The sequence below is a fragment of the Streptomyces sp. NPDC049915 genome (assembly GCF_040656475.1).
Lineage (GTDB): Bacteria > Actinomycetota > Actinomycetes > Streptomycetales > Streptomycetaceae > Streptomyces.
This window is the reverse complement of sequence record NZ_JBFAMH010000002.1, coordinates 402,081-515,921: the sequence shown is the minus strand read 5'-3', so window position 1 is coordinate 515,921 and position 113,841 is coordinate 402,081. Positions and strand designations below refer to the sequence as shown.

Annotated in this window: 104 protein-coding genes, 2 tRNA genes and 1 pseudogene (1 of these 107 cut by a window edge); 69 read left to right on the top strand and 38 right to left on the bottom strand. The window is 72.2% G+C overall.

Going from position 1 to position 113,841, the window contains the following annotated elements:
• Positions 1–6 precede the first annotated feature (6 nt).
• Together AB0J12_RS04740 and AB0J12_RS04735 are read left to right on the top strand one after the other, a co-directional pair.
• Entirely contained in the window at positions 7–981 is a 975-nt protein-coding gene (locus AB0J12_RS04740; protein WP_363262714.1) for an ABC transporter ATP-binding protein, read from the top strand.
• Positions 974–2,065, top strand: a complete 1,092-nt coding sequence (locus AB0J12_RS04735; protein WP_363262713.1) for a dipeptide ABC transporter ATP-binding protein — start codon at positions 974–976, stop codon at positions 2,063–2,065. The genes AB0J12_RS04740 and AB0J12_RS04735 overlap by 8 nt, the downstream gene beginning before the upstream one ends.
• Positions 2,066–2,195: 130 nt before the next feature.
• Here AB0J12_RS04735 and AB0J12_RS04730 read toward each other — a convergent pair whose 3' ends face one another.
• A complete protein-coding gene (locus tag AB0J12_RS04730; protein WP_363262712.1) occupies positions 2,196–4,307 on the bottom strand; it encodes a prolyl oligopeptidase family serine peptidase in 2,112 nt (703 codons plus the stop codon).
• Positions 4,308–4,463: 156 nt separating this feature from the next.
• On the opposite strand from AB0J12_RS04730, the gene AB0J12_RS04725 reads away from it, so the two are divergent.
• The 11 genes and pseudogenes from AB0J12_RS04725 (at position 4,464) to AB0J12_RS04675 (ending at position 14,936) form a co-directional block, all read left to right on the top strand.
• Positions 4,464–4,658, top strand: coding sequence for a hypothetical protein (locus AB0J12_RS04725; protein WP_363262710.1), 195 nt, complete (start codon positions 4,464–4,466; stop codon positions 4,656–4,658).
• A 78-nt stretch (positions 4,659–4,736) separates the two neighbouring features.
• Positions 4,737–5,597: an N-acetyl-1-D-myo-inositol-2-amino-2-deoxy-alpha-D-glucopyranoside deacetylase gene (mshB, locus tag AB0J12_RS04720; RefSeq protein WP_363262709.1), complete on the top strand. Its 861-nt coding sequence runs from the start codon at positions 4,737–4,739 to the stop codon at positions 5,595–5,597.
• The gene (locus AB0J12_RS04715) at positions 5,597–6,013 is read left to right on the top strand and encodes a DUF6113 family protein (protein WP_363262708.1); all 417 of its coding nucleotides are present in this window, start codon (positions 5,597–5,599) and stop codon (positions 6,011–6,013) included. Before mshB ends, AB0J12_RS04715 begins: the two co-directional genes overlap by 1 nt.
• Positions 6,014–6,199: 186 nt before the next feature.
• On the top strand, positions 6,200–8,416 hold the full coding sequence (locus AB0J12_RS04710; protein WP_363262707.1) for a hypothetical protein: 2,217 nt from the start codon (positions 6,200–6,202) through the stop codon (positions 8,414–8,416).
• Between the two features lie 172 nt (positions 8,417–8,588).
• Positions 8,589–9,515: an ABC transporter ATP-binding protein gene (locus AB0J12_RS04705; RefSeq protein ID WP_363262706.1), complete on the top strand. Its 927-nt coding sequence runs from the start codon at positions 8,589–8,591 to the stop codon at positions 9,513–9,515.
• Positions 9,512–10,252, top strand: a complete 741-nt coding sequence (locus tag AB0J12_RS04700) for an ABC transporter permease (RefSeq protein WP_363262705.1) — start codon at positions 9,512–9,514, stop codon at positions 10,250–10,252. Before AB0J12_RS04705 ends, AB0J12_RS04700 begins: the two co-directional genes overlap by 4 nt.
• A gap of 5 nt (positions 10,253–10,257) precedes the next feature.
• A complete protein-coding gene (locus AB0J12_RS04695; RefSeq protein WP_363262760.1) occupies positions 10,258–11,448 on the top strand; it encodes a histidine kinase in 1,191 nt (396 codons plus the stop codon).
• Complete coding sequence (locus tag AB0J12_RS04690; protein ID WP_363262704.1) at positions 11,445–12,059, top strand: response regulator transcription factor; 615 nt, start codon at positions 11,445–11,447, stop codon at positions 12,057–12,059. Before AB0J12_RS04695 ends, AB0J12_RS04690 begins: the two co-directional genes overlap by 4 nt.
• Positions 12,060–12,262: 203 nt before the next feature.
• The gene (locus AB0J12_RS04685; RefSeq protein WP_363262759.1) at positions 12,263–13,768 is read left to right on the top strand and encodes an MFS transporter; all 1,506 of its coding nucleotides are present in this window, start codon (positions 12,263–12,265) and stop codon (positions 13,766–13,768) included.
• 114 nt (positions 13,769–13,882) lie between these two features.
• Positions 13,883–14,736 (top strand): annotated as a pseudogene (locus AB0J12_RS04680) (helix-turn-helix transcriptional regulator).
• Entirely contained in the window at positions 14,733–14,936 is a 204-nt protein-coding gene (locus AB0J12_RS04675) for a DUF397 domain-containing protein (RefSeq protein WP_363262703.1), read from the top strand. The pseudogene AB0J12_RS04680 and the gene AB0J12_RS04675 overlap by 4 nt, the downstream one beginning before the upstream one ends.
• A gap of 7 nt (positions 14,937–14,943) precedes the next feature.
• Here AB0J12_RS04675 and AB0J12_RS04670 read toward each other — a convergent pair whose 3' ends face one another.
• From AB0J12_RS04670 to AB0J12_RS04660, 3 genes are all read right to left on the bottom strand, one after another.
• Positions 14,944–16,182, bottom strand: a complete 1,239-nt coding sequence (locus tag AB0J12_RS04670; protein ID WP_363262702.1) for an acyltransferase — start codon at positions 16,180–16,182, stop codon at positions 14,944–14,946.
• A gap of 167 nt (positions 16,183–16,349) precedes the next feature.
• Positions 16,350–17,210: a transglutaminase-like domain-containing protein gene (locus AB0J12_RS04665; protein ID WP_363262701.1), complete on the bottom strand. Its 861-nt coding sequence runs from the start codon at positions 17,208–17,210 to the stop codon at positions 16,350–16,352.
• A 7-nt stretch (positions 17,211–17,217) separates the two neighbouring features.
• Positions 17,218–18,225: a GNAT family N-acetyltransferase gene (locus tag AB0J12_RS04660; RefSeq protein ID WP_363262700.1), complete on the bottom strand. Its 1,008-nt coding sequence runs from the start codon at positions 18,223–18,225 to the stop codon at positions 17,218–17,220.
• A gap of 140 nt (positions 18,226–18,365) precedes the next feature.
• Here AB0J12_RS04660 and fdxA point away from each other — a divergent pair, with 140 nt between their 5' ends.
• Complete coding sequence (gene fdxA, locus AB0J12_RS04655; RefSeq protein ID WP_010474859.1) at positions 18,366–18,686, top strand: ferredoxin; 321 nt, start codon at positions 18,366–18,368, stop codon at positions 18,684–18,686.
• 109 nt (positions 18,687–18,795) lie between these two features.
• Entirely contained in the window at positions 18,796–19,890 is a 1,095-nt protein-coding gene (locus AB0J12_RS04650; RefSeq protein WP_363262699.1) for a bifunctional succinyldiaminopimelate transaminase/glutamate-prephenate aminotransferase, read from the top strand.
• Positions 19,891–20,164: 274 nt separating this feature from the next.
• Here the strand turns inward: AB0J12_RS04650 and AB0J12_RS04645 are convergent, their stop codons facing one another.
• Both AB0J12_RS04645 and AB0J12_RS04640 read right to left on the bottom strand, forming a co-directional pair.
• On the bottom strand, positions 20,165–20,605 hold the full coding sequence (locus AB0J12_RS04645; protein WP_363262698.1) for an ATP-binding protein: 441 nt from the start codon (positions 20,603–20,605) through the stop codon (positions 20,165–20,167).
• Positions 20,606–20,941: 336 nt separating this feature from the next.
• Positions 20,942–21,913: a heavy metal transporter gene (locus AB0J12_RS04640; protein WP_363262697.1), complete on the bottom strand. Its 972-nt coding sequence runs from the start codon at positions 21,911–21,913 to the stop codon at positions 20,942–20,944.
• A 96-nt stretch (positions 21,914–22,009) separates the two neighbouring features.
• Between AB0J12_RS04640 and dapE the strand changes: the two genes are divergently transcribed.
• From dapE to AB0J12_RS04625, 3 genes are all read left to right on the top strand, one after another.
• Positions 22,010–23,089: a succinyl-diaminopimelate desuccinylase gene (gene dapE / locus AB0J12_RS04635; protein WP_363262696.1), complete on the top strand. Its 1,080-nt coding sequence runs from the start codon at positions 22,010–22,012 to the stop codon at positions 23,087–23,089.
• 111 nt (positions 23,090–23,200) lie between these two features.
• Positions 23,201–23,959, top strand: coding sequence for a TIGR00730 family Rossman fold protein (locus AB0J12_RS04630; protein ID WP_363262695.1), 759 nt, complete (start codon positions 23,201–23,203; stop codon positions 23,957–23,959).
• 166 nt (positions 23,960–24,125) lie between these two features.
• The gene (locus tag AB0J12_RS04625) at positions 24,126–24,371 is read left to right on the top strand and encodes a type II toxin-antitoxin system RelE/ParE family toxin (protein ID WP_363262694.1); all 246 of its coding nucleotides are present in this window, start codon (positions 24,126–24,128) and stop codon (positions 24,369–24,371) included.
• 7 nt (positions 24,372–24,378) lie between these two features.
• Here AB0J12_RS04625 and folP read toward each other — a convergent pair whose 3' ends face one another.
• The gene (gene folP / locus AB0J12_RS04620; protein WP_363262693.1) at positions 24,379–25,239 is read right to left on the bottom strand and encodes a dihydropteroate synthase; all 861 of its coding nucleotides are present in this window, start codon (positions 25,237–25,239) and stop codon (positions 24,379–24,381) included.
• 134 nt (positions 25,240–25,373) lie between these two features.
• Between folP and AB0J12_RS04615 the strand changes: the two genes are divergently transcribed.
• Positions 25,374–25,724, top strand: a complete 351-nt coding sequence (locus tag AB0J12_RS04615; protein WP_363262758.1) for a DivIVA domain-containing protein — start codon at positions 25,374–25,376, stop codon at positions 25,722–25,724.
• Complete coding sequence (locus tag AB0J12_RS04610; RefSeq protein ID WP_363262692.1) at positions 25,721–26,305, top strand: DNA-3-methyladenine glycosylase I; 585 nt, start codon at positions 25,721–25,723, stop codon at positions 26,303–26,305. Before AB0J12_RS04615 ends, AB0J12_RS04610 begins: the two co-directional genes overlap by 4 nt.
• Positions 26,306–26,308: 3 nt before the next feature.
• Here the strand turns inward: AB0J12_RS04610 and AB0J12_RS04605 are convergent, their stop codons facing one another.
• Positions 26,309–27,112, bottom strand: a complete 804-nt coding sequence (locus AB0J12_RS04605) for an enoyl-CoA hydratase-related protein (protein WP_363262691.1) — start codon at positions 27,110–27,112, stop codon at positions 26,309–26,311.
• A 387-nt stretch (positions 27,113–27,499) separates the two neighbouring features.
• Between AB0J12_RS04605 and AB0J12_RS04600 the strand changes: the two genes are divergently transcribed.
• Positions 27,500–27,667 carry a DUF3117 domain-containing protein gene (locus tag AB0J12_RS04600; protein ID WP_003966491.1) on the top strand — a complete coding sequence of 56 codons (168 nt, stop codon included), beginning with the start codon at positions 27,500–27,502 and terminating at the stop codon, positions 27,665–27,667.
• A gap of 120 nt (positions 27,668–27,787) precedes the next feature.
• On the opposite strand, the gene AB0J12_RS04595 is transcribed toward AB0J12_RS04600, so the two are convergent.
• Positions 27,788–28,486 (bottom strand): O-methyltransferase, encoded by a 699-nt coding sequence (locus AB0J12_RS04595; protein WP_363262757.1) that lies wholly within the window; start codon positions 28,484–28,486, stop codon positions 27,788–27,790.
• Positions 28,487–28,721: 235 nt separating this feature from the next.
• On the opposite strand from AB0J12_RS04595, the gene sigE reads away from it, so the two are divergent.
• From sigE to AB0J12_RS04565, 6 genes are all read left to right on the top strand, one after another.
• Positions 28,722–29,423: an RNA polymerase sigma factor SigE gene (sigE, locus tag AB0J12_RS04590; RefSeq protein WP_363262690.1), complete on the top strand. Its 702-nt coding sequence runs from the start codon at positions 28,722–28,724 to the stop codon at positions 29,421–29,423.
• Entirely contained in the window at positions 29,420–30,394 is a 975-nt protein-coding gene (locus AB0J12_RS04585) for a zf-HC2 domain-containing protein (RefSeq protein WP_363262689.1), read from the top strand. Before sigE ends, AB0J12_RS04585 begins: the two co-directional genes overlap by 4 nt.
• A gap of 380 nt (positions 30,395–30,774) precedes the next feature.
• Positions 30,775–32,418, top strand: a complete 1,644-nt coding sequence (locus AB0J12_RS04580; protein ID WP_363262756.1) for a trypsin-like peptidase domain-containing protein — start codon at positions 30,775–30,777, stop codon at positions 32,416–32,418.
• Positions 32,419–32,522: 104 nt separating this feature from the next.
• Positions 32,523–32,969 (top strand): sec-independent translocase, encoded by a 447-nt coding sequence (locus AB0J12_RS04575; protein WP_363262688.1) that lies wholly within the window; start codon positions 32,523–32,525, stop codon positions 32,967–32,969.
• A gap of 148 nt (positions 32,970–33,117) precedes the next feature.
• Complete coding sequence (locus AB0J12_RS04570; RefSeq protein ID WP_363262687.1) at positions 33,118–33,783, top strand: hypothetical protein; 666 nt, start codon at positions 33,118–33,120, stop codon at positions 33,781–33,783.
• Positions 33,784–33,868: 85 nt separating this feature from the next.
• On the top strand, positions 33,869–34,762 hold the full coding sequence (locus tag AB0J12_RS04565) for a DMT family transporter (protein ID WP_363262685.1): 894 nt from the start codon (positions 33,869–33,871) through the stop codon (positions 34,760–34,762).
• A 3-nt stretch (positions 34,763–34,765) separates the two neighbouring features.
• On the opposite strand, the gene AB0J12_RS04560 is transcribed toward AB0J12_RS04565, so the two are convergent.
• From AB0J12_RS04560 to AB0J12_RS04550, 3 genes are read right to left on the bottom strand one after another with little or no spacing between them, the layout of a single operon-like run.
• On the bottom strand, positions 34,766–35,899 hold the full coding sequence (locus tag AB0J12_RS04560; protein WP_363262684.1) for an Mrp/NBP35 family ATP-binding protein: 1,134 nt from the start codon (positions 35,897–35,899) through the stop codon (positions 34,766–34,768).
• 43 nt (positions 35,900–35,942) lie between these two features.
• On the bottom strand, positions 35,943–36,539 hold the full coding sequence (locus AB0J12_RS04555) for a DUF1003 domain-containing protein (RefSeq protein WP_363262683.1): 597 nt from the start codon (positions 36,537–36,539) through the stop codon (positions 35,943–35,945).
• Positions 36,529–37,812 carry a CBS domain-containing protein gene (locus AB0J12_RS04550; protein WP_363262682.1) on the bottom strand — a complete coding sequence of 428 codons (1,284 nt, stop codon included), beginning with the start codon at positions 37,810–37,812 and terminating at the stop codon, positions 36,529–36,531. Before AB0J12_RS04550 ends, AB0J12_RS04555 begins: the two co-directional genes overlap by 11 nt.
• Before the next feature lie 202 nt (positions 37,813–38,014).
• Between AB0J12_RS04550 and AB0J12_RS04545 the strand changes: the two genes are divergently transcribed.
• Entirely contained in the window at positions 38,015–38,764 is a 750-nt protein-coding gene (locus AB0J12_RS04545; protein ID WP_363262681.1) for a hypothetical protein, read from the top strand.
• Positions 38,765–38,876: 112 nt separating this feature from the next.
• Here the strand turns inward: AB0J12_RS04545 and AB0J12_RS04540 are convergent, their stop codons facing one another.
• The gene (locus tag AB0J12_RS04540) at positions 38,877–39,389 is read right to left on the bottom strand and encodes a hypothetical protein (RefSeq protein WP_363262680.1); all 513 of its coding nucleotides are present in this window, start codon (positions 39,387–39,389) and stop codon (positions 38,877–38,879) included.
• Between the two features lie 34 nt (positions 39,390–39,423).
• Complete coding sequence (locus AB0J12_RS04535; protein WP_363262679.1) at positions 39,424–40,548, bottom strand: magnesium and cobalt transport protein CorA; 1,125 nt, start codon at positions 40,546–40,548, stop codon at positions 39,424–39,426.
• A gap of 457 nt (positions 40,549–41,005) precedes the next feature.
• Between AB0J12_RS04535 and AB0J12_RS04530 the strand changes: the two genes are divergently transcribed.
• Positions 41,006–41,590 carry a suppressor of fused domain protein gene (locus AB0J12_RS04530; RefSeq protein WP_363262678.1) on the top strand — a complete coding sequence of 195 codons (585 nt, stop codon included), beginning with the start codon at positions 41,006–41,008 and terminating at the stop codon, positions 41,588–41,590.
• 30 nt (positions 41,591–41,620) lie between these two features.
• Here the strand turns inward: AB0J12_RS04530 and AB0J12_RS04525 are convergent, their stop codons facing one another.
• Positions 41,621–42,883 carry an MFS transporter gene (locus AB0J12_RS04525; protein ID WP_363262677.1) on the bottom strand — a complete coding sequence of 421 codons (1,263 nt, stop codon included), beginning with the start codon at positions 42,881–42,883 and terminating at the stop codon, positions 41,621–41,623.
• 189 nt (positions 42,884–43,072) lie between these two features.
• On the opposite strand from AB0J12_RS04525, the gene AB0J12_RS04520 reads away from it, so the two are divergent.
• From AB0J12_RS04520 to AB0J12_RS04510, 3 genes are all read left to right on the top strand, one after another.
• Positions 43,073–43,714, top strand: coding sequence for a DUF6758 family protein (locus tag AB0J12_RS04520; protein ID WP_363262676.1), 642 nt, complete (start codon positions 43,073–43,075; stop codon positions 43,712–43,714).
• Between the two features lie 210 nt (positions 43,715–43,924).
• A complete protein-coding gene (locus tag AB0J12_RS04515; RefSeq protein WP_363262675.1) occupies positions 43,925–44,782 on the top strand; it encodes a PHP domain-containing protein in 858 nt (285 codons plus the stop codon).
• A gap of 58 nt (positions 44,783–44,840) precedes the next feature.
• Positions 44,841–45,446 carry a MarC family protein gene (locus AB0J12_RS04510; protein WP_363262674.1) on the top strand — a complete coding sequence of 202 codons (606 nt, stop codon included), beginning with the start codon at positions 44,841–44,843 and terminating at the stop codon, positions 45,444–45,446.
• A gap of 80 nt (positions 45,447–45,526) precedes the next feature.
• On the opposite strand, the gene AB0J12_RS04505 is transcribed toward AB0J12_RS04510, so the two are convergent.
• Positions 45,527–45,679 carry a hypothetical protein gene (locus tag AB0J12_RS04505; RefSeq protein WP_155060754.1) on the bottom strand — a complete coding sequence of 51 codons (153 nt, stop codon included), beginning with the start codon at positions 45,677–45,679 and terminating at the stop codon, positions 45,527–45,529.
• A gap of 222 nt (positions 45,680–45,901) precedes the next feature.
• Between AB0J12_RS04505 and AB0J12_RS04500 the strand changes: the two genes are divergently transcribed.
• A complete protein-coding gene (locus AB0J12_RS04500) occupies positions 45,902–46,807 on the top strand; it encodes an NYN domain-containing protein (RefSeq protein ID WP_363262755.1) in 906 nt (301 codons plus the stop codon).
• 190 nt (positions 46,808–46,997) lie between these two features.
• Here the strand turns inward: AB0J12_RS04500 and AB0J12_RS04495 are convergent, their stop codons facing one another.
• Positions 46,998–47,894 carry an alpha/beta hydrolase gene (locus AB0J12_RS04495; protein WP_363262673.1) on the bottom strand — a complete coding sequence of 299 codons (897 nt, stop codon included), beginning with the start codon at positions 47,892–47,894 and terminating at the stop codon, positions 46,998–47,000.
• A gap of 128 nt (positions 47,895–48,022) precedes the next feature.
• Positions 48,023–50,713 carry a DEAD/DEAH box helicase gene (locus AB0J12_RS04490; RefSeq protein WP_363262672.1) on the bottom strand — a complete coding sequence of 897 codons (2,691 nt, stop codon included), beginning with the start codon at positions 50,711–50,713 and terminating at the stop codon, positions 48,023–48,025.
• 539 nt (positions 50,714–51,252) lie between these two features.
• On the opposite strand from AB0J12_RS04490, the gene AB0J12_RS04485 reads away from it, so the two are divergent.
• On the top strand, positions 51,253–51,990 hold the full coding sequence (locus AB0J12_RS04485; protein WP_363262671.1) for a ferritin-like fold-containing protein: 738 nt from the start codon (positions 51,253–51,255) through the stop codon (positions 51,988–51,990).
• A 95-nt stretch (positions 51,991–52,085) separates the two neighbouring features.
• Here the strand turns inward: AB0J12_RS04485 and AB0J12_RS04480 are convergent, their stop codons facing one another.
• From AB0J12_RS04480 to AB0J12_RS04465, 4 genes are all read right to left on the bottom strand, one after another.
• The gene (locus AB0J12_RS04480) at positions 52,086–52,352 is read right to left on the bottom strand and encodes a hypothetical protein (protein WP_363262669.1); all 267 of its coding nucleotides are present in this window, start codon (positions 52,350–52,352) and stop codon (positions 52,086–52,088) included.
• Between the two features lie 258 nt (positions 52,353–52,610).
• Entirely contained in the window at positions 52,611–52,838 is a 228-nt protein-coding gene (locus tag AB0J12_RS04475; protein ID WP_363262668.1) for a DUF3107 domain-containing protein, read from the bottom strand.
• 166 nt (positions 52,839–53,004) lie between these two features.
• Complete coding sequence (locus AB0J12_RS04470) at positions 53,005–53,649, bottom strand: TetR/AcrR family transcriptional regulator (RefSeq protein ID WP_363262667.1); 645 nt, start codon at positions 53,647–53,649, stop codon at positions 53,005–53,007.
• A 190-nt stretch (positions 53,650–53,839) separates the two neighbouring features.
• Positions 53,840–54,064 (bottom strand): hypothetical protein, encoded by a 225-nt coding sequence (locus tag AB0J12_RS04465; protein ID WP_361631287.1) that lies wholly within the window; start codon positions 54,062–54,064, stop codon positions 53,840–53,842.
• A 298-nt stretch (positions 54,065–54,362) separates the two neighbouring features.
• Between AB0J12_RS04465 and AB0J12_RS04460 the strand changes: the two genes are divergently transcribed.
• The 7 genes from AB0J12_RS04460 (at position 54,363) to moeZ (ending at position 63,436) form a co-directional block, all read left to right on the top strand.
• The gene (locus AB0J12_RS04460; protein ID WP_363262666.1) at positions 54,363–55,379 is read left to right on the top strand and encodes an alpha/beta hydrolase; all 1,017 of its coding nucleotides are present in this window, start codon (positions 54,363–54,365) and stop codon (positions 55,377–55,379) included.
• Between the two features lie 269 nt (positions 55,380–55,648).
• Positions 55,649–57,028 carry a DUF3152 domain-containing protein gene (locus AB0J12_RS04455; RefSeq protein WP_363262665.1) on the top strand — a complete coding sequence of 460 codons (1,380 nt, stop codon included), beginning with the start codon at positions 55,649–55,651 and terminating at the stop codon, positions 57,026–57,028.
• Positions 57,029–57,293: 265 nt separating this feature from the next.
• Complete coding sequence (locus AB0J12_RS04450; RefSeq protein ID WP_363262664.1) at positions 57,294–59,018, top strand: DUF3492 domain-containing protein; 1,725 nt, start codon at positions 57,294–57,296, stop codon at positions 59,016–59,018.
• Positions 59,015–60,388: a hypothetical protein gene (locus tag AB0J12_RS04445; protein ID WP_363262663.1), complete on the top strand. Its 1,374-nt coding sequence runs from the start codon at positions 59,015–59,017 to the stop codon at positions 60,386–60,388. The genes AB0J12_RS04450 and AB0J12_RS04445 overlap by 4 nt, the downstream gene beginning before the upstream one ends.
• Positions 60,389–60,494: 106 nt before the next feature.
• Positions 60,495–61,454: an NAD-dependent epimerase/dehydratase family protein gene (locus tag AB0J12_RS04440; protein WP_363262662.1), complete on the top strand. Its 960-nt coding sequence runs from the start codon at positions 60,495–60,497 to the stop codon at positions 61,452–61,454.
• Entirely contained in the window at positions 61,442–62,194 is a 753-nt protein-coding gene (locus AB0J12_RS04435) for a spherulation-specific family 4 protein (RefSeq protein ID WP_363262661.1), read from the top strand. Before AB0J12_RS04440 ends, AB0J12_RS04435 begins: the two co-directional genes overlap by 13 nt.
• A gap of 63 nt (positions 62,195–62,257) precedes the next feature.
• Complete coding sequence (moeZ, locus tag AB0J12_RS04430; RefSeq protein ID WP_363262660.1) at positions 62,258–63,436, top strand: adenylyltransferase/sulfurtransferase MoeZ; 1,179 nt, start codon at positions 62,258–62,260, stop codon at positions 63,434–63,436.
• A gap of 68 nt (positions 63,437–63,504) precedes the next feature.
• Here the strand turns inward: moeZ and AB0J12_RS04425 are convergent, their stop codons facing one another.
• From AB0J12_RS04425 to AB0J12_RS04415, 3 genes are all read right to left on the bottom strand, one after another.
• On the bottom strand, positions 63,505–65,049 hold the full coding sequence (locus tag AB0J12_RS04425) for an alpha/beta hydrolase (RefSeq protein ID WP_363262659.1): 1,545 nt from the start codon (positions 65,047–65,049) through the stop codon (positions 63,505–63,507).
• Between the two features lie 131 nt (positions 65,050–65,180).
• On the bottom strand, positions 65,181–66,725 hold the full coding sequence (locus AB0J12_RS04420; protein ID WP_363262658.1) for an alpha/beta hydrolase: 1,545 nt from the start codon (positions 66,723–66,725) through the stop codon (positions 65,181–65,183).
• Positions 66,726–66,832: 107 nt separating this feature from the next.
• Positions 66,833–69,688, bottom strand: coding sequence for a lysylphosphatidylglycerol synthase transmembrane domain-containing protein (locus AB0J12_RS04415; protein ID WP_363262656.1), 2,856 nt, complete (start codon positions 69,686–69,688; stop codon positions 66,833–66,835).
• 197 nt (positions 69,689–69,885) lie between these two features.
• Here AB0J12_RS04415 and AB0J12_RS04410 point away from each other — a divergent pair, with 197 nt between their 5' ends.
• The 5 genes from AB0J12_RS04410 (at position 69,886) to nudC (ending at position 80,241) form a co-directional block, all read left to right on the top strand.
• The gene (locus AB0J12_RS04410; RefSeq protein WP_363262655.1) at positions 69,886–70,293 is read left to right on the top strand and encodes an MGMT family protein; all 408 of its coding nucleotides are present in this window, start codon (positions 69,886–69,888) and stop codon (positions 70,291–70,293) included.
• Positions 70,294–70,560: 267 nt separating this feature from the next.
• The gene (locus AB0J12_RS04405; protein WP_363262654.1) at positions 70,561–74,082 is read left to right on the top strand and encodes an ATP-dependent DNA helicase; all 3,522 of its coding nucleotides are present in this window, start codon (positions 70,561–70,563) and stop codon (positions 74,080–74,082) included.
• 101 nt (positions 74,083–74,183) lie between these two features.
• A complete protein-coding gene (locus AB0J12_RS04400; RefSeq protein WP_363262653.1) occupies positions 74,184–77,690 on the top strand; it encodes a UvrD-helicase domain-containing protein in 3,507 nt (1,168 codons plus the stop codon).
• Positions 77,691–77,745: 55 nt separating this feature from the next.
• Positions 77,746–79,149 (top strand): dipeptidase, encoded by a 1,404-nt coding sequence (locus AB0J12_RS04395; protein ID WP_363262652.1) that lies wholly within the window; start codon positions 77,746–77,748, stop codon positions 79,147–79,149.
• A gap of 150 nt (positions 79,150–79,299) precedes the next feature.
• Positions 79,300–80,241, top strand: a complete 942-nt coding sequence (nudC, locus tag AB0J12_RS04390) for an NAD(+) diphosphatase (protein WP_363262651.1) — start codon at positions 79,300–79,302, stop codon at positions 80,239–80,241.
• A gap of 97 nt (positions 80,242–80,338) precedes the next feature.
• Here nudC and AB0J12_RS04385 read toward each other — a convergent pair whose 3' ends face one another.
• A complete protein-coding gene (locus AB0J12_RS04385) occupies positions 80,339–80,581 on the bottom strand; it encodes a mycoredoxin (RefSeq protein ID WP_363262754.1) in 243 nt (80 codons plus the stop codon).
• A gap of 208 nt (positions 80,582–80,789) precedes the next feature.
• On the opposite strand from AB0J12_RS04385, the gene AB0J12_RS04380 reads away from it, so the two are divergent.
• From AB0J12_RS04380 to AB0J12_RS04360, 5 genes are all read left to right on the top strand, one after another.
• Complete coding sequence (locus AB0J12_RS04380) at positions 80,790–83,027, top strand: ATP-dependent DNA helicase UvrD2 (protein WP_363262650.1); 2,238 nt, start codon at positions 80,790–80,792, stop codon at positions 83,025–83,027.
• 164 nt (positions 83,028–83,191) lie between these two features.
• Positions 83,192–83,518 carry a hypothetical protein gene (locus tag AB0J12_RS04375; RefSeq protein WP_363262649.1) on the top strand — a complete coding sequence of 109 codons (327 nt, stop codon included), beginning with the start codon at positions 83,192–83,194 and terminating at the stop codon, positions 83,516–83,518.
• Between the two features lie 172 nt (positions 83,519–83,690).
• Positions 83,691–84,059, top strand: a complete 369-nt coding sequence (locus AB0J12_RS04370; protein ID WP_033313877.1) for a WhiB family transcriptional regulator — start codon at positions 83,691–83,693, stop codon at positions 84,057–84,059.
• On the top strand, positions 84,056–84,379 hold the full coding sequence (locus tag AB0J12_RS04365; RefSeq protein WP_363262648.1) for a hypothetical protein: 324 nt from the start codon (positions 84,056–84,058) through the stop codon (positions 84,377–84,379). The genes AB0J12_RS04370 and AB0J12_RS04365 overlap by 4 nt, the downstream gene beginning before the upstream one ends.
• Positions 84,380–84,613: 234 nt before the next feature.
• A complete protein-coding gene (locus tag AB0J12_RS04360) occupies positions 84,614–84,835 on the top strand; it encodes a hypothetical protein (protein ID WP_363262647.1) in 222 nt (73 codons plus the stop codon).
• Positions 84,836–84,891: 56 nt separating this feature from the next.
• On the opposite strand, the gene AB0J12_RS04355 is transcribed toward AB0J12_RS04360, so the two are convergent.
• Together AB0J12_RS04355 and AB0J12_RS04350 are read right to left on the bottom strand one after the other, a co-directional pair.
• Positions 84,892–86,262, bottom strand: a complete 1,371-nt coding sequence (locus AB0J12_RS04355; RefSeq protein WP_363262646.1) for an AarF/ABC1/UbiB kinase family protein — start codon at positions 86,260–86,262, stop codon at positions 84,892–84,894.
• Entirely contained in the window at positions 86,255–87,481 is a 1,227-nt protein-coding gene (locus AB0J12_RS04350; protein WP_363262645.1) for a TOMM precursor leader peptide-binding protein, read from the bottom strand. The genes AB0J12_RS04355 and AB0J12_RS04350 overlap by 8 nt, the downstream gene beginning before the upstream one ends.
• Positions 87,482–87,801: 320 nt before the next feature.
• Here AB0J12_RS04350 and AB0J12_RS04345 point away from each other — a divergent pair, with 320 nt between their 5' ends.
• The 4 genes from AB0J12_RS04345 (at position 87,802) to AB0J12_RS04330 (ending at position 91,736) form a co-directional block, all read left to right on the top strand.
• Positions 87,802–88,398, top strand: coding sequence for a M48 family metallopeptidase (locus AB0J12_RS04345; protein WP_363262644.1), 597 nt, complete (start codon positions 87,802–87,804; stop codon positions 88,396–88,398).
• 133 nt (positions 88,399–88,531) lie between these two features.
• Positions 88,532–90,271, top strand: coding sequence for a TerD family protein (locus AB0J12_RS04340; protein WP_363262643.1), 1,740 nt, complete (start codon positions 88,532–88,534; stop codon positions 90,269–90,271).
• Positions 90,272–90,282: 11 nt separating this feature from the next.
• Entirely contained in the window at positions 90,283–90,963 is a 681-nt protein-coding gene (locus AB0J12_RS04335) for an AIM24 family protein (protein WP_363262642.1), read from the top strand.
• Between the two features lie 17 nt (positions 90,964–90,980).
• On the top strand, positions 90,981–91,736 hold the full coding sequence (locus tag AB0J12_RS04330) for an AIM24 family protein (protein ID WP_363262641.1): 756 nt from the start codon (positions 90,981–90,983) through the stop codon (positions 91,734–91,736).
• A 79-nt stretch (positions 91,737–91,815) separates the two neighbouring features.
• Here the strand turns inward: AB0J12_RS04330 and AB0J12_RS04325 are convergent, their stop codons facing one another.
• Entirely contained in the window at positions 91,816–92,331 is a 516-nt protein-coding gene (locus tag AB0J12_RS04325) for an NUDIX hydrolase (protein ID WP_363262640.1), read from the bottom strand.
• A complete protein-coding gene (locus AB0J12_RS04320; protein WP_363262639.1) occupies positions 92,328–93,788 on the bottom strand; it encodes a zinc-dependent metalloprotease in 1,461 nt (486 codons plus the stop codon). The genes AB0J12_RS04325 and AB0J12_RS04320 overlap by 4 nt, the downstream gene beginning before the upstream one ends.
• A 192-nt stretch (positions 93,789–93,980) precedes the next feature.
• On the opposite strand from AB0J12_RS04320, the gene AB0J12_RS04315 reads away from it, so the two are divergent.
• From AB0J12_RS04315 to AB0J12_RS04300, 4 genes are all read left to right on the top strand, one after another.
• On the top strand, positions 93,981–95,093 hold the full coding sequence (locus tag AB0J12_RS04315) for an SDR family oxidoreductase (RefSeq protein ID WP_363262638.1): 1,113 nt from the start codon (positions 93,981–93,983) through the stop codon (positions 95,091–95,093).
• Positions 95,094–95,259: 166 nt separating this feature from the next.
• Complete coding sequence (locus tag AB0J12_RS04310; protein WP_363262637.1) at positions 95,260–95,721, top strand: molybdenum cofactor biosynthesis protein MoaE; 462 nt, start codon at positions 95,260–95,262, stop codon at positions 95,719–95,721.
• A gap of 154 nt (positions 95,722–95,875) precedes the next feature.
• Complete coding sequence (locus AB0J12_RS04305) at positions 95,876–96,040, top strand: hypothetical protein (protein ID WP_363262636.1); 165 nt, start codon at positions 95,876–95,878, stop codon at positions 96,038–96,040.
• 71 nt (positions 96,041–96,111) lie between these two features.
• Entirely contained in the window at positions 96,112–97,203 is a 1,092-nt protein-coding gene (locus AB0J12_RS04300; protein ID WP_363262635.1) for a PDZ domain-containing protein, read from the top strand.
• Positions 97,204–97,210: 7 nt separating this feature from the next.
• Here AB0J12_RS04300 and AB0J12_RS04295 read toward each other — a convergent pair whose 3' ends face one another.
• Positions 97,211–97,750 carry a PPA1309 family protein gene (locus AB0J12_RS04295; protein WP_363262634.1) on the bottom strand — a complete coding sequence of 180 codons (540 nt, stop codon included), beginning with the start codon at positions 97,748–97,750 and terminating at the stop codon, positions 97,211–97,213.
• A gap of 164 nt (positions 97,751–97,914) precedes the next feature.
• Here AB0J12_RS04295 and AB0J12_RS04290 point away from each other — a divergent pair, with 164 nt between their 5' ends.
• The 4 genes from AB0J12_RS04290 (at position 97,915) to AB0J12_RS04275 (ending at position 103,266) form a co-directional block, all read left to right on the top strand.
• Positions 97,915–100,878, top strand: coding sequence for a UPF0182 family protein (locus AB0J12_RS04290; protein WP_363262753.1), 2,964 nt, complete (start codon positions 97,915–97,917; stop codon positions 100,876–100,878).
• A gap of 43 nt (positions 100,879–100,921) precedes the next feature.
• Positions 100,922–100,995 (top strand) — tRNA-Met (locus tag AB0J12_RS04285).
• Between the two features lie 227 nt (positions 100,996–101,222).
• Complete coding sequence (locus tag AB0J12_RS04280; RefSeq protein WP_363262632.1) at positions 101,223–103,025, top strand: tetratricopeptide repeat protein; 1,803 nt, start codon at positions 101,223–101,225, stop codon at positions 103,023–103,025.
• A 167-nt stretch (positions 103,026–103,192) separates the two neighbouring features.
• Positions 103,193–103,266: transfer RNA gene (locus tag AB0J12_RS04275), tRNA-Met, on the top strand.
• 144 nt (positions 103,267–103,410) lie between these two features.
• Here the strand turns inward: AB0J12_RS04275 and AB0J12_RS04270 are convergent.
• Positions 103,411–103,827, bottom strand: a complete 417-nt coding sequence (locus tag AB0J12_RS04270; RefSeq protein ID WP_363262631.1) for a transcriptional repressor — start codon at positions 103,825–103,827, stop codon at positions 103,411–103,413.
• A 144-nt stretch (positions 103,828–103,971) separates the two neighbouring features.
• On the opposite strand from AB0J12_RS04270, the gene AB0J12_RS04265 reads away from it, so the two are divergent.
• Complete coding sequence (locus AB0J12_RS04265) at positions 103,972–105,426, top strand: catalase (protein ID WP_363262630.1); 1,455 nt, start codon at positions 103,972–103,974, stop codon at positions 105,424–105,426.
• A gap of 64 nt (positions 105,427–105,490) precedes the next feature.
• Here AB0J12_RS04265 and AB0J12_RS04260 read toward each other — a convergent pair whose 3' ends face one another.
• A complete protein-coding gene (locus AB0J12_RS04260) occupies positions 105,491–105,883 on the bottom strand; it encodes a CBS domain-containing protein (RefSeq protein ID WP_363262629.1) in 393 nt (130 codons plus the stop codon).
• 153 nt (positions 105,884–106,036) lie between these two features.
• On the bottom strand, positions 106,037–106,837 hold the full coding sequence (gene hisN / locus AB0J12_RS04255; RefSeq protein WP_363262628.1) for a histidinol-phosphatase: 801 nt from the start codon (positions 106,835–106,837) through the stop codon (positions 106,037–106,039).
• Positions 106,838–106,998: 161 nt separating this feature from the next.
• Between hisN and AB0J12_RS04250 the strand changes: the two genes are divergently transcribed.
• Entirely contained in the window at positions 106,999–107,604 is a 606-nt protein-coding gene (locus tag AB0J12_RS04250) for a TetR/AcrR family transcriptional regulator (RefSeq protein ID WP_363262752.1), read from the top strand.
• Between the two features lie 7 nt (positions 107,605–107,611).
• On the opposite strand, the gene AB0J12_RS04245 is transcribed toward AB0J12_RS04250, so the two are convergent.
• The 4 genes from AB0J12_RS04245 to AB0J12_RS04230 all read right to left on the bottom strand — a co-directional run bounded on the left by AB0J12_RS04245 (position 107,612) and on the right by AB0J12_RS04230 (position 111,254).
• Complete coding sequence (locus AB0J12_RS04245; protein WP_363262627.1) at positions 107,612–107,935, bottom strand: multidrug efflux SMR transporter; 324 nt, start codon at positions 107,933–107,935, stop codon at positions 107,612–107,614.
• Between the two features lie 184 nt (positions 107,936–108,119).
• Positions 108,120–109,130, bottom strand: coding sequence for a ribosome small subunit-dependent GTPase A (gene rsgA / locus AB0J12_RS04240; RefSeq protein ID WP_363262626.1), 1,011 nt, complete (start codon positions 109,128–109,130; stop codon positions 108,120–108,122).
• A gap of 9 nt (positions 109,131–109,139) precedes the next feature.
• Entirely contained in the window at positions 109,140–110,456 is a 1,317-nt protein-coding gene (gene aroA, locus AB0J12_RS04235; protein WP_363262625.1) for a 3-phosphoshikimate 1-carboxyvinyltransferase, read from the bottom strand.
• 75 nt (positions 110,457–110,531) lie between these two features.
• The gene (locus AB0J12_RS04230; protein ID WP_363262624.1) at positions 110,532–111,254 is read right to left on the bottom strand and encodes a M50 family metallopeptidase; all 723 of its coding nucleotides are present in this window, start codon (positions 111,252–111,254) and stop codon (positions 110,532–110,534) included.
• Between the two features lie 49 nt (positions 111,255–111,303).
• Between AB0J12_RS04230 and AB0J12_RS04225 the strand changes: the two genes are divergently transcribed.
• From AB0J12_RS04225 to rsrA, 4 genes are all read left to right on the top strand, one after another.
• The gene (locus tag AB0J12_RS04225; RefSeq protein WP_363262623.1) at positions 111,304–112,119 is read left to right on the top strand and encodes an SOS response-associated peptidase; all 816 of its coding nucleotides are present in this window, start codon (positions 111,304–111,306) and stop codon (positions 112,117–112,119) included.
• A gap of 1 nt (position 112,120) precedes the next feature.
• Positions 112,121–112,747, top strand: coding sequence for an alpha/beta family hydrolase (locus AB0J12_RS04220; RefSeq protein ID WP_363262622.1), 627 nt, complete (start codon positions 112,121–112,123; stop codon positions 112,745–112,747).
• A gap of 312 nt (positions 112,748–113,059) precedes the next feature.
• The gene (locus tag AB0J12_RS04215) at positions 113,060–113,755 is read left to right on the top strand and encodes a sigma-70 family RNA polymerase sigma factor (protein WP_363262751.1); all 696 of its coding nucleotides are present in this window, start codon (positions 113,060–113,062) and stop codon (positions 113,753–113,755) included.
• Positions 113,752–113,841, top strand: the beginning of a protein-coding gene (rsrA, locus tag AB0J12_RS04210) for a mycothiol system anti-sigma-R factor (RefSeq protein WP_363262621.1). Its footprint extends 213 nt past the window's final position; the window shows 90 of its 303 coding nt (coding positions 1–90); its start codon is at positions 113,752–113,754; the stop codon falls past the right edge of the window. The genes AB0J12_RS04215 and rsrA overlap by 4 nt, the downstream gene beginning before the upstream one ends.

Sequence of the window (113,841 nt, the reverse complement as noted above, 5' to 3'; positions counted from 1 at the left end):
GTCGCCGTGCTGCTCGAAGTGCGTGATCTGCACGTGGAGTTCCGGACGCGGGACGGGGTCGCCAAGGCCGTCAACGGTGTCACCTACGGCGTGGAAGCGGGGGAGACGCTCGCCGTGCTCGGTGAGTCCGGGTCCGGCAAGTCGGTCACCGCACAGACCGTCATGGGCATCCTCGACATGCCGCCGGGCCGGATCACCGGCGGCGAGATCCTCTTCCAGGGCAAGGACCTGCTGAAGCTGAAGGAGGACGAGCGGCGCAAGATCCGCGGCGCCGGGATGGCGATGATCTTCCAGGACGCGCTCAGCTCCCTCAACCCGGTGATGACGGTCGGCGACCAGCTCGGCGAGATGTTCGTGGTGCACCGCGGGATGACGACCAAGGAGGCCCGCGCCAAGGCCGTGGAGCTGATGGAACGGGTGCGCATCCCGGCCGCCAAGGAGCGGGTGCGGCAGTACCCGCACCAGTTCTCCGGCGGTATGCGCCAGCGCATCATGATCGCCATGGCGCTGGCCCTGGAACCCGCGCTCATCATCGCCGACGAGCCGACCACGGCCCTGGACGTGACGGTCCAGGCCCAGGTGATGGAGCTGCTCGCCGACCTCCAGCGCGAGTACAACATGGGCCTGATCCTCATCACCCACGACCTCGGCGTGGTCGCCGACGTCGCCGACAGGATCGCCGTGATGTACGCCGGCCGCATCGTGGAGTCGGCGCCGGTGCACGACATCTACAAGGCGCCTGCCCACCCGTACACCCGCGGCCTGCTGGACTCCATCCCGCGGCTGGACCAGAAGGGCCACGAGCTGTACGCCATCAAGGGCCTGCCGCCCAACCTCATGAACATCCCGCCCGGTTGTGCCTTCCACCCGCGCTGCCCCATGGCCCGGGACGTGTGCCGCACGGACGTGCCGCCGCTGTACGAGGTGTCCGAAGAGCGCGGCAGCGCCTGCCACTTCTTCCGGGAGTGCCTGCATGGCTGAGCCGATCCTCGAGGTCAGCGGGCTGGTCAAGCACTACCCGCTCACCCAGGGCATCCTGTTCAAGAAGCAGGTCGGTGCGGTGAAGGCCGTCGACGGCGTCGACTTCACCCTGGACCGGGGCGAGACCCTCGGCATCGTCGGCGAGTCCGGCTGCGGCAAGTCCACGGTCGCCAAGATGCTGGTCAACCTGGAACGGCCGACCGCCGGGCAGATCCGCTACAAGGGCGAGGACGTCACGAGGCTCTCCGGGCGCGCGATGAAGGCGGTCCGCCGCAACATCCAGATGGTGTTCCAGGACCCGTACACCTCGCTCAACCCGCGGATGACGGTCGGCGACATCATCGGCGAGCCCTTCGACATCCACCCCGAGGTGGCCCCGAAGGGCGACCGGCGCCGCAAGGTGCAGGACCTGCTGGACGTCGTCGGTCTGAACCCCGAGTACATCAACCGCTACCCGCACCAGTTCTCCGGCGGCCAGCGCCAGCGCATCGGCATCGCCCGGGGCCTAGCGCTGCGCCCGGAGGTGATCGTCGCCGACGAGCCGGTCTCGGCGCTGGACGTGTCGGTGCAGGCGCAGGTCATCAACCTGATGGACCGCCTGCAGAGCGAGTTCGACCTCTCCTACGTCTTCATCGCGCACGACCTGTCGATCGTCCGGCACATCTCGGACCGCGTCGGCGTGATGTACCTGGGCCGCATCGTCGAGATCGGCACGGACGAGCAGATCTACGTCCACCCCACGCACCCGTACACCCAGGCGCTGCTCTCCGCGGTCCCGGTCCCCGATCCGGAGGCCCGCGAACACCGTGAGCGCATCATCCTCGCCGGCGACGTCCCGTCCCCGACGAACATCCCCTCCGGCTGCCGCTTCCGCACCCGCTGCTTCAAGGCCCGCGAACGCTGCGCGCTGGAGGTGCCGCTCCTGACGATCCCGCCGCACCTGCCCGGCGGCCGGGCCGCCCACCCCTCGGCCTGCCACTTCGCCGAGGAGAAACAGGTCGTCCCCGGGGAGGACCGCCCCGGCCGGCCGCCCGAGGTGCCCACCGAGCAGCGCCCGCCGCAACAAGGAGACGGGCCGGGGTGACATCGCTGCCACCCCGGCCCGCTCACGGCACCCGCACGGCCGTACGCTGATCAGTCTCGCGCGTCCGTATATCGGTGCCGCTTCCACCAAGTTGCCGGTGTGTTAACGGAGTTCGCGGTTCTTTGTGCCGCTATGCGAGGGCCCGCCGGAGGAAGTCCACCTGGAGCAGGAGCAGGTTCTCCGCGACCTGTTCCTGGGGGGTCATGTGGGTCACCCCGGACAGGGGGAGCACCTCGTGCGGGCGGCCCGCGGCCAGCAGGGCCGAGGACAGGCGCAGCGAGTGGGCGACCACGACGTTGTCGTCGGCGAGGCCGTGGATCACCATCAGCGGGCGGTGCGGTTCGGCGGGGGAGACCAGACCGCCGTCGTCCACCAGGGAGCTGTGCGCGTACGGCGCCGGGTCCGCGCCCGGGTCGCCGAGGTAGCGCTCGGTGTAGTGCGTGTCGTACAGCCGCCAGTCGGCGACCGGGGCGCCCGCGATGCCGGCGTGGAAGACGTCCGGCCGGCGCAGTACGGCCAGGGCTGCGAGGTAACCGCCGTAGGACCAGCCGCGGATGGCGACCCGGGTCAGGTCCAGGGGGTAGCGCTGTGCGAGGTCCTGCAGCGCCTCGATCTGGTCGTCCAGGGTCACCGTGAAGTCGCGGTGGATCGCCTTCTCCCAGGCCGGCGAGCGCCCCGGCGTGCCCCGCCCGTCCGCCACGACGACGGCGAAGCCCTGGTCGGCGAACCACTGGGAGGTCAGATGCGCGTTGTGCGCGGCGGTCACCCGCTGACCGTGCGGGCCACCATAGGGGTCGAGGAGCACCGGCAGGGGGGTGTCACCGGGGTAGTCCGCAGGCATAAGCACGGCGCACGGGATCCGCCGTGCGCCCCCCTCGGTGAGCGTCAGGCGCGGGGACAGGCCGGGGTCCTCGGCATACGACGCGACGGTCGCCACCGGCTTGCCGTCCCGCAGCACCTGCACCCGCGCGCCCGGCCGGTCCGGCGTCGCCGACACCAGCACCGTCACGCCCCCGGCGCGCACCGCCGAGTGCACCCCGGGATCCTGCGACAGACGCTCCCAGCCCAGCTCGTTCACCCGGTAGACGTGCACCTCACCGGTCTCCGGCGCCTCCGCCTCCTGGCCCGCGGACGCGGAGACCAGCACGTCCTCGTCGGCGACGTCGAGCACCGCCCGCACGTGCAACTGCGGCCCGGTCAGCGGCCTTTCCCCGACCGCCAGGACCCGCGCCCCACCCTCGTCCGCGATCCGGACAAGCCGTCCGGAGGGTGACCAGGCCGGCACCCCGGCGAAAAGTTCCAGCCAAATCGGATCTTCATCGGCGTGCACCATCCGGGTCATCCCGGTGTCCGGGTCCACCGCCAGATACAGCTGGCTGCGCTGGTCCCGCGCCTGCACCAGCAGCAGCGGCGCCCCCGCCGCTGACCAGTGCACTCGCGCCAGATACGGGTAGCGCGCCCGGTCCCAGGAGACCTCCGTGCGCACCCCGTCGAGCCCGACCACGAACAGCCGCACCTCGGCGTTCGCCGTCCCGGCCGCCGGATAGCCGACATGACGTGGCTCACGTTCCGGATGAGCGGGGTCGGCGATCCACCAGCGCCCCACCGGCGTGTCGTCCACGCGTGCCACCAGCAGCCGGTCCGACTGCGGCGACCACCAAAAACCCCGCGAACGCGACATCTCCTCGGCCGCGATGAACTCGGCCAGCCCCCAGCTCACCCCCTCGGATTCCGCTTCCGCCAGCGCCCGGTCACCCTCGCCCTCCGCGCCGACCACCCGCAGGGCGCCCCCCGCGGCGTAGGCGACATGGCGGCCGTCGGGGGAGGGGCGCGGGTCGATCACCGGCCCCGGAACGCGCAGTTCACGTGCCGTACCGGCGCGCAGCTCGGCCGTGAAAAGCCGCCCCGACAAGGCGAAGGAGGCCAGTTCGACGGCCGCGTCGGTGGCGTAGCCGACGATGCCGGCGCCGCCCTCCCGGCTGCGCTCGCGGCGCGCGCGCTCCTCGGGCGACAGGTTCTCCAGGGCCCCGCCGAGCAGGGCGTACGGGTCGGCCGCCATGCGCTCGGCGCCGTCGGCCACGTCGAGGACCCACAGCGCGCCGGCCCGGTCGGTGCCGGAGGACGACCGCAGGAACACGACACGGGAACCGTCGGGCGCGACGGTGAACGAACGCGGCGCGCCGAGGGTGAATCGCTGGGTGCGGGCATGCCGCCGCGGGAAGGAGTCAGGCTCGCTCGTCATGCCCTGACCATATTGGCCATGAGCCCCCTTGTGCGCCCGTGCGCCGAGCCATGCGCGAGTACGTAAAGCTATGATCACTAACGCTGTGTGGGTATGAACCTGTCGGCTCTTGCATGGACTTACGAAGTGCCCTGCTCTGTTTGGAGGTGAACCGCCGTGGCACTCTCGATTTCGGCGGTGGTGCTGCTGGCGATCATCGTCTTCCTGCTGGTCAAGAAGTCCGGGCTCAAGGCGGGGCACGCGATCGTCTGCATGCTGCTCGGCTTCTATCTCGCATCCTCGACGGTCGCGCCCACCATCAGCGACCTGACCTCGAACATCGCGGGAATGATCGGCAGCATCAAGTTCTGAGCTGCCGTACCACCCTCCGGGCCGTCCGCCCGGGGACCGTCGCGGGCCGTCATGGGCCGCCACCCTTAGGGTGGCCCCATGACCGCTCTGCCCTCCCGACGTCTGCTGCTGGTGCACGCGCACCCGGACGACGAGTCGATCAACAACGGCGCCACCATGGCCAAGTACGCCGCCGAGGGCGCCCAGGTCACGCTGGTGACCTGCACCCTCGGGGAGCGCGGCGAGGTCATCCCGCCCGAGCTGCGGCATCTGACCGGCGCCGCGCTGGGCCGGCACCGGCTGGGCGAGCTGGCCGCGGCCATGCGCGAGCTCGGCGTCCACGACCACCGGCTGCTCGGCGGCGCCGGCCGCTACACCGACTCCGGGATGATGGGCCTGCCCGACAACGACGACCCCGCCTGCTTCTGGCAGGCCGACCTCGACGAGGCCGCCGGACACCTCGTTCAGGTGATCCTCGAGGTACGGCCCCAGGTCCTGGTCACCTACGACGACAACGGCGGCTACGGCCACCCCGACCACATCCAGGCGCACCGCGTCGCCATGCGCGCCGCCGAACTCGCCGCCGACGCCGGCCGGCCCATCCCCAAGATCTACTTCAACCGGGTGCCGCGCACGGTCGCCGACGACTCCTTCGCCCGCCTCCAGCAGGAGCTGCCGGGGCTGCCGTTCACCAAGACGGCCACGGTCGACGACGTACCCGGTGTCGTCGCCGACGACCGGGTGACCACCGCCGTCGACGGCAGTGCGCACTCCGCCGCCAAGGCCGCCGCGATGGCCGCGCACGCCACCCAGATCGAGGTCGCCCCCGGGCGGCCGTACTTCGCGCTCTCCAACGAGCTGGCACAGCCCATGTTCACCACCGAGTACTACGAGTTGGTGCACGGGGAGCGCGGGAACTCGCGCGAGAGCGACCTGTTCGCCGGGATCGGGGAGGCGTGATGGAGCAGCGCGGATCCGGTTCCCTGCTAGCCCAGCCGCTGCGGCCGCTGTCCCCCGGGCGGGCCGCCGCCTACCTCGGCCTGTTCGTCCTCGGCGGGGTCGTCGCCGTGGCCGGGGCGCTGGTGCAGGCCGCATGGTTCCCGGGCGGGCTGCTGCTGGCGCTCGCCGGAGCGGCCGGACTCTTCCTCGGCGGGGCGCGCGCCGCGGGCAGCCGGGCTGGGGCCGTCGCTCCCGTCGCAGGCTGGATGGTCACCGTAATCTTCCTCACCGCCAGCCGCCCGGAAGGCGACTTCCTGTTCGGCGCCGGCGGCGGCTCCTATCTCTTCCTGCTCGGCGGCATGGCCGTGGCTGTGATCTGCGCCACCCTCGGCGGGGGGCGTCAACCGGGGCCGGACCCCGCCCGACTTGGCAAGTGACGTCCCCTTCGCCGCAGCGCGCTCGTGCGAGTCCCGTGTGGGTTTCCCCAGCGGTCGTGGGATACGGGCCAGAAGTGGCCAGTATGGTGGTGCGCGCCGCCGAGACGCCCCCAGGCTCCACGAGCCGGGGGGACCCCCAGCGAAGGACGATGACGCGGGCGGCGGAGCCAACCGGGAGAACCTGCCTTGAGTCGTGAAACTGACACTCCGTCCTCCGGGCCCAAGGGGCGCGGCGGAGCCGCCTACCCCTCGGGGACTCCGCCGTACGGAACGCCGACGGCTTCCGGTGACGGTACGGACGCGGGCCGTGCGGGCACGCAGCCGGAGGAGAAGAAGACCGAGACGACGCTGACGACCCGGATCCGGATCAACATCCCCGGATCCCGGCCGATTCCGCCCGTCGTCGTGCGCAAGCCCGTCGGCGACACGGACGCCGCCGTGGGCGGGAGCGCCGAGCCGCAGTCCGCGGCCGCCGCCACGTCCACCGGCACCGTCGAGCCGTCCGCCGAGTCCGGACCGCAGGCGGAGGAGAAGGCCAGCGACTGGTTCGCGCCCCGCAAGTCCTCCGCGCCCAAGGGCGGCCAGGCCGCTCCAGCCGGCAACGCGGCGTCCGCGCCCGACGGTTCCGGCGCGCCCACGGGCCCGGGCGCGGGGCGCCCCGGCGGTGTGGTCGGCTCGATGAGCGCGCCCGGCGCCAACGGCTCCGCCCGCTCCGGCGGGAGCAACGGCTCCGGTCTGCCGGGTGCCGGCGGCTCCGCCCGCGCGGGCACCGGTTCCGGTCTGTCCGGCGCCACCGGCGGCCCGGTCGCGCCCGGCCACGGCGGCGGCACCGGCTCCTTCGACGTCACCGAGGCGCTCGGCGCGGGCCCGCTGGGCAGTTCGGCGCGCCCCGGCACCGACGCGCCCACCCGCGACGACCTGCCGTACTTCGCCGAGGGCGGCGACGACCGCCGCGACTTCGACACCCCGGGCGGCCCCGGCAGCCCCGCCGGTCCGGGCGGTCCCGGCAACCGCACCGGCTTCAACGGTCCTGGTGGCCCCGGCGCGCCCGGTGGCCGCGGCCCCCAGGGCCCCTCGGGCCCCACCAGCGGCCCGGTCACGGGCGACGGTCCCCTCGTACCGCCGGTCCCCGGCGCGGCCGGTCCCGCCCCCGGGAACACCCCGCCGGGCGTGCCCGGAGTCTGGGCTCCCGGAACCACTCCCGGCGTCGGGCTGAGCGACGACACCGCGATCCTCACCCCGCAGCAGCTCGCCCCCGAACCGCCCGCGGGCGGCTACGGCGGGCAGCCTCACGACAACATCTCCGGACACACCGTCACCAGCGGCATCCCCGTGGTGCCGTCCGGCGAGCGCGGCACCGGCCCGTTCGGCGCGGGCCCCGGCACCCCGCTGTCGCCGACCCCGCCGAAGCTGCCGGAGCCCGTCGCGCAGAACGTGCCCGCGTCGCGTCCGCCGAAGAAGAAGGGCCGCAGGAAACTCCCGCTGCTCGTCGGCGGGGTGATCGTCCTGGCCGCCGGCGTCTACGGCGCCGGGCTGCTGATGAACCACTCCGACGTGCCCAAGGGCACCACCGTGCTCGGCGTCGACATCGGCGGCGGCACCCGCGACGAGGCCGTCAAGAAGCTCGACGAGGCGCTCGGCAAGTGGGTCAACGAGCCGCTGAAGCTGTCGGTCGACGGCTCCACGGTCACCCTGAAGCCCGACCAGGCGGGGCTCCACTTCGACGAGGACGCCACGGTCGGCGCCGCCGCGAAGAGCGACTACAACCCGGTCTCCGTCATCGGCTCCCTGTTCGGGCAGCAGCGCCAGGTCGACCCGGTCATGCCGGTCGACGAGGAGAAGCTCCAGGCCGCCCTGGAGAACGCCGCGGGCGGCTCCGGTTCGATGACCGACGGCACCGTCCGCTTCGAGGCCGGCAAGGCCGTCGCCGTCTATGGCAAGGCCGGCAAGGGCATCGACGTCGCGGCCTCCAAGCAGGCCGTCGAGCAGGCGTACCGCACCCAGGTGGAGACCGGCGCGGTCACGCCCGTGCGGGTGGCGACGACGAACCGGCAGCCCACGGTGTCCGACGCCGAGGTCGACCGGATGATGAAGGAGTTCGCCCGGCCGGCGATGTCCGCCAAGGTCACCGTCATGACGGACGCGGCGCACAAGGTCGCCTTCAGCCCGCAGAAGTCGCTGTGGAAGTTCCTCAAGGTCAAGGCCGTGAACGGCAAGCTCGTCGACTCCTACGACGAGGCCGCCCTGAAGGAGCTGTACGGCAAGACCTTCGACGGGGTGCTGATCGCCCGGGCCAACGGCCAGAAGACCCCGGTCACCGTCCAGGACGTCTACGGCGCCCTGCGGCTGGCGCTGAAGAGCACCACGAACCGGGTCGCCGTCATCGACACCGACCCCAGCTGACGGGCCACGACGAGGGGGCGCACGGCACACCGCCGGGCGCCCCCTTCGTCGTATGCGACCCGCGTGCCGCCCGCTGTCCTCCGCTGTCACCCGGTCCGCATGACATCTGTCATCCGGCACTGCGGACAGCCGACACTGCCGCCGCCGGTGCCCGCGCCGCGACGATGGGGGCATGACCACGACAGCGACGGCCACCGGCACACCGGTGGTCGGTTTCGACCAGGTGAGCAAGGCCTACGGGGACGTACGGGCGGTGGACGGGCTGTCGCTCGCGCTGCACCCGGGTGAGACCGTGGCCCTGCTGGGCCCCAACGGCGCCGGCAAGTCGACCACCCTCGACCTGCTGCTGGGCCTCAAGCAGCCCGACGCCGGCACCGTCCGCGTCTTCGGCACCAGCCCGCGCGAGGCCATCGTCGCCGGGAAGGTCGGCGCGATGCTGCAGAGCGGCGGCCTGATGGACGAGGTCACCGTCGCCGAGCTGGTCCGCCTCGCCTGCGACCTGCACCCGCGGCCGTACCGCGCCTCGGACGTGCTCGCCCGCGCGGGCGTCGCGAACATCGCCGACCGCAAGGTCAACAAGCTCTCCGGCGGCCAGGCCCAGCGCGTGCGCTTCGCCCTCGCCACCGCCGGCGACAGCGACCTGATCGTCCTCGACGAGCCGACCACCGGCATGGACGTCACCACCCGCCAGGCCTTCTGGGCGACCATGCGCGAGCAGGCCGACCAGGGCCGCACGGTGCTGTTCGCCACGCACTACCTGGAGGAGGCCGACGCCATCGCCGACCGCGTGCTCGTGCTGCACCGGGGCCGGCTGCTGGCCGACGGCACCGCCGCCGAGATCAAGGCGAAGGCCGGGGCGCGCCGGGTGTCGTTCGACCTGGAGGGCGTCATCGACGAGGCCGCCCTGCGGGCGCTGCCCTTCCTCACCTCCCTCGACGTGTCCGGCGCGACCGTGCGCATCCAGTCCTCCGACGCCGACGCCACCGTGCACGCCCTGTACGGCCTCGGCCTCTACCCCCGCAACCTCGAAGTCGCCGGACTCGGCCTCGAGCAGGCCTTCGTCGCCATCACCGCCGCCGAGGAGGCGAAGTCGCTGTGAACAGCCTGATCAAGCTGGAACTCACCCGCGCCCTGCGCAATCGCAAGTTCCTGTTCTTCTCCGTGCTCTACCCGTCGCTGCTCTTCCTGATCATCGCGGGCAACGCCGACGCCGGCACCGAGATCGACGGCAGCGGGCTGACCCTGCCGACGTACATGATGGTGTCCATGGCCTCCTTCGGCGCCCTGACGGCCGTGCTGATGGGCAACAGCGAGCGCATCGCCAAGGAGCGCGAGAGCGGCTGGGTGCGGCAGCTGCGGCTGACCACCCTGCCCGGGCGCGGCTACGTCCTCGCCAAGACCGCGAGCGCGGCCGTGGTGAGCCTGCCGTCCATCGTCATCGTGTTCGTCGTCGCCGCGGTCGTGAAGGACGTGCGCCTCGACGCCTGGCAGTGGCTCGCCCTGACCGGCGCGATCTGGGCCGGCAGCCTGGTCTTCGCCGCGCTCGGCGTCGCCCTCGGCTACCTGGCCGGCGGGGACGCGGTACGGCCGATCACGATGATCACCTACTTCGGCCTGTCCATACTGGGCGGCCTGTGGATGCCGACGACCACCTTCCCGCAGTGGCTGCAGGACATCGCCGAGTGGCTGCCCACGCACGCGTACGCTGCCCTGGGGCGGTCCATCGAACAGAGCCAGGCCCCGCAGAGCCAGGACATCGCCATCCTCGCCGTCTTCTTCCTCCTCTTCGCGGGCGGAGCGGCGTGGCTGTACCGGAAGGACACGCTGAAGGCGTGAGCACCATGACGGCGGACCACAACGGCGCGGACGGTTCCGAACGCACGGTGCGGCTGGGATGGCCCCCGCGGACCCGGCGCGAGATGTACGTCAAGATCCTGTGGATCGGCGTCTGGCTCGTGTTCCTGGCCTCACCGATCGGCGACCTGGTGGGAGGCCATCACACCGGCGCGGCCACCGCCGCCGGCTCGGTGGGGCTCGCCGCCTTCGTCGGCGCGTACCTGACGCTGGTCTTCCGGAACATGGGACGGCCGTTCTCCGCGCCGCTCGTCATCTCGCTGACCGCGGTCCTCGGCGTCCTCGCCCCGCTGCTGGCCTACACCCTGGGCAGCGCCTGGCTGGGTCTGTTCGTGTACGTGTCGGTCGCCTGCGGGGCCACCCTGCCGCTGCGCGCCGCGTACTGGGCCGTCCCCGCGGTGGCCGTGGTCATGTACCTGGTCGGACTGCACTCCAACGAGAAGGAGGCGCGCGGCCTGTTCCTGCTGGTGCTGCTCATCGGGTTCGCGATGAGCGGCGTCGGTCAACTGGTCCGCACGACGATCGAGTTGCGCAAGGCCCGGGCCACCGTCGCCCAGCTCGCCGCCAACGAGGAGCGGCTGCGGCTCGCCCGCGACCTGCACGACCTGCTGGGCCACTCGCTGTCCCTGATCACGCTGAAGAGCGAGCTGGCCGGCCGGATGCTCCCCGGCCACCCGGACAAGGCGGCCCAGCAGGTCGCCGACATCGAACAGGTCAGCCGCCAGGCGCTGGTGGACGTTCGCGAGGCCGTCACCGGTTACCGTCGCCCGCGCCTGGCCGCCGAGATCGCCGGCGCACAGGTCGCGCTGACGGCGGCCGGGGTCAGCGCCGAACTCCCCGCCGATCCCGACCTCACCGGCCTGCCCGAGGAGATCGAGGCGGCGCTCGCCTGGGCGTTGCGCGAGGCGATCACCAACGTGGTGCGGCACAGCGGCGCCCGCCGTTGCGCGGTGGAGCTGACCCGGCACCAGACCCTGGACGGGCCCGTCGTCCAGCTCACCGTCGAGGACAACGGCAGCGGCGGCCCCGGCACCGGTCCCGGCAACGGGCTCACCGGCCTGACGGAACGGCTCGAGAAGGCGGGCGGCACGCTGGACGCCGGCCGGTTCAAGCACGGTTTCCGACTCGTCGCCCGCGTACCGGCCGGTACCGCCCGGCACGTAGGATCCGGGGCATGAGCCCCACGATCAAGGTCCTGCTGGCGGAGGACCAGTCGATGGTCCGCGAGGCCCTGGCCGCACTGCTCGGCCTGGAGGAGGACATCGAGGTCGTCGCGCAGGTCGCCCGGGGCGACGAGGTGCTCCCGGCCGCCCGCGAGCACGACCTGGACGTGGCCCTCCTCGACATCGAGATGCCGGGCATGACCGGCATCGAGGCGGCGGGCCTGCTGCACCGGGAGTTCCCGGCGCTCAAGCTGGTGGTGCTCACCACCTTCGGCCGCCCCGGCTATCTGCGCAGCGCGATGGAGGCCGGCGCCGACGCCTTCCTGGTCAAGGACGCGCCGGCCGCCCAACTCGCCGCCGCGGTACGCAAGGTGCTGGCCGGCGAGCGGGTCATCGACCCGACGCTCGCGGCGGCCGCGCTCGCCGAGGGCGCGAACCCGCTGACCGACCGCGAACGCGAGGTGCTGCGCGCCGCGGCCGACGGCTCCACCAACGCCGAACTGGCCGCCGCCCTGCATCTGTCCCAGGGCACGGTCCGCAACTACCTCTCGACGGCGATCCAGAAACTGGCGGTCCGCAACAGGGCGGAGGCGGTACGGATCGCGCGGGAGAAGGGCTGGCTGTAGCCCTGCCGCGGACGACGCCCGTCCGGCCCCGCTTCGGGTACGTGTGACGGGGCATCCGGTGGGCAGACGATCACGGGTGGATAATGGCCCGAAATCGTTCCCCGAGTGGTGTTTGCGGTGATCTGATGCGTAACGGCTCTGCCCCGCCGCCCGACCGGAACCGTCCCGTCCCCGGCCGCGGCGGCCACCCGGCCACGGACCGGATGCTGCGGACCCTGCTGCGCCGGCGCAAGCGGGTGCTGACCCCCGCGGACGTCACCGTCACCGACCGCCCGGCCGTGCGCCGCGCGGTCTCGGCGGCCGCGATGGGCAACATGATGGAGTGGTTCGACTTCGGCGTGTACGCCTACGTCGCCCCCGTCCTCGGCAAGGTCTTCTTCCCCTCCAGCTCACCGGGCGCCCAGGTGGTGTCGACCTTCGCCACCTTCGCCGCCGCGTTCGTGGTCCGCCCCCTCGGCGGCATCGTCTTCGGCCCGCTCGGCGACCGCATCGGCCGCCAGCGCGTGCTCGCGGCCACCATGGTGATGATGGCGGTCAGCACGTTCGCGGTCGGCTTCCTGCCCTCGTACGCCGCGGTGGGCTTCGTGGCACCGCTGCTGCTGCTCCTGTGCCGCCTGGTCCAGGGGTTCTCCACGGGCGGCGAGTACGCGGGCGCGACCACCTATATCGCCGAGTACGCCCCCGACACCCGGCGCGGCTTCCTCGGCAGCTGGCTCGACTTCGGCACCTTCGTCGGCTACGCCCTCGGCTCCGCCCTGGTCACCGGGCTCACCGCGGCCCTGGGCAGCGGCGGCATGCAGGACTACGGCTGGCGCATCCCGTTCCTGATCGCGGGTCCCATCGGGGTGATCGGCCTGTACGTCCGGCTGAAGCTGGAGGAGACCCCCGCCTTCCAGCGCGAGGCCGAACTGGCCGACCAGGAGCGGGCGGCCCAGCGTGCCGCCGACGGGGAGGATCCGGTGGAGGAGGCCCGCCAGTCGGGCCACGGCCGGCTGAGGGACATCTTCGTCCACCACTGGCAGGCGGTCCTGATCTGCATGGGCCTGGTCCTGCTCTACAACGTCACCAACTACATGGTGACGTCCTACCTGCCCACCTACATGACGGCGACTCTCGGCCAGGACGAGAACACCGCGCAGCTCCTGGTGCTGGGCACGATGGTCGTCGTGGCCCTCACCATCACCACAGTCGGCCGCTCCACGGACCGCTGGGGCCGCCGCCCGGTCTTCATGGCGGGCAGCGTGGCCCTGATCGCCCTGTCGATCCCGGCGTTCCTGCTGATCCGGCAGGGCGGCATCCTCGGCCCGGCGATCGGCTGCCTGATCCTCGGCCTGCTCCTGGTCTGCTTCGCGGGCACCTCGGCGGCGACCCTGCCCGCCCTCTTCCCGACCCGCATCCGCTACGGCGCCCTGTCGATCGCCTTCAACGTCTCGGTCTCCCTCTTCGGCGGCACGACACCGCTGTTCACCTCGGCCCTGGTGACCGGCCTGGACGACAAGATGATCCCGGCGTACTACCTGATGGGCGCGGGCGTCGTCGGCCTGCTCTCCAGCCTGGTCCTCTACGAGACGGCCGGCCGCCCCCTGCGCGGCTCGGGCCCCATGGTGGAAACCCCGGAACAGGCCACACGCCTGGTCGCCGAAAGCCGCACGGAGGCGGGCCGCCGGGCGAGGGACATCTGGGTCCGCATCAGGAGGCGCCCGCACTAACCTCCGGCCCGTACGCCGGGTTTCCGATTTCCGTCACTCAGCGTGGCCGCACCTCGCTACCGTGTTGTGACGACGCGGTTGCGCACGGTGGCTGCCGGAGTGAGGGGAGGCGGCATGTCGGAGGATGTCGAAGTGGAGGAGCCGGCCTGGGAGGTGGACCCGGACGACGACTGGGCCCTCGCGGTCGTCGCCACGGTCGGACGGCAACTGCGCCTGCGCCGGGAGGCCGTGGGGATGAAGGCCGGTGAGTTCGCGACGGCCGTGGGCTACGGCGAGGACATGGTCTACAAGATCGAGCGCGGAGAACGGATTCCCCGGCCCGAGTACCTGGACAAGGCGGACGAGGTGCTGGGGGCGGGCGGCCTGCTCTCGGCGATGAAGGAGGACGTGAAGAAGGTCCGGTACCCGAAGAAGGTGCGGGACCTGGCGCAGATGGAGGCCCGCGCGGTCGAACTCCAGCTGTACGACCCGCTGAACATCCACGCCTGCTCCAGACGCCGGAGTATGCACGTGCCCTGCTTCGCATGCGGCGACCCGCGTACACCGAGGGCGAGGTCGAGCGGTTCATCGCGGCGCGGGTGGCACGCAAGTCGGTCTTCGAGCGGGACCCGGCGCCCGAACTCAGCTTCGTACTGGAGGAGTGGACGCTGCGCCGCCCTCTCGGCGGAAGGCAGATCCTGCGCCGCCAGCTCGAACACCTCGTGGCGACGGCGCAGTTGCGGAACGTCGAGCTCCAGGTGATGCCGGTGGACCGGGAGGAACACGCGGGGCTGGCCGGCGGGATCGAGGTCCTGAAGTTCGAGGACGGTACGGCCGTGGGGCGGTCCCCCGTCGTGGCCAACGGCCGGCCGGTGTCCGAGCCGAGGCAGCTCCGTATCCTTGAGCTGCGGTACGGCATCATCCGGGCGCAGGCGCTCACACCGCGTGAGTCGACGGCCTTCATCGAGCAACTGCTGGGGGAGACATGATCCACAACACGCCGGCCGGGGACGCCACCGAGCTGGACTGGTTCAAGAGCAGCTACAGCAGCAGCAGCGAGGGCGACTCCTGCGTGGAGATGGCCACCACCCCCGGCACCGTCCACATACGAGACTCCAAGAACACCACCGGCCCCCGCCTCACGTTCACGCCGGAGGCCTGGGCCGGGTTCGTGTCTCTCGTCGGCTGAGCGGGCTCTACCGACGGCCCGCCGTCGCATCGGCGGTGCGTCGCTCCGGCACGTGCCTGTGGACAGGCCGGGAGGAGAGCGTGGGCTTGCCGCCATGGCCCTTGCCGACGTCCTTCCATCGCAGAGCGGGGCGTTCGACGAGGTGCCAGGAGGCTGCCGCCAGCAGCAGGGTGAAGACCAGGGTGAGGGCGAGGTAGGCGCCGATGCCCCACCGGGTCCAGCCGAGCAGGGCGAGCGTCTGCTGCACCGGGAAGCCGTAGATGTAGATCCCGTAGGAGTAGTCGTTGCGGGCACCGATGCGGCGGAAGGGCGCCGGGAGGCGGACGGCGAGCCAGACGAGCACGTAGGCGAAGGCCGGTATGCCGACGGTGAAGAGGTAGCCGTAGTGGAGGCTGCCGAACAGGACCAGGAGGGACGCGGCGCCCAGGGGGTCGCTCACGGGTATTCGGTGACGGGCGGCCTCGACGAGCGCGCCGAGGCCGAAGGCGAAGCCCAGGTAGATCATGAAGCTCGGGCTGACCTGACCCACCAGGGGCAGGCGGACGTAGTGCAGGTAGTGGGAGTCGTACTGGCCTGCCCAGAGGGGGTCCCGGCTCGCGTGCCGTATGACCAGCCAGCCCAGCACCGCCGTGATGACCAGGACGGCACGGCGGGCACGGGTGAGGATGCCGGTGACGGCGAGGACGGCCACGCCGACGTAGCACATCACCTCGTAATGCAGGCTCCACAGCGCGCCGTTGAAGGAGACGGCGTGGGTGCGTCCCGCCGAGCGCGCGTCGGTCATGATGTGTGATATGTCCTGCTCGTCCGTCGACAGGCCCCAGTCGGCGCGCAGGTAGTCCACCGGTCCGTGGGGGCCGTTGAGACCGTGGAACGTGGAGTGCAGGTGCCAGTACAGCAGGGGTGCCAGGACGAAGGCCGTGACGCCCAGGCACACCCAGAAACCGGGGAGTATGCGCAGCATCCGGTGCCAGAGGAAGCGGCCGACCGTCAGCCGTGCCCCGCTGCGGGTGACGAGAATCCCGGACAGGACGAAGAAGCCGTAGACGGCGAGTTTGCCGAGGTCGGCCTGACCGCCGCTGAAGTAGTGCAGGTACTCCTTCCCGCCGTACCCCAGGACGCGGGCATGTGAGAAGACCACCGCCAGGGCCAGACACAGCCTGAGCAGGCCCAGGCTGTTGTTGCGGCCGGTCAGAAGCTCCGCGACGGTGCCGTGCGACCACCGAAGCGGGAAACCGCGATGCATGCTTTCCCCGTTTTTGTGCGCGTGGGTGATGATGGGCGACAAATCCCCCGGAGTCGCGCACAGGCGTCACCGCCGGAGTGACGTGTGCGAGCCGGAGCCGCGGCGTAAGAGGGGCGAAGATCGGGGGAGGTTCCCGTTCCGCTCCCGCCGGCTCGCGGTGATGCCCGTCAGTTGAGCAACGCCCGCGCCGCCCGCGCTTCCCCCCGCAGCTGTTCCGCCGCGCTCTCGTCCACCGCCGCCACCACCTCCGCGTACGCCTCCAACTCCTCCGCGCCCGCGGTGAACTCGCCGCGGCGGATCAGGATCTCGGCGCGTTCCTGGCGCAGGCGGGCCGGGTGCGAGGGGAGGAGGAGGGACAGGTCGACCGCCCACAGGGAGACGTCCGAGCGTTCCGGGCGGGCCGCCGCCCAGGCACGGATGTTGTTCAGGATGCGCAGGATGACGTCCAGGGGGTCGGCGGGGGCGAGGTGCGACGGATGCAAAGTGGCACCCGTCGCGCCGACGACCAGGAGTTCGGCGTCCGGGCCCGTCAGGACCCGCCCCCGGTCGAAGGGGTCGGCGAGGACCTGGTCCTCCTCGGGGCCGAAGCCGACCACGAAGTGACCCGGCAGGGCCACGCCGTACACCGGCGCCCCGGCGCGGCGCGCGACCTCCATCCACACCACCGACAGCAGGATGGGCAGGCCCCGGCGGCGGCGCAGCACCTCGTGCAGCAACGACGACTCGAGGTGGCGGTAGTCGCCGGGCGTGCCGTGGAACCCGAGGCGGTCGCCGAGGACGCGGTGGAGCGCGTCCGCCCAGTCCGCGGGGCCACCGGGGCGGAACGGCAGCTGCCCGGCCAGCCGGTCCAGCTCCATCTGCGCCGCGTCCAGGCCGGCCTCGTCCAGCGAGCCGTCCGCCACTGCGCCGATCAGCAGGCACAGCGCGGACAGGTCGGGTCGCTCGGCCCGAGCCTCGGCGGCGAAACGGTCGCGCAGTTCGGCCGAACGCTCGGGCGGCGGGGGGAACGGTGGGAACGGGGGACGCATCAGGGGATCACGCCTTCCCGGATCCGGGCTCGCGGTAGTGGTGGTACGCGTGATGCGCCGCGAAGCCCATCCCGGCGTACAGCGCCCGCGCGGCCGCGTTGTCCGTCTCGACCTGGAGCCAGGCGGCCGAGGCGCCCTCGTCGAGCGCCCGCTGGGCCAGCGCGGCCATGACGGCGGTCGCCAGCCCCTGCCGCCGCCGCGCCGGGTCGACCTCTACGGCGGCGAAGCCGGCCCAGCGGCCGTCCACCACACAGCGGCCGATGGCGGCCGGCGGCTCACCCGCGCGACCAGGTACGGTCGCGAACCACACCGACGGGCCGCTGTGCAGCACCTTCAGCGCCACCTCGCTCACCCCCCTGCGCTGGTAGCGGGCCAGCCACGCCTCGTCGGCCCGGCGGGACAGCGCGACCCCGGCCGGCTCGGCGAGATCGGCGACCGGGGCCAGCCCCCCGATCCACAGCTCGGCGCTCACCTCGCGCACCCAGCCGCGCCGGTCCAGCTCCGCGCACAGCAGCTCCTGGGTGCCCTCGGCGCCGGTCGCGGTCTGGACGTAGGCGGGCAGTCCGCGTTCGCCGTACCAGCCTCGTACGGCCGTCAGCGCCTCGTCGAGGGGCAGGCCGGGGTCGCCGAGCGGCAGCGCCGAGTTGGCCCGCCGGGTGAACCCGGCGGACGCCCGCAGCTCCCACTCGCCGAGGCGCTCGCTCTCCAGCGGCTGCCACGCGCGCGTGCAGACGTGCGCCAGCTCCTCGTAGGAGGTCGCGGGGCCGCGGCGACGCGCCGGGGCGGCCGGGATGACCTTCCCCGCGACCAGCGAGGATTCCGCGATCCGGACGGATTCCCCGTCCTTACGTGTGATCAGCAGCACACCGTCGTTCCATGATGTGAGAACACCCACCGTGTCGGTGAATTTCTCCCCAGCCACGCCGGTGTCGTCAAGGCGTCGTACCGAGACCCGTTTGCCCACGTCAGCAGTGGTGATACGGACCTCGAGGCGCCCGGTGGCGGAGATTTCCACTGGTCAGTTCACCCCTCCTGTTCGGATCGTGCCCAGGAACGGAGATACTAGGGGCGGGCATCGACGACGCCGCGCTCCCGCGCGCCAGGCGGCGGAGCCTGAGGAGGCCCGCCAGCGCCCTATCGAGGAGGAACGACAGCGTGACCTACGTCATCGCGCAGCCTTGTGTCGACGTCAAGGACAAGGCGTGCATCGAGGAGTGCCCGGTCGACTGCATCTACGAGGGCCAGCGGTCCTTGTACATCCACCCGGACGAATGCGTCGACTGTGGTGCCTGTGAGCCGGTCTGCCCGGTCGAGGCGATCTTCTACGAGGACGACACTCCGGAGGAGTGGAAGGACTACTACAAGGCGAACGTCGAGTTCTTCGACGAGCTCGGCTCCCCGGGCGGTGCGAGCAAGCTGGGGCTGATCGAGCGGGACCACCCCTTCATCGCCGCGCTCCCGCCGCAGAACGGCTGACACCCGGCCGCCTCTGAAGCGCCGCCTCGGTCCCGTACGGCCCGATCACCGTCGTGATCGCCGTACGGGACCGAGGCGTTTGCCGAACCGACGAAAGCGAGCAAGATCCGTGTCCGCAGTCTCCGACCGGCTCCCCACCTTCCCCTGGGACAAGCTGGAGCCGTACAAGAAGACGGCCGCGGCCCACCCGGACGGCATCGTCGACCTCTCCGTCGGCACGCCGGTCGACCCGGTGCCCGAGCTGATCCAGAAGGCCCTGATCGACGCCGCCGACTCGCCGGGCTACCCGACGGTCTGGGGGACGCCGGCGCTGCGCGACGCGATCACCGGCTGGGTCGAGCGGCGCCTGGGCGCCCGTGCGGTGACGCACCGGCACGTGCTGCCCATCGTCGGTTCCAAGGAGCTGGTCGCCTGGCTGCCGACCCAGCTGGGCCTCGGCCCCGGCGACCGGGTCGCCTACCCCCGCCTCGCCTACCCGACGTACGAGGTGGGCGCCCGCCTGGCCCGGGCGGAGTACGAGGTCTACGACGACCCGACCGAGCTGGACCCCGCCGGACTGAAGCTGCTCTGGCTGAACTCGCCGTCCAACCCGACCGGCAAGGTCCTCGGCAAGGACGAGCTGACGAGGATCGTGGCCTGGGCCCGCGAGCACGGCGTCCTGGTCTTCTCCGACGAGTGCTACCTGGAGCTGGGCTGGGAGGCCGACCCGGTCTCCGTCCTCCACCCGGACGTCAACGGCGGCTCCTACGACGGCCTCGTCGCCGTCCACTCGCTGTCCAAGCGCTCCAACCTGGCCGGCTACCGCGCGGCGTTCCTCGCGGGCGACCCGGCGGTCCTCGGCCCGCTGCTGGAGATCCGCAAGCACGGCGGCATGATGACGTCGGCCCCGACCCAGGCGGCGGCGGTGGCGGCGCTCGGCGACGACGAGCACGTGCGCGTCCAGCGCGAGTGCTACGCCGCCCGCCGCGACGCCCTGCGCACCGCGCTGCTGAAGCACGGCTTCCGCATCGAGCACAGCGAAGCCAGCCTCTACCTGTGGGCGACCCGTGACGAGTCCTGCTGGGACACGGTCGCCCACCTGGCCGACCTGGGCATCCTGGTCGCCCCGGGCGACTTCTACGGCACGGCCGGCGAGCAGTACGTGCGCGTGGCCTTCACGGCGACGGACGAGCGGGTGGCCGCCGCGGTGGTCCGCCTGTCCTGACGCGGACGTGGTCGGTGCGCCCGAAAGGGGCGCGGGGCTGTGTCGATGTGCGGCTACCGCCGCGTGGGCGCGACCAGCCACGACGGGTCCGCAGCCGAATGACGTCGGAACACAATGCCCGGCGCTTGGCTGCCCGGATCAGCAGCCGCAGCACCCGCGCGGCGGTCCGGCCCGGCCGCCCCGCCGGCACAGACACGGCAGCGCAAAGCGACGGGGCCCGGGGGAAACCCGGGCCCCGTCGCCGCACCAGCCGTTCAAGCCGCGCAGTGGACCGTCAGCCGCCCAGCGGCAGGCTGCCCCCCGGCAGGGACGGCGCGCCCTTGGTGAGCGAGTCCGTCGGCAGGCCGCCCTGCGTGGCGGTCTTGGCCGTGTCGCCGAGGAGGCCGCCCGCGGAACCGGCCGCCTCACCGGCCGCCTTCTGCGCCACCGGCGTCAGCTTCTTCACCGCGCTGCCGCCGGACCTGCCCGCGGCCGGCACCGCCTGCTGGACCGCCTTGCCGCTGGTCTCGCCCGCGGCGGCGGAGGAGTGCTGCAGCGCGCTGTCGGCCTGGTTGGCGACGCTCGCCCCGTCCAGGGCCGTGAGCCCGCCCAGGTCGGGGGTGGCGGGCAGGGAGGGGGCTGCGCTGGCGGAGCCGGCCGCACCGACCCCGGCGGCCGCTCCTGCAGCGACGAGCAGCGCGGCACGGGCGATCCGGCGGGTCAGGGGGAGGGACATGATGCTCCTTCGACGGGAGAGACGGTGAAACGCTGAACTGTCCGTCCGGGCCCGTGAGTTGGCCGACCGACTGGCTGCGGTCGTTCGGGCTCGGACGCAGTGACTACCGCTCGAAGCCCACGAAGGTTGCGGATCGGCAACGTAAAGAGTTGGCAATGCGTCGCATTATCGGCTGCGGATAAACACGGGCAAAGAGCGCCCGGTGCGAAAGTCCGCTGAATCCTTCCGCCTCTGTGTTTCCAAGGGATTTCGCGTGTGCGGGGGTGACGGCGCGAAAACCTGCGCACCGCCCCCGCCGAACCCCTGCCGAGTAACTCCTGAGAGTGAATACCCGCACTACTGCGCAGTGATGATCCGGACCACGCCGGTGTCCGCGTCCGTGGCCGTGTCCGCGTCCCGCACTGCCTCGCGCCACGTGCTGTCGGTGTTCCCGGCGCTCCACTGCCGCCCGGCGTACGTCACGCGCCGGATGTGCAGCGCGGAGGCGTTGGCCACCGCCCAGTGCGCCAGCTGCCAGCCGCGTTCGCGCACACCGCGCCGGCCGTCCCCGGCGGGCACCGGCACGCTCACCGCCTGCCCGTCGGCCTCGGCGCTCACCGACGGCGACGGAGCGGGCCGGCCCTTGGCGCCGACCTCCGCGCCGGTCTCCTGGAAGGCGCCCCGCCCGAAGTCGCGCACCAGCGCGGCCCGTACCGCGTCCGCACCCACCGAGGCGTCCGCGCCGGGACGGCCGGTACAGGTCAGGGTGGCCGCGGACTGCCCGGTCAGGGCCGCGGCGAGCAGGGAAGCGTCCGGCTCGTGCTTGGCGTACGCCTCCGGGTAACCGCTGCGCTGCACCCGCTGCGCGGCCACCGTGAGCGGCAACTCCGTGTAGTCGGGGACCTTGACCAGGTGCTCGTAGAAGGTGCCCGCCGCGTACGTCGGGTCCATGATCTGCCGCTCGCTGCCCCAGCCCTGCGAGGGCCGCTGCTGGAACAGACCGAGGGAGTCGCGGTCGCCGTGGTCGATGTTGCGCAGCCCGGACTCCTGCAGCGCGGTGGCGAGCGCGATCGTCACGGCGCGTTCGGGCAGGTCCCGGTTGGTGCCGACGGCCGCGATCGTCGCCGCGTTCACCGCCTGCTCCGGCGTGAACGAGTACGTCGCTGCGTCGTCCTTGCCCGAGACCACCTTGCAGCCCGGCACGCCGGCGCCTCCGGTGAGGTACTGCACCACGAGGTAACCGGCGACCGCGCACAGCACCACGACGGCCGCGCCGAGACGGAGGAGACGGCTGCGACGTCTGGGGGAGGTGGGGGACGGCTCTGGCACGTCGTACAAGTTACTGGAGAGTGCCGTGGGCGTCGCCAGGGGTGCGCACACCGCGCACACCGCGGGCGGGCGAGAGCGCGGGATAGGGTCGGGCCCATGGCCGACACCCCGCTTGACCTCACGCTGGACGCCGCGGCTCTCACCGCGCAGCTCGTCGACTTCCCCTCCGAGAGCGGCACGGAGAAGCCGCTCGCGGACGCGATCGAGGCCGCGCTGCGCGCCCTGCCGCACCTGACGGTGGACCGCCTCGGCAACAACGTGGTGGCGCGTACGGACCTGGGCCGCACCGAGCGGGTGGTCCTCGCCGGCCACATCGACACCGTGCCGATCGCCGACAACGTCCCCTCCCGGCTGGACGAGGACGGCGTGCTGTGGGGCTGCGGCACCTGCGACATGAAGGCGGGCGTCGCGGTGCAGCTGCGCATCGCCGCGACCGTGCCGGCCCCGAACCGCGATCTGACCTTCGTCTTCTACGACAACGAGGAGGTCGCCGCCGAGCTCAACGGCCTCAAGCACGTCTCCGAGGCGCACCCGGAGTGGCTCGAGGGCGACTTCGCGGTACTGCTGGAGCCGTCCGACGGCGAGGTCGAGGGCGGCTGCCAGGGCACGCTGCGGGTGCTGCTGAGGACGAGCGGCGAGCGCGCGCACTCCGCGCGCAGCTGGATGGGGTCCAACGCCATCCACGCGGCGGCGCCGATCCTCGCCAAGCTGGCCGCCTACGAGCCGCGCCGGCCGGTCATCGACGGCCTGCGGTACCACGAGGGCCTGAACGCGGTGGCGATCTCCGGCGGGGTCGCGGGCAATGTGATCCCCGATGCCTGTGTGGTGACGGTCAACTTCCGTTACGCGCCGGACCGCAGCGAGGAGGAGGCCGTCGCGCATGTGCGGGAGGTCTTCGCGGACTGCGGGGTGGAGGAGTTCGTGATCGACGACCACAGCGGGGGTGCGCTCCCGGGCCTGTCGCACCCGGCCGCCCGGGCCTTCATCGACGCGGTCGGCGGCACCCCGAAGCCCAAGTTCGGCTGGACGGACGTCGCCCGTTTCAGCGCGCTGGGCGTCCCGGCGGTCAACTACGGCCCCGGCAATCCGCTCCTCGCGCACAAGCGGGACGAGCGCGTGGAGACGGCGAAGATCCTCGCCGGGGAAGAGCGCCTGCGGTCGTGGCTGACGTCATGACCCGTTCGGCCGTGTTTACGACGCAGCGCGGCGGACATATTCAGGTCCCTCAGCCGTAACCCGCGCGGATCTACGCTGAGGTGCACGAACCGTACGACGGAGGGAGCGCACATGCCGACCGGGAACCCCGAGGGGAAGAAGATCCCGCCGGACGAGAAGCGACTCGGACCGGTCCTCCGGCGACGGGACCAGGTGCAGACCAGCACCACGGACCAGCGGCTGCTGGACGAACGCGCGCCGTCCGACTGGGTGCACACCGACCCCTGGCGGGTCCTGCGCATCCAGTCGGAGTTCATCGAGGGCTTCGGCACGCTGGCCGAACTCCCGCCCGCGATCAGCGTCTTCGGCTCCGCCCGCACACCGGCGGACTCGCCCGAGTACGAGGCGGGGGTACGGCTGGGACGCGCGCTGGTGGAGGCCGGCTGGGCGGTGATCACGGGCGGCGGCCCGGGCGCCATGGAGGCCGCCAACAAGGGCGCCTCCGAGGCGGGCGGCACCTCGGTGGGGCTGGGCATCGAGCTGCCCTTCGAGCAGGGGCTGAACCCGTACGTCGACATCGGGCTCAACTTCCGTTACTTCTTCGTCCGGAAGATGATGTTCGTCAAGTACGCGCAGGGCTTCGTGGTCCTGCCCGGCGGCCTCGGCACGCTGGACGAACTCTTCGAGGCGCTGACCCTGGTCCAGACCCAGAAGGTCACGCAGTTCCCGATCGTCCTCTTCGGCACGGAGTACTGGGGCGGACTGGTCGACTGGCTGAAGAAGACCCTGGTCGCCGAGGGCAAGGCGTCCGAGGCGGATCTGCTGCTGTTCCACGTCACGGACGACGTGGAGGAGGCGGTGGCGCTGGTGTCGAAGGAGGCGGGGCGGTAACCCCGGTCTGCTCAGCTACTGAGCGCAAGTGTCATCCAGCTGCACACCATGTGCATGACTGACACCCATCCCATCGCTGAGGCGCGGGGCAGGCTCGGAGAGCCGGCCCGGCGGGCCGAGGCGCGGCGGACACTCCTTGAGGCCGCGGGGAGGAGCACGGCGTGACGTGGGAGGTCCAGTGGGAGCCGGCGGCCCTCAACGAGGCACCGGCTTCCTCAAGGACGATCCCCAGGGCGTGGACACCCTCCTCCAGGCGACCGACGGACTCACGGAGAGCCCGAGGCCGGAGGGATCACGAGCGTGGGGAGTGCACCACCGCCGTCTCCATCGCGGTCCGTGGCGCATCCTGAACCGCATCGACGAGGAGGCTCGGACGCTGCACATCGAGCACATCGGCCGCACCCGCGAGTGACAGGCTCCTACGCCAACCCGCGCCGCGCCACCGCCGGCGGACGCCACCCCGCGATGGACGCCACCATGTCCAGGATCTGCCGGGTCTCGGCGACCTCGTGCACCCGGTACACCTGCGCCCCCAGCCACGCCGACACCGCCGTCGTCGCCAGCGTCCCCAGCAGCCGTTCCTTCACCGGCTTGTCCAGCGTCTCGCCCACGAAGTCCTTGTTGGACAGCGACACCAGCACCGGCCACCCCGTCGCGACCATCTCGTCCAGCCGCCGCGTGGCCTCCAGGCTGTGCCGGGTGTTCTTGCCGAAGTCGTGCCCCGGGTCGATCATGATCGACTCCCGCGGCACCCCCAGCGCGGCCGCGCGTTCGGCGAGCCCCACGGTCACCTCCAGGATGTCGGCCATGACATCGTCGTACGCCACCCGGTGCGGCCGCGTCCGCGGCTCGATCCCGCCCGCGTGCGTGCACACCAGCCCCGCGCCGTACCGCGCCGCCACCTCCGCGAGGCCCGGATCGACCCCGCCCCAGGCGTCGTTCAGCAGATCGGCCCCCGCCTCGCAGACCGCCTCACCGACCTCCGCGCGCCAGGTGTCCACGCTGATCACCACGTCCGGGAACCGCCGCCGCACCTCGGCCACGAAGCCGACCGTGCGCCGCGCCTCCTCCTCGGCACCGACCTCCTCGCCCGGCCCGGCCTTCACCCCGCCGATGTCGATGATCGCCGCACCCTCGGCCACCGCCTGCTCCACGCGCGCGAGAGCCGGCTCGTCGCGGAACGTCGCCCCCTGGTCGTAGAAGGAGTCCGGCGTCCGGTTCACGATCGCCATGATCACCGGCTCGTGCGCGCCGAATTCCCGCCTGCCCAGCCTGAGCATCCGCTGTGACCTCTCCTCGTACGTCCTGGGTTCTTCCTGGTCTTGCGCCGCCTGTGACCCTAACTGTCAGCGTCGCATGGCACGATCGGACCCTGACACTGAAGACACCGAACGTGGGGTAGCCGGCGATGGTTATGTTCCTGTTCCTGGTCATCGCGCTCGCCGTCGTGGTCGCCGCGGTGACGCTCGCCGTGCTCGGCGGCGGCGAGGGCACCGGCCCGCTGCCGGAGGCGGCCCCGGAGCGGCTCCACGACCCGCTGCCCCCCGACCGCCCCGTCACCCGCGACGACGTCGACGCCCTCCGCTTCCCGCTCGCCGCCCGCGGCTACCGCATGGCCGACGTCGACGACGCCCTCAACCGCGTCGCCGCCGAACTCGCCGAGCGTGACGCCCGTATCGCCGACCTGGAGTCCGCACTGGCGGGGGCGCGGGCGGCGGCCGCCCGGGTGCCGATGGACAAGCACGAGCAGCAGGAGGAGCAGTGACCACGGGGATCGCACTCGCCGGCCCGGACGGCGCCCTGCGCTGCCCGTGGGCCCTGTCCGCGCCGGAGTACGTGCAGTACCACGACGAGGAGTGGGGGCGCACGGTCCACGGCGACGACGCCCTCTTCGAACGGCTCGCCCTGGAGGCCTTCCAGTCCGGCCTGTCCTGGATCACCATCCTGCGCCGCCGCCCCGGCTTCCGCGCCGCCTTCGCCGGCTTCGAGATCGCCAAGGTCGCCACCTTCGACGACGGCGACCGCGAACGGCTGCTCGCCGACCCCGGCATCATCCGCAACCGCGCCAAGATCGACGCCACGCTCGCCAACGCGCGCGTGCTCGCCGAGTGGCAGCCCGGCGAGCTGGACGACCTCATCTGGTCCCACGCCCCGGACGCGGACGCCCGTCCGGCCCCCAGAACCCTCGCCGACGTGCCCGCGATCACCCCCGAGTCGACGGCCCTGTCCAAGGCGCTGAAGAAGCGCGGCCTGCGCTTCGTCGGCCCGACGACGGCGTACGCCCTGATGCAGGCGTGCGGCCTGGTCGACGACCACCTGACCGACTGCGTCGCACGCCGCCGGTGAGGCCTACCGCCCCAGGTACTTCGGCTTCTCCTTGTTGACGAACGCCTGCACCGCGATCGCGTGGTCATCGGACTGCCCGGCACGCGCCTGCAGCTCGTCCTCCTTCTCCAGCGTCTCGGCGAGGGAGTGCGTCAGGCCGTACGCCACCGACTCCTTCAGCGCCGCGTACGCCACCGTCGGCCCCTCGGCCAGCTGCCGCGCCAGCTTCTCCGCCTCGGCGCGCAGCTCGGCCGCAGGCACCAGCCGGTTGGCGATGCCCAGCTCGTACGCCTCCTGGGCGGTGATGCTGCGCGGGAAGAGCAGCAGGTCGGCGGCGCGGCCGGGCCCGACCACGCGCGGCAGGGTCCAGGAGATGCCGGAGTCCGCGGTGAGCGCCACGCCCGCGAAGGACGTGTTGAACGAGGCCGCCTCCGCGACGATCCGGTAGTCCGCGGTGAGCGCGAAGCCGAAGCCCGCGCCGGCCGCGACGCCGTTCACCGCGGCCACCACCGGCTTCGGGGCGCCGGCCAGGGCCCGCACGATCGGGTTGTAGTGCTCCTTCACCGTGCTCATCGTCTGCCCCGAGCCGGACTCCCGGTCCGCGGCCAGCAGCCCGATGTGCTCCTTGAGGTCCTGGCCCACACAGAACGCCCGGTCCCCGGCCGCGGTGAGCAGGATCGCCCGTACGGTGCTGTCGCCCGCCGCGGACTCGGCCGCCTCCCGGAGGGCGACCTTGGTCGCGATGTTCAGCGCGTTCATCGCCTCCGGGCGGTTCAGCGTGATCGTCGCGAGCCCGTCGCTCACCTCGTAGAGCACGGTGTCGGCCATGGCGCATCCCTCCGGTGTCGAGGCACGGCGTACCGCTCGGTACGCCGACGTACGAAGGACAGCATGGCGGAGATCACCGGTGGTGGACCGGGCCGACCGTGTGAGCTGCGTCAAACAATTCCACGCACGGCGCACTCGGGTGCCGTCCGCGGGGTCGGGCAGTATCGCAGCCACATCGCCGAATTGAGTGGTTTTGCTCGCGCGCGTTGCCCAAGCGATGCGGACTGATGTTGGTCATCGGGTCCTGAGATGCGGGATAATGGCCTGGAAGCAATGTGTTCGATGCCGGTGACGCGTGTCCTGGGCCCTTCCGGGCGGTGGGCCCGCGCCTGCCCTTCACGGGCCGTCGGCCTTGACGATGAGCTGGTTTCAGGAAGGGGAACGAGCATGGCGGCCATGAAGCCGCGGACGGGCGACGGCCCGCTCGAGGTGACCAAGGAGGGGCGGGGCATCGTCATGCGCGTTCCGCTCGAAGGCGGCGGTCGGCTCGTCGTCGAGCTGACCCCGGACGAGGCTGACGCCCTCGGCGACGCCCTCAAGAAGGTCGTCGGCTGACGCGCAAGCGACCATATCCTTTCGGCCGCCCCGGCGCCCCAAGCGGGTGCCGGGGCGGTCGTTTGCCCAGGTGAGGGCGGTGCTTGTCAGTGCGCAGGCCTCATCCGGCGGGTCGGAGCCTCAGCGCTTGACCGCGCACAGCAGGCCGTCCCCGACCGGCAGCAGCGACGGCACCAGATCCTGGCTCTCGCGCACCGCGCGCAGCAGTTCCCGGATCCGTATGACCTCCGTGGGCTGCGGACCGGAGTCGACCGTGCGCCCGGCCGCGAAGACGCCCTCGAACACCACCAGACCGCCGGGGCGCAGCAGGCGCAACGATTCAGCGAGGTAGTCCAGGAACTCCAGCCGGTCGCCGTCGCAGAAGACGAGGTCGTAGCCGGCGTCCGCGAGCCGGGGCAGGACCTCGAGGGCCGGGCCGGGGATGAAGCGGGCCCGGTTGCTGGCGAAACCGGCGGCGCGGAAGGCCTGCCGGGCGAACTGCTGGTGCTCCGGCTCGGGGTCGACGGTGGTCAGCACCCCGTCGGGGCGCATGCCGTGCAGCAGATGGATGCCGGAGACGCCGCAACCGGTGCCGATCTCCGCGACCGCCTTGGCGTCCACGGTGGCGGCCAGCAACCGCAGCGCCGCGCCCGTGCCGGGCGACACCGAACGCAGCCCCGCCTCGCGGGCCCGGTCGCGGGCCCACAGCAGGGCGTCGTCCTCGGCGACAAAGGCGTCGGCGAACGCCCAGTCCGTCTGCCGGTTGCCGGTAATGACCCTCTCCTGTCCCCATGGTTGCCTCGGCGTGACTGTATCCGTTGGGCCCGGGAACCCGCAGATGGGACCGGGCGTTTAGAAGGGTGTGAGACGCACCGGGGGGACACAGTTGGATCACGATGCGGCGCGGGGCGCCGAGCAAGTGCTGACGCAGCCGTATGAGCCGTATCAGCACAGATCAAATTCTCGTAAAACCGCTTATCCGGTCCTAACGGGCGAGGTGGCTATGGTAGGGGCTCCACTGGACACCACCAGAGCCGACAGGGGAGGTGCGGCCGCACCTGAAGATCGGGGAGGAGTGCTGCGGCGCTTCCTCGGATCGGCGGGCAGGCCGAAATCCGTGACCGACACCGCTGACACCAGCCACGCCGCAGGCTTCACCGCCGGCCAGACCGCGACCTTCTCCACCGACGCGGACGGCCAGGCGTGGACTCCGCCCACCTGGGAGGAGATCGTCAGCACGCACAGCGGACGGGTCTACCGCCTCGCCTACCGCCTCACGGGCAACCAGCACGACGCCGAGGACCTCACCCAGGAGGTCTTCGTCCGCGTCTTCCGCTCCCTGTCGACGTACTCGCCGGGGACCTTCGAGGGCTGGCTGCACCGCATCACCACCAACCTCTTCCTGGACATGGTGCGCCGCAAGCAGCGCATCCGCTTCGACGCGCTCGGCGAGGACGCGGCCGAGCGGCTGCCGAGCAAGGAACCCAGCCCGCAGCAGGTCTTCAACGACGCCCACTTCGACGCCGACATCCAGCAGGCGCTGGACACGCTCGCGCCGGAGTTCCGCGCCGCGGTCGTCCTGTGCGACATCGAGGGGCTGAGCTACGAGGAGATCGCCGCGACCCTCGGCGTCAAGCTCGGCACGGTCCGCTCGCGCATCCACCGCGGCCGCTCCCAGCTGCGCAAGGCGCTCGCCCACCGCTCGCCCGAGGCCCGGGAGCGCCGCTCCCTGATGGCCCGCGTGCCCGTACTGGGGGGAGGGGGCGCGACCGCGTGAGTGGATCACGTCCCAACCCGGCAGAGCAGCACCTGGGAGACCGACTCTCCGCCCTGGTGGACGGCGAACTCGGTCATGAGACGCGTGAGCGCGTCCTGGCGCACGTGGCGACCTGCCCGAAATGCAAGGCGGAGGTCGACGCGCAGCGCCGTCTGAAGAACGTTTTCGCGGAGGTGGCGCCGCCGCCCCCGTCCGAGAGCTTCCTGGCCCGCCTGCAGGGGCTGCCCGGGGGAGGTGACCCCGACGGCGGCGGCTCGCCGTTCGGCGGGGGAGGACTCGGCGGATTCCCCGGTGGCTTCCCGGGGCGCCCCGGGGCGCCCGGCGTCTTCGGCGTGAGGCGGGGCGGCGACGCGTCGTTCGACTTCGACTACGCGCCGGGACACGGGCACGCCGCCGCGGTGCCGATGCCCGCCGAGTCGGGTTTCCGTATCCACCCCGTCAGCCGGGGCGAGGCCGGTCCCTCCAGGGGCCTGCGGTTCGCGTTCGTCGCGGCGGGGGCCGTGTCGCTGGCCGCGATCGCGCTGGGCGGTGTCACCCCCGGCAGCCCGGCCGCCACGGACACCCGGGCCGGTTCCGGCAGCAATGTCACCCCGGCCGGCTCCCCGAGTACGGGCGCGGCCCCGGCGCCGGAGTCCCAGCGCCGCCGGGGCGCGACACCGCTGCCGGCCCAGAGCGGCCAGAGCACGGCCGGGGGCACCCCGGTGGTGCCCACGTCCCTGTCCGCGCCGCTGCTGCCCGGCCTGCCCGCTCCCGGCACCGTCCAGGACGTGGCGCGCACCCTGACCACGCCCGTCATGGCCGGTGCGGCCGCCATGTCACCGCTGATACGCCCGCTCAGCGTCACCGCGCCCGTGGCGCTGACCACGCTGTCCCCGGCGCCGCCGGCGACGGCACCGGGCGTGCTGTCCCTGTCGGCCTCCGGCGGCCCCACGTCCGCCTCCGCATCACCTTCCGCCACATCCTCTCCCTGACGGCCCCTGCGCGGCGGGCCCGCGAACCTGGTTGAATCCAGATCAGCCGCGCCCTCGGCATGCCGTCGGGCGCGGGGTTCGACCATCCGCGGCCGCCGTCGACGAGCCGTGCCGCGGCCACCCGTGGGGAGAGCATGAACGAGGGGAAGCCCACGCAGGGTCCGTTCGAGGAACGCGACACCGGGCCCGACGCGGCCATGGCCGCCGGCGCGAAGGGCGGCGGGTCCCAGGACCTGGACGCCGACTTCGAACTGGCCCGGCCGCAGGCCCACGAAAGCGAGGGCGACGAGGGATCTGACGTCGGGAGGCGTCCGGCGCTGGGCGACGGGGACTACGAGCTGAGCGAGCCGGTCCCCGAGCCGGTCCCCGAGCCGGTCCCCATGGGCTCCGGTGCGGTGCCGGAGGCCGCCAGCCCGGTCGAGCGGCCCCGGCCGCTGCACGATCCCGACCCGTACAGCACCCCGCCCTACGGCGAACCCGGCCCCTGGGCACCGGCTCCGCCGGTCCAGCACCCGGCGGTACCGGCGGCGACCCCCGCCCACGGCATGCTGACCGCACCGGCACCGCAACCGGCCACCGCACCGCAACCGGCCCCCGCACCGCAACCGGCCCCCGCCCCGCACCTCACCGCGCCACCGCACGGCGCCGTTCCGGGCGCCCCCGCGCCCATGGCGGCCCCCGCCCCGGCCCCCGCGCCCGTCGTCCCCGAGGACGGCCCCGGCGCCCCCGCCCCCGTCCCCACCCCCAGCGCCCCCACCCCCCAGGACGCCGCGCCCCCCGCCGACCCCTGGCAGCGGTACGACCCCTGGGCCGCCCCCGACGCGGCGCCGCAGACCGCGCCCGGCGCGGCCGCGCACGCGCCCCTTCACCAGACCGGTGCCGCCGTCGACACCGAGCAGCAGCGGCGACGTAAGCAGCGACGCGCGGCCGTCGTCTTCCTGCTCGCGGTCGCGCTGGTCTCCGGCGGCGTCGGCGGAGTCGTCGGCGCGTACCTGGAGCGCAACGGCGGTGTCGGAACGGCCGTCGAGCTGCCGCAGGCCGGGGACGAGCCCACCGGCCGCGCCCCGGACAGCGTCGCCGGGATCGCCGCCCGCGCACTGCCGAGCGTGGTCACCCTGCATGTCACCGGCAGCGAGGAGCAGGGCACCGGCACCGGCTTCGTGCTGGACACCCGCGGGCACATCCTCACCAACAACCACGTCGTGCAGCCCGCCGGCACCGGCGGTGAGATAACCGTCGTGTTCAACGGCGGACAGACCGCCAAGGCCAAGGTGGTCGGCCGCGACAGCGGCTACGACCTCGCCGTCGTGCAGGTCAGCGGCGTCAAGGGCCTCAAGCCCATGCCGCTCGGCAACTCCGACAACGTCCGTGTCGGCGACCCCGTCGTCGCCATCGGCGCCCCCTTCGACCTGGCGGGCACCGTGACCTCCGGCATCATCAGCGCCAAGGAGCGGCCGATCACCGCCGGCGGCGAGACGGGCGACGGGAGCGACGTGTCGTACGTCGACGCGCTGCAGACCGACGCGCCGATCAACCCCGGCAATTCCGGCGGCCCGCTCCTGGACTCGCGCGGCCGGGTCGTCGGGATCAACTCCGCCATCCGTTCCGCCGACAGCGGCGGCGACGCGGAGGGCGGCGGGCAGGCCGGTTCCATCGGCCTGGGCTTCGCCATCCCGATCAACCAGGGCAGACGCGTCGCCGAGGAACTGATCAACACCGGCCACGCCACGCACCCGGTCATCGGCATCACCCTCGACATGGACTACACCGGCGACGGCGCCCGCGTCGGCGCGCAGGGCGACGGCGGCGGACCCTCCGTCACCCCGGGCGGACCCGGCGCCAAGGCCGGGATCCGGCCCGGCGACGTGATCAGCGCGGTCGACGGCCAGGGCGTTCACTCCGGCGAGGAACTGATCGTCAAGATCCGCGCGCACCGCCCCGGCGACCGTCTGGAACTGACGATCGGGCGAGGGGGACACGAACGAAAGGTTTCGCTGGTCCTGGGCTCGGCCGGCGGCGACTGAACCCCCGTCGCGCCACTGACGTAAACCTCACCCCGGGACGGTACCGGTCGGACAGGTCGGACAGGTACCGTGGACCCGGCCGAGGACATCGCGAGGAGCTACAGGTGTTCAATGACATAGGACCACTCGAGCTGGTGACCATCATCGTGCTCGGTGTGCTCGTCTTCGGTCCGGACAAGCTCCCCAAGGTCATCCAGGACGTCATGCGCACGATCCGGAAGATCCGCGAGTTCTCGGAGAGCGCCAAGCAGGACATCCGCCAGGAACTGGGCCCGGAGTTCAAGGACTTCGAGTTCGAGGACCTCAATCCCAAGACGTTCATCCGCAAGCACATGGAGAACGAGGACCTGGGGCTGAAGGAGATCCGCAACGGCTTCGACCTGAAGAAGGAGATGGCCGAGGTCACGGACGCGGTGCACAGTCGCGACACCGAGATCGCCTCCGCCAACGGCTCTCCGGCCGCCACCGGCTCCGGCCGGGTCGACATGACCAAGAAGCCCGAGGACGGCGGCAAGGACGACCGCCCGCCGTTCGACGCCGACGCGACCTGAAGCGCCGCCGCGCGACCCACGCGCCGGGGCGGATTCCCGGCTGCCCGCGGCGAGATGGATATGCTGCCGAGTTGTTGTGCGGATCGGACGAGTACGCCCGAAGGGGGGCGGGCCGTCCGGTCCGACGAGAGCGAGGAGGCGTCCGGGCATGGAGACGACGAGTCGGGCAGTCGCACAGGCGCCGGCCGCGGAGGGTGGACAGCAGGTCCCCACCGCGCGGCGCACGGTCGACGGCTACCTGCGCGCGCCCTTCCCGTGGTACGGCCTCGACGAGGCGTTCACCGGGCCGCGCTGGCTGATGCAGGTGGGTACGGCCGCCGACGGGGCCGTCGAGCATGGTTCGATCGGGCACGGGGACGAGCCCTCCCTGCGGGGTGAGAGCGGTGCGGCCGGTGAGCCGCGCGAGAAGTTCGCCGTGGTGGTCACCGTCGCCGCGCACCCCTCCCGCCGCAGCGCCGACGGCACGGGGCTGCTGGAGGCGACGTCCGTGTCGTCGGCGGCGTGGCTCGCCGGAGTCGGGCTGCTGTCGTTCACCTGGCCCGGGCAGATGGACCACACCCTGCGCGACGACTGGCTGGAGCAGCAGACGGAGACGGCCTGGGTGCTGGCCGACGACCTCGACGGCGAGGACTGGTCCACGCTGTCGCTGCCGGTGGACGGCGTGCCGACGCCGTTCCACTACCGGGAGTCCGAGTTCGGCTGGGTCCTCGCCGGCACCACCCAGCAGGGCGTGCACGTGGGCGCGTACGGCCGCGGCATGAGCGCGTACGGCCTCGGGTTCGCGATGATCAAGGACATCGCCACGTACGCCTGACCGGGGATCACGGGGTGGCCTCCCGGCCGCCCCCGCACGGCGGTTCCCGCAGGACGTGGCGGCCGGGGTCGGGCATGGTGGACATGTGATCCTGGTGGCCGCCTCCTTCGCCGTGCTGGGAGCGGCGTGCAATGCCGTGGGTACGGCGTTCCAGCGCAAGGCGGCCTCGTCCGTCCCGAGCGGTGGCGGACTGCGGCTGCTGCTGGCCCTGGCGCGGCGTCCGGTCTGGCTGATCGGCATCGGCGGCGTCCTGGCGTCCGCCACCTGTCAGGCGATCGCACTGCTCAACGGGCCGATGGCCCTGGTGCAGCCCCTGTTCATCCTGGAGCTGCCGTTCGCCCTGCTGATCGGCGCCCGGCTGATGCACCGCAGGATGCCGGCCCCAGGCTGGTGGGCGGTGGCCGCAGTCGTCACCGGACTGGTGCTGATCCTGGCGTCGGCGGCGCCCTCCGGCGGCGGCAACGAGGCGCCGATGGTGCGCTGGGTGCCGGTGCTCGTGCTGTGCCTGGGAGCGATGGGCGCGGCGGTGGTGGTCGCCCGCCCGGGCCGGCCGCCCCTGTTCCGCGCGGCGGCGCTCGCGTCGGCGGCCGCCGTCGGCAACGCCCTCACGGCGGCCCTGCTGAAGTCCGCGAGCGACTCGTTCGCCGAGGGCGGCCTGCCGGGCTTCCTGAGCACCTGGCAGACGTACGGCTTCGCGCTGGTCGGAAGCGCGGCGCTGCTGTTGCTGGAGAACTCCCTGCAGGCCGGTTCGCTGGCCGCGTCCCAGCCGGCGCTGACCATCGGGGACGCCACGGTCAGTCTGCTGCTCGGCGTTCTGCTGTTCGACGAGCACATCCGCACCGGCTGGTGGCTGGTGCCCGAGGCGCTGGGCGTCGGGTGCATCGTCTGGGGCGTCCTGCGGCTCACCCGGGTCGTGCCGGGCGCCCAGCAGACGCTCGTGGGCGACGACAGCCTGCAAAGGCCGCCGTCGCCCCGGTGAACGTCAGAACTTGTTGCGCGGCGTGATGCCCAGCGACAGACCCGACAGGCCACGCTGACGCCCGCCCAGCTTGCCCGCGATGGCGCGCAGCGCCGAACCCGCCGGGGAGTCCGGGTCGGACAGCACGACCGGCTTGCCCTCGTCGCCGCCCTCGCGCAGCCGCACGTCGATCGGGATGGAGCCGAGCACCGGCACCGACGTACCCGTCGTACGGGTGAGGCCGTCGGCGACCGTCTGGCCGCCGCCCGTGCCGAAGACGTCGACCATCTCGCCACAGTGCGGGCAGGGCAGGCCGGACATGTTCTCGACCACGCCGACGATCTTCTGGTGGGTCTGCACGGCGATGGAACCGGCGCGCTCGGCGACCTCGGCGGCGGCCTGCTGCGGGGTCGTCACCACGAGGATCTCGGCGTTCGGGACCAGCTGGGCCACGGAGATCGCGATGTCACCGGTGCCGGGCGGCAGGTCCAGCAGCAGCACGTCCAGGTCGCCCCAGTACACGTCCGCGAGGAACTGCTGCAGCGCGCGGTGCAGCATCGGGCCACGCCACACGACCGGGGCGTTGCCCGGCGTGAACATGCCGATGGAGATGACCTTCACGCCGTTCGCCGACGGCGGCATGATCATGTTCTCGACCTGGGTGGGACGGCCGTCCGCGCCCAGCATGCGGGGCACGCTGTGGCCGTAGATGTCGGCGTCCACGACACCGACCTTCAGCCCGTCGGCCGCCATCGCAGCCGCCAGGTTCACCGTCACCGAGGACTTGCCGACGCCGCCCTTGCCGGAGGCGACCGCGTAGACGCGGGTGAGGCTGCCGGGCTTGGCGAAGGGCACCTCGCGCTCGGTCTGGCCGCCGCGCAGCGCCGCCGCCAGCTCCTTGCGCTGCTCGTCGCTCATCACGTCGAGCGTGACGCCGACGCGCGTGACGCCCTCGACGCGGGAGACCGCGTCCGTGACGCGCTGGGTGATGGTGTCACGCATCGGACAGCCGGACACCGTCAGGTACACGGTGACCGCGACCGCACCATCGGCGCCGATCTCCACCGATTTGACCATCCCGAGTTCCGTGATGGGCCGGTTGATCTCGGGGTCGTTCACCGTCGCCAGCGCTTCGCGCACCGCGTCTTCCGTAACCATAAGGTCGATGGTACGGCCCGGTAGCCATCGCCCGGGATGCCCGTCAGCGGTCGTCTACGTCACGTCCGTGCGGCCGTTCTGCCGGGAATACCACCGCCTCCGCGTGGTGGCCGTTCTGCCGGTGCTCCAGCTCCTTGATCACGTCCTGCAGCTCGGAGCGGATCCAGTCGCGGGTGGCGACCTCGCCGAGGCCCATCCGCAGCGCGGCGATCTCCCGGGTCAGGTACTCCGTGTCGGCGATGGACCGCTCGTTCTGCTTGCGGTCCTGCTCCAGGTTGACCCGGTCGCGGTCGTCCTGCCGGTTCTGCGCGAGCAGGATCAGCGGGGCGGCGTAGGAGGCCTGCAGGGACAGCATCAGCGTCAGGAAGATGAACGGGTAGCGGTCGAAGCGCAGATGCACCGGGGCGGCCACGTTCCACACCACCCACAGGATGATGACGACGGTCATCCAGACGATGAACCGTCCCGTCCCCAGGAAGCGGGCGATCCGCTCCGACAGCCGCCCGAAGGCCTCCGGGTCCCATTCGGGCAGCAGCCTGCGCCGCGGCGGTCGCGGCTGGTCGAGCCGGGCGCGCGGGCGGCTGGTCGCGGTCGCCCCGGCGGGCATGCGGTCACGCGTGGTGTCGCGGTCAGGTGCCATGTGCGTTCGCCCCCTCTCCCAGGTGGAACTCGGTCTCGCGCCAGTCCTCGGGCAGCATGTGGTCCAGTACGTCGTCCACGGTCACGACGCCCAGCAGCGACCCCGACTCGTCGACGACCGGCGCCGCGACCATGTCGTACGTGGCGAAGAACCCGGCGACGACCGGCAGCGCCGCGTCCGGCGCCAGCGGTTGCAGGTCCTGGTCGAGCAGTGAGCTGACCAGGGTGTACGGCGGGTCGCGCAGGAGGCGCTGGAAGTGGACGGTGCCGAGGTACTTGCCGGTCGGCGTCTCGTCGGGCGGCCGGCACACGTACACCTGCGCCGCGAGCGCCGGGGACAGGTCGGGGTTGCGGACCCGGGCGAGCGCGTCGGCGACGGTGGCGTCGGGGCGCAGCACGATCGGCTCGGTGGTCATCAGACCGCCGGCGGTGTGCTCCTCGTACGACATCAGGCGCCGCATCTCGGCCGCGTCGGCGGGCTGCATCAGGCTCAGCAGCCGCTCGGTGTCCTCCTCCGGCAGCTCGGAGAGCAGGTCGGCGGCGTCGTCGGGGTCCATGGCCTCCAGGACGTCGGCGGCGCGTTCCTCGGCGAGCTTGCCGAGGATCTCGATCTGGTCGTCCTCCGGCAGCTCCTCCAGCACATCGGCGAGCCGGTCGTCGTCGAGGGCGGCGGCGACCTCGGAGCGGCGCTTGGGGGAGAGGTGGTGCAGCACGTTGGCGAGGTCGGCCGGGCGCAGCTGCTCGAAGGTCGCGAGCAGGCTCTCGGCGCCCTGCCCGTGCTCCTCCAGGGAGAAGCCGGTGACCTGGGACCACTCGACGGTCAGTGCCTCGCCCTTGGCCCGCCGGAAGGCGCTGGACTTCTTGCCCTTGCGGACGAAGACGCGGTCGATCTCCCAGTCCCGGCGGGCCGGCAGCTGCTGCACCGACAGATCGAGCACGGTGACCTCCTCGCCGGTCTCGACGAGGGTGACGCGCCGGTCCAGCAGCTCGCCGAAGACGAGCCGCTCGGTGGGCCGCTGCTCGAAACGGCGCACGTTGAGCACGCCGGTGGTGATGACCTGGCCGGACTCGATGCTGGTCACCCGGGTCATGGGCAGGAAGATACGGCGCCGGGTCGCCAGCTCGACGACCAGGCCGAGCAGCCGCGGCGGCCGGCGGCCGACGCGCAGCATGACGACCAGATCGCGCACCCGCCCCACCTGGTCGCCGGTCGGATCGAACACGGCGACGGCGGCGAGGTGCGAGACGAAGATCCGGGGGGCGCCCCCTGCCATGACCGGGGCCTCCTTTACATGGGTGCGTGACGGTATCGGTGAGTCTTTCCCCAATTGCCCGCTGAGTCGGGCTTCAGGCTAGCCCGTCCCGTTCGGAAACGTCCCGGCGGGCGGTCCGGACGGACTGGCTCCGCCCGGCGGCCCCGCCCCCGGTACGCTGCCGTACGCCGCTGTGGACCCCGACGGAAAGGCACCTGCTTCCGTGACTGCGACTGCCCTGGGAATCACCCGCCGGAACGCGCTCGCCGGCGCGCTCACCGTGCTGGCCGTGACCGGGCTCGCGGGGTGCTCCGACGATCCCGACGCGGGCACCAACGGCGTCGGCAAGCTGCCGGTCGAGCAGATCCAGAGCCGTACCCAGCAGGCCGCGGACTCCGTCGACGCCGTGCACCTGTCGGGCAGCGTGGTCGCGAGCGGGCACACGTACACACTGGACATGCGCCTCAAGGACGACGGCGGCACCGGCTCGGTCACCTCCGAGGCGGGCACCTTCCAGCTGCTGCGCGTGGACAAGCAGCTGTTCCTGAAGGCGGGCTCGGACTTCTGGGACCACGAGGACTCCAAGGGCGGGCCGAAGGTGGCGGACACCGCGGCCGCGGACAAGCTCGGCGGCAAGTATGTGAAGGTGCCGCAGCGCGACCCCGCGTACCAGCGGTTCAGCGGCTTCACGGACAAGGACGTCCTCCTCGACAGTGTGCTGACCCTGCACGGCTCACTCGCCACCGACGGCCACCACGAGCAGTCCGGCGTCCGCACCATCCGCATCACCGGCGACAAGGGCTCCGGCGGCACCCTCGACGTCTCCCTCGAAGGCAAGCCGTACCCCCTGCGCCTGGTCCGCGCGGGCGGCGCGGGCACGCTGGTCTTCTCGGAGTGGGGCAAGGACTTCACCCTGGCCGAACCGGCCAAGGGCGAAACGGTGGACTACGGCAAGCAACTGCCGACGTCATAGCTTTGCGCGCCGGCCCGCAGGAGCGCCCCGGAAGGGGCGCGGGGAACGGCGCGACCAGCCACGACGCAGCCGCAGCCGAAAGACGACAGAACCCGGCACTACCCGCGGAGCGCTACCGCTTCCGCTTCTTGAAAAGCAACCGAGGCAACCCCGCCGGAACGGCCTCCCGCGTAGTCGCCGACGAGGCAACCGGCACCGCGGCCAGCGACCCCTCGGGCAACGGCAACACCGACCCAACCGGTTCCAGGCGGAGCACCCGGCACTCCCGCGCCCACCGCTCCACCATCGCCTCACCGTCGGGCGCGTTGAGCCGCTTGCCCTTCAGCTCGGCGACGGCCGCCTGCCACGCCTCGGACTCCGGCGCCGGCTCGACGACCTTCACGGGGAAGGACACCAGCCGGCCGCCCTTGTCCTTGCTGCGCACGGTCACCTCGGCGGTGCCGCCGTCGGTGAGCCCGGTCAGCGGCTGCTCCCCGGTCCCGTCACCGACCAGGCACACCGCGCCCTCGTGCCACACGTGCCACAGCGCATGCGCGGCCGGGGCGCCGGCGGCCTTGACCCAGATGAGGCCGGACTTCTTCGTGGCCTCCTCGACGAGGGCCTGGTCGAGCAGCTCGCTAGTCATGCGCCCAGCCTAACCAGCGTCTTTGCCGCGCCCGTCACAGCCAGCCGTTGCGCTTGAGGGTGCGGTGGATGCCGAGACAGATCGCCACCGTGATCGACATGATCACCGGGTAGCCGTAGCGCCAGTGCAGCTCCGGCATGTGCTGGAAGTTCATCCCGTACACCCCGCACACCATCGTCGGTACGGCGATGATCGCGGCCCACGAGGTGATCTTCCGCATGTCCTCGTTCTGCGCCACGGACGCCTGCGCGAGGTTGGCCTGCAGGATGGAGTTCAGCAGCTCGTCGAAGCCGACGACCTGCTCCTGGACGCGGGCGAGGTGGTCGGCGACGTCGCGGAAGTACTTCTGGATGTCGGGGTCCACCAGCCGCATCGGCCGCTCGCTCAGCAGCTGCATGGGCCGCAGCAGCGGCGACACCGCCCGCTTGAACTCCAGGATCTCCCGCTTGAGTTGGTAGATCCGGCCGGCGTCCGTGCCGCGCGGGGTGCCCTTGCGGCCGGGCGAGAAGACGTCCGTCTCGACGGCGTCGATGTCGTCCTGGAGTGCGTCGGCGACCGCGATGTAACCGTCCACCACGTGGTCGGCGATGGCGTGCAGCACCGCCGAGGGGCCCTTGCCGAGCAGTTCGGGGTCGTCCTGGAGGCGGTGGCGCAGCGCGCGCAGGCTGCCCTGGCCGCCGTGCCGGACGGTGATGACGAAGTCCCGCCCGGTGAAGCACATCACCTCGCCGGTCTCGACGACCTCGCTGTTGGCGGTGAGTTCGGTGTGCTCGACGTAGTGGACCGTCTTGAAGACGGTGAACAGCGAGTCGTCGTACCGCTCCAGCTTGGGCCGCTGGTGCGCCTGCACGGCGTCCTCCACGGCCAGCGGGTGCAGCCCGAACTCGGTGGCGATCCCGGCGAATTCGGCCTCGGTCGGCTCGTGCAGGCCGATCCACGCGAAGCCGCCGTCGCGCCGCACCTGGCGCATGGCCTCCTGCGGGGTGATCGGGCGGTCACTGGGCAGGCGGGCGCCGTCGCGGTACACGGCGCAGTCGACGACGGCCGACGGACGGGCCGGGCGGGGGGAGGTGTCGTAGCCGCCGGTCCTGGGCAGTTCCTTGCGCAGGGAGACACGGGAGGGGCGGACCACAGCGCGCAGGTCGCGGATCATCGACATGGGCGGGCTCCTTCGCATCGGGCAGCGAAGACCCCGGTCACCCACAGCGGGTGGAACTACCCGGAATGAGGACGTCCTGCGTGCGTATGTTTGGCACATCCACAAAGCGGGGAGCACCGCACCGTTGCGGTGACGAGCTTCGCTGCTGATTCAGATCAGACAGATCAGGCAAAACGAAACGAAGTGCTCTTCCGAGTGAAGGCGCGAGCGCGAAAGGCGGCAGCAGGCCGGATTCAGGGCAACCGCATCAGCGGCCGGAAGAGCGAGTGGTACTGCACGGTCGACTTCGATCCATGACAGCCCCACCTCCTCCGGTCGGTCCCTCGTAAGGGAGTTCCTTCGGCGCCGGGCTGGATGCGCAACGCTTCTGCGTGCTGCCCGACCGGCCAAGAGTATCAGCCGACCGGTGTGTCAAGGCGCCGCTTTGCCCGCTACTGACGAGTTCTATGCTCGCCGCATGGCAGATGTTCTTCCTCTGGTCGAGGCCCGCTTGCGCACCGCGCTGGGCGAGCCGGACGCGCGCGCGGCGGTCACCTTCCTCGGCACGGAACGGATCGAGGTGCTGCGCTTCCACGAGGGGGGCATCGTGCGTTACGCCACCCTCGGCATGTCCGCGCAGCCGATGACCGACCCCACCGCGATGCTCGCCGATCCCGTCAAGGGGCCCCGGGCCGAGCTGGTGCTGTCGGTGCGCGCCGGCGTCACCGAGACCGACAAAGTGCTCCGTCCGCTCGCCGTGCTGGCCGCGTCCCCGCAGGTCGAGGGGTTGGTCGTGACCCCGGGCGCGTCCTTGGACGTCGGGGAACCGCTGTGGCCGGGAGCCCCCTTCACCTCCGTCCTCGTCGCCGAGCCCGGCGGGCTGGTGGAGGATCTGGAATTGGACGACCCGATGGACCCGGTCCGCTTCCTGCCGCTGCTGCCGATGACCCCGAACGAGGCCGCCTGGAAGCGTGTGCACGGCGCCCAGGCCCTCCAGGAGAAGTGGCTGGCACAGGGAACGGACCTGCGGGATCCGTCCCGCAGGTCCGTCCCGCTGGAGTGACGGACGTCACCAACCGCATGGCGGCCGGGGTCAGTTGGCGAAGACCGTGACACCGTCCTCGGTGGCGTGCTTCGGCTGCAGTTCCTCGGCCATGGGGGTCCCCCCTGTTCGAGCGGAGTCGAGAACTTGGGGGAGGGTGAGGGCGTTGCGCCGTACGAGGACCACGAGCGCGCCCACGACCGCGGTGACCGCCGCGACCACGAACGGGATGTGGAGGTCGCTCCACTCCTCGATCTTCGGCGCGAGGTAGGGCGCGGCCGCCGCTGCGAACCACCGCACGAAGTTGTAGCCGGCGCTCGCCACCGGACGCGGGGCGTCCGACACGCCGAGGGCCAGCTCCGTGTAGACGGTGTTGTTCACGCCGATGAACGCGCCGGACAGGATCGTGCAGACGATCGCCGTGGCGTGGTCGCCGTAGCCGAGGACGGCCACGTCTACCGCGAGCAGCACCAGCGAGCCGCCCAGCACCTTCAGCGAACCGAACCGGGCCTGCATGCGCGGCGCCACGATCACCGAGAACACCGCGAGCAGCACGCCCCAGGCGAAGAAGACCGCGCCCGACTTGTACGGCGTCATGTTCAGCACGAACGGCGTGAAGGCCAGGATCGTGAAGAACGTGTAGTTGTAGAAGAACGCCGAGACGGCGGCGGAGGCGAGGCCGCCGTGGCCGAGCGCCTTGAGCGGGTCGAGCAGCGAGGTCTTGCGGGCGGGCTTCGGCTGCTCCTTCAGGAACACCGTGATGCACAGGAAGCCCACCGCCATCAGGAACGCGGTGCCGAAGAACGGGTAGCGCCAGCTGACGTCACCGAGCAGCGCGCCCAGCAGCGGGCCGCAGGCCATGCCGAGGCCGAGCGCCGACTCGTAGAGCAGGATCGCCGCCGCGCTGCCGCCGGCCGCCGCGCCGACGATCACCGCGAGCGCGGTCGAGACGAAGAGCGCGTTGCCGAGGCCCCAGCCCGCGCGGAAGCCGACCAGCTCACCGACCGAGTCCGAGGTGCCGGCCAGGCCCGCGAAGACCACGACCAGCGCGAGACCGGCCAGCAGCGTCTTGCGGCCGCCGATGCGGCTGGAGACGAAGCCGGTGACCAGCATGGCGATCGCGGTGATCAGGAAGTAGGAGGTGAACAGCAGCGAGACCTGGCTGGGCGTGGCCTGAAGCCCCTTGGCGATGGACGGCAGGATCGGGTCGACCAGTCCGATGCCCATGAAGGCGACGACGGACGCGCCCGCGGTCGCCCAGACCGCCTTGGGCTGCCGCAGGATGCTGCCGGCTTCCGCGTCGAAGGGGTCCATGTCTTCTCCAGTCCCGGCGAGTGCCCGACGAGGGATGGTTGCAAAATACATGCAGCAGATACAGTAAGTTAGGTGAGCTAATTAGTGCAGCTAGCATCTAGTTCTGCCTGGTGGGTGCGGCGGACGGGGAGAGTCCGGACGGGTGATCGTCCTTGACGTGGCGCGGCCGGGGTAGGACCGTGGAGCCCTATGAGGGGCGAACCCAGTTGCCCGAAGTGTGGTGGCCGGGTCAGGGCTCCCGGCCTCTTCGCCGACTCCTGGCAGTGCGATGTCCACGGGACGGTGTATCCGTTGCAGCCTGTGATCCCACCCAGCGTCGAGGCCCTCGACGCGGTGGTGCGTCGCACCCAGGTCCCGGTGTGGATGCCGTGGCCGCTGCCGGTCGGCTGGTTGTTCACCGGTGTGGCCTGCGCCGGCGACGACCGCAGCGGCGGGCGTGCGACCGCGGTGGCCTGTACGGGTCCCGGTCCGCTCGGCGGCATGGGGGAGCTGATCCTCGTCGCCGAGGAACTGGGCGTGGGTCTCGGAGCGCGGTACGCCGGTCTGGACGGGCCCGACCCGGGGCCGCACATGAACGTCGAGAAACCCGCCGAGGTCAAGGTCCTGGCCGCCGGGCGGCCGACGCCGCTGTGGCACGTGTCCGGCGGACCGGCCGACCGTGCCGTCTTCGCCGGGGAGGCGCTCGGGTTGTGGCTGTGGGCCGTGGTGTGGCCCGAGCAGTCGGGGTTGCTGATGTACGACGAGCTGGTGCTGGCGGATCTCCGTGAGGCGGGGGCGGAGGTCGAACTGGTGCCGTGTGGGGCGTTGTCGCCGCGCTTGCTGAAGCCGTAGGGCTGCGCCGGCTCGAGCGGTGCGCCCACTGAGGGGGCCGGTTCCTGGTCGATGGCGGCTGCGGGCCGTCGTGGGCTGGTCGCGCAGTTCCCCGCGCCTTGGGTCGGTCGGTGTAAGGGGCGCTGTGGAGTGCGGGTGTGACAGGGGGGTGCGAAAACCCGGCTATCCTTGAGTGTCCCCTTCCGTACCGTCCCGCCTGGAGTTCGCGTCGTGCGTATCGATCTGCACTGCCACTCCACCGCGTCCGACGGTACGGACACCCCGGCTGAGCTGGTGCGTAACGCCGCCGCGGCCGGGCTGGACGTCGTGGCGCTGACCGATCACGACACCACCCGTGGGTACGCCGAGGCGATCGCCGCGCTGCCCGAGGGGCTCACGCTGGTCACCGGCGCCGAGCTGTCCTGCCGTATCGACGGCGTCTCGATGCATCTGCTGGCCTACCTCTTCGATCCCGAGGAGCCCGCGCTGCTCGCCGAGCGCGAGCTGGTCCGGGACGACCGGGTGCCGCGGGCCCAGGGCATGGTCACCAAGCTGAACACGCTGGGCGTGCCGGTCACCTGGGAGCAGGTGGCCCGGATCGCCGGCGACGGATCGGTGGGGCGGCCGCACGTGGCGACCGCGCTGGTCGAGCTGGGTGTCGTCCCCACCGTGAGCGACGCCTTCACCGCCGACTGGCTCGCCGACGGCGGCCGGGCGTACGTCGAGAAGCACGAGACCGACCCCTTCGAGGCCATCCGCCTGGTCAAGGGCGCGGGCGGGGTCACGGTCTTCGCGCACCCGGCCGCGAGCAAGCGCGGGCGGACCGTGCCGGAGTCCGCGATCGCCGAGATGGCCGCGGCCGGTCTCGACGGCATCGAGGTCGACCACATGGACCACGACGAGGAGACCCGGGCCCGGCTGCGCGGTCTGGCGAAGGACCTCGGCCTGCTGGTCACCGGCTCCTCCGACTACCACGGCAGCCGTAAGACGGTCGAACTCGGCACGTACACGACCGACCCCGAGGTCTACGGGGAGATCACCCGGCGCGCGACCGGAGCGTTCCCGGTGCCCGGCGCCGGCGGAGCGTGAGCCGTCCGCTCACGTCCCCTCTCTCTTTCTCACTTCTCGCAAGGCTTGCACCACACTCATGTTCGACGTCGCTGTCTTCGGTTCTCTCTTTCTGACCCTTTTTGTCATCATGGATCCCCCTGGGATCACCCCGATCTTCATCGCGCTGACCGGCGGCCGCCCCGCACGGGTGCAGAAGCGGATGGCGCTGCAGGCCGTCTGCGTGGCCGGCGGCGTGATCACCGTCTTCGGTCTGCTCGGCCACCAGATCCTGAACTATCTGCATGTCTCCGTGCCCGCGCTGATGATCGCGGGCGGGCTGCTCCTGCTGCTCATCGCCCTCGACCTGCTCACCGGCAAGACCGACGAGCCCAAGCAGACCAAGGACGTCAATGTCGCCCTGGTCCCGCTGGGCATGCCGCTGCTCGCCGGGCCCGGCGCCATCGTGTCGGTCATCCTGGCCGTGCAGAAGGCCGGCAGCGTCTCCTCGCAGGTGTCGGTCTGGGCGGCGATCCTCGCGATCCACGTCGTGCTGTGGCTGGTGATGCGTTACTCGCTGCTGATCATCAAGGTCATCAAGGACGGCGGCGTGGTCCTGGTGACCCGGCTCGCCGGCATGATGCTCTCCGCGATCGCGGTGCAGCAGATCATCAACGGCGTCACCCAGGTGATCCGGGGCGGCTGATCCGCCCGTACACGCAGCAGGGCCCCGCGCGGCGATGTGCCGTGCGGGGCCCTGAAGCTTCTGGTGGGGGAGCCGCCCTGTTATGAGGCCGTGGTGTCGGCCGGGCGGATCCACAGGCGCTGCCCGATGGCGGCGGCCTGCTGAACGATCCTGTTGACGGAGGCGGCGTCCACGACAGTCGTGTCCACGGGCGTACCGTCGACGTCGTCGAGTCGCATGATTTCGAAGCGCATGGTGGCTTCCCCCTTCGTCTGGTCATCCTCCTGGGGAGAACTACTCATCAGTGGACCACTGGGCGTCGGTGCCCGCGATCCGTACGTCTTAGTCAACCCGCTGCGTGTTACGAACATTCCCTACGCTAAAGAAATTTTTCGAACGGCTAATTACTGACGAGTAAGACGTCGGGCGCGGGACCGAACGGGACCGGTTGTGTCCGCAGCGTGACCAACAGGACAATGGAGACGATGAACGACGACCCGGCGGCGCTGGCCGCCCGCATCGACCGCACGAACGAGCTGCTCCAGCGCATGCTCGCCGAGGTGGCCAAGACGCCCTCCACCCACGCGATCTTCGTCGACGCGGGCTACCTCTACGCGGCCGCCGGTCGCCTGGTCGCGGGCACCGAGGACCGCCGCGCCTTCGATCTCGACGCCGAGGGTCTCATCGAGGCGCTCATCGACCGCGCCCGCAACGTCTTCGCCGACAGCCGTCTGCTGCGCGTCTACTGGTACGACGGCGCCCGGCGCCGTATCCACACCGCCGAGCAGCAGTGCATCGCGGAACTGCCCGACGTCAAGGTCCGCCTGGGCAACCTCAACGCCAACAACCAGCAGAAGGGCGTCGATTCGCTGATCCGCTCCGACCTGGAGTCCCTCGCCCGGCACCGCGCCATCAGCGACGCGGCCCTGCTCGGCGGTGATGAGGACCTGGTCTCGGCGGTCGAGGCGGCCCAGGGCTACGGCGCCCGGGTGCACCTGTGGGGCATCGAGGCACCCGAGGGCCGCAACCAGGCGGAACCCCTGCTGTGGGAGGTCGACAGCCAGCGCACCCTCGACCTCGACTTCTTCAAGCCGTACGTCTCCCGGCGCACCGCCGCCACCTACGAAGGCGCGCAGGTCAACCGGCCCACCCGCGAGGACGTCCGCTTCGTCGGTGCGCAGATCGCGGCGAAGTGGTTCGCGGCGCGGGGGCGCGAGGCCCTGGTGGAGCTGCTACCCGGGCACCCCTATCTGCCGGGCTCGGTCGACCAGGACCTGCTCGTCGAGGCCGAGGGCCTGCTCCAGTACTCCCTGCGCGGCCAGGCGGACCTGCGGCGCGCACTGCGCGACGGGTTCTGGGAGCACCTGCGGACGCAGTACTAGGCCCTGTCGTTTGGATCATCCCGGCGTCGCGGGGTCTGGCACGCACATCTGCCGCGTTGTCGTCGGTTGCCAACGCTCCGCGTTGGCGCCCTCCTCCGCCTTGCAGCTGCACGCACCAGACCCCGCTCGGGTCGGCCGAAAGGCGCCGCATCTCACAGCCGGCCTGATCCAAACGACAGGGCCTAGCCGCTCACGCCGGGACGGTGTCCCAGAAGTCGGCGAGCGCCCGGGCCGTCGCCTGCGGCTGGTCGGCGTTGGGGGAGTGCTCGGCGCCCTCGATGACCGTGCGGCGCGCGTCCAGGCGTACGGCCATGTCGTCCAGCAGCGGCACCGGCCAGGTGTCGTCGTGGGCGCCGGACAGCACGTGGAACGGCAGCGGGAGAGCGGCCAGTTCGGCCACCCGGTCCGGCTCGGCGCACAACTGCCGCCCCGTGGCCAGCAGTTGCGCCGGACGGGTGTTCAGCCAGCGCTGCCGCAGCTGCTCCGGGCTCACCGGACCGCGGGCCGCGCCGCCGACCTCCTCCGGCGGGCCCATCGTCTGCATGACGTCCCACACCCCGGCCATCGTCATCACCGCGAGCGCGTCCCGCAGCAGCTTCACCCGCTGCTCCTGCGAGACGGAGATCTGCGCCGGACCCGAGGACATCAGCGTGAAGGACCGAAACGGCGTGTGGTCGAGCAGCACGGCCGCCCGGCACAGCTGACCGCCGAGCGAGTGCCCGAGCAGATGCACCGGCTCCCCGAGGGCCGCCGCCTGCGCCAGCACGTCCCGTGCCAACTCGCCCTGGGCGTACGGCGACTCGTCGTCCGCGGGGCCGTCGGACTCGTTCTGCCCGCGTCCGTCCACGGCGACCGTCCGGTACCCGCGCTCGGCGAGCGGCTCGTGCAGCAGCGCGAAGTCCTCCTTGCTGCCGGTGTATCCGGGCACCAGCAGCGCGATGCCCCGCTGGGCGACGCCGGGTGACACCGGCATGTCCACCACCGCGAACTCCCCACGCGCGGTGCGCAGACGGTGGGCGCGGGCGCCGGGGGGCGGGGTGAAGGGGGAGGGGGTTGCTGCGGATTCGGGCGCGGTGCGATCGGTCACGAGCCGAAGGGTATCGGGCGGCCCCGAGGGCAACGGGCGGCCCTGGCGGGCCGGGAGACGCGCACACGCCGACGGCCCGGCCCACGCGAGGTGGGACGGGCCGTCGGATGCGCTTGCCGGGGCGCGGATCAGCCGTCGGCCGGCTCCGTGGCGCTCGCGGCGACCTTACGGGTGCGGCGGGTCTTCGGCTTGGCCTCTGCGGCAGCCTCCGCCTCCGGCTCCGCGGTGGCGGTGGCTGCCGTCTTGCGGGTCCGGCGGACCTTGGGCTTGGCCTCGGTGGCTTCGGCCGTCTCCGTCGCAGCCGTGGCCGCGGTCTTGCGGGTGCGGCGGGCCGTCTTCGGCTTGGCGTCGGTCTCCGGCTCGGCGGTGGCCTGGGCCGGGATCTCGGCGGTTGCCTGGGCGGTTGCCTCGGTGGCCTTGCTCGCCGCGGTCTTGCGGGTGCGGCGGACCTTGGGCTCGGCCTCCGCGCCCTCGGCCGTGTCGACGGCCGCCGTGGCCTTGCGGGTGCGGCGCGGCTTGGCCTCGGCGGTCTCCGCCGTCACCTCCGCCTCCGGCTCCGCGGTGGCGGTGGCTGCCGTCTTGCGGGTCCGGCGGGTCTTCGGCTTGGCCTCGGTGGCTTCGGCCGTGTCGACGGCCGCCTCGGCTGCCGTCTCCGTCGCAGCCGTGGCCGCGGTCTTGCGGGTGCGGCGGGCCGTCTTCGGCTTGGCGTCGGTCTCCGGCTCGGCGGTGGCCTGGGCCGGGATCTCGGCGGTTGCCTGGGCGGTTGCCTCGGTGGCCTTGCTCGCCGCGGTCTTGCGGGTGCGGCGCGCCTTGGGCTTGGCCTCGGTCGCCTCGGCGGTGTCGATGGCCGCCACGGCTGCCTCGGGGGCTGCCTCAGTGGCTGCCTCGGCGGTCTTGCTCGCCGCGGTCTTGCGGGTGCGGCGGGTCTTCGGCTTCGCCTCGGTCGCCTCGGCGGTTTCCGCGGTCACCTCGGTCGCCGGGGCGGCGTCCTCGGTGCTCACCGTCGCCTTGCGGGTGCGGCGGGTCTTCGGCTTGGCCTCGGCGGTCTCCGCCGTGTCCACGGCTGCCTCGGCGGCCGTCTCCGTCACAGCCGTCGCCTTACGGGTACGGCGGCGCGGCGCGGCGGCAGGGGCCTCGATGACCTCGGCCTGCTCCGGGGCCGACGGGGCCGTCGGCTCGGACGCCGGCGTGACCTCGGCCGGAGCCGGGGCCGCCTCCGCCGGCTTACGGGTGCGGCGGCGGCGCGACTTCGCCGGCGTCTCGGGCGCATCGAGCGCCGTGCCCTCCGACGCCGTGACCGCGGCTTCCGCGGCCGTGGCGCTCTCCGTCGTCGCGGCGGCGGTGGCGGTCTGGACCGCCGGAGCGGCCGTGGAACCGCCGCGCGTGCGGCGACGGCGGCGCAGGACGCGCTGGCCGCCCTCGTCACCCTCGGCGCCCTCGGCGGTCGCGGTCGCCTCGGCGGCGGCCGGAGCCGTCTGCTCGGCGCCCGCCTCCAGCGGCGACCCGCTGCGGGTACGGCGGCGACGGCGCGGCGTACGGCTGCGCTCGCGCTCCGCCTCGCGGTCGTGGGAACGGGACTCGTCGCGGCGGTCGCTGCGGCCACCGCGGCCGCGGCCACCCCGGCCGCCCGGCTCGCCCAGGTCCTCGAGCTCCTCGGCGTTGAGGCCGGCGCGGGTGCGCTCGGAACGCGGCAGGGTGCCCTTCGTACCCGCGGGGATGCCGAGGTCGGAGAACAGGTGCGGGGAGCTCGAGTACGTCTCCACCGGGTCGTTGAAGTCCAGCTCCAGCGCCTTGTTGATCAGCTGCCAGCGCGGGATGTCGTCCCAGTCGACGAACGTGATCGCCGTGCCCTTGGCGCCCGCGCGACCGGTGCGGCCGACGCGGTGCAGGTACGTCTTCTCGTCCTCGGGGGACTGGTAGTTGATGACGTGCGTGACGCCCTCGACGTCGATGCCGCGCGCGGCGACGTCGGTGCAGACGAGGACGTCGACCTTGCCGTTGCGGAAGGCGCGCAGCGCCTGCTCACGGGCGCCCTGGCCGAGGTCGCCGTGGACCGCGCCGGCCGCGAAGCCGCGGCGCTGGAGCTGCTCGGCGATGTCGGCGGCGGTGCGCTTGGTCCGGCAGAAGATCATCGCCAGCCCGCGGCCCTCGGCCTGCAGGATGCGCGCGACCATCTCCGGCTTGTCCATGGAGTGCGCGCGGTAGATGAACTGCTTGATGTTCGCGACCGTCACGCCCTCGTCGTCCGGCGCGGTGGCGCGGATGTGGACGGGCTGGGACATGTAACGGCGCGCGAGACCGATGACCGCGCCCGGCATCGTCGCCGAGAACAGCATGGTCTGCCGCTTGGCCGGCAGCATGTTGATGATCTTCTCGACATCGGGCAGGAAGCCCAGGTCGAGCATCTCGTCGGCCTCGTCGAGGACGAGGGACTTGATGTGCTTCAGGTCCAGCTTCTTCTGGCCCGCGAGGTCGAGCAGGCGGCCCGGGGTGCCGACGACCACGTCGACGCCCTTCTTCAGCGCCTCGACCTGCGGCTCGTACGCGCGGCCGCCGTAGATCGCCAGCACGCGCACGTTACGGGCCTTGCCCGCCGTCAGCAGGTCGTTGGTGACCTGCGTGCACAGCTCGCGCGTGGGGACGACGACGAGCGCCTGGGGAGCCTCGGTGAGCGCCTCGGGGGCGGCCCGTCCGGCCTCGACGTCCGCGGGGACGACCACGCGCTCGAGGAGCGGAAGGCCGAAGCCGAGGGTCTTGCCCGTGCCGGTCTTGGCCTGGCCGATGACATCCGTGCCCGAGAGGGCGACGGGGAGGGTCATCTCCTGGATGGGGAAGGGGGTGATGATGCCGACGGCCTCCAGGGCCTCGGCGGTCTCGGGGAGGATCCCGAGCTCTCGGAACGTCGTAGTCAGGGTGCTGCCTCTTCTGTGTGCGCGGTGCGAGGCGAGCGCGGGGGTCGTGTCGGACCGTGCCGGGGACGTCGGCCGCCTTACGGAAAGCCGGACGGGCAAGCCGTAGTGCACGGGACCTCTGCCGACGCTCGAGCGCTCGTACCGCTGAGGGTGTCCCCCTCCGGGGCCGTACGCGTCCTGCCGTACGGTCGGGGAGGGCTGTCGGGTCGGAGCCGATCGGGCCACCGACCGGGCATCCTCATACGTGCGGCCCGTCGAGACACTACGTCGGAACACGACCGAGTATTCGGCAGGCGCATTACCACCATACCCCGGATCGGTGCACACGCGATGGCCGATTCGGTCACGTTGTGGTCGTCACATCCGTCCGGTGGAGACCGGCACAGCCGCCGCCCCTGTGGTGACCAGCCCTTCCGTCGTGCGGAGAGCGGACTATTGTGCGCTGCATGACGACCTCTGACAAGCCTGACCACGCCTCCGACGCACCTACGGCAGTCGCCGCCCAGGACTGGGCGACGGCCGCCGCCGAACCGCAGTACCGGGCCGCCGTCGTGGACCTGCTCGGCGCGCTCGCCTACGGCGAGCTGGCGGCGTTCGAGCGCCTGGCGGAGGACGCCAAGCTCGCTCCCACGCTGGCGGACAAGGCGGAGCTGGCGAAGATGGCGTCGGCCGAGTTCCACCACTTCGAGCGGCTGCGCGACCGGCTCACCGAGATCGGCGAGGACCCGACGCTGGCGATGGAGCCGTTCGTCGCCGCGCTCGACGGCTTCCACCGGCAGACCGCGCCCTCGGACTGGCTGGAGGGCCTGGTCAAGGCGTACGTCGGCGACTCCATCGCCAGCGACTTCTACCGCGAGGTCGCGGCCCGCCTGGACTCCGATACGCGCTCGCTGGTGCTGGCCGTGCTGGACGACACGGGCCACGCCGGGTTCGCCGTGGACCGGGTGCGGGCGGCGATCGATGCCGATCCGCGCGTGGGCGGGCGCCTGGCGCTGTGGGCGCGGCGGCTGATGGGCGAGGCGCTGTCGCAGTCCCAGCGGGTGGTGGCCGACCGCGACGCGCTGTCCACGATGCTCGTGGGAGGTGTCGCGGACGGGTTCGACCTCGCGGAGGTCGGCAGGATGTTCTCGCGGATCACCGAGGCGCACACCAAGCGGATGGCTGCGCTGGGCCTCGCGGCCTGAGCGGGGTTCGCTCCGTGGGGGTGGTTGCGGGGAGGTGCGCGGCTGCGGGCCCGTGGTGGCTGGTCGCGCGCTTCCCCGCGCCCCTTCGGCTCCGGCTACGCCGTCGCTGATCGGCGGAGGCGGCCTGCGGGGCGCAGGAGCAGGGAGAGGGACGCCGCCGAGACGATGGCCGCGCCGATCAGGCTGGGCAGGGCGCTGCCGGTGCCGAGGGCGCTGTGGGTGACGAAGTCGCCGAAGAGGGCGCCTGCGGCACCCGTCGCGAGGACCAGTGCGCGGTTCGGCAGCCGGTGCGACAGGCGGTGCAGCGCGGCCCACGCCAGGACCAGACCGATCACTGCCGAACCGAGCGCTTCGAAGATCATCGCGGGTCCCTCCCAGACGACCGGACATTGCACCGAAGGTGACACCCACCCGGTACCAAGGTCGTAGCCCGTCATACCCGTGACCTGCGGAATCCAATCCTCGGCTGTGGAGCCGCCGTGCTCCGTCCGTGAAGCCCGTGAAGTCCCCGTAGAGCACGCGTAGGGAAAGCAGGAGGAAACGCCGGAGGGAACGCCGGAGGGGGCCGACGGTGTCGAACCGTCGGCCCCCTCACGTCACGCCTCCGCGATGCGGCGTCCCTACAGCGCGCCGAAACCCACCTTGCGGGGGGCGGGCTCGCCGATCTCGATGTAGGCGATGCGGTCGGCCGGGACCAGGATCTTGCGGCCGTGCTCGTCCTTGAGGCTCAGCAGCTGCGACTTGCCGGCCAGCGCCTCGGCCACCGCCTGCTCGACCTCCTCGGCGCTCTGACCGCTCTCCAGAACGATCTCGCGGGGCGCGTGCTGCACGCCGATCTTGACCTCCACGGCTATGTCCCTCCGACGGTCAGTGAAGTGCGCGACCTTCCGCGCCGTACCCAGCACACATTAGCCCGGTGAGGGGACCCGCACGCTCCGCGCCGGGCACGCCAACAGCGAACAGCCGACGGGAACAAACTCCCGTCGGCTGTCGCGGTCCCCATCGGGGGGTGTGTCAGTGATGCTGCTCGGTGCCGTGCAGCGGGAAGCCGGCGATGCCGCGCCAGGCCAGCGACGCCAGCAGCTGCACCGCCTGGTCGCGCGGCACGCTGCGGTCGCTGTGCAGCCAGGAGCGGGCCACCACCTGCGCGAGGCCGCCGAGGCCGGAGGCCAGCAGCATCGACTCCGCACGCGACAGGCCGGTGTCCTCGGCGATGACGTCGCAGATCGCCTCGGCGCACTCGTTCGTGACCTTGTCGACGCGCTCGCGCACCGCGGGTTCGTTCGTCAGGTCCGACTCGAAGACCAGGCGGAACGCGCCGCCGTCGTCCTCCACGTACGCGAAGTAGGCGTCCATCGTCGCCCGTACGCGCTGCTTGTTGTCGGTCGTCGACGCGAGCGCGTTGCGTACGGACTGGATCAGCGACTCGCAGTGCTGGTCCAGCAGCGCGAGGTAGAGGTCGAGCTTGCCCGGGAAGTGCTGGTAGAGCACGGGCTTGCTGACACCGGCGCGCTCGGCGATGTCGTCCATCGCGGCGGCGTGGTAGCCCTGCGCCACGAAGACTTCCTGCGCGGCGCCCAGCAGCTGGTTCCGTCGGGCACGGCGCGGCAGGCGCGTACCCCGCGGGCGTACCGCCTCTGTCTGCTCGATGGCTGTCACGCCGCCTCCCAAAGTCGTCCACATGCGGTGTGCGCCGCGCCGCCATCGTACTTTTCGGTAACCCGGGTGCGCGCGGTGCGAGCGCAGAATTTCACGGACCGGACGGTGACGAAAGTCGGGTAAAGGGTTTCAAACCTGATCCGAGCGGGCAAAAAATGGCCTCTCTCCAGCTCAGCGGGGTGCCGGGAGGTCAGCGGTAGTCGTCCTCGTCGAGCGAGACGACGCGCGCCTGCTCGACCAGGTCGGCCTCGTTCGCCCGGGCGGGGTCCACACCGGTCAGCGGGTCGTCGCGATCGGGCGCGACGTCGGCGTGCTGCTCGGCGGCGTCCGCGTCGGGCGCCTCCACGTCGAACTCCGCAGCACCCTCCTCCTCGATCTCCTCGAACGTCTCGGGGTCGGTGGGGTCGACGGCCATGGACGGGCTCCCTTCCTTCGAATGTCCCTGAAGAAGCAGGGGGTCACACTCGGGTGCCCTGTCCTGAGCGTAGGAGACACCCGATGCGGACGCCATGCTGTCGCGGCTGTACGCGCGTGCGGATGGGGCGGATGCCGTACCCGCGTGTGCGTGCCCGGCGCGTGCCGGTCGTACGCGCGTACGTGACCGACCTGTCCCGGTCCTACGCCCGCGACGGCCATGTGCCCCTTGGGGTTCCGGCGACCCCTGTGATGGCGAACACGTGAACCAATGCGTGATCGTCTCGTAACATTGCCGCATGTCTTCGACCGAGCTGCCGTCCGTGCCGCCCACCGACCTGGCCCCGAAGGCGGCGCCCGTCAGGGTCGCGGAGGGCGAGCGGCTGACATCGGTCGGACTGCCCGGCATCACTCTCACCGTGCGCTCGCGGCCCGCCGCTCGTGAGGGACTGCCGCCCGCGCTGTACGTCCACGGGCTCGCCGGCTCCTCGCAGAACTGGTCGTCGCTCATGGCCGAGCTGGACGGCGTCGTGGACAGCGAGGCCGTGGACCTGCCGGGGTTCGGCGACTCGCCACCGCCGGACGACGGCGACTACTCCATCAGCGGGCACGCGCGTGCGGTGATCCGCTACCTCGACTCCTCCGGGCGCGGACCGGTCCACCTGTTCGGCAACTCCCTCGGCGGGGCCGTCGCCACGCGCGTGGCCGCCCTGCGCCCCGACCTCGTGCGCACCCTGACGCTCGTCTCCCCCGCGCTGCCGGAACTGCGCATCCAGCGCTCCGCCGTACCGACGGGGCTGCTGGCCGTGCCCGGCGTGGCCGCGCTGTTCACGCGGCTGACCCGCGACTGGACGGCCGAGCAGCGCGTCCGCGGCTCCATGGCCCTGTGCTACGGCGACCCCTCGCGCGTGTCACCGGAGGCGTTCCGGTACGCCGTGGAGGAGTTGGAGCGGCGCATGCGGCTGCCGTACTTCTGGGACGCCATGGCGCGCTCCGCGCGCGGGATCGTCGACGCCTACACACTGGGCGGCCAGCACGGGCTGTGGCGCCAGGCCGCCCGCGTCCTCGCGCCCACCCTGCTCGTCTACGGCGGCCGTGACCGGCTCGTCGGCTTCCGCATGGCCCAGAAGGCGGCGCGCACCTTCCGCGACGCCCGCCTGCTGACACTGCCGGAGGCCGGACATGTGGCGATGATGGAGTACCCCCGGGCCGTGGCCACCGGGTTCCGTGAGCTGCTGACCGACGTGGAGAGGGCCGCTTCCGGCTCCGCCGTCATGTCTTTGTCCGCATCCGAGTCCGCGAGCCAGGGGAGCTGAGGCGCGACGTGGGACGCCACAGCAGGCGGGGGCCCGCGCCCAAAAAGGCGCCTGGCGACACCACGGGGGCAGCGGGGGCGAGGCGTGCGGAAACGCCGGCTCCGCAGCCGCCGACACCGGGGGCGGGGGAGGACACGGAGGACTACGTCAGGGGTCCGGCAAGATCCGGGGCGCCTGGCGGGTCTGGCCGGCCTGCCGGGTCCGGCGGGCCTGGCGGGTCCTGGGCCGGTCCCGGCTCCGCCCATGGCTCGCCGGCGCCGGGTGCGCCGATGCCTGCGCCTGGTGCCCGGATGCCTGGTGCGCGGATGCCGGGTGGGCGGATGCAGGGCATGCCTGCGCCGGGTGCGCCTGCGCAGGGTGGGAGGAGGCCGGCTGAGGGGATGCCTGCGCACGATGTCCCCCGGTTCCCCGGCGGCACCCCCGCGCACGGCGTCCCCCGCGTGCGGGGTGGCCATCCCGAGCAGCGCGAATCCGGCGGTGGCTGGGGCGAGTTGGCCGGACCCGGTGGAGCAGGGCGGGCGCGCCCTGCGGGGCCGCAGGTCGCCGGTGTTCCCCTGCCGCGGCAGCGGAAGGCCTCGTCGGCCGGCCCCCGTCAGGACTATCTCGACGCCTTCGAGGGCTTCGACGGCGACGGCCGCGACCCCCGCGACCTCGGCGGCGAGGCGGGCGACGGCCGAGGGGGCCCCGGCCCCCGCGACGATGTCTTCGTCCGCCCCCGGACCACCCCTGACCGGCCCGCCGGCCCCTCCGCCGCGGCCGGGGCCGACTCCGCTGTCGCCCCGCCCGGTGCCCACACACCGGACTCCGGTCTCACCGCCGACGATCAGCCCGACCGTGCGAAGGGCGGCAAGAGCGGCAAGGGCCGCACGTTCACCGGCATCGCGGCCGCCGCCGTCACCACCGTGCTCGCGGTCGTCGTGGCCGGACAGGTCGCCGGTGGCCACGGGGACGGCGTCCACGCGCAGTCGGCCACCGACCAGGCGCGTGACGGCCGTGACTCCGCCTCGCGCGGCGACGGCCGGCCGAACGCGGCGGCGCCGGCCGCCCCGCTGACGTACGAGAAGAAGATGGCGCGGAAATACCCGCTCGGCGCCACCCTCAAGGGCCCGGGGGCCTTCGAGGCGGTGCCCGGCACCGACAAGGCGCCCGGCAAGGGGCAGAAGTACACCTACCGCGTGGACGTGGAGCAGGGCCTCGGTCTCGACGGCGCACTGTTCGCCGAGGCTGTGCAGAAGACGCTCAACGACCCCCGCAGCTGGGCGCACGGCGGCGCGCGCACCTTCGAGCGCGTCTCCTCCGGCAAGCCCGACTTCGTCATCACGCTCGCCAGCCCCGGTACCACCGCCGCCTGGTGCGCCAAGTCGGGCCTGGACACCACCGAGGACAACGTCTCCTGCGACTCGGCCGCCACCGAGCGCGTGATGATCAACGCCTACCGGTGGGCGCAGGGTTCCCCGACGTACGGCGAGCAGATCCACGCCTACCGGCAGATGCTGATCAACCACGAGGTGGGCCACCGTCTCGGTCACGGCCACGTCACCTGCGACAAGGACGGCGAGCTCGCCCCGGTCATGCAGCAGCAGACCAAGTTCCTGGACCACGACGGCATCCACTGCCGGCCCAACCCTTGGCCGTATCCGGGCCGATGACGGCCGTCTGACGGCAGGCCCGCCCGCCACCCCCGAGCCGGGACGCGGCGGCGCTCGGCACCGGCGTGCCGGATGACGTTTCGCAACCGCCTGATCTCTTAGCGCGACCGAACGCGAACCGCACGGCAAAGTTACTCCCGTTCACCCCTTTTGGTGGCGCGACGGACAACCGTCCGTCGCGCCACCGCCTTGTCCGCATACGTTCGTCCCGCTGCGAGCCGCCGGACCAACGGCGGCTCCCCACACGGAGATCGGGGGTGTACGCGTGCGTATCGGACTGGTTACGGAGGGTGGCTACCCGTTTCTGAGCAGTGACGCCGGGCCGTGGTGCGACCGGCTCGTGCGCGGGCTGGGGCAGCACGAGTTCGACGTCTACGCGCTCAGCCGCAGTCGGTGCCAGGAGGACGAGGGCCGGGTTCCGCTGCCGCCGCAGGTCAGCGGGGTGCGTATGGCGCCGCTGTGGACGGCCGAGGACGACGGCGTGAGGTACGGGCGCCGCGCGCGCCGGCGGTTCGCCGAGTGTTACGGCGAGCTGGTGGCCGCGGTCTGTGCGGAGCCGTCCGCCGGCCCGGCGCACGCCCCCGAGGCGGACCGTTTCAGCAACGCGCTGTACGGCCTCGCGGACCTCGCCCGCGACGAGGGCGGACTGGTCAGCGCGCTCCGCTCGGAAGGGGCGGTACGCGCCCTCGAACGCGCCTGTCGCGCGCCTGGCGCACTGCGCACCGCACGGGATGCCCGGGTACCGGACCTCCTCACGGTCGCCGCCCACCTGGAGAGCGCCCTGCGCCCCCTCTCCCTCGACTGGTACGACGACGCCGGGCTCGGCTCGGCCGACCTGTGCCACGCCGCCTCCGGTGGCCCGGCCGCCCTGCCCGGCCTGCTCGCCGGTCACTTCTTCGGCGTACCCCTGCTGGTGACCGAGTACGGCGTCCGGCTGCGCAGCCACTATCTGGCGCACGGCGGCGCCGGCCCGGACGCCGCACCCGCCGTACGGGCCCTGCTCGCCGCCTTCCACGGGCGGCTCGCCGGCGAGGTCTACCGCCGGGCCGCCTGCGTCACGCCCGGCAACGCGCACGCCCGCCGCTGGCAGGAACGCTGCGGCGCCGACCGGGACAAACTGCGCACCGTCTACCCGGGCATGGACGCGAGCCGTTTCGCCGAGGTGGGCGAGGCGCCCGACGCCGCCGACCCCGGCACGCTCGTGTGGGTCGGCCGGATCGAACCGGCCAAGGACCTGGTGTCGCTGCTGCACGCCTTCGCCGAGGTCCGCAAGGAGGAGCCGGGCGCGCGTCTGCGGATCGTCGGCCCGGCGGCCGGCGCCGAGGGCGAGGCGTACCTGGTGCACTGCCGGGCGCTCGCCGCCCAGCTCTTCCCCGACGAGGCCGACGGGCTGCATACCGTCGGCGACAACCCCGTCTCCTTCGAGGAGATCGGCGGCCCGGAACTGCCCACCCCCGCGGACGCCCACGCGGCGGGCGCGGTCGTCGTGCTGTCCAGCGTCGTCGAGGGCTTCCCGATCGGGCTCGTCGAGGCCATGTTCTGCGGCCGCGCGACCGTCTCCACGGACGTCGGCGCCGTCGTGGAGGTCATCGGCGGCACCGGCCTCGTCGTACCGCCGCGCAACCCGCGGGCGCTCGCCGAGGCGTGCGTGGCGCTGCTGCGCGACCCCGAGCGCCGTGCGCGCCTGGGCGCGGCCGCACGCGCGCGGGCGCTGGAGCTGTTCACCGTCGAGCAGAACGTCGCGGCATTTCACGGCATTTACCTGGAGCTGGTCTCCCGCTGCCCGGTCAACCGCGTCGTCCTCGACGACACCGGCGAGCCCCTGCCGTTCGGCGTCCCGGCCGAGGCGCATGTGCCGGGCCGCTGGACCGACTCCGGCGGCGCCCGCGTGATGGCCGGCGGCGGCCCGGGCTGGGCCACGGCATCCCCTGTACGGGCGGCGGCCCGGGCCGGCACCGCGCCGGTCCCGGCGGGGGAGGGGGCGCGATGAGCGGCACGGGAGAGTTCGACCGCCCGAGTGCGCCCAGCAGCCCCGGCCCGTGGGACACGCGGTCGGCACAGCTGCTGGACGAGGCCTTAGCGGGGGCGAACGCCCACGGCACGCGCGCAGCCGGGCCTTGGGTGAACGCCGACGGCACACACGAAGCCGGGGAGGACCGGTCGGTCACGGAACGGCCCGACGTACCGGACCGCTCCCCGGCCACCACGACCTCCGTGGCATCCGCCGCCTCCGCCGACCGCAAGCCCCCCGCCCCCCGGCGCGGAACCGTGGACCCCGTGAAGGCCCTGATGCACCGGCACCGCGAGCTGTGCGAGCGGGCCGTCGACCCACTGGAGATCGCGGCCGGTCTGGAGGCGCACGGTGTCACCGACCGCACCGCCGCCCGCTTCCGCCACCGGGACGTCTTCTCTCTCGCGGAGGAGATGTACGCGCGCGTGCCCCGCCCGGGCGACGCCCCGGCACAGCCCCCGGCCACCGCCACCGCGGAGCGGCCGCGCACGGCCTGGCTGCTGCTCTCCCTGCTGCCCGGCACCCTCTGCGCCGCGACCGTGGCCGGTCTGCGCCTCACCGACGGCCGCCCACGCCTGTTCGTCGCCCTGGCCGGCGTCCTCGCCGTGGCCGGCGCACTGCGGGCCGTCCTGCGACGGGAGCCGCTCGGCGCCCCGCACCGCCTCCACCCGGGCGTGCGCCGCGCCGGCACTCGCGCGTGGACCTGCTGGCTGCTCGCCTACGCCGCTCTGGGCGACGCCCTGCTGTCGGACGCCGTCACCGGAGGCCCCGACGGCCTGCCCGACGGCACCGCGACGGGCGCATGGCCCCTCGCCGCCGCCCCTGTCCTGGCGCTCGCCCTCGCCTGCGCCCCCGCCGCCTGGTGCGCGCACCTCCTCTCGGCCCGCGCACGCCGCAAACTCGCCACCAGCCGCGGCCTGGAGGAGTTCGCCGCCGCCGTACGGCCCCTGCTGCTCGGCGTCTTCGCCCTGTTCCTGGCCGCGCTCACCGCTCTGCTCGCCCTGTGCGCGGCGGTCCTGGGCGAGAGCGCCGGCTACGCCCAGGCGCTCACCCTCGGCGCGCTGCTGCTGCTCGCCCGGCTCCTGACCATTCACGGCTTCACACGCGCCCCCCGGTTCCTCCTCGCCGTCACCGCGGGCTGCGAAGCCGCCGTCCCGGCCTTGGTCTTCAGCGCCCGCCTGCCCGGCTGCGGCTTCCTGGCCACCCCGGTCGAGGCCCTCGTCGGCGCCCTGGGCTCCGGCTCCGTTCCCGCCCTGCTGTGCGGGGCGGCCGCACTGACTCTGCTGATCCACGCGACCCGCACCCTCACCCGGGCCTCGGCCCACGCGCGAGCGGACCACCACCGGTGAGCCGCCGGCAGCCCACCTCCCACCGGGCCGCACGCCATCGCAACATCCCTGAAGGAGAAGACCAGATGATCACCTCCCGTGAGGACTCGGCCTGGGGAGCCGCCCGATGAGGGTCCTGCTGATCGGAGCCAACGGCTTCCTCGGCCGCTTCGTGGCCGACCGCCTGCTCGCCGACCCGGCCGTCCAGCTCACCGCGCTCGGCCGCGGCGACGACGCCGACGTCCGTTTCGACCTCGCCAGCGGCAGCCCGGGTGCGCTCACCCGCTTCCTGGACGCGGTGCACCCCGGCGTCGTCATCAACTGCGCCGGCGCCACCCGCGGCGGTGCCCGCGACCTGACGAGGCACAACACCGTCGCCGTCGCCACCGTCTGCGAGGCCCTGCGCCGCAGCGGCTGCGGCGCGCGTCTGGTGCAGATCGGCTGCGGCGCCGAGTACGGCCCCAGCCAGCCCGGCTCCTCCACCGCCGAGGACGCCGTGCCACGCCCCGGCGGCCCGTACGGCGTCAGCAAGCTCGCCGCCACCGAACTGGTCCTCGGCTCCGGCCTGGACGCCGTCGTGCTGCGGGTGTTCTCGCCCGCCGGGCCCGGCACCCCGGCCGGCTCCCCGCTCGGCCGGCTCGCCGAGGCCATGCGGCGCGCCATGCAGTCCGGCGACGGTGAGCTCAAGCTCGGCGGCCTCGGCGCGCAGCGGGACTTCATCGACGTCCGCGACGTCGCCCGCGCCGTGCACGCCGCCTCGCTGTCGGCCGCGCAGGGCGTCATCAACATCGGATCGGGCCGCGCCGTACGGCTGCGCGACGCCGCCGCGACCCTCGCCCGGGTCGCCGGATACGGAGGCGCGCTGCACGAGCTGGACGGCCCGCCCGGGCCTCTCAGGTCGACGATCGGCCACCCGCGCGCCGACTCCGACCACGTCGTGCCGGTGGCGTACCCGTACCCCGACGGCTGCGGCAGCTGGCAGCAGGCCGATGTGCGCACCGCGCGCGACCGGTTGGGCTGGCGGCCGCGGATCAACCTCGAAGAATCCCTCGCCGACATCTGGATGGAGGCGGCATGCCGCATCTGACCAGCACGACAGCGGGCTCCGCCGGCACGGTCCTGCGCACCGGCCTCGGCATCCCCGGCCTCGCCCACCCCCTTGTCGCCCCGGCCGAGTGGGGCGAGCTCACCCGGCCGGGCACGCCGCTGCACTGGGTCGTCCTCGACGTCGCCGACGGCCCCGGTGCCCGCCCCGACCCGCACTGCCTGCAGGCCGCCGGCCGGCTGCGCAACGCGGGCGTGCGCGTCCTGGGCCGGCTGGACGCCGCGCGCATGTCCGGCGATCTGCTCGGCGACGCGGAGCGCTACCTCGACTGGTACCAGGTCGACGGCTTCCTGCTGCACCGCTGCCCCGTCGACCGCGCCGACCTCCCGGCGGTGCGCCGCACGGTCTCCGCGCTGCGCGCCCGGCGTGACGATGCCCACATCGTCCTGGGCCACGGCACCCACCCGTACCCCGGCTACGCCGAGAGCGCCGACCAGCTGGTGACCTTCAGCGGCGCCTGGAGCGACTACCGCTGGTCGCAGGCGGCCGAGTGGACCGCGGACCATCCGCCGGAGCGCTTCTGCCACTTCGTGCACGGCGTGCCCCAGCCGCACCTGGAGGAGGCGCTGCGCATCGCCCGCTGGCACGGCGCGGCCACGATCTGGTTCACCGACCGCGTGGCAGACGGCGGCCGGGGATGCGACAGCACGGACGCGTGGACCACGATGCCCGGCTTCTGGGACGACATCGTCTCGCGTGTCGGGACAGGTGTCTCGGAATGAAAAAGGCCATGGCACTGTTACGGGGAGAACAACCGTAGTGATTGACCGACCAACGGAGTCCCCGTGTCGTTGCCACCCCTGGTCGAGCCAGCAGCTGAGCTCACCGTAGACGAGGTCCGCCGGTACTCCCGCCACCTGATCATTCCCGACGTGGGGATGGACGGGCAGAAGCGGCTGAAGAACGCCAAGGTGCTCTGTGTGGGCGCCGGCGGCCTGGGCTCGCCGGCGCTGATGTACCTGGCCGCCGCGGGCGTCGGCACGCTCGGCATCGTGGAGTTCGACGAGGTCGACGAGTCGAACCTGCAGCGCCAGATCATCCACAGCCAGTCCGACATCGGCCGTTCGAAGGCGGAGTCGGCCCGCGACAGCGTCAAGGGCATCAACCCGTACGTGAACGTGGTCCTTCACGAGGAGCGGCTCGAGGCCGACAACGTGATGGACATCTTCAGCCAGTACGACCTGATCATCGACGGCACGGACAACTTCGCGACGCGTTACCTGGTCAACGACGCGTGCGTGCTGCTGAACAAGCCGTACGTATGGGGCTCGATCTACCGCTTCGACGGTCAGGCCTCCGTCTTCTGGTCCGAGCACGGTCCTTGCTACCGCTGCCTCTACCCGGAGCCCCCGCCCCCCGGCATGGTCCCCTCCTGCGCCGAGGGCGGCGTGCTGGGCGTGCTGTGCGCGTCTATCGGCTCCATCCAGGTCAACGAGGCCATCAAGCTCCTCGCGGGCATCGGCGAGCCGCTGGTCGGCCGCCTGATGATCTACGACGCCCTGGAGATGACCTACCGCCAGGTCAAGGTTCGCAAGGACCCCAACTGCGCGGTCTGCGGCGAGAACCCGACCGTCACCGAGCTCATCGACTACGAGGCCTTCTGCGGCGTCGTGTCCGAGGAGGCCCAGGAGGCGGCCGCCGGTTCGACGATCACTCCCAAGCAGCTCAAGGAGTGGATCGACGACGGCGAGAACATCGAGATCATCGATGTCCGCGAGCCCAACGAGTACGAGATCGTGTCCATCCCGGGCGCCCGTCTCGTCCCGAAGAACGAGTTCCTCATGGGCACCGCCCTCGAGGGTCTCCCGCAGGACAAGAAGATCGTCTTGCATTGCAAGACGGGTGTCCGCAGTGCGGAAGTCCTCGCGGTCCTGAAGTCCGCGGGCTTCGCCGACGCGGTCCACGTGGGCGGCGGAGTCATCGGCTGGGTCAACCAGATCGAACCGCACAAGCCGGTCTACTGAGTCGCAGCCCCGCTGTGCGTGGCGGGGGTTCCGGGTGCCTTCCACGGCGTCCGGGGCCCCCGCCTTCTTCATGAGCAGACCGTGTCGGGCTTCGGCAGTGTGCCCTTCAGCAGGTACGCGTTCACCGTCGTGTCCACGCAGTCGCTGCCGCTGCCGTACGCTCCGTGGCCCTCGCCCTTCCAGGTGAGGAGGGTGCCGACGTTCTTGCCGAGTTCGTCGGCCATGCGCCGCGCTCCCTCGTAGGGTGTGGCCGGGTCGCCCGTGTTGCCCACGACCAGGACGGGGGCCGCGCCCGGGGCGCTCACCTGCGGTGTGTCGTACTGGCCCGGCACCGGCCAGTCGTGGCACCAGCCGGCCGTGTCCCAGGCGAGGAAGGGGCCGAAGACCGGCGAGATGCGGGTGAAGGACGCCAGACGCTGCCGCGTCTGCCGCGATGTCGGGCGCTGCTTCTCGTCCAGGCAGGATATGAGCCGCTGGGAATGGGACGAGGTGCCGTAGTGGCCCGAGACGTCGCGTTCGTTGTAGCCGTCGGCGAGGGCCAGCAGCTCCGTGCCGTCACCGCGTTCCGCCGAGCCGAGCGCGCTCGTCAGGTTCGGCCAGCTCTGCTTGCTGTACAGGGGCAGGACGATGCCGGTCACCGCGAGGGTCTGGGTCAGCTTCCGTCCGGACGCGGTGGGCAGCGGACGGGTGTCCAACCGGTTCACCAGGTCGGCGATCTCGCGGGTGCCCTGCTCCGGGTCCTGGCCGGTGGACTTCAGATAGTCGTCCAGCGCCCGCTGGAAGCCGCGGGTCTGGTTCTCGGCGTGGCCCACGGTGTCGGCGCTCGGGTCGACCACCGCGTCGAGGACCAGCCGGCCCACGTTCCGCGGGAACAGATGGGCGTAGACGCCGCCCAGCTCGGTGCCGTAGGAGATGCCGAAGTAGTGCATCTTCGCGTCGCCGAGTACCTGGCGCATCAGGTCCATGTCGCGTGCGGTGTCGGTGGTGGACACGTGCGCCATCAGCTCGCCGGCGGCCTGCCGGCAGCCCTTGCCGAAGGCGGTGGCGTCGCCGAGGAACGCCCGCTCCTCGGCCGGTGTGTCCGGTGTCGCGTCGACCGCCTCGGCGGCCTCGATCTCCCGGTCGCCCCGGCAGCGCACGCCCTCGCTGGCGGCCACCCCGCGCGGATCCCAGCTGACCAGGTCGTAGTGTTCCCGCAGCCGCGAGACGAGCGGTGCGTACGACGGCAGGCCGGCCACACCGGAGCCGCCCGGCCCGCCGAAGTTGAACAGCAGCGAGCCGATGCGGTCGCCGCCGTCGGCCTTGGCCCGGATCAGGGCGAGGCCGATCGTCCGGCCGGCCGGACGCGACCAGTCCAGCGGTGCCAGGAGCGTGGCGCACTGCCACTCGCCGCTCGGGGCGGGGGAGTCGGCGGTGCCCTTGCAGCGGCCCCAGTCGAGCCTCTGCGCGGTGAGCGCCGACGGTAGTCCCGCTGCCGTGCCGGGGGCGGTGGCCGACGGGTGTGTGTCGCTCCCCTCCGGCTTGCCGCCCTCGGGTGACGAGCCCCCGCCGCAGCCGGACAGCAGCAGCGCGGCAGCGGCTGCGAGCGCCGCCCACCGGATCGAACGTGCCATGCGCCTTACCCCCCTCGTGGACCGTCCGCACCGGGCGGCGAACGGCGGTCAGGCCATCGTAGGTGGACCGGGCGGGTCCGGGTGGAGCCTGTGGATAACCCTGTGACCTGCGTCTTTGGCCCGATGCTGGGTCACGAGCAGACCGTGCCGGCCGGCGGTACCTTCCCGTCCAGCAGATAGCCGTTGACCGCGGACTGCACGCATTTGTTCTTGCTGTCGTAGGCGCCGTGTCCCTGTCCCTTGTACGTCAGCTCCACTCCCACGCCCTTGCCCAGGGCGTCGACCATCTTGCGGGCGCCCTCGTACGGCGTGGCCGGGTCGCCGGTGTTGCCCACGACGAGGATCGGGGCCGAGCCGGGCGCGCTGACGTCGGGGTGGTCGGAGGCGCCGGGCACCGCCCAGTCGGTGCAGCTGACCATGGACCAGGCCAGGAAGTCGCCGAACAGCGGCGAGGCGGCCCGGAAGGCGGGCAGCTTCTTCTGCACGTAGTCGGCGGTGTAGCGGGCTTTGTCGTCGGCGCAGTTGATGGAGACGTTGGCGGCGGTGATGTTGCTGTACTCACCGTTCTCGTTGCGCCCGTTCATCGAGTCGGACAGGGCCATGAGGATCCTGCCGTTGCCGCTGTAGGCCTCCTGCAGTCCCTCGGTGAGGTACTCCCAGAAGTCCTTGGAGTACAGGGCCTGCGCGATGCCGTTGGTGGCGGCGGTCTGGGTCAGCTGGCGCGGGAAGATACCCGGGATCGGCTTGCGGTCCAGGTCCCTCAGAAACGTGGCGATGCGGTCCTTGACGGCCTGCGGCGTGTCCCCGAGCGGGCAGTCCTCCGTCTTGGAGGTGCAGTCCTTCGCGAAGTTGTCCAGGGCGAGCTGGAAGCCCTCGGCCTGGCCGAGCGCGCCCTGCTCGGCGTTCTGCGTCGGGTCGACGACCGCGTCGAACACGGCCCGTCCGACGTGCCGTGGGAACAGGTGGGCGTAGACGCCGCCCAGCTCGGTGCCGTAGGAGATGCCGAAGTAGTACAGCTTGGCGTCGCCGAGGACCTGGCGCATCAGGTCCATGTCGCGGGCCGCGTCCGTGGTGCGCACATGCGGCAGGACCCGCTTGGAGTTGTGTGCGCACGCCGAATTGAAGTCTTTCGTGTTGTCGAGGTACGTCGTGCGCTCGGCGGTGTCGTCGGGAGTGGCGTCCTGCTGGAAGTAGGCGTCCAGCTGCTGATCGTCCTCGCACTTGACCGGCGCGCTGCGGCCCACCCCGCGCGGGTCGAAGCTGACCAGGTCGAAGCGGGTGCGCAGGGTGGCGTAGTCCTGGCCGAAGGCGGGCAGCGTGGTCACGCCGGAGCCGCCGGGGCCGCCGAAGTTGAAGATCAGCGAGCCGATGCGCCGGTTCTGCGGGCCGCTGGCCTTGGCCCGGATGAGCGCGATGCCGATCGTGTCGCCCTTGGGCTTGGCCCAGTCGAGGGGGGCCTTCATGGTCGCGCACTGCCACTGGCCGCCGTTCGGCAGCGCGGAGGGAGCGTTGCCGCCGCCCTCCGCCTGCGAGGGGGCGGGGCAGTCCTTCCAGCTCAGCTTCTGGTCCGTCAGGTCCTCGTCCTTGTTGTCGTCACCGCAGGCCGTCAGGGCTGCCGACAGCAGCAGGGCGGTGGCGGTCAGGGCGGCGGCGCGCAGCCGGGAGGGGTTGGGCATGATCCCATCGTGCGGTCACGCCCGCCCACGCGCGCGGGGCGCGGGCCGTTGGGGGGACGCAGGGCGGCAGCGCTTTTGCGGGGGCCCCGCGACTCTCCTCGCGAGTCCTACAGCGCTCCCTTGCGCGTGAGCTGGTTGAACGCCAGCCAGCCGGGCAGCACCGGAAGCCACAGCGTGAGCAGCCGGAACAGCAGTACGGAGGGCGCGGCGACCTCCTTGGGCAGTCCGACGGCGATCAGGCCCAGCGTCAGGGACGCCTCGACGGCGCCGACACCGCCCGGGGTCGGCGCGGCCGATCCGAGAGCGTTGCCGGCGAGGAAGACGACGGCGACGCTGGCGATGCTCAGCGAGGCCGAGCCGTCGCCGAAGGCGCGGATGGAGGCGTCCAGGCACATCACGAAGCAGGCGGTGAGCAGCAGCATGCCGCCGATGCCGGTGACGAGCTTCTGCGGCCGCTGCAGCACGTCGAGCATGCGCGGAATGACGCCCGCGAACAGCGACCGCACGCGCGTGACGATGAACTTGCGCATGAACGGCACCGACGTCACCACGAGGACGAGGACCGCGACGGTCAGCAGACCCGCGATGACCGTGCGGGACGGCGACAACGACGGCGTCTTCTCGGTGCCGGTCAGATAGCCGAACGACAGCAGCATCAGGATGTGCGCGCCGAGGCCGAACAACTGCGAGGCGCCCACGCTCGCCACCGCGAGCCCCGGCCGCACCCCCGCGCGCTGCAGGAAGCGGGTGTTCAGGGCGACGCCGCCCACGGCGGGGGGAGCGACGATCTTCACGAAGGACCCGGCGACCTGCGCGGCCACCGTCCTGGGGAACGGCACCCGCTCGGGCACGAAGCCCAGCAGGCTCATCGCCGCGGCGACATAGCTCACCGCGGAGAACAGCACTGCCGCGGCCACCCAGCCCCACTGGGCGTTGGCCACGAGCGGTCCGAACTCGATGTGGGTGAGCTGGGTGAGCAGGAAGTACGCGCCGATGGCGCCGGCGATGAAGCTGATCAGCGTGCGCGGCCGCACCCGCTCCAACCGGGCGGGCTCGACCGGCGCCTGCGGCCTGATCAACAGGACTTCGTGGCGGATCTGACTGAGCAGATCCTCCTCACGGGCCTCCGCGCGCGCCTCCTCCAGCGCCTCGTCGACGGCCCGCTTCTCGGCTCGTGCATGCGCCCGTACGGCCTTCTTGTCGGCCTCGTCCGGCAGGCTCGCGCCCTCTTCGTGGACCTCGGCACGGATCTGCTTGGCGTGCTTGGCGGCTTCCAGGACCGCCTCGCGCTCGCGCTGGGCACGCTCGCGTGCCAGCCTGCGCAGCGTCGCGCGCGTGGAGCGGGTCAGCGCGATCGGCTGGAGCATCGGCAGGCAGTCGGCCACGGTGTCGGGGCCGAGGACGCTCACCGCGGAGGCAACCGCCCGCTCGGCGCCCACCCGCAGGCCCAGCGTGGTCACCAGCTGGGCGACGTCCATGCGCAGCAGCAGATCACCGGCCGCGATCTCACCGCCGCGCAGGTCGGTGAGGATCACTCTGCCGGAACGATCCACCAGGATCGCGTCACCGGCCAGCCTGCGGTGCGCGATGCGCCGTGACTGCAGGGCGCGTAGCTGGTGCCAGGCGTTGAGCAGCAGCTCGTCGGTGATCTCCTCGTCGGCCAGCGAGTCCAGGGTGCGTCCGCCGGTGTGTTCGTAGACCAGCATGACGGCGTCGGGCCCGAGCTCGGAGGTGGCGATCAGCTTGGGCGCGTTGGCGCCGGCGGCGATCGCGGCGTAGGCGAGCAGCGCCTCCTGCTCCAGGGCCTGGCGCAGCGACTGCAGGCTGCTGCGGGTGGCGAAACCGCGCAGCGTCAGGTTGCGCCAGGCGCGGTAGAAGAAGCCCTGGGCCTGCTGTTCGCGGTCGACGACCGTGACGTCCAGCGGCGGGCCGTCCTCCAGGGTGACGAAGTAGCGCCGGCCGCGGTCGCCGTTCTCGGCGGCCTCCGGCGCCTCCTCGCGGGCGGCGCTGACGGGGTGGAAACCCACGGTCCGCAGGCCGGCCATCAGGGTGCGGCCGGTGGGGCGGACGTTGGGCGAGCCGACCGCGTACAGGGTGCCGTAGGCCACGGTCCAGCCGATGAGCACCGTCAGGATGATCGAGAACGGTGTCGTGTAGCCCGTGACGAGCATCGAGAAGGCGTCGAGGAGCAGCACGATCCACAGCACGGCCCGCCAGCGCGGCCTGCGGGACATGCCGACGGCTGTCATGTAGGCGATGACCGGGGCGAGGTAGCCGTGCACCGGGTCGGTCAGCGCGTGGATGTCGCCGGGGGAGGGCTGGGTGAGCGCCTCCTGGATGGAGTCGGGGGCGGCCTTGGCGACCCAGAGATCGGTGGCCAGCGTGACGCCGTGCGCGAGGACGGCCGCGAGAACGCCGTCCGCGATGCGCAGCCCGTCCCGCTTGATCAGCCGCTCGATCGCGAAGGCGACGGGCACCAGCAGGATCGCGATGCTGGAGGCCAGGCCGGCGATCTTGATGAGCAGGTCGGGCGCCTGCCCGGTGCCCTTGTTGATGTCCTGTTCGAGGCCGGAGGTGGTGCCGTGGGCGAACGCGGCGATGCCCAGCAGGACGACGACGGCGAGCACGCCCACCGCCAGCCGCATCAGGTCGGAGGGGCGGTGCACGCGCGCGGGGAGCAGCGGTTCGTCGCCCTCCACCTCGTCGATGTGCGTCACGTCACCTGCCTCGTCACCGCCGCGCGAGGCGTCCGGGGTGTCCCTGTTCTTCGTGCGCCGCACGGGCTGGTCGCCGTTCGTGGGCTCGTCGTCCTGGCCGGCGTTCGCGGGCTCGCGGCCCTCACCGGTGTATGCGGCCTCGCCGCTCTTGTCACCGCTGCCGTCACCACTGCCGCCGGTGCCCGGGCGCGACGCAGCGTCAGAGGTGCCCTCCGCGTCCCCGGGGTGCACGCCCTGCTGCTTCATCGCCTCTTCTTGATCTCGTATCACCGGTCACCGCCCGCACGATGGTGGCATGCCCCACCGACACACGGGGGCATCAGGGTGCAGATGCGGGTGAAGATGAGGGGGCGCACAGTCTGCCCGAAGCGCCCTCCAGGGCGGGGATCACCCACCGTGTGGAGTCGGTCACGCTGTCGGTGGGGTGGTGCAGGATGGGACGAATGAGCGAGCAGAGCCTGCCGGACGAGGCCCGTCCGGAGTACGCCGCCGCCCGCCCCGAGGACGCCGGCGCGCTCCCGGAGTACGCCGAGCGGGTCCTCGAGGTCGCCGAGCTGATCCCGCCGGGGCGCGTCATGACGTACGGGGATGTCGCCGAGTGGCTTGAGGAGGGCGGACCCCGCCAGGTCGGGCGGGTGATGTCGCTCTACGGGGGCGCCGTCCCGTGGTGGCGCGTGGTGCGGTCCGACGGGGTGCTGCTGCCGGGACACGAGCAGCGGGCGCTCGGGCACTACCGGGCGGAGGGCACACCGCTGAAGGAGGCGAGCCGGGCCGCGCAGGGGCATCTGCCGCGCCTCGACATGAAACGCGCGCGGTGGGACGGCGGCGGACGCGCTGACGCTCACATCTGACAGCTTCCGCCATGCAGCGCCCCCAGGTGTGACCTGTGACCCGTATGGGTGAACAAGGGCACAACCGTGGCATGACGTACGTTCGAGGGGCGAGGGACTCGCGTGGCGTGAGCGTCGCGAGCGTCGGAGGGGAAGAAGCGGAAGTCCTGCTTCCGCCCGACCGCCCGGCGTAGCGTCGCCTGCGCGCGTCCCCCTCGTCCCGAGGCCACCACCGTGCACGCGCGGGTGGTCGCACACCCAGCACACCCACCAGGACCGGCGAACCACGTGAGCTCCTCTTCCTCCACCAGGCGCCTGCCGCACCCCCAGGTGCGCCAGGGGAGCCGTGGCGCCTACCGACTCCTGCGTACCCCGCCACACCGTCCGGACCCCCCTCGTCTGGACGCCGCCCAGCGCGCCGTGGTTGACCACGACACCGGCCCGCTGCTGGTACTCGCAGGTCCCGGCACCGGGAAGACCACCACCCTCGTCGAGTCCGTCGCCGCCCGTGTCGCCCGCGGCGGCGACCCCGCGCGCGTGCTCGTGCTGACGTTCAGCCGCAAGGCCGCCGTCGAACTGCGCGACCGCATGGCGCTGCGCATGGGGGCGGCGCGCGCACCCAGGGCGACCACCTTCCACTCCTTCTGTTACGCCCTGGTCCGCGCCCACCAGGACAGCGAACTGTTCGCCGAGCCCCTGCGGCTGCTGTCCGGCCCCGAGCAGGACGTCACCGTCCGCGAGCTGCTCGCCGGCGAGATCGACCTGGAGAAGCTCGGCCTCGCGCACGTGCGCTGGCCGGACGAGCTGCGTGCCTGCCTGACCACGCGCGGCTTCGCCGACGAGGTCCGCGCCGTCCTCGCCCGCAGCCGGGAACTCGGACTCGGGCCCGACGCACTGGACGCCTTCGCGCGCCGCATCGGCCGCCCCGACTGGCGGGCGGCCGCCGCCTTCCTCGCCGAGTACCTGGACGTACTGGACCTGCAGGGCGTTCTCGACTACGCCGAACTGGTCCACCGCGCGGTGCTCCTCGCCCGCCGCCCGGAAGTCGCCCGCGAGCTGGCCGCCCGGTACGACGCCGTGTACGTCGACGAGTACCAGGACACCGACCCGGCGCAGGTACGGCTGCTGCGCGCGCTCGCCGGCGGCGGACGCGACCTCGTGGCCTTCGGCGACCCCGACCAGTCGATCTACGCCTTCCGGGGCGCCGACGTGAACGGCATCCTCGACTTTCCGCACGCCTTCCCGCGCGCGGACGGCCACCCCGCCCCCGTCGCGGTGCTGCGCACCTCCCGCCGCTCCGGCGCGGCACTGCTCGCCGCCACCCGGCTGATCACGCAGCGGATGCCGCTGACCCGGCTGCCCGCCGACAAGGTGCGTGCCCACCGCGAGCTGAGGCCGGTGCACGACGGCGGCCGCGTCGAGGTGTACACGTACCCGACGGCCGGCACGGAGCTGGACAACATCGCCGACATCCTGCGCCGCGCCCATCTGGAGGACGGCGTCCCCTGGCGTGACATGGCCGTCCTGGTGCGCGCGGGTGCGCGGACCATCCCGGCGGTCCGTCGCGCCCTCACCGCCGCGGGCGTCCCGCTGGACATCGACGGCGACGACCTGCCCCTGCGCCACGAACCAGCCGTGGCGCCCCTGCTGGCGGCCCTGCGGGCAGTTGCCATGGCGGAGGCCGATGGGGCCTCCGAGCTCCCCGGGCCCGGAGAGACCATTGAGTCCGGCGAAGCCGGCGAGATTGCTGAGACCGGCGAGACTCATGAGGCTGGCGAGGCGACGGAGGCCGACGCTCCGGAGGGTGCCGACGACGCCGAAGCACCGCAGGGCCCTGACGCCGACGCGCCGCAGGACCACGACGACGCGGACTCCTCCCACGACCCCGGCGACGACGCCCCCCAGGCCCCCGACAACGCACCCGTCGCGGCCCCCTGCTGGCTCGACACCGAGACCGCCCTCACCCTGCTCGCCTCCCCGCTCGCCGGCATGGACGCCGCCGACCTGCGCCGCCTCGGGCGCGCCCTGCGCGAGGAGGAACGCGCCGCCGGCAACCCGCTGCCGCCGCCCTCCGACGACCTGCTCGCCCGCGCCCTCGCCGAACCGGAACGGCTGGCCGTGCACGACCCGACGTACGCGCGTGGCGCCCAGCGCCTCGGTGCGCTGCTGCGCATGGCTCGCGAGCGCCTGGCAGGAGGCGGCACCGCCGAGGAGGCGCTGTGGGACCTGTGGGAGGGCACACCGTGGCCCGGGCGCCTGGAGCGGGCCGCCCGGCGCGGCGGCGCGGCCGGCCGCAACGCCGACCGCGACCTGGACGCGGTGTGCGCGCTGTTCGCGACCGCCGCGCGCGCGGAGGAGCGCACCGGCGGCCGGGGCGCGCTGAACTTCCTCGAACAGATCGAGGCGGAGGACATCGCCGCCGACACCCTCACCCGGCGCGCCGTGCGCACGGACGCCGTCCGGCTGATGACCGCGCACCGCTCCAAGGGACTGGAGTGGCGCCTGGTCGTCGTCGCGGGCGTCCAGGAGGGCCTGTGGCCGGACCTGCGCCGACGCGGCTCCCTGCTGGAGGCCGACCGCATCGGCCGCGACGGTCTCGCCCAGCCCCTCACCCCGGCGGCCCTGCTCGCCGAGGAGCGCCGCCTGTTCTACGTCGCCGCCACACGCGCGCGTGAACGCCTCGTAGTCACTGCGGTGAAGGCCCCCGCCGACGACGGCGACCAGCCCTCCCGTTTCCTCACCGAACTCGGTGTCGAGCCGAAGGACGTCACGGGCCGCCCGCGCCGTCCCCTGTCGGTCGCCGCCCTGGTCGCCGAGTTGCGGGCCACCACCGTCGACCCGCGGGTCTCGGACGCCCTGCGGAAGGCCGCCGCACAGCGCCTGGCCCGCCTCGCCGCGCTCGCCGACCAGGACGGCCGCCCGCTGGTGCCGTCCGCGCATCCCTACCGCTGGTGGGGCATGTGGGACCCCACCGAGTCCAAGGTGCCGCTGCGCGACCGCGACCAGCCCGTCGTGCTGTCCGGCAGCGCCCTGGACCAGCTCGCCAACACGTGCGCCCTGCAGTGGTTCCTGGGCCGCGAGGTCAAGGCCGACGCCCCCGCGACCGCCGCCCAGGGCTTCGGCAACGTCGTTCACGTCCTCGCCGACGAGGTCGCCTCCGGGCACACCCCGGCCGACCTCGCCGTGCTGATGGAACGCCTGGAGACGGTGTGGAACGCGCTCGCCTTCGACGCGCCGTGGAAGTCGCAGCAGGAGAAGGAGAACGCGCGCGTGGCGCTGGAACGCTTCCTGCAGTGGCACGTCATGGACCGCGGCGGCCGCACCCCGGTGGCCAGCGAGCACGACTTCGACGTCACCCTGGAGGCGGGCGAGTACGCGGTGCGCATCCGCGGCCAGATGGACCGCGTGGAGGCCGACGGGGACGGTCGCGCCTACGTCGTCGACTTCAAGACCGGCAAGCAGGCCCCCAGCTCCGCCGAAGTGGCCCGCCACCCGCAGCTCGCCGTCTACCAGCTCGCCGTCCGCGAGGGCGCCGTCGACGAGGCCTTCGACGGGGTGCGCCCCGAGCCGGGCGGCGCGGAGCTGGTCCAGCTGCGGCAGGGCGCCGCGAAACGGGACGGCGGTGAGGCGCTGCCCAAGGTGCAGGCGCAGGAGCCGCCGGCGGGGGAGTGGGTCGGTGAGCTGCTGGCCACGGCGGCCGGCAAGGTGCTCGACGAACGGTTCGCACCGACCGCCGGCCAGCACTGCACGCACTGCGCGTTCCGGGCCTCGTGCAGCGCCCGGCCGGAGGGCCGGCACGTCGTCGAGTGATCGGCGTGACGTACCGCACCTTCCCTGCTGACCTGCGCTTCCTCTGCCCCGGAAGGTGAGGCGGGCCCCCGCTGTCAGTGGCCGCCGCTAGCCTCTTTCGAGTGTCCGCACGCATTACCGACCCCGAGCAGCTCAAAGAGCTCCTCGGCATCCCGTTCACCCCGGAGCAGACGGCCTGCATCACCGCGCCGCCCGCCCCGCAGGTGATCGTGGCCGGCGCCGGATCCGGCAAGACCACGGTGATGGCGGCGCGCGTGGTGTGGCTGGTCGGCACCGGCCAGGTCGCCCCCGAGCAGGTCCTGGGCCTGACGTTCACCAACAAGGCGGCGGGCGAACTCGCCGAACGCGTCCGCAAGGCGCTGATCAAAGCCGGTGTCACCGACCCCGATCACATCGACCCGGACAACCCGCCCGGCGAGCCGGTGATCTCCACCTACCACGCCTTCGCCGGCCGCCTGCTGACCGACCACGGCCTGCGCCTCGGCCTGGAGCCCACCTCCCGCCTGCTCGCCGACGCCAGCCGCTTCCAGCTCGCCGCGCGGGTGCTGCGCGAGGCCCCCGGCCCCTACCCGGCGCTCACCCGCTCCTTCCCCGACCTGGTCAGCGACCTGCTCGCGCTCGACGCCGAACTCGCCGAACACCTCGTACGCCCCGAGGCGCTGCGCGCCCACGACGCCGAGCTGCTGCTCACCCTGCGCGGCGCCAAGCTCTCCAACGCCGACCTGCGCAAGGTCCCCGAGACCGCTGAGGCCCGCCGGGAACTGACCGACCTGGTCCGGCGCTACCGCGGCGCCAAACGCGAACGGGACCTGCTCGACTTCGGCGACCAGATCGCGCTGGCCGCACAGCTCGGCGGACTGCCCGAGGTGGGAAGGCTGCTGCGCGAGGAGTTCCGCGTGGTGCTCCTCGACGAGTACCAGGACACCTCCGTCGCCCAGCGCGTGATGCTCGCCGGCCTCTTCGGCGGCGGCACCGGGCATCCGGTCACCGCCGTCGGCGACCCCTGCCAGGCCATCTACGGCTGGCGCGGCGCCTCCGTCGCCAACCTCGACGACTTCCCCGACCACTTCCGGCGCGCCGACGGCCGCCCCGCCACCCGGCAGGCGCTCAGCGAGAACCGCCGCAGCGGCGGCCGCCTCCTCGACCTCGCCAACCGCCTCGCCGAGCCGCTGCGCGCGATGCACGCGGGTGTGGAGGCCCTGCGTCCGGCCCCGGGCGCCGAACGCGACGGCATGGTCCGCTGCGCCTTGCTGCCCACCCACGCCGAGGAGATCGACTGGATCGCCGACTCCATCGCCCACCTCGTGCACACGGGCACCGCGCCCGGCGAGATCGCCGTCCTGTGCCGTACGGCGAACGACTTCGCCGAGATCCAGGGTGCCCTCGTCGCACGGGACGTCCCCGTCGAGGTCGTCGGCCTGTCCGGCCTGCTGCACCTGCCCGAGGTCGCCGACCTGGTCGCCGTGTGCGAGGTCCTCCAGGACCCCGGCGCCAACGCCGCCCTGGTGCGCCTGCTCACCGGCCCGCGCTGGCGCATCGGCCCCCGCGACCTGGCGCTGCTGGGCCGCCGCGCCCGGCTGCTGGTGTCCCACACGCGCGTGGGCGACGGCGACGACCCGGACCGGCGTCTCGCCGAAGCGGTCGAGGGAGTCGACCCGTCGGAGGTGATATCGCTCGCTGACGCCCTCGACACCTTCCTCGAAACGCCCATGGCGGAGGACGACGACGGGCTGCCGTTCTCCCCGGACGCGCGCGTGCGCTTCGCCCGCCTCGCCGCCGAACTGCGCGACCTGCGCCGCTCCCTGTCCGATCCGCTCATGGACGTCCTGCACCGGGTCCTCGCCGTCACCGGCCTGGAGGTGGAGCTGTCCGCGTCCCCGCACGCGCTGGCCGCCCGCCGCCGCGAGACGCTGTCGAACTTCCTCGACGTCGCCGCCTCCTTCGCCGCCAACGACAGCGAGGCCACCCTGCTGGCCTTCCTCGGCTTCCTGCGCACCGCCGCCCAGTACGAAAAGGGCCTCGACAACGCCCTGCCCGGCGGGGAGAACACCGTCAAGGTGCTCACCGCGCACAAGTCCAAGGGCCTGGAGTGGGACGTCGTCGCCGTCCCCGGACTGGTCACCGGCACCTTCCCCAGCGGGCAGGGGCGTGAGAAGTGGACCGCGCAGGCCAAGGTGCTGCCGCACGCCCTGCGCGGCGACGCTGACACCCTGCCCGACGTGGAGGCGTGGGACGCGCGCGGCATGAAGGCCTTCCACGAGGCCATGAAGGACCACCAGCACACCGAGGAACTCCGCCTCGGATATGTCACCTTCACCCGCCCCCGCTCCCTGCTGCTGGGCTCCGGCTACTGGTGGGGCCCCACCCAGAAGAAACCGCGCGGCCCGTCCGACTTCCTGCTCGCCCTGTACGAGCACTGCGCCGCCGGGTACGGCGAGATCGAGGCGTGGGCCGACGAGCCCGAGGAGGGCGAGGAGAACCCCGCCCTGCAGCGGGCCGGGACCGAGCAGGCGTGGCCGCTGCCCCTGGACGAGGCCGCTCTCGCCCGCCGCCGGGCCGCCGCCGCCACGGTCCTCGCCCACCTCGACGCCCTCGCCGCGGGTGAGGCGACGGCCACGCACGACCCGGACACGTACGGCGACCCGGACTGGCCGCCGCCACCCGAGAACGACGAGCCGCCGTACGACGAACCGCTCCAGGACGCCCCGGCCGACGACGAGCCGCCGTATGACGAGTCCCCGTACGACGAACCCGACCCGTTCGCGGACGACACGGACTGGGACGCGTGGCCCGCCGAGCGTCCGACGGTGCCTCACCAGGCCACGGCGCCCGAGCCTCCCGCCACCCGGGCCGCCGGGTCCGACGCGCCGGACCGCCTCGCCCCCGAGGGCCCCCTCACCCCGGAGGAGGCCCGCGTCGTCGCCTCCTGGGACCGTGACCTCGACGCCCTCACCGGTGAACTCCTGCGCGCCCGCGAGGCCGTCACCGACGTACCCCTGCCCGCGTCGCTGACCGCCTCGCAGCTGCTGCATCTGGCCGCCGACCCGGACGGCTTCGCGCAGGAGCTGGCGCGCCCCATGCCGCGTCCCCCGCAGCCGGCCGCCCGCCGGGGCACCCGCTTCCACGCGTGGGTGGAGGCCCGCTTCGAGGCGCTGACGCTGCCCCTGCTGGAGCCGGACGAGCTGCCCGGCAGCGACGCCGAGATCGCCGACGAACGCGATCTGCAGGCCCTCAAGGACGCCTTCGAACGCACCGAGTACGCCCACCGCACCCCCTACCGCGTGGAGGCGCCCTTCCAGCTGTCCCTGGCCGGACGCGTGATCCGCGGCCGCATCGACGCCGTCTACCGGAACGGCGCCGGGGACGACGTGACGTACGAGATCGTCGACTGGAAGACCAACCGCCACCGTGACGCGGACCCTCTCCAGCTCGCCGTCTACCGGCTGGCCTGGGCCGAGCAGCAGGGCGTCGATGTGGAATCGGTCACGGCGGCGTTCGTGTACGTGCGTACCGGACAGGTCGTGCGACCGGACGATCTGCCGGACCGCGCCGCGCTGGAGCGGATCCTCGTGGCGGAACCGGCCGCCGAGGCCGGAACGCGTACGTGAAGGTGTGACGAACCGCCCAGCCAGGAGGTCACCGGGTGCCGATAGGCTCGTGACCATGAGCCAGACCCCGGACAGCGCCGTCCGCCAGTACATCGAGCAGCACCGTGCCGCCTTCCTCGACGACCTGTCCGCGTGGCTGCGCATCCCGTCCGTGTCGGCCCAGCCCGACCATGCTCCCGATGTAATCCGCAGCGCCGACTGGCTCGCCGCCAAGCTGAAGGAGACCGGCTTCCCGACCGCCGAGGTCTGGCCGACCCAGGGCGCGCCCGCCGTCTTCGCCGAGTGGCCCTGTGACGACCCCCAGGCCCCCACCGTCCTCGTCTACGGCCATCACGACGTGCAGCCCGCCGCCCGCGAGGACGGCTGGGACAGCGAGCCGTTCGAGCCGGTCGTGCGCGACGGCCGCCTGTACGCGCGGGGCGCCGCCGACGACAAGGGCCAGGTCTTCTTCCACAGCCTCGGAGTGCGTGCCCACCTCGCTGCGACCGGCCGCAGCGCCCCGGCCGTCCACCTCAAGCTGCTGATCGAGGGCGAGGAGGAATCCGGCTCCCCGCACTTCCGCGCCCTCGTCGAGGAGCGCGCCGGCCGGCTCGCCGCCGACACCGTGATCGTCTCCGACACCGGCATGTGGGCCGAGGACACCCCGACGGTGTGCACCGGCATGCGCGGCCTCGCCGAGTGCGAGATCCGCCTGTACGGCCCGGACCAGGACATCCACTCCGGCTCCTTCGGCGGTGCCGTGCCCAACCCGGCCACCGTCGCCGCCCGCCTGGTCGCCGCGCTGCACGACGAGCACGCACGCGTGGCGATCCCCGGCTTCTACGACGGTGTCGTCGAGCTGACCGACCGCGAGCGCGAACTGTTCGCCGAGCTGCCCTTCGACGAGCAGCGCTGGCTGGGCACGGCCAAGTCGTACGCCGGCCACGGCGAGGCGGGCTACTCCACCCTGGAGCGCATCTGGGCCCGCCCCACCGCCGAGGTCAACGGCATCGGCGGCGGCTACCAGGGCCCCGGCAGCAAGACGATCATCCCGTCCTCGGCGATGGTGAAGCTCACCTTCCGGATGGTCGCAGGCCAGGACCCCACGCACATCGAGAAGGTGGTCCGCGCCTGGGCCGCCGATCAGGTGCCGGCCGGGATCCGCCAGGAGATCGCCTTCGGCGGCGCCACGCGCCCGTGTCTGACCCCGCTGGACCACCCGGCGCTGCAGTCCGTCGTGCGCGCCATGAGCCGCGCCTTCGAGCAGCCCGTCCGCTTCACCCGCGAGGGCGGCTCCGGACCGGCCGCGGACCTGCAGGAGGTCCTCGGCGCCCCGGTGCTGTTCCTCGGCATCTCCGTCCCGTCCGACGGCTGGCACGCCCCGAACGAGAAGGTCGAGCTGGACCTGCTCTTCAAAGGTGTCGAAACCAGTGCGTACCTGTGGGGCGAGCTGGCGGCCGCCCTGCGTGATGCGCCCTGACCCGGTGCGCCCCACCGGGCGCCCTCGCGCCGGAGGCACACTGTAAGCACCGCCCGCCGAGCCCGTCCGGACCCGGTCGCCGCATGTCGTAACGAACCGCTGAACCGCCCGCCGACCCAAACCGTTCCACCGGGGGAGTTGGAAGCACCCGTGACCACCTGGACCGACCACACCGCCGACCGACCGATCTCGCTCACCGCGCCCAGCGGCATCGACCGCGCCGCCCACCACCGGCTCGACGAGGCCTGGCTCGCAGCGGCGTGGAGCCACCCCTCGACGCGCTGCTTCGTGGTCTCCGGCGGCCAGGTCCTCATAGACGAGACGCCCGACGGCCGCACCGAGCTCGTCATGACGCCCTCGTTCGAGGCCCCCCTCACCGAGGCGCACCGCTACTTCCTCGGCATCGACGAGGACGGCGTCAGCTACTTCGCCCTGCAGAAGGACGCGCTGCCCGGGCGGATCGACCAGTCCGCGCGCCCGGCCGGCCTGCGCGAGGCCGGACTGCTGCTCTCCCCGCGCGACGCGGGGCTGATGGTGCACGCCGTCGGCCTGGAGAACTGGCAGCGCACCCACCGCTTCTGCTCCCGCTGCGGCGAACGCACCGTCATCGCCGCCGCCGGGCACATCCGCCGCTGCCAGGCCTGCGGCGCCGAGCACTACCCGCGCACCGACCCGGCCGTGATCATGGCGGTCACCGACGAGCAGGACCGTATCCTGCTCGGCCGGCAGATGCACTGGCCAGAAGGCCGCTTCTCCACGCTGGCCGGCTTCGTCGAGCCCGGCGAGTCCATCGAGCAGGCCGTGCGCCGCGAGGTGAACGAGGAGGTCGGCGTCAGCGTCGGGCCCGTGGAGTACGTCGCCAGCCAGCCCTGGCCGTTCCCGTCCAGCCTGATGCTCGGCTTCATGGCCCGCGCCACCTCGACCGCCATCGACGTCGACGGCGACGAGATCCACGAGGCCCGCTGGTTCTCCCGCGACGAGCTGACGGCCGCCTTCGAGACGGGCGAGGTCATGCCCCCGTACGGCATCTCCATCGCCGCCCGCCTGATCGAGCTGTGGTACGGCAAGCCGCTCCCGACGCGGAGCGTGTGACGCACGACTGGCGCACGACCGGCATGACGAAGGGGTGGCCGTCCCGCACCGGGACGGCCACCCCTTTGTCTTTCGCCGCGATCGTGGGACGAACCGCTTACGCGCCGATCCTCTGCTTCACCTGAGCCAGCGACGGGTTCGTGAGCGTCGAACCGTCAGGGAAGAGCACCGTCGGCACCGTCTGGTTTCCGCCATTCGCCTTCTCGACGAAGGCCGCGGACTCCGGGTCCTGCTCGATGTTGATCTCGGTGTACGCGATGCCCTCGCGGTCCAGCTGGCTCTTCAGCCGGCGGCAGTAGCCGCACCAGGTGGTGCTGTACATCGTCACAGTGCCCAGCATGTCGTCGTGCTCCTTCGGCGGCTCGGGGATCAGGTGCTCGCTGTGGGAGAACGTACTTGAAAGGGCCACCATTCCCGCAGCCGGTGCCGACCCGGGGGTGACGCCCGTCGCACCGGCCACCGTGACGCCCGTCGCATTCATAGGACTGCGGGCCCCTCCCTGTGGACAACCGCCGCTCCCGTCCCGGACGACCTGGCAGCATGGCCATGTGACAGCAGCAACGCATTCCCCCCTCTTCCCGCAGGTACCGGACTCGGCCGACGCGGTGCTCGAAGGGCTCGACCCCGAGCAGCGCGAGGTGGCGACCGCGCTGCACGGACCGGTGTGCGTGCTGGCCGGAGCCGGGACGGGCAAGACGCGCGCGATCACCCACCGCATCGCCTACGGGGTGCGCGCCGGCATCCTCCAGCCGTCCAGCGTGCTCGCCGTCACCTTCACCAACCGGGCCGCGGGCGAGATGCGCGGCCGGCTCCGCCAGCTCGGCGCCCAGGGCGTGCAGGCCCGCACGTTCCACTCCGCCGCCCTGCGGCAGCTGCAGTACTTCTGGCCGAAAGCGATCGGTGGCTCCATGCCCCGGCTCGTCGACCGCAAGATCCAGCTCGTCGCCGACGCGGCCGCCGCCTGCCGCCTCCGCCTCGACCGCGGCGAGCTGCGCGACGCCACCGCCGAGATCGAGTGGTCCAAGGTCACCCAGACCGTCCCCGCCGACTACGCGCTCGCCGCAGCCAAAGCCGGCCGCGAAACCCCCCGGAACCCGGCCGAGATCGTCCAGCTGTACGCCGCCTACGAGGACCTCAAACGGCAGCGCGCCGTGATCGACTTCGAGGACGTGCTGCTGCTGACCGTCGCCGTCCTGCAGGACCGGCACGACATCGCCGAGCAGGTCCGCGCCCAGTATCAGCACTTCGTCGTCGACGAGTACCAGGACGTCAGCCCTCTCCAGCAGCGCCTGCTGGAGCTGTGGCTCGGCGACCGGGACTCCCTGTGCGTCGTCGGCGACGCCAGCCAGACCATCTACTCCTTCACCGGCGCCACCCCCGACCACCTGCTGGACTTCCGGCTGCGGTATCCCGGCGCCACCGTGGTCAAGCTGGTGCGCGACTACCGCTCCACCCCGCAGGTCGTCCGCCTCGCCAACGGCCTGCTCGCCCAGGCCAGCGGGCGCGCCGCCGACCACCGTCTGGAGCTGGTCTCCCAGCGGGCGCCGGGCCCGGAGCCGGTGTTCGCCGAGTACACCGACGAGCCCGCCGAGGCCGAGGGCTGTGCGCGCCGCATCCGCGAGCTGCTCGACGCCGGCGTCCCGGCGAGCGAGATCGCCGTCCTGTTCCGCACCAACGCCCAGTCCGAGACCTACGAGCAGGCCCTCGCCGACGCCGGCGTGCCCTACCAGCTGCGCGGCGCCGAGCGGTTCTTCGACCGCCCCGAGGTGCGCAAGGCGGGCATGGCCCTGCGCGGCGCGGCGCGCTTCGGCGGGAACGACTCCGCCCTCGACGAAGCCGTGGACCTGCCCTCCCTGGTGCGGGCCGTGCTCTCCGGCGAGGGCTGGACCTCCGAGCCCCCGGCCGGCTCCGGCGCGGTCCGCGAGCGCTGGGAGTCACTGGCCGCCCTGGTCCACCTCGCCCAGGACTTCGCCGCCGCCATACCCGGCGCCACCCTCGCCGACCTGGTCGCCGAGCTGGACGAGCGGGCCGGCGCCCAGCACGCCCCGACCGTGCAGGGCGTCACGCTCGCCTCCCTGCACTCCGCCAAGGGCCTGGAGTGGGACGCCGTCTTCCTGGCCGGTGTCGCCGAGGGCATGATGCCGATCACCTACGCCCGCACCGACGAGCAGATCGAGGAGGAGCGCCGGCTGCTCTACGTCGGCGTCACCCGCGCCCGCGAGCGCCTTTATGTCTCCTGGGCGCTCTCCCGCTCGCCCGGCGGCCGTCCCAGCCGCCGCCCCAGCCGGTTCCTGGACGGGCTGCGCCCCGGATCGTCCGGTGCCGCCGGCCGTGGCGGTGCCGGTGGTGCCGGTGGTGCCGGAGGCGCCGGTGGTGTGGAGCGGGGCTTCGGCACCGGCGGCCGTACGGCGGCCGAGCCCGCGCCCCGGCGCAGAGCGCGCACCCCGGCCCGCTGCCGGGTGTGCGGACGTACCCTCATCGACGCCGGTGAGATGAAGCTGATGCGCTGCGAGGACTGCCCCTCCGACATGGACGAGGGCCTGTACGAGCGGCTCCGGGACTGGCGGGCGGAACAGGCCCGGCTCAGCGGCCAGCCGGCGTTCTGCGTCTTCACCGACCGCACCCTCATGGCGATCGCGGAAGCCGTGCCCGACGACGAGCGGGAGCTGTCGCGCATCCCCGGCGTGGGAGCCCGCAAGCTGGGCCGCTACGGCGCCGACGTCCTGGCCATCTGCGCAGGCCGGGACCCGGGCCAGGGCGGTGCGGCAGACAAGATCGACGACTGATGCGAACTCGTCGAAAAAATAGTTTGCACATGCCCCAGCAATCCCCATAGGTTCTTAGGCACGGGAACAGCGGCCTTCTCAAAGGCCCTGACGCCGTGTTGTACTTGCATATCCGTTGGACTGGTTCATCCCAGTCCTTGAGACGCCGAGAGGAGGCGAGTCCAGTGATCACCATCAACGCCAACTACACCAGCACCACGGCCAAAATGACCGATCCCGCGGCCGTCTCCCTGTGCATCCTCGGCGCCTCGAACCAGGGCACCGGTCTGTCCGGCATTCGTGCCGTCCGCCCGGCGTCCTCCCCTGCCCTCGCGGGTCTTCCGGTCCGCGAGCGCAGTGAGCGACCGACCAAGGCACTGGAAGCAGCAGTAGTGGCACAGGCGCAGGCCTATGCCTTTACGGCGACCGGTGCCGGTATGCGGAAGCAGACGACGCAGCACCACCTGATGTGGGCCTTCCGTGGGCCAGAACCCTGGAGTGATCCAGCCTGATTCGATCAGGCCGGCGCCTTCAGGGCCGCGGAACCCCATCCGGGATCCGCGGCCCTTCTGTTTTTCCCCGAACGGGGACGGCAGAGCGAAGGGGCCTCGGGACAAGAAAAGAACCCGGTACCAGCCGCCACCCGGCCAACAGGCCGGAACGACCAGACGAGGAAGACGATCCGTGCAACTCGAAGCGCACGCCCCGTCCGTACCGCCTTCCGACACGATCCCCAAGCCCGGCTCCACGGAGGACCCCGCCTTGACCCCGCTCACCGCGCTCACCGCGCTCGACGACGCCATCGAGAACCTGGGCGTACCCGTCCCGTGCCGTTCCTACGACCCGGAGGTCTTCTTCGCCGAGTCGCCCGCGGACGTGGAGTACGCCAAGTCCCTGTGCCGCACCTGCCCGCTGGTCGAGGCCTGTCTCGCCGGCGCCAAGGAGCGGCGCGAGCCCTGGGGCGTCTGGGGTGGCGAGCTGTTCGTCCAGGGTGTCGTCGTCGCCCGGAAGCGGCCGCGTGGCCGCCCGCGCAAGAACCCGGTCACCGCATGAACACCACAGGAACGATCGACCGTCCCCTCACGCACGACCCCCAGAAGCAGGCCCCGATGAAGCCGTCCACCAGCGAGCCCACCGGCTCCGCGATCGAAGACCTCACCACCCCCGGCGCGCCCGACTCGCGCCAGAACAGGACCCGAGAGATGCAACTCATCCCAGAAGCCCTGGCACGTGCGCATATGCACGAGCGACTGCGGGAGGCCGAGCGGGACCGCCAGGCCGTGCGCCTGGCGGCCGCCCAGCGGATGCAGCGCCGGGCCGAGCGCGCATCGCTGCGCGCCCGCCGCGCGCTCGCCATGGCGGTCATGCACTGACGCGGTCATGTACTGACGCGGTCAGGCACTGATCCGGCCGCGCCGGGGTGCCACCGCCCACGGGCGGTGGCACCACCACGGCCCGTGCCACCGCCGCCGCAGCGGCACTCCTGACAACAGCGGCCTCCCGTACCGGGAGGCGTGGCTCCCCGTGGGGGCCGGTCCGTCCACCACGGACCGGCCCCGCGGGCGTTGTACCCGGCGGTCACCCGGTCCGGGCGCTATCGTCACCGGATGACGAGCCTTCCCGGCAGCGGTGACAGGGCCGAGGGCGACAGCTCCCCGGCGGAGCCCCGGCCCCCGGTGTGTGCCCGCTGCGGCACCACGGCCACCGAACCGCAGCCCACCACATGGACCTTCTCCGTGGAGAACGGCGTCCGCCGCTACTTCTGCGACGCCTGTTCCCGGGAGAACCTCCGCGCCATCGAGGGCCGCCTGGACTCGTCCTGGTGGTGACGGGGCCGACCTGGTGGTGACCGGCCCCGCCCGGTGGTGATCCCCGGTGCGTGTCCCTACGCCTGCGCCGCCGGCTTCTCCTCGTCCGCGCCGTCCTCCGGCACGAACCCCGGCAGCCACTCCTCCAGTTCGTCGCGCAGCCGGACGGTCGCACCGAGTTGGCACAGCACGCCGATGGTGCTCAGCGTCACCCGGTGTATCAGGAGATAGGCCGGCGGGAGGTTGAGCCGCTTGCCCAGCTGGTAGGCGGGGGAACGCGGGTCGGCGACGCGGGCGGCCTGACTGCGCATCCAGCCGCGGCTGAAGGTGAACTCCTCCACCTGGGCCGGCTCGATGATCGGCAGCAGATAGTCCAGGACCGCCTCCGGGTCCAGGTCGATCGACTCCTTGACGAAACCCTCCGTGCACAGCAGCTCGTAGACCGCCTCGGCCTCGCCGTCGAGCGTCATCCGCAGGGAGTCGCCGATCGTCGTGGGCAGTCCGCCTGGCAGCCGGTCGACGGTGCCGAAGTCCAGCACGCCCAGGCGCCAGTCGTCCTCACCATCCGGACCGCCGGGCAGCAGACGGAAGTTGCCCGGGTGGGGGTCGGCGTGCAGCAGACCGGTGCGCGCGGGGCCGGAGAACAGGAAGCGGGCCAGCAGCTGCCCGGCGCGGTCCCGCTGCTCCTGCGTGCCGTCGGCGATCACTTCCGACAGCGGGACGCCGTCCATCCACTCGGTGACGAGGACCTGCTCGCACTGGTGGACCACCGCCGGGACGACCACGTCCGGATCGCCCGCGAACTCCTCCGCGTGCACCTCCTGGGCCTGGGCCTCCAGGCCGTAGTCCAGCTCCTCGGAGACGCGGTCCTTCAACTCCGTGATCAGCGGCTTGATGTCCATGCCCGGCACGAGCGGACCCAACAACCGGGCGAACCGGCTCAGTTGGTTCAGATCGGAGAGCAGGGCCTCACCGGCGCCCGGGTACTGCACCTTGACCGCGACCTCACGGCCGTCGTGCCACACCCCCCGGTGCACCTGGCCGATCGAGGCCGCCGCGGCCGGCTTGTCCTCGAACTCCTCGAACAGCTCGTGCCAGTCCTCGCCGAGCTGCTCGCGCAGTACGGCGTGCACGGTGCGGGTCGGCATGGGCGGCGCCGCGTCCTGCAGCTTGGTCAGGGCGGCACGGTAGGGCCCGGCGATCTCCTCGGGCAGCGCCGATTCGAAGACGGACATCGCCTGCCCGAACTTCATCGCCCCGCCCTTCAGCTCGCCGAGCACCTTGAACAGCTGCTCCGCCGTTCGCTGCTGCAGCTCGCGGCCGACGATCTCCGCGGACTCGCCCACGATCCGCTTGCCCAGCCCCCAAGTCGCCCGGCCTGCGAAGCCGAGCGGGAGCGCGGCGAGCTTGGCGGTCCGGGTGACCGCCTTCCGGGGAAGATCAGACATGCGCCCTCCAAGTCCCAGCCGGCCGCGCCGCGCGTGCCTGACGGCGTACCCGAATCGACGACCGTTGCACAGCCATTGTCTCGTGCGCTACCCCGTCCTCTAAGACCCGTTCCCCTTCGGCTTTCGCCGGGCTCCGCCGGACCGCGGCGCAGGAGCATTCCGGGTGAGGCCACACCGGTCGCGCGTGCCACTGCAGCCCCGGCAGGGACACCTCCCAGCGAGTGTCCGCCGCGGCGGTGGAGCGCCGGTCGAGGAAGGCGAGCGCGTGCGCGGCGGCCAGCCCGGCGACCGTGGTGGCGAGGGTCACGTCGCAGGGCCGCACGGGGCGCTGCCGACCGGAGCGCCATTGGGCGATCATGCGAGGCCAGGCCGGGTCCCGGTCGGTCCGGTCCCGGTCCAGGCAGCCCGCGCAGGCACTCTCGCCGGGCAGGACGAGGGGGCCGACCACACCGGTCGCCTCCACCACGCCCGCATACAGATGGGGGGTGCCGGAGGAGACGAGCGCGTCCGCCGCGGACGGGGCGGGCGCGTGCACGGCGACGTCGTCACGCGGGGCGATGATCACCAGCGACAGCATCGGCTCGTCGTCCTCGAGACGGGAGCGTGCGGTGCGGCGCGGTGGCCGGTCGGGGGCGGCTCGGCGCGTGGCGCGGCGGGTCGCCTCGTCTCGCCGCTCGCCGACCGCTTCCACGGGCACGCCGCCGGGCGTGACGTCCCCCGGCTCGACCCGGCCGGTGTCGCGGACGTCGACCTCGCCGACGCCCGCCGCGGACAGCAGCGCGGCCACGGTTGACCCCACCCGCCCGGCTCCGCGCACCTGCACCCGCAGACTGCGGCGGGCGGCGAGCAGAGAGATCGCCTCGCCCGGTTCGGACGTCGTCAGCGACAGCGACTCCAGGTCCGGCCGCAGCCGGTCGAGGACGTCCTTCTTGGTGCGCAGCGCCGCCGCGGCCCGGCCGCCGCCGCGCGCGTCGTCGAGCAGGCCGGCCTGCGTCAGCCGCTCCACCAGCCGGTCGACATGGCCGTCGGGCAGATCCATGCGGGGTGCCTGCTCCCGCAGCAGAGGCAGCCCGCGGGTGCCGTCGAGCAGTTCGAGGAAGCTGCCCGTCGCCGTGTCCACCGGGCCCAGCGTCATCGCGTGCGCCGGTGTCATCCCGAACTGCACGGTGTTCAGATCGCGCCAGCCGCGCCGCAGCGCGGGTTTCACCACTGGATGCATGACAGGCCCCCGTAGCCCGAGAAAGGTCGGCAAGGTCACAAAGCAAGGTCCCGGTGCCGGCGGGGCGGGGGCGTGGGGGCGTCCTCGCCCCGCCGACGCATGCCAGCATGCCCGGCCCCGCGGCCCGGCGCCGAAAGTTGTCCACAGGCGAAGGTATTCGTCGTACTGGTCATGCGGATCAATCCGCGTACTGGTCGTACGGATCAATCCATCACATCGTCGTACACGCCGGTCGTACAAATCCGGCGCTCGGTGGGGCATCGGAACACAACCGTTCGGGAGCCGGGACTTCCACCGTGTGCAGAGGGTAACGTCGGGGCGTGTCCGCCGACCCCCTCCACCGCGCCGGAGCACCTCAGCGCAGCACTACGAGCCCGCCGACCGCCGGCTCGGGGACGAACGCGATCGAGGTGCGCAGAAGCAGTCGCCGACGCCGTACGGTCTCCGCCTATCGCGAGGGCGACCGCACCATCGTGCTCATCCCCGCCCGCATGTCCGAGGCCGAGGAGCGGCGCTGGGTCACTGTCATGCTCGACAAGCTGGCCGCCCAGGAGAGCAAGCGGAAGCTGGGTGACACCGAGCTGGCCGAGCGCGCCGAGCACCTGTCGGCGCAGTACTTCGGCGGGCGCGCCCGCCCCACCTCCGTGCGCTGGGTCACCAACCAGAACACCCGCTGGGGCTCCTGCACCCCCGCCGAGGGCAGCATCCGCCTGTCGCACCGGCTGCAGGGCATGCCGGAGTACGTCGTCGACTACGTCCTGCTGCACGAGCTTGCCCATCTGCTGGTGCCGGGCCACGGCCCGGACTTCTGGCGGCTGCTCGACGCCTATCCGCGCACCGAGCGGGCCCGCGGCTACCTCGAGGGCGTGGTCGCCGCCGAGCGGCTGCCGCACGTGCCCGGTGCGCGCGGAGAGTGATCACGCCGACCGTCTGTGCTGCAGCCCGGCGGTCGTTGTGTAGCGGGTCTGTACCGGCCTGCGTCGATGTCCGGGTTTGCCGTTAGCCTGGCGCGACGCACTCGCAATTCGGGATGGGGGACGGTCGTAACGCATGCCCAGGGAATTCCAACGCGGCCACAAGGCCAGGATCAGTGACCTCACCGCGGGCACGGATCTGTACGTCGGCGTGCAGATCTCCGCCCCCGGGCTGAGCTTCGACATCAGCTGCTTCGGCCTGGACGCCACCGAGCGGCTCTCCGACGACCGGTACTTCGTCTTCTTCAACCAGCCGAAGTCCCCGGAGGAGGCCATCCAGCTGCTGGGCTCCCAGGCGGGCGACACGGAGTCCTTCCGTGTCACGCTCGACAAGATCCCCCCGCACATCCAGAAGCTGTCCTTCACGGCGACCATCGACGGCGCCGGGCAGATGGCGCACATCAACCCCGGATATCTGCGGATCGTCGCCGGCGGCGAGGAGGTGGCCCGCTACTCCTTCACCGGCGCGGAGTTCTCCACCGAACGCGCCGTGATGCTGGGCGATCTGTACCTGAAGGACGTGTGGCGGTTCGCCGCCGTCGGACAGGGCTTCGACGGCGGTCTGGAGGCGCTGCTGAAGAACTTCGGCGGCGAGGTGCTCGAGGAGGAGACGCCCGCCGAGCCGCAGCCGCACCCGCAGCCGCAGTCGCAGTCGCAGCCCGGTGCCGCTCCCGGCTTCGCCCCGCCCGCGTTCGGCGCGCCCGCGGGTCCCGCAGCGACCCCGGCCCCCGCACCGGCCCCGGCTCCCGCCCCCGCCCCGCAGGGCTACGCGCCGCCGCCGGGAGCCACGCCGCCCCCGGTCCCCGCCCCGGCGCCCGACCCGTCCCTGCACGCGCAGCCCACCATCATCGCGCCCCTGACGCCCCACGGCAGCAACCCGCACACACCCCCGCCGCCGCCCCCGCCGGCCCCCTACCCGGGACCGAACGTGCCCCACGGCCCGCACCCCGGGCAAGCGACCATGCCCCTGCCGCCCGGCTACGCCCAGCACCAGGCCCCGCACTCCCCGCCCCCGCCGCCCGGTTACGGCCAGCAGCCACCCGGGCCCCCCGGTTACGGGCAGCAGCCGACGCCCCCCGGATACGTTCAGCAGCCCTCCTACGGCCAGATCCCGGGCCAGCAGGCGTACGGCGCCCCCCAGGGAGCGCCCCAGGGTGCCGGTGTCGCCGCCGCGCTCCAGCAGTTCAAGGAGACGCCGACCGGCCAGCGCTGGACGCAGCAGAACAAGAAGCTGGTCCGCGTCGACCTCGGCATCGGCGGCCAGCCCGTGCTCGCCCGGCAGGGCAGCATGGTGCTTTATCAGGGCAAGGTGGACTTCAGCTACAAGGGCGCCGGCTTCGCCGGGCGGATCGTCGGCAACGCCACCGGCCAGGAGATGCAGCTGATGCGCTGCACCGGCCAGGGCCAGGTGTTCCTCGCCGAGAACTCCACCCACCTGCACCCCATCGAGCTCCAGGGCGACGCTATCTGCGTGTCCGCCGAGAACGTTCTCGCCTTCGACGAGACCCTGCAGCACGAGGTGCGCCGCATCGAGGGCCACGGCATTCCCGGCGGCGCCCTGTTCACCATGCAGTTCCAGGGCACCGGCACGATCGTCGTGAAGACGCACGGCACTCCCGTCGTCCTGCCGGTCACCCCGACCACGTTCGCCGACTGCAACGCCGTCGTCGCCTGGTCGGCCGCCTCCCAGGTGATCGTCTCCAGCCAGGTGCGGATGCGCCGCAACGCCTACCCGGGCGACACCGGCGAGAGCGTCAACCTCCAGTTCCGGGGCGCGCCCGGCAACTTCATCGTCGTCCAGCCGTACGAGGTCTAAGGGAGCCCGACATGAACCAGCCGCTCGCGGGCTTCGCCCCCGCACCCGTCACCGCCCGCATGGAGAACCACGGCAACCACATGCTGAAGGTCGCCCTGCAGAGCGGGCACGACCTCCTCGCGCGCGTGGGCTCGATGGTCGCCTACGAGGGCTTCATCCAGTACGAGCCCAACCCGCCGGCCGTGCGCCAGATCGCCCGGGACTGGATCACCGGCGAGGGTGCCCCGCTGATGAAGTGCTCCGGCGACGGCCTGCTCTACCTCGCCGACTACGGCGCGAACGTCGTCGTCATCCAGCTCAACGGCGACGGCATCTCCGTCAACGCCACCAATCTGCTCGCCTTCGACGCCCATCTGACGTGGGGTGTGGAGCGGGTGAAGGGGCTGGCGAAGTTCGCCGGGCAGGGCCTGTGGAACACGAAGATCTCCGGGCAGGGCTGGGTCGCGCTGACGTCCCGGGGCAAGCCCATCGTCGTCGACTGCGGCGGCGGCGAGGACGAGACGTACGTCGACCCGGACGCGCTGGTCGCCTGGTCCCCGAACCTGAAGGTGAAGGGCAAGCGCAGCTTCAAGGCGCAGTCGCTCATCGGCCGCGGCAGTGGCGAGGCCTACCAGATGGCCTTCTCCGGCCAGGGCATCGTCGTCGTCCAGCCCAGCGAGGACAGCACCGACCGCCTCCGGTTCCGGGGCTGAGGGGGAGCCAGAAAGCCATGCAGAGCCCACTTTTCGCCCACAACGACCTGCAGTCCTCCGAACGCTGGAGCCTGCAGAACAAGCAGATGCTGCGCGTCACCCTGGAGGGCCATGACGACATCCTGGCCCGCAAGGGGACGATGGTCGCCTACCAGGGGCTCGTCGAGTTCGACGCCGAGTACCGCAGCAACAACCAGGCACGCGCGCGTGCGTACACCGGCGAGGGCCTGGACCTGATGCGCTGCCACGGGCAGGGCACGGTGTACCTCGCCAACCTCGCCCAGCACGTCCACGTCATGGACGTCGAGCAGGACGGGCTGACCGTCGACAGCTCCTACGTCCTCGCCATGGACTCCTCGCTGCACCACGAGGTCATCGCCGTGGACAGCCTCTACGGCATCTCCGGCTCCGGGAAGTACCAGCTCAACATCACGGGGCGCGGCAAGGTCGCCCTGATGACGTCCGGGGCACCGCTGCTGATGCAGGTCACCCCGGACAAGTACGTCAACTGCGACGCCGACGCCATCGTCGCCTGGTCCACCGGGCTGCGTGTGCAGATGCAGGCCCAGACGCACTCCTCGGGCGTGTGGCGGCGGCGCGGCAGCACGGGCGAGGGCTGGGAGCTCAGCTTCATGGGCAACGGCTTCGCGCTGGTGCAGCCCAGTGAGCTGCTGCCGCCGCAGAACGCCCAGATCGGGCAGGGCCTCGCCGCACAGTTCGGCATGGGGCAGCAGGGGGCGCGCGGACAGAACCAGGGCAACGTCTGGAGCTGACGCTTCCGGAAGACCAAAGGTAAGGGGCGCCCGCGTACTGCGGACGCCCCTTACACGTTCAGGAGCCCGGCGCAGCCGTTCACAGCCGGGCGCGGGTCGCCTCCAGCAGCCGTACGACCGAATCGTCCGCCACGTCGGCGACCTCGTCGTAGGCGAACCAGCGCAGGTCGAGCGACTCGTCGCTGATCTGCTCCACGGCCCCGGCGGGAGCCAGCGCCGCGTACTGGACGTCGAGGTGCCAGGCGCACGGCGTGAGGTGCCGGTCCAGGCGGACCGGGCCGCCGGGCAGCAGGCGCAGCCCCTCGACACCGGACTCCTCGGTGGCCTCCCGCAGGGCGGCGGCCGTCAGGGTGGTGTCGTCCGGCTCGCAATGGCCGCCCATCTGCAGCCACATGCGCAGCTTCTTGTGCAGGGTCAGCAGCACACGCCCGCGCTCGGGGTCGACGACCAGGGCGCTCGCCGTGATGTGGCCGTCCGCGCAGGCCTTCCACATGCCGTCCGGGTGGGCGGCCAGATGGTCCAGGTAGACCTGGCGCAGCTCTTCCTGGTCCTCGTACCCCTTGAGCACGAGGACCGCGTCGTCGTGGAGGCTCACTCGGTGTCGTCGTCCTCGGGCTTGTCGGTCCCGGGCCTGTCGTCCCCGGCGCTCTCGTCCTTCTTGCGCAGGTCGGGCTTCGCGCGGCCGGCCGCCTCGCCGAGCATCTTGTCGAGCTCGGAGAAGTCGATCTGCTCGCGGTGCACGAAGCCGTCCGGGTCGTCCAGGTCGGTGGCCGTCGGCAGCATGTCCGGGTGCGCCCACAGGGCGTCCCGGCCGTCGACCCCGCGCGCGTCCGTGAGCGAGGCCCACAGGCGCGAGGCGTCCCGCAGGCGGCGCGGCCGCAGCTCCAGGCCGATCAGCGTGGCGAACGTCTGCTCCGCCGGCCCGCCCGAGGCGCGGCGGCGGCGCAGCGTCTCACGCAGCGCGTCAGCGGACCCCAGGCGTGGCTTGGCGGCCGCGTGGACCACCGCGTCCACCCAGCCCTCCACGAGGGCCAGAGCGGTCTCCAGACGGGCCAGGGCGGCCTTCTGCTCCGGGGTGTCCTCCGGCTGGAACATGCCCTGCTGAAGAGCCTGCTGCAGCTCCTCGGGGTTCTGCGGGTCGAACTGGCCGACCACGTCCTCCAGCTTCGCCGTGTCGACCTTGATCCCGCGCGCGTAGCCCTCGACCGCGCCGAACAGGTGCGAGCGCAGCCACGGCACGTGCGCGAAGAGACGCTGGTGGGCGGCCTCGCGCAGGGCGAGGTACAGCCGCACCTCGTCCTGCGGGACGCTCAGGTCCTTGCCGAAGGCCTCGACGTTCAACGGCAGGAGGGCCGCCTTGCCGGCCGGGCCCAGCGGCAGGCCGACGTCGGTGGAGCCGACGACCTCTCCGGCGAGGACGCCGACGGCCTGCCCGATCTGCGTGCCGAACATGGCGCCGCCCATGGAGCGCATCATGCCGATCAGCGGGCCGGCCATGGCCTGCATCTCTTCCGGCAGGATGTCGCCCATGGCGCCGCCGACCCGCTCGGCGACCGGGTCGACGAGCTCCTTCCACGCGGGCAGGGTCGCCTCGACCCACTCCGCGCGGCTCCACGCGACGGCGGAGGCCGAGCCGGACGGCAGCGACGTCGCGTCGTCGAGCCACAGGTCGGCCAGGCGGACGGCGTCCTCCACGGCCTTGCGCTCGGCGGGGCCGACGCTGGCGTCCTTGGTGCCGTCCGGGGTGCCCTGCGAGACCGTCTGGCGGGCGATCTGCTTGGCCATGTCCCAGTTCACCGGGCCGCCCTCGTAGGAGAGCATCTGACCCAGCTGCTGGAACGCGGCGCCCAGGTCGGTGGGGTTCAGCGAACCGAACATGGCAGCGAGCGGATTGTCCGCGCCGCCTCCCAGGCCTCCGGCACCGGGCAGCCCGAAACCGAAGGGGTTGGACGGTCCCTGACCACCACCGCTCTCCTGGTCCTTCTCCTTGCCCTCGTCGCCGTTCTCCGGCTCCTCCGGCGGAAGGCCGAATCCGAATGGGGTGTCACTCACGGGATTCCTCGGCTGGTAAGGCCGCCGGTCTCTCTCCGACGGCACGACTGCCCGACAACACCACCCAGCGTAGACACCGCGAGCGGTTCGGGCCTCGGTGCTTCGCCGAGTGAACGCCTGCGGCAGGATGGATGCCACCTGGTACGTACGCGTCATTTGCGCTCGTATGAAGACAACCGCTGGAGACGCCCGGTGAGTTCCCCAGATCCGCAGGTTCGCGCAGCGCGAAACCACTCAACCACATCCGCCGCGCGCGGGCCCGTTGTCGCGGTCACCGGTGCCGCGTCCGGCGTCGGCGCGCTGCTCACCGAGCGGCTCGCCGCCTCGGAGGAGATCAAGCAGGTCATCGCCATCGACGAGCGGCGCGGCGAGTGCGAGGCGGCGCAGTGGCAGATCCTGGACGTCCGGGATCCCGCCATCGCCGACAAGCTCCGCGGCGCCGACGTCGTCGTCCATCTGGCGCTCGACCTCGACCTGGGTTCGGACGCCGCCGCCCGAACGGCCTACAACGTGCGGGGGACCCAGACCGTGCTGACCGCCGCGGCGGCGGCCGGTGTGCACCGGGTGGTGCTGTGCACCTCCGCGATGGTCTACGGAGCGCTGCCGGACAACGAGCTGCCGCTGTCGGAGGACGCGGAGCTGCGGGCGACGGCGGAGGCCACCGCGGTCGGGGACCTGCTGGAGATCGAACGGCTGGCGCGGCGCGCGCCGCGGGCGCATCCGGGGCTGAACGTCACGGTGGTGCGGCCCGCGGTGCTGGTCGGGGGCACGGACACCGCGCTGACCAGGTACTTCGAGTCGCCGCGGCTGCTGGTGGTGGCCGGGTCGCGACCCGCGTGGCAGTTCTGCCACGTCGAGGATCTGTGCAGCGCGCTGGAGTACGCCGTGCTCGAGAAGGTCGACGGGGAGCTGGCGGTCGGCTGCGACGGGTGGCTGGAGCAGGAGGAGGTCGAGGAGCTCAGCGGGATCCGGCGGATGGAGCTGCCGTCCGCGGTGGCGCTGGGCGCGGCGGCGCGGCTGCACCGGATCGGGCTGACGCCGTCGCCCGCGGGCGACCTCGCGTACACGATGTACCCGTGGGTGGTCAGCGGCAGCCGGCTGCACGACGCCGGGTGGCGGCCGAAGTGGACGAACGAGGAGGTGCTGGCCGAGCTGCTGGACGAGGCGTCCGGGCGGCACACCGTGGCCGGGCGGCGGCTGGGGCGCAAGGACGCGACGGCGGCCGGTGCGGCGGGCGCGACGGTGGCCCTGCTGGGCGCGGCGGCGGTGGTACGGCGGGCCCGGAAGGCGCGGCGGAGGGTCTGAGCCGGGCCGGCACTCGCCGGCGCCGGTCAGCGCTCTCCCCGGCTGACCGAACCCCGCACCGCGGCCGTCCGTGGCCGCGTGTCCGTACGTATCTCCAAGCCCTCACGCGTGCGTGCATGGTGAAACGTCTATTTCGGATGGGCGTGCGGTGCGGCACGATGGGGGCATGGCACCCACGTACGACCATCCCGGTGAGCAGGCCGCGGCGGATCCCATCAAGTTGATCGGTGTGCGGGACACGGCGCTGTCCGTGGACGAGGTCTTCCGGGCCGTCGGGGACGACGCCGCCGGCGGGACCGCGCTGTTCGTGGGGACCGTGCGCAACCACGACGGGGGCACCGACGTGGACGCGCTCGGGTACTCCTGCCACCCCTCCGCCGAGGCCGAGATGCGGCGCGTCGCGGAGAAGGTCTGCGCCGAGTACCCCGTCCGGGCGCTGGCCGCCGTCCACCGTGTGGGGGATCTGGCCGTCGGCGATCTCGCCGTCGTGGTCGCCGTGTCGTGCCCGCACCGCGGCGAGGCCTTCGACGCCTGCCGGAAGCTGATCGACGACCTCAAGCACGAGGTGCCCATCTGGAAGCACCAGAGGTTCTCCGACGGTACGGAGGAGTGGGTCGGCGCCTGCTGAAACCGGCCGCCTGTCGGGCCGGCCGCCCACCGAGCCGCCGTGCGGTGGATTTTCCGGTTGCGTAACCGACCCCCTGGCGTGAGCGTTGTCACGGCAGGCGGTTAATCTGCTGATCAGTCGGTAGCGGTCACTCAGTCGGGGTCGGGAGGTCGCCATGGGGGCGCTCGTCTGGTTGCTGATTCCGCTCGTGGCTGCGGTCGCAGCCGGCCTGTGGGGCAGTTGGGCGAACCGGACCCGCAAGGTCCGCGGTGACGGCCCCGAGCTGGACGGCTACGCGCGCTTCCGCGAGGCGATGGAGAAGTCGCACTCCGGCACCTGAAGCGGGCGCCGGTGTGATCAAGTCGGCGGCCCTGACGGTGCTCCGACAGACACGTCCCGTACTGTCGTGCCATGCCACGCCGCACCGCGACGATGCTCGCCTCCACCTTGATGCTGATCGCACTCCTGTGCGCCGGAGTGCTGATCAACGTGCCGTACTCGGAGATGTCCCCGGGGCCGACGGTGAACACCCTCGGCGACCACGACGGTGAGCCGGTGCTGCAGATCTCCGGGCGCAAGACGTATCCCACGGACGGTCACCTCAACATGACCACCGTGCGGGTCACCAGCGCCGACTACCGGATGAACCTGGTGGAGGCGGTCTACGGCTGGCTGGCGCACGACATGAAGATCGTGCCGCACGACACGCTGTACCCGGACGGCAAGACGGAGGAGCAGTCCAGCCAGGAGAACGCCGAGGAGTTCAGCCAGTCCCAGGAGAGCGCCAAGGTCGCCGCCCTGAAGGAGCTGCACGTCCCGGTGCAGTCCTGGGTGATCGTCTCCACGGTGGTCAAGGGCTCCCCGGCGGAGGGCAGGCTGCACGCCGGTGACGTGATCAAGGCCGTCGACGGTACCGCGGTGAAGCAGCCCGCCGACGTGGCCAAGCTGGTGACCGAGCACAAGCCCGGCGAGAAGGTGGTCTTCCGGATCGTGCCCGCCAAGGAGCAGGCGGCCGCCGAGAAGGAGCACCGGACGGCGACCGCGGCCAAGGACGTGACGATCACCACCGCGACCTCCGACGACCAGGGCCGCAAGCGGGCCATCGTCGGGATCTCGGCCGGCACCGACCACACGTTCCCGTTCACCATCGACATCAAGCTCGCCGACGTGGGCGGCCCGAGCGCCGGTCTGATGTTCGCGCTCGGCATCTACGACAAGCTGACCCCGGGCGCCCTGACCGGCGGCAGGTTCGTCGCGGGCACCGGCACCATCGACGACGACGGCAAGGTCGGCCCGATCGGCGGCATCGAGATGAAGACCGTCGGCGCGCGCAACAAGGGCGCCCAGTACTTCCTCACGCCCGCCGACAACTGCGCGTCCGCGGCCAAGGAGACCCCCGAGGGCCTCACCCTGGTCAAGGTCAAGACCATCGGCGACGCCCTCGACGCCCTCAAGGACATCGGCAGCGGCCGGACCGCCGACCTGCCGAAGTGCACCAAGTAGCGGGTTCTCAGACCTCGAACGTCGCCGCGAGGGCGTCCGCCAGGCCCGGGATCAGGTCCGGGCCGGTGAGGACCTCCGTCGGGGAGTCCTTCTCGCGCAGCCGCAGCGCCGACTCACGGGCGCCGTCGCGCAGCACCGCCACCGTCATCCGGACCTCCTGACGCTCGGGGTGCTCGGCGACCCACTGCGCCAGCTTGGGGCCGTCCAGGCCCTGCGGAACCTGGGCCTCGGCGGACGGCGGCAGCATCAGCCGCTCCACGGTCAGCGCGCAGCCGGCCACCGCGTCGGGCCAGGCGATGGTGGCCAGGAACTCGTCGAGCGGCCGGTCCGTTGCAATCTCGTCCTGCTCGATCGGGGTGAGGCCGGGGGTCTCGTCGTGGCCGAGTCCGAGCTGGTCGGCGAGCGAGGGTTCCTGAGCCCGCAGCTGCTGGGTGTCGACGAGGGCGAAAAGGCGTGCGGGCTGGTCCCAGCCGAGCCCGGAGGCGTACTCGTCGATCTCGAGTACGGCCCGGGTGAGGGGGTTCGCTGCCATGGGAGTGTTGGACATGGTCACAATCCTGCCTCGTTCCCGGCCGAAATCGGGAACCGAGTAAACCGTGAGTAAGTTGCATAGGTGTGGGCCCGCGATCACGGGGGGCCACGGCGGGCCGGCGAAAACGCGGGTCTGACGAGACGACAGCGAACTTCGAGGTGCGCACCTTGGCTTTCCAGATGCCGGACCGCGGCGGAGGCCCCACGGGGCCGCGGATCAGAGTGGGACGCCCGTCCCGGCGTGTCCGGACCCTGCTCGCGACGCTGGGCGTCCTTGCCGTACTCGGCATGGCGTTCACCATGTTCGCGGGCTTCTGGACGGACTGGCTGTGGTACCGGTCGGTGAAGTACTCCTCGGTCTTCACCACCACCCTGTGGACCAAGATCGGGCTGTTCTTCGTCTTCGGCCTGCTGATGGCCGTCGCCGTCGGTCTCAACATCTGGCTGGCCCACCGGCTGCGCCCGCCGCTGAGCGCGATGTCGATGGAGCAGCAGAGCCTCGACCGCTACCGGATGGGCATCGCGCCGTACAAGAAGTGGCTGCTGCTCGGGATCACGGCCCTGGTGGGTCTGATCGCCGGAGCGTCGGCCGCCGGCCAGTGGCGCACCTGGCTGATGTGGGTCAACGGCGTGTCCTTCGGGCAGAAGGACCCGCAGTTCCATCTCGACGTCTCCTTCTACGCCTTCGACCTGCCCTGGTACCGCTTCCTGCTCGGCTTCGGCTTCGCCGCCGCGATCCTGTCGCTGATCGCCGCCGCGCTCACCCACTACCTGTACGGCGGGCTGCGCGTCACCAGCCCCGGCGCGCGTGCCACGGCCGCGGCGACCGGTCATCTGTCGGTGCTGCTGGGCGTGTTCGTCACGCTGAAGGCGGTCGCCTACTGGCTCGACCGGTACGGACTCGCGGTGAAGTCCAGCGACTTCAAGGCGACCGACAACTGGACGGGCCTGAGGTACGTCGACGCCAACGCGTACCTGCCCGCGAAGACCATCCTGTTCTGCATCGCCGTCATCTGCGCGCTGCTGTTCTTCGCGACCCTGTGGCGGCGCACCTGGCAGCTGCCCATGATCGGGTTCGGACTGATGGTGCTCTCCGCGATCCTCATCGGCGGGCTCTACCCGGCGATCGTGCAGAAGTTCCAGGTCCAGCCCAACGAGCAGGCCAAGGAAGCCCCGTACGTCCAGAAGAACCTCAAGGCGACGCGTGAGGCGTACGGCATCGACGACACCCAGGTCAGCGAGTACCCGGGCACCAGCACCACCAAGGACACCACGAAGCTGCGCGACGACGCCGAGAGCGTCGCCAGCATCCGGCTGATGGACCCCAATGTCGTCGGCCCGACGTTCCAGCAGCTCCAGCAGGTGCGCAACTACTACGGCTTCCCGTCCAACCTGGCCGTCGACCGGTACAAGACGAAGGACGGCAAGGTCCAGGACACGGTCATCGGGCTGCGTGAGCTGAACCTCAACGGCATTCCGAAGCACAACTGGATCAACGACCACTTCCGCTACACCCACGGTTTCGGCGTGGTCGCCGCCAAGGGCACCGAGGCCGACTCCGAGGGCCGCCCGGTCTTCACCGAGTACGACCTGCCGTCCAAGGGCGACCTCGGCGCCTACCAGCAGCGGGTCTACTACGGCGAGAAGACCACCGCCTACTCCATCGTCGGCGGCCCCCAGGACGAGATCGACTACTCCGACGACAGCGGCGAGAAGACCACCCGCTACCAGGGCAAGAGCGGTGTGAACCTCGCCAATCCGCTCAACCGGGCCGCGTACGCGGTGGCGTTCGGCGAGCCGCAGATCCTGTACTCCGGTGCGATCGGCGACGGTTCGCGCATCCTGTACAACCGCACGCCCAAGGAGCGCGTCGAGGCGGTCGCCCCGTGGCTGACCATCGACGGCGTGACGTACCCGGCGGTGGTCGACGGCCGGATCCAGTGGATCGTCGACGCCTACACCACCACCAACGGCTACCCGTACGCCTCGCGCACCACTCTCGGTGACACCACGACCGACTCGCTGACGGCCGCGAACAACCAGCGGGTGGTGGCCCAGCAGAACCAGGTCAACTACATCCGCAACTCGGTGAAGGCGACCGTCGACGCGTACACCGGCGAGGTCAAGCTCTACCAGTGGGACACCAAGGACCCCGTCCTGAAGACGTGGATGAAGGCGTTCCCGGGCACGGTCCAGCCCAAGAGCGACATTTCCGCCTCGCTGATGGAGCATCTGCGCTACCCGCAGGACCTGTTCAAGGTGCAGCGCGAGCTGCTGACCCGCTACCACGTCGAGGACGCGCAGACCTTCCTCAGCGGCAGCGAGGTGTGGCAGATCCCGGACGACCCGACCAACAAGTCGGGCGACGCGGTGCCGCCGTACTACCTGAGCATGAAGCTGCCGGGGCAGAAGTCCCAGGCGTTCTCGCTGACGACGACGATGACGCCGAACGGCCGGGACAACCTCAGCGCGTTCATGTCCGTCAGCGCCGAACCGCAGTCGGGCGACTACGGCAAGATCAGCATCCTGAAACTGCCGACCGGCAAGACGATCGACGGTCCGAAACGGGTGCAGAGCCAGTTCAACTCCGAACCCTCGATCGCCGAGTCGATCAGCCTGCTGCAACGCGGCGACTCCAAGGTGGAGTACGGCAACCTGCTGACCGTCCCGCTGGACGGGGGCCTGCTCTACGTGGAACCCGTCTACGTCCGCGGCGGTGACCTCAAGTACCCGCTGCTGCGCAAGGTGCTGGTCACCTACGGCGGCAACACGGCCTTCGAGAACACCCTGGACGAGGCCTTGAACAAGGTGTTCGGAGCGAACGGTTCCGGCACGCAGCCACCGGACCAGGGCACGGGCACCACCAAGCCGCCGGCGACGGGCAACCCGACGGTCCAGCAGGCACTGAACGACGCGCAGAAGGCGTTCGACGCCGGCCAGGAGGCCCTGAAGAAGGGTGACTGGCAGGCGTACGGCCAGGCGCAGAAGGACCTGGAGGAAGCCCTGAGGCGGGCCGAGGACGCCCAGTCCAAGGCGGGCCAGGGGGCGCAGGGCGGCAAGGCCCCGGGCGCGAGCCCCAGTCCCAAGCCGACGACCGCTCCGAGCGCGGGTTCCAAGCCGACGCCCTCTCCGAGCAGCGGCTGATCATGGCCCACCCCGCGCCGTGGTACGGTTGTACACACAACGGCGCGGGGTGGAGCAGCTCGGTAGCTCGCTGGGCTCATAACCCAGAGGTCGCAGGTTCAAATCCTGTCCCCGCTACTGAAGTCGACGACGTGGTCGTACGACAGTGAAGGCCCGGATCCTCACAGGGATCCGGGCCTTCGTGTGTGCGAACGCATGTGCCGACGGGTAGGAGCGCCGTGCCGCCGTGGGGAGTTGGGGGAACTGTGTTTGACTTGTCTCTCTGTGGGCATGTCGACAAAACGCTGAAGTGACCTCACGGACTGCGGTATACCGGGTGTACCCAGGTTGCAGGTGGTGCGACGATGGACGTTATGGGGGACAAGGCAACTCTGTTCGAGACAGGGCGATTTGTTCAGCCTTCGGGCGATGAGGACGAGGGCGAGGCGGCGGAGGAACTGCGCCAGCGCCTCGCCGCGGAGGCCGGCGACGTCGAGGCGATGAGCGTCCTCGGGGCCATGCTGCTGCGCCGCGGCGACCTCGACGGAGCCGAACCCCATCTGCGTGCCGCCACCGCCGAGGGTGACCGCGCGGCCGCCAACAACCTGGGTGTCCTGCTGCACCAGCGCGGATACGCCGACGAGGCCGCCGGATGGTGGCGGATCGCGGCCGTCGCCGGCTCCGCGGCCGCCGCGCACGCGCTCGGCCGGCACCACCGCGAGCGCGGCGACGAGCCCGCCGCCGAGTACTGGCTGCGCCAGTCCGCCGAGCAGGGACACGTGCTGGGCGCCTACGCGCTCGCCGATCTGCTGGAGCACCGCGCGGACGCCGAGTTCGAGCGGTGGCTGCGGGCGGCGGCCGAACGCGGGCACCGGGAGGCGGCGTACCGGCTGGCCAGGGCGCTCGACGCGAGAGGCGCACGGGAGTCCGGCGGAGACAACGGTGTCGGCCTCGTCGCCGAGGCCGAACAGTGGTACCGGCAGGCCGCCGCGCGCGGCCACCGGCGGGCCGCGCTGCACCTCGGGGCGATCCTGGAGAAGCGGGGCGAGCTGCAGGAGGCCGGCCGCTGGTACCTGACGTCCGCGAAGGACGGCGAGCCGCGCGCCGCGTGCGCGCTGGGCTTCCTGCTGCGCGACGCCGGCGACTCCGACAGCGCCGCCGCGTGGTGGCTCAAGGCCGCCCAGGAGGGCGACGGCAACGCCGCCAACGCGCTGGGCGCGCTGCACGCCGAGCGCGGGGAGACGCAGACCGCCGAGCGGTGGTACCGGGAGGCGATGGACGCCGGGGACGTCAACGGCGCGTACAACCTCGGGCTGCTCTGTGCCGAGCAGGGGCGGACCGCGCAGGCCGAGCAGTGGTACCGGCGCGCGGCCTACGCCGGGCACCGGGAGGCGGCCAACGCGCTGGCCATCCTGCTGCTGCGGGGCGGGGACGAGACCGGGGCCGAGCCATGGTTCTCCAAGGCGGCGGAGGCCGGGAGCGTGGATGCCGCGTTCAATCTGGGGATCCTGTACGCCGGGCGGGGCGAGGACGCGGCCGCGCTCAGGTGGTACGAGCGGGCGGCGGCCGCCGGGCACACCGAGGCGGCGCTGCAGGTCGGGATCGCGCGCCTCAGGGAGGGCGACGAGCCGGAGGCCGAGCGGTATCTGCGGTGCGCGGCGGGTGGCGGCAGCGCGGAGGCGGCGTACCGGCTGGCCGCGGTGCTGGACGCGCGGCGGCCGCCGGTGCCCACGCACGAGCTGGGCGAGTCGCTGCAGTCGCTGCACGAGAAGACCGAGTGCGAGGAGTGGTACGAGCGTGCGGCGTCCCAGGGGCACCGGCGGGCGCAGGTCCGGGTGGGCATGCTGGCCGCCGCACGGGGCGATGTCGTCGAGGCGGCACGGTGGTACCGGGAGGCGGCCGAGGCCGGGTCGCGGAACGGGGCGTTCAATCTGGGGCTGCTGCTGGCGCGGGAGGGCAGCGAGCCGGAGGCGGCGGTGTGGTGGACGCGGGCGGCCGACGCCGGGCACGGTCGGGCGGCGTTGCGGCTGGCCCTGGTCTACGCGCGTCGGGGTGAGCTGGCCGAGGGGCAGCGGTGGGCCGACCGGGCGGTGACGCTGGGACCGGGGGAGGTCGCGAAGCGCGCGGCGCGGCTACGGGACGCCCTGGGGGAGGAACTGTCGGCGTGAGGCTGACGCCGGCCGGCGTGCCGGTCGACGGGGCTGCAGCCGGCCCAGGGGCGCGGGGAACTGCGCGACCAGCCACGGCGGACCCGCGGACGAGCGAGTGCCGCGGCACCCCGCACGGAAGCGATTTGCTTCTCGTCGCTTCCTTGACGTAGTGTTCCATTCATCGCCGCGGGGTGGAGCAGCTCGGTAGCTCGCTGGGCTCATAACCCAGAGGTCGCAGGTTCAAATCCTGTCCCCGCTACTGAAGGCCGAGGGCCGGAAGCCGAAAGGTTTCCGGCCCTCGGCTTTTTCGGCTTCCGCCCCTCGGCGCGTTCCCGGGCGGACGCCGGTTCGCGGCAGAGAAAAACCCCGGTACGGGATCCGTACCGGGGTTTTCGGCGTACTGCTACGCGCTCGCGCAGTTCGGGCACAGGCCCCGGTACGTCACCTCGACGTCCGAGACGGTGAAGCCGAAGCGCTCCGTGTCGGGGAGGTCGGACAGGGGGTTGCCCGTCGGGTGCACATCCTTGATCGCGCCGCAGTTCGCGCAGACCAGGTGATGGTGCGGCCGGTGCGCGTTCGGGTCGTATCGCTTGGCGCGCTTGTCGGTGCTGACTTCGAGCACCTCGCCCAGGGAGACCAGTTCGCCGAGCGTGTTGTACACGGTCGCCCGGGAGATCTCCGGCAGCTTGGCGACGGCCCTGGCGTGCACCTCGTCGGCGGTGAGGTGCACGTGCTCGCCGTCCAGGACCTCGGCCACGACACGCCGCTGCGAGGTCATCCGCCAGCCGCGGCCGCGCAGGCGTTCCAGAAGGTCGCTCATGGAGACCAGCCTAACAGCAAGGAGACCAGGTTCCGAATAGGTGTGAAGTTGGAGCTCAACTTGACTTAGACATAGTCCAATGTAGGATCGACAACGGCTTTGGCCAAGGGACAGGTACAGACGGAAGTTACACAGGAGGCGCTCGTGACCACGGGACCGCTCACGACGGAGGCCGGTGCTCCGGTAGCCGACAACAACCACAGCGAGACCGCGGGCATCGGCGGCCCGGTGCTCGTCCAGGACCAGCTCCTGCTCGAGAAGCTGGCCCACTTCAACCGCGAGCGCATCCCGGAGCGCGTGGTGCACGCCCGCGGCGCCGGCGCCTACGGCACCTTCACGGTGACCGCGGACGTCACGCCGTACACGCGGGCGAAGTTCCTCTCCGAGGTGGGCAAGGAGACCGAGGTCTTCCTGCGCTTCTCCACGGTGGCCGGCAACCTCGGCGCCGCCGACGCGGTCCGCGACCCGCGCGGTTTCGCGTTGAAGTTCTACACCGAGGAGGGCAACTACGACCTCGTCGGCAACAACACCCCGGTGTTCTTCATCCGGGACGCGATCAAGTTCCCGGACTTCATCCACACCCAGAAGCGCGACCCGTACACCGGGTCCACGGAAGCCGACAACGTCTGGGACTTCTGGAGCCTGAGCCCGGAGAGCACCCACCAGGTGACCTGGCTCTTCGGTGACCGCGGCATCCCCGCCTCCTACCGCCACATGGACGGCTTCGGCTCGCACACCTTCCAGTGGAGCAACGAGGCCGGCGAGGCCTTCTGGGTCAAGTACCACTTCAAGACCGACCAGGGGATCAAGAACCTCACCGCCGAGGAGGCCGACGTCCTCGCGGGCAAGGACCCCGACTCCCACCAGCGCGACCTGCGTGAGGCGATCGAGCGCGGCGAGTTCCCGAGCTGGACGGTGTACGTCCAGGTCATGCCGGTGGCCGAGGCGGCGACCTACCGCTTCAACCCGTTCGACCTGACCAAGGTGTGGCCGCACGGCGACCACCCGCTCATCGAGATCGGCAAGCTGGAGCTCAACCGCAACCCGCGGAACGTCTTCGCCGAGGTCGAGCAGTCGATCTTCTCGCCCGCCCACTTCGTGCCGGGCATCGGCCCGTCGCCCGACAAGATGCTCCATGGCCGCCTCTTCGCGTACGGCGACGCGCACCGCTACCGCGTCGGCATCAACGCCGACCATCTGCCGGTGAACCGCCCGCACGCCACCGAGGCGCGCACCAACTCCCGGGACGGCCACCTCTACGACGGCCGCCACGGCGGGGCGAAGAACTACGAGCCGAACAGCTTCGGCGGCCCGCAGGAGACCGGACGCCCGCTGTGGGAGCCGCTCGGCTCCCTCGCCGGCGGCACCGGCAACCACCCGACGCCGCGGCATGCCGAGGACGACGACTTCGTGCAGGCCGGCAACCTCTACCGGCTGATGACCGAGGACGAGAAGGAGCGCCTGGTGGGCAACCTGGCCGGCGCCCTCTCGCAGGTCTCGCGCGAGGACATCGTCGAGCGCGCGATCGACAACTTCCGTCAGGCCGACGCCGACTTCGGCAAGCGGCTGGAGGTCGCGGTGCAGGCGCTGCGCGGCTGACCTGCCGGATCGAGTACGGCCGGCGGGCCGGGTTCCCTCGCGGGGCCCGGCCCGCCGCCGTGACTCACGCGGGGATGTGTTCGCGGGCCGGTGCCCAGCAGCGGATGATGTCGCGGACCGAGACGACGCCGGCCGGCTCGTCGCCGTCCAGGACGATCAGGTGCCGGAAGCCGCCGTGCGCCATGGCGCGGGCCGCCTCTTCCAAGGTCCAGGCGGGGGTCGCGAACACGACGTCGGTCGTGGTGTGGTCGTCGGTCAGTTCGGTGTCCGGGTCCTGGCCCAGGCCGACCGAGTTGAGGATGTCGCGTTCGGTGAGGATGCCGATGCCGCCGGCGTCGGGGTCGTACACGACGGCCGCGCCGACCCGGCGGGCGGACATCAGAGCGGCTGCCTGACGGAGGGTGTGGTGCGGGCCGATGGTGAGGACCACCGTGCTCATGGCGTCGCGGACGAGCATGGTCTAGAGCCACCTCCTGGAGTCGTCCCCGGCTGCTTGTTCCTTCATTCACAAATTCACAAGCGGGGGGACTCTCAGAGTGGCAGGTAAAGCGGGGGTCAACAAGAGGGCGCGTGCGGCCCGTTGGGGGCGCGCACGCTCACCTCGGGTTTCTCAGTAGCGCCCGTTCAGGTACCCCAGCAGCTCGTCGTGCAAAAGGCCGTTGGAGGCCGCCGCGTTGCCGCTGTGCGGGCCGGGGCGGCCGTCGAGGCCGGTGAAGGTGCCGCCGGCCTCCGTCACGACGATCGCGGTGGCGGCCATGTCCCACAGCGACAGCTCCGGCTCGGCGCACACGTCGACCGCACCCTCGGCGACCAGCATGTACGGCCAGAAGTCGCCGTACGCGCGCGTGCGCCACACCGTGCGGGACAGGTCCAGGAAGCCGTCCAGATGCCCCCGCTCCTCCCAGCCGGTGAGGGAGGAGTAGGCGAAGGAGGCGTCCGAGAGCCGCGAGACGCGGGAGACCTGGAGGCGGCTCGCCCGGGAGAGGCTGCGGCCGGTGTAGGCGCCGTGGCCCTTCGCCGCCCACCAGCGGCGGCCGAGGGCGGGGGCGGAGACCACGCCGACGACGGGCTGGTAGCCGCCCTCACCGGCCTCCATCAGCGAGATGAGCGTGGCCCAGACGGGGACGCCGCGGACGTAGTTCTTGGTGCCGTCGATCGGGTCGATCACCCAGCGGCGGGGGCCGGTGCCCTCGATGCCGTACTCCTCGCCGAGGACCGCGTCGCGGGGGCGGGACCGGGCGAGGTGGCCACGGATTATCTCCTCCGCGGCCTTGTCCGCTTCGCTGACCGGGGTCATGTCCGGCTTCGTCTCGACCTTGAGATCGAGGGCCTTGAAGCGGTCCATGGTGGTGGCGTCGGCCGCGTCGGCGAGGACGTGGGCGAAGCGGAGGTCGTCGAGGTAGTCGGGCATGTGAGGAACGGTAGTCGTCCTGGTGAGGGTGGGACTACCTGGGTCCGTCAGCTGGAAGGCACCGTGACCCGCAAGCCGGGCACACACCGCGTACACACCCTTGACAGTGCATACGACCGCGTCAAACCTGGGCGCAGAGTCGGTCGCCCTAGGGAGCGATGATGCCTGCTGCGAGGGAATCCCTGCTGGAGGCCGCGTTCGCGGCGGTGACGCATCGGCCGTGGCCGGCGGTGCGGATGGTGGACGTGGCCGCGGCGGCGGGAGTGTCCCGGCAGACGCTGTACAACGAGTTCGGCAGCAAGGAGGGGCTCGCGCGGGCGCTCGTCAGAAGGGAGGCGGACGCCTACCTCGCCGGCGTCGAGCGCGCGCTCGCCGGGAGCGGCGACGCGGGGGAGCGGCTGGCGGCGATCGCCGAGTGGACGGCGTCGGCGGCCCGCGACAACCCCCTGCTGCGTGCCCTGCTCACCGGCTGCTGGAGCGAGCGGCTGCCCGCACCGCCCCTGCACGCGGTGCCGTCCACCTCGGCCGTACCGGCGCAGCGCCGCGCCGACGGGCCGCTGCCCTCGCCCGGCGAGTTCGTGGCCCAGGTGCGCGACCGGGCCGTCGCCGCGCTGTCCGGGCCCGGCCCGGCGAAGACGGACGGTGCCGAGCCGGCCCTCTCCTGTGAGCTGGTGGTCCGCCTCGCGCTGTCCTGCATAGCCGCCCCGCCCGGCGAGGGCGGCCTCACCGAGCTGGTGCACGCGGTCCTGCCCCGGCAGGGGGCCTGAGCGGCGGTCAGTGCGCGGAACCGGACAGCTGCAGGCCGATCACGCCCAGGATGACCAGGCTGATGGAGACGATCTTCAGCGTGGACACGAGGTCGCCGAGGAAGACCATGCCGTAGATCGCGGTGCCGGCCGCGCCGATGCCGGTCCACACCGCGTACGCGGGGCCCACGTCGAGCTTCTTCAGGGAGAGGGTCAGCAGGCCGAAGCTGCCGAGCGCGAAGCAGGCGAACGCGATCGTCGGCCAGAGGCGGGTGAACCCGTGCGAGAGCTTCAGGCACACGGCGAAACCGGTCTCCAGAAACCCGGCCACTATGACCAGCAGCCACGCCATGTGCTGTCCTCCCGTTGATCCGGATCTCCGGCTCGGTGCGATTATGCACTTACCGAGCGCGAGCCCCGGCAAACAACGCGACACCGAACCGGCACCGGCAAACAACGCGACACCGAATGGGCACCTGCGGACAGCGCGACGCAGAACCGACCCCGGCGGACGACGCGGCGGCCTCCCGGCCGGCTCAGTCGCCCTCCGTGTGCTCCCGCGTGGACAGCAGCCGGCGCAGCGAATACAGCCGGGCCGGGTCGGAGTGGCCCTCGGCGACCCACGCGTCCAGCGCACAGTCCGGCTCGTCGTGGCTGCACGCGCGCGGACAGCCCTCCGTGCCGGCCGCCAGGTCGGGGAAGGCGTGGATCACCCGGGAGGGGTCGACGTGCGCGAGACCGAAGGAGCGCAAGCCCGGGGTGTCGATCACCCAGCCGTCCCCGCCGGCCAGCGGCAGCGCCAGCGCCGAGGTGGTGGTGTGCCGGCCGCGGCCGGTCACGGCGTTCACATGCCCCGTCAGCCGCCGCCGCTCATGCGGCACCAGCGCGTTGACCAGCGTCGTCTTGCCGACACCCGAGTGGCCGACGAACGCCGTGATCCGTCCGTCCAGCTCCGCGCGCACCCGGTCCGCGGCTTCGCCGTTCTCCAGTTCCTCGCGGCTGGTGACGACGTAGGGGATGTCCAGGTCGCCGTACAGCTCGAGGAGTTCGTCCGGCGGGGCCAGGTCCGACTTGGTCAGCACCAGCAGCGGCTCGAGGCCGCCGTCGAACGCCGCGACGAGGCAGCGGTCGATCAGGCGCGGGCGGGGCTCGGGGTCGGCGAGGGCGGTCACGATGGCCAGCTGGTCGGCGTTGGCGACGACCACCCGCTCGAACGGATCGTCGTCGTCCGCAGTACGGCGCAGCACCGACGTGCGTTCCTCGATGCGCACGATCCGGGCGAGCGTGTCCTTCTCGCCGGACAGGTCGCCGACGATCGCCACCCGGTCCCCGACCACGGCGGCCTTGCGGCCCAGCTCGCGCGCCTTCATCGCCATGATCGTGCGGCCGTCGACGAGGCAGGTCAGCCGGCCCCGGTCGACGGTGAGGACCATGCCCTCGGCGGCGTCCTCGTGCTTGGGCCGGATGCTGGTGCGCGGCCTGCTGCCCCGGCGTCCGGGGCGGGTGCGGATGTCGTCCTCGTCGGTGTGCTTGCCGTAGCGGCGCATGGTGAACCCCTACGCCCCGAGCATCCCGGTCCACAGTTCGGGGAATTCCGGCATGGTCTTCGCCGTCGTCGCCACGTTCTCGATCTCCACGCCCGGAACCGCCAGGCCGATGATCGCACCGGCCGTCGCCATGCGGTGGTCCTCGTAGGTGTGGAAGATGCCGCCGTGCAGCTTGCGCGGGCGGATGTGCAGGCCGTCGGCGGTCTCGGTGACATCACCGCCCAGCTCGTTGATCTCCTTGGTGAGCGCGGCCAGCCGGTCCGTCTCGTGCAGCCGCAGGTGGGCCACACCGCGCAGCGTGGAGGGGGAGTCGGCGAGCGCGGCGACCGCGGCGATGCCGGGGGTCAGCTCGCCGACCTCGCCGAGGTCGACGTCGATGCCGTGCACGGAACCGGAACCGGTGAAGACGAGGCCGTAGTCGGTCAGCTCGCAGGAGCCGCCCATCTCGGTGAAGATCTCCCGCAGCCGGTCACCGGGCTGGGTGGTGCGCTCCGGCCAGTCCGGGACGACGACCCGGCCGCCGGTGACCAGCGCCGCCGCCAGGAACGGCTGCGCGTTGGACAGGTCCGGCTCGATGGTCAGGTCCCGGCCGAGCAGGGCGCCCGGCGTCACCCGCCACACGTTCGGCTCGCCGCCCGACTCCGGGGTGTCCACCTGGGCGCCGACCGCGCGCAGCATGTCCACGGTCATCTGGATGTGCGGCATGGACGGCAGGGTGGTGCCGATGTGCCGGACCTCCACGCCCTGGTTGAAGCGCGGCCCCGACAGCAGCAGCGCCGAGACGAACTGCGAGGAGGAGGAGGCGTCGATCTCCACCGGGCCGCCGTCCAGGGCGCCCCCGCCGTGCACGGTCATCGGCAGTGCGCCGCGGCCGTCGTCGTCGATCCGCGCGCCGAGCGCGCGCAGCGCGTCGATGACACCGTGCAACGGTCGCTCGTACGAGCGCGGGTCGCCGTCGAAGCGGATGGGGCCGTCGGCGAGCGCGGCCACCGGCGGCAGGAAACGCATCACCGTGCCGGCGTTGCCGACGTCGACCGTGGCCGGGCCGCGCAGCCCGGTGGGCAGCACACGCCAGGCCTCGCCGGTGCCGTCCGGGCCCACACCCTCCTCGATCTCCACGCCCATCGTGCGCAGGGCCCCGGCCATCAGCAGGGTGTCGCGCGAGCGCAGCGGGCGGCGCAGCCAGCCCGGTTCGGAGGCGAGGGCGGCGAGCACCAGGGCACGGTTGGTGACCGACTTGGACCCGGGCACGTGGACCGTCGCGTCGACGGCTCCGCTCGCGTGCGGGGCGGGCCAGAGGGCGGTGTGTGCGGGGTTCGGGGCCATGGGGCCACTTTATAAGGAGCCCGAGGTGGAGGTCGTCGCGAGCGCCCGCCGGCCGGCGGCCCGGCTGCCGGGCCGTCACCACCCCAGCAGCCAGCGCCCCCCGCCGATCAGCGAGCACAGCGACACCGCGTGGAACAGGAACAGCCACAGCCCCGCCGGCGCGTGCGTCAGCCGGTGCAGCTGGTCGGCGTCCGAGTCCCCGGCGCCTGCCCGGGCCCGCTTCGCCTGCAGCTCGAAGGCCGGGCGCACGCCGCCCAGCAGCAGGAACCACACCACCACGTACGCGAACGCCGCCTGCACCTGCGGTCCCGCGAGCCAGGAGACGAGCACGAACGTGCCACCCGTAAGGAGGACCGTCAACGCGCCGTACGCATTGCGGATCATCACCAGCATCGCCACCAGCAGCGCCGTCGCCACCCACAGCAGCAGCGTGATCCGGCCCGTGGCGAGCAGGGCCGCGCCGCCGAGGCCGAGCAGCGGGGGTGCGGTGTACCCGGCGGCCGCGGTGAGGATCATGCCGAGGCCGTACGGCTTGCCCCGGCTCACCGTCAGCCCGCTGGTGTCGGAGTGCAGCCGGATCCCGGTGAGCTGCCGGCCGGTGAGCAGCGCGACCAGACCGTGGCCGCCCTCGTGGGCGATGGTGATGGCGTTGCGCGATATCCGCCACAGGGTATGCGGGACAACCACGGCCAGCGCCGCGGCCATGGTGGCCAGCACCACCCACAGGTCCGGGTCGGGCTGGGTGCCGGTGAGCCGGTCCCAGAGGTCGGGCAGCGCGGTGGCGGCGAGGTCGTCCATTGTCTCGGAGCGCTCCTGTGCTTGTGCGGAGTCTGGCAGGGTGGCACGTATGTGCGGACGGTTTGCATCGAGTCGTAGGCCAGAGGATCTCGCAGGAGTCTTTGAGATCGAGATGGGGGTGCCGGAGGAGACCTTGGCGCCCGACTACAACGTGGCCCCGACCAAAGAGGTGTACGCCGTCCTGGACCGCCCCCTCAAAGACGTCCCGGACCCGCGTCCGGTTCGGCAGCTGCGCAAGCTGAAGTGGGGGCTCGTGCCCTCCTGGGCCAAGACGCCCGAGGGCGGCGCCCGCATGATCAACGCGCGTGCCGAGACCGTGCACGAGAAGCCGTCCTACCGCCGTGCCTTCACCTCCCGCCGCTGCATCCTGCCCGCCGACGGCTACTACGAGTGGGTCACCGGCGAGCAGGAGCGGGAGCTGGAGGTCGAGGGGAGGCGGAAGCGGCCGCGCAAGCAGCCGTACTTCGTGCTGCCGGCCGACGGTTCGGTGTTCGCGATGGCCGGGCTGTACGAGTTCTGGCGGGACCGCACGCTGCCCGACGACCATCCGCAGGCCTGGTGGGCGACGTGTTCGGTGATCACCACGGAGGCCGAGCAGACCCCGCTCGCCGTCGCGCCGGCCGAGGGCCCGGGCTCGCTCGCCGACATCCACCCGCGGATGCCGCTGATGCTCACCCCGGACCGCTGGGACGCCTGGCTGGACCCCGCCCGCACCGACCCCGACGAGCTGCGTGAGCTGCTCGCGCCGCCGCCCGCCGGACTGATGCGCGCCTATCCGGTCTCCACCGCCGTGAGCAATGTGCGCAACAACGGCGAGGAGCTGCTGAAGGAGCTGGCGGCGCCGGAAGAGGGCACACTCTTCTGATGTGATCGAGACAGTCGAGACGGACGCCGGGACCGCCCGCATCACCTGGCTGAAAGCACAGAAGGCGCGGCTGGTGCTGGCGCTGAGCCATGGCGCCGGCGGTGGCATCGAGGCACGGGACCTCCAGGCGCTTGCCCGGGTGCTCCCGGGGCACGGCGTGACCGTGGCCCTCGTGGAGCAGCCCTGGCGCGTCGCCGGCAAGAAGGTCGCCCCCGCGCCGAGGACTCTGGACACCGGCTGGCGCGGCATCTGGCCCGCGCTGTCCGGGATGGCGCTCCCGGTGATCTCCGGCGGCCGCAGCGCGGGGGCGCGCGTGGCCTGCCGTACCGCCACCGAGCTGGGCGCGCACGCCGTGCTCGCGCTGAGCTTCCCGCTGCACCCGCCGGGCAAGCCGGAGAAGTCCCGCGCCGCGGAACTGCTCGGCGCCGGGGTGCCCACCCTGGTCGTGCAGGGCGGCAACGACCCGTTCGGCAGGCCGGCGGAGTTCCCGAACGGGTCGTACGACCTCGTCGAGGTGCCCCACGGCGATCACGGCTTCGCGGTGCCCAAGCGGGCGGAGATCACCCAGGAGCAGGCGCTGGAGATCATCACCGACGGTGTCGTGCGGTGGTCCGCGTCACTGGCCTGAAACCCGCGGGAATGCGGAACGCAGGGGCGCTGTTGTGGCGGACAGAAGTGCTGGGGAACCAGCGCCGACGTCGTGGGAGAGGAAGTCCGCCGCATGGGTTCGACCGCATGCCCGCTCGCCACCCACCACCAGCCGGTGGACGGGCTGCGCCCGGCAGAGCTCGATTCGAGCCGCAGCAGCCGTGCCGACCTGGACTGGACGGTGCTGCACGCGGCCAAGACCGCTCCTATTCGAGCGGCGGCAGGCACGGGTCGTCGTCTATCCTCCGATTCGGGTGGGACCGGTTTCGGCCGCCCGACAACGTTTGAGGAGGTGGGTCCGGTTCCCGGTACCGACGCAGGGACCGACAACGGCCAGACGGGGCTGCCCGAGGGCCAGGGCGCCGGCGCGGACGTGAGCACGGAGACGACCGCGGAGCGCACCGCGCGCTTCGAGCGTGACGCCCTCGAATTCCTCGACCAGATGTACTCGGCAGCGCTGCGCATGACGCGCAACCCGGCCGACGCCGAGGACCTGGTGCAGGAGACGTATGCCAAGGCGTACGCGTCCTTCCACCAGTTCCGCGAGGGCACCAACCTCAAGGCGTGGCTGTACCGGATCCTCACCAACACCTTCATCAACTCCTACCGCAAGAAGCAGCGTGAGCCCCAGCGCTCCGCCGCGGAGGAGATCGAGGACTGGCAGCTCGCGCGTGCCGAGTCGCACATGTCGACGGGTCTGCGCTCCGCGGAGTCGCAGGCGCTCGACCACCTGCCCGACTCGGACGTCAAGGAAGCGTTGCAGGCGATCCCCGAGGAGTTCCGCATCGCCGTCTATCTCGCGGACGTCGAGGGCTTTGCGTACAAGGAGATCGCGGACATCATGGGGACACCCATCGGTACGGTGATGTCCCGGCTGCACCGGGGGCGCCGTCAACTGCGCGGCATGCTCGAGGACTACGCCCGCGAGCGCGGACTGGTCCCGGCCGGCGCCGGAGAGTCGAACGAAGCGAAAGGCTCGGGCTCATGAGCTGCGGAGAGCCGCACGAGACGGACTGCAGTGAGGTCCTGGACCACCTGTACGAGTTCCTCGACAGTGAGATGCCGGACGTCGAT

Coding starts and splice junctions, on each gene's coding strand:
- AB0J12_RS04560 (WP_363262684.1), bottom strand. CDS start 35,899: ATGGTTACGGAAGACGCGGTGCGCGAAGCGCTGGCGACGGTGAACGAC.
- AB0J12_RS04305 (WP_363262636.1), top strand. CDS start 95,876: ATGGGGGCGCTCGTCTGGTTGCTGATTCCGCTCGTGGCTGCGGTCGCA.
- AB0J12_RS04690 (WP_363262704.1), top strand. CDS start 11,445: ATGAGCCCCACGATCAAGGTCCTGCTGGCGGAGGACCAGTCGATGGTC.
- AB0J12_RS04540 (WP_363262680.1), bottom strand. CDS start 39,389: ATGACTAGCGAGCTGCTCGACCAGGCCCTCGTCGAGGAGGCCACGAAG.
- AB0J12_RS04550 (WP_363262682.1), bottom strand. CDS start 37,812: ATGGCAGGGGGCGCCCCCCGGATCTTCGTCTCGCACCTCGCCGCCGTC.
- AB0J12_RS04410 (WP_363262655.1), top strand. CDS start 69,886: ATGAGCGAGCAGAGCCTGCCGGACGAGGCCCGTCCGGAGTACGCCGCC.
- AB0J12_RS04355 (WP_363262646.1), bottom strand. CDS start 86,262: ATGTCTGATCTTCCCCGGAAGGCGGTCACCCGGACCGCCAAGCTCGCC.
- AB0J12_RS04335 (WP_363262642.1), top strand. CDS start 90,283: ATGAACCAGCCGCTCGCGGGCTTCGCCCCCGCACCCGTCACCGCCCGC.
- AB0J12_RS04555 (WP_363262683.1), bottom strand. CDS start 36,539: ATGGCACCTGACCGCGACACCACGCGTGACCGCATGCCCGCCGGGGCG.
- AB0J12_RS04705 (WP_363262706.1), top strand. CDS start 8,589: ATGACCACGACAGCGACGGCCACCGGCACACCGGTGGTCGGTTTCGAC.
- AB0J12_RS04445 (WP_363262663.1), top strand. CDS start 59,015: ATGAGCGGCACGGGAGAGTTCGACCGCCCGAGTGCGCCCAGCAGCCCC.
- AB0J12_RS04420 (WP_363262658.1), bottom strand. CDS start 66,725: ATGCCCAACCCCTCCCGGCTGCGCGCCGCCGCCCTGACCGCCACCGCC.
- AB0J12_RS04490 (WP_363262672.1), bottom strand. CDS start 50,713: ATGACCCTCCCCGTCGCCCTCTCGGGCACGGATGTCATCGGCCAGGCC.
- AB0J12_RS04615 (WP_363262758.1), top strand. CDS start 25,374: ATGTTCCTGTTCCTGGTCATCGCGCTCGCCGTCGTGGTCGCCGCGGTG.
- AB0J12_RS04425 (WP_363262659.1), bottom strand. CDS start 65,049: ATGGCACGTTCGATCCGGTGGGCGGCGCTCGCAGCCGCTGCCGCGCTG.
- AB0J12_RS04695 (WP_363262760.1), top strand. CDS start 10,258: ATGACGGCGGACCACAACGGCGCGGACGGTTCCGAACGCACGGTGCGG.
- AB0J12_RS04455 (WP_363262665.1), top strand. CDS start 55,649: ATGCCTGCGCCTGGTGCCCGGATGCCTGGTGCGCGGATGCCGGGTGGG.
- AB0J12_RS04250 (WP_363262752.1), top strand. CDS start 106,999: ATGCCTGCTGCGAGGGAATCCCTGCTGGAGGCCGCGTTCGCGGCGGTG.
- AB0J12_RS04350 (WP_363262645.1), bottom strand. CDS start 87,481: ATGCATCCAGTGGTGAAACCCGCGCTGCGGCGCGGCTGGCGCGATCTG.
- AB0J12_RS04665 (WP_363262701.1), bottom strand. CDS start 17,210: ATGCGTCCCCCGTTCCCACCGTTCCCCCCGCCGCCCGAGCGTTCGGCC.
- aroA (WP_363262625.1), bottom strand. CDS start 110,456: ATGGCCCCGAACCCCGCACACACCGCCCTCTGGCCCGCCCCGCACGCG.
- AB0J12_RS04280 (WP_363262632.1), top strand. CDS start 101,223: ATGGACGTTATGGGGGACAAGGCAACTCTGTTCGAGACAGGGCGATTT.
- AB0J12_RS04295 (WP_363262634.1), bottom strand. CDS start 97,750: ATGTCCAACACTCCCATGGCAGCGAACCCCCTCACCCGGGCCGTACTC.
- AB0J12_RS04300 (WP_363262635.1), top strand. CDS start 96,112: ATGCCACGCCGCACCGCGACGATGCTCGCCTCCACCTTGATGCTGATC.
- AB0J12_RS04500 (WP_363262755.1), top strand. CDS start 45,902: ATGGAGACGATGAACGACGACCCGGCGGCGCTGGCCGCCCGCATCGAC.
- AB0J12_RS04340 (WP_363262643.1), top strand. CDS start 88,532: ATGCCCAGGGAATTCCAACGCGGCCACAAGGCCAGGATCAGTGACCTC.
- AB0J12_RS04685 (WP_363262759.1), top strand. CDS start 12,263: ATGCTGCGGACCCTGCTGCGCCGGCGCAAGCGGGTGCTGACCCCCGCG.
- AB0J12_RS04520 (WP_363262676.1), top strand. CDS start 43,073: ATGAGGGGCGAACCCAGTTGCCCGAAGTGTGGTGGCCGGGTCAGGGCT.
- AB0J12_RS04630 (WP_363262695.1), top strand. CDS start 23,201: ATGCCGACCGGGAACCCCGAGGGGAAGAAGATCCCGCCGGACGAGAAG.
- mshB (WP_363262709.1), top strand. CDS start 4,737: ATGACCGCTCTGCCCTCCCGACGTCTGCTGCTGGTGCACGCGCACCCG.
- AB0J12_RS04525 (WP_363262677.1), bottom strand. CDS start 42,883: ATGGACCCCTTCGACGCGGAAGCCGGCAGCATCCTGCGGCAGCCCAAG.
- AB0J12_RS04245 (WP_363262627.1), bottom strand. CDS start 107,935: ATGGCGTGGCTGCTGGTCATAGTGGCCGGGTTTCTGGAGACCGGTTTC.
- AB0J12_RS04605 (WP_363262691.1), bottom strand. CDS start 27,112: ATGGCCGACACCGTGCTCTACGAGGTGAGCGACGGGCTCGCGACGATC.
- AB0J12_RS04505 (WP_155060754.1), bottom strand. CDS start 45,679: ATGCGCTTCGAAATCATGCGACTCGACGACGTCGACGGTACGCCCGTG.
- dapE (WP_363262696.1), top strand. CDS start 22,010: ATGGCCGACACCCCGCTTGACCTCACGCTGGACGCCGCGGCTCTCACC.
- AB0J12_RS04535 (WP_363262679.1), bottom strand. CDS start 40,548: ATGTCGATGATCCGCGACCTGCGCGCTGTGGTCCGCCCCTCCCGTGTC.
- hisN (WP_363262628.1), bottom strand. CDS start 106,837: ATGCCCGACTACCTCGACGACCTCCGCTTCGCCCACGTCCTCGCCGAC.
- AB0J12_RS04675 (WP_363262703.1), top strand. CDS start 14,733: ATGATCCACAACACGCCGGCCGGGGACGCCACCGAGCTGGACTGGTTC.
- AB0J12_RS04485 (WP_363262671.1), top strand. CDS start 51,253: ATGACGACCTCTGACAAGCCTGACCACGCCTCCGACGCACCTACGGCA.
- AB0J12_RS04670 (WP_363262702.1), bottom strand. CDS start 16,182: ATGCATCGCGGTTTCCCGCTTCGGTGGTCGCACGGCACCGTCGCGGAG.
- AB0J12_RS04310 (WP_363262637.1), top strand. CDS start 95,260: ATGGCACCCACGTACGACCATCCCGGTGAGCAGGCCGCGGCGGATCCC.
- AB0J12_RS04440 (WP_363262662.1), top strand. CDS start 60,495: ATGAGGGTCCTGCTGATCGGAGCCAACGGCTTCCTCGGCCGCTTCGTG.
- rsgA (WP_363262626.1), bottom strand. CDS start 109,130: ATGCGCCGCTACGGCAAGCACACCGACGAGGACGACATCCGCACCCGC.
- AB0J12_RS04395 (WP_363262652.1), top strand. CDS start 77,746: ATGAGCCAGACCCCGGACAGCGCCGTCCGCCAGTACATCGAGCAGCAC.
- AB0J12_RS04600 (WP_003966491.1), top strand. CDS start 27,500: ATGGCGGCCATGAAGCCGCGGACGGGCGACGGCCCGCTCGAGGTGACC.
- AB0J12_RS04465 (WP_361631287.1), bottom strand. CDS start 54,064: ATGGCCGTCGACCCCACCGACCCCGAGACGTTCGAGGAGATCGAGGAG.
- AB0J12_RS04715 (WP_363262708.1), top strand. CDS start 5,597: ATGGAGCAGCGCGGATCCGGTTCCCTGCTAGCCCAGCCGCTGCGGCCG.
- AB0J12_RS04580 (WP_363262756.1), top strand. CDS start 30,775: ATGGGCTCCGGTGCGGTGCCGGAGGCCGCCAGCCCGGTCGAGCGGCCC.
- AB0J12_RS04570 (WP_363262687.1), top strand. CDS start 33,118: ATGGAGACGACGAGTCGGGCAGTCGCACAGGCGCCGGCCGCGGAGGGT.
- AB0J12_RS04480 (WP_363262669.1), bottom strand. CDS start 52,352: ATGATCTTCGAAGCGCTCGGTTCGGCAGTGATCGGTCTGGTCCTGGCG.
- AB0J12_RS04510 (WP_363262674.1), top strand. CDS start 44,841: ATGTTCGACGTCGCTGTCTTCGGTTCTCTCTTTCTGACCCTTTTTGTC.
- folP (WP_363262693.1), bottom strand. CDS start 25,239: ATGCTCAGGCTGGGCAGGCGGGAATTCGGCGCGCACGAGCCGGTGATC.
- AB0J12_RS04735 (WP_363262713.1), top strand. CDS start 974: ATGGCTGAGCCGATCCTCGAGGTCAGCGGGCTGGTCAAGCACTACCCG.
- AB0J12_RS04385 (WP_363262754.1), bottom strand. CDS start 80,581: ATGCTGGGCACTGTGACGATGTACAGCACCACCTGGTGCGGCTACTGC.
- AB0J12_RS04360 (WP_363262647.1), top strand. CDS start 84,614: ATGACGAGCCTTCCCGGCAGCGGTGACAGGGCCGAGGGCGACAGCTCC.
- AB0J12_RS04645 (WP_363262698.1), bottom strand. CDS start 20,605: ATGTCCCTCCCCCTGACCCGCCGGATCGCCCGTGCCGCGCTGCTCGTC.
- AB0J12_RS04270 (WP_363262631.1), bottom strand. CDS start 103,827: ATGAGCGACCTTCTGGAACGCCTGCGCGGCCGCGGCTGGCGGATGACC.
- AB0J12_RS04225 (WP_363262623.1), top strand. CDS start 111,304: ATGTGCGGACGGTTTGCATCGAGTCGTAGGCCAGAGGATCTCGCAGGA.
- AB0J12_RS04435 (WP_363262661.1), top strand. CDS start 61,442: ATGCCGCATCTGACCAGCACGACAGCGGGCTCCGCCGGCACGGTCCTG.
- AB0J12_RS04260 (WP_363262629.1), bottom strand. CDS start 105,883: ATGCTCGTCCGCGACGCCATGAGCACGGTGGTCCTCACCATCGGCCCG.
- AB0J12_RS04530 (WP_363262678.1), top strand. CDS start 41,006: ATGGCAGATGTTCTTCCTCTGGTCGAGGCCCGCTTGCGCACCGCGCTG.
- AB0J12_RS04730 (WP_363262712.1), bottom strand. CDS start 4,307: ATGACGAGCGAGCCTGACTCCTTCCCGCGGCGGCATGCCCGCACCCAG.
- AB0J12_RS04230 (WP_363262624.1), bottom strand. CDS start 111,254: ATGGACGACCTCGCCGCCACCGCGCTGCCCGACCTCTGGGACCGGCTC.
- AB0J12_RS04365 (WP_363262648.1), top strand. CDS start 84,056: ATGAACACCACAGGAACGATCGACCGTCCCCTCACGCACGACCCCCAG.
- AB0J12_RS04415 (WP_363262656.1), bottom strand. CDS start 69,688: ATGAAGCAGCAGGGCGTGCACCCCGGGGACGCGGAGGGCACCTCTGAC.
- AB0J12_RS04460 (WP_363262666.1), top strand. CDS start 54,363: ATGTCTTCGACCGAGCTGCCGTCCGTGCCGCCCACCGACCTGGCCCCG.
- AB0J12_RS04290 (WP_363262753.1), top strand. CDS start 97,915: ATGCCGGACCGCGGCGGAGGCCCCACGGGGCCGCGGATCAGAGTGGGA.
- AB0J12_RS04330 (WP_363262641.1), top strand. CDS start 90,981: ATGCAGAGCCCACTTTTCGCCCACAACGACCTGCAGTCCTCCGAACGC.